The sequence below is a fragment of the Micromonospora alfalfae genome, from assembly GCF_022230925.1.
GTDB lineage: Bacteria > Actinomycetota > Actinomycetes > Mycobacteriales > Micromonosporaceae > Micromonospora > Micromonospora alfalfae.
The window spans coordinates 1-113246 of sequence record NZ_JAKKFH010000024.1; the positions used below are offsets into that span (position 1 = coordinate 1).

The window sequence follows — 113246 nt, forward strand, 5'->3', positions numbered from 1 at the left end:
CGGCCCGGCCCGGCCCGCCCCGGCCCGCCCCGGCCCGCCCCGGCGATCTTGCACTTCCTGTCGTCGTTATGCCCTGGTATGTCAGGAATGTCGGGACAGTAAGTGCAAGATCGCGGGAGCTGAGAGGTCCGGGTTAGTCCTTGATCTGGTACGTCGGGCGGATTACCGCTCTTGCCACTGTGTGGAACGTCAGGTTGAAGCCGACGTAGGCAGGGCTGGCGTCCGGGGTCAGGTCCAGGCGGTCGACGTCCAGGGCGTGCACGGCGAAGACGTACCGGTGTGGGCGGTCGCCGGGCGGCGGCGCGGCCCCGCCGTAACCCTGCTCGCCATAGTCGTTGCGGACCGAGAACGCCCCGCCGAGGTCGCTGCCCGCCGCGCCGCCAGCCCCGGTGGGCAACTGGGTGACGCTGACCGGCACGTTCACCAGCACCCAGTGCCAGAAACCGCTGCCGGTCGGTGCGTCCGGGTCGTAACAGGTCACCGTGAAGCTCTTCGTCTCGGCGGGGAAATCCGACCAGGTCAGCTGCGGCGAGACGTTGTCGCCCCCGGTGCTGCCATGCGCGTGCCGGGCGTCCATCGGCTCGCCGTTCTGCACGTCGTCACTCGTCAGTGTGAACGACGGCACCGTCGGCAGCAGCTCGTACGGGTCCGGGGCGATCGGTCGTTCCAGGGTCATGGGGACGCGTCCTTCCGATGTGCGGAGATACCAGCCCCTTCTTACCCCGCCACGGCCCTCTGGACGACCGGAAGCGCGCGCTGACCGACTGTGGTTTCGCGGAGCTACGTTTGAGTTCGGGCAAAGTTCCGCAGGGGGACATCGTGGCCGGCATCTGGCGGGACTTCGCGGTAGCCGTCCTCACCGCGTTCCGCCGCCGGGACGAGCGAGCCATCGCCGACGAACGCCGACGCGCCGTCGAGCGACTGGCCGACGAGACGATCCGCCGGGAGCGGCGGGCCACCGACCCGCCGGAGTGACCGGGACGCGGGGCACCGGACCGCTTCGCCGTAGGCAGTCAAGATGACCTGATGGGCCGGACTTTCGGGGCACGACCGATGGCGACCCCCGAGACACACCGACCCATTCTGTTCGAGATCTTCTTCGATCTCGTGTTCGTCTTCGGGCTCATCCGGGTCACCACGTTCATGAGCCAGCGGCCCGCGCCGGTGTCTCTGGTGCAGGGATTCCTCGTACTCCTGCTGCTCTGGATCTCCTGGCTGGTCTACTCCTGGCTGGGCAACCACGTCCGGATCGATGTCGGGTTGATCCGTGCCGGCGTCACCGTCGCGATGGCGGCAGTCTTCCTCATCGCTCTCGTCATTCCCGACGCCTGGAGGACCGGACCAGGTACTGCGCAGTCCCGGCTGATCCTGGTGCTGGCCTACGTCGTGCTTCGAGTGGTCGATCTGGTTCTCTTCCGCTGGGTGGAGACAGGCGACCGGCAGCTGCGCCGGACAATTCGCCTCTACGCCCTCTCCACCGCACTGTCCTGGATTCCACTCGTCCTCGGTGCAGTGTTCGGCGGCACCGCACAGATCCTGCTCTGGGCGCTGGCCCTCACCATCGACATGGGCGGCGGGGTGGTGTCCTCGATGCTGAGCGGGTGGCCGGTGCGAAGTCCAAGCCACTTCGCCGAGCGGCACAGCCTCGTGGTGATCATTGCGCTCGGAGAATCCCTGATCTCGGTTGCCGCCGGCGTAGGGATTGAGCGGATCCGTGGACCGATCCTGCTGGCCGCGCTCCTCACACTGGCTGTCACTGTGTGCCTGTACTGGCTCTACTCCGCGAGCGCGGCAACCTCCAGGCACGCGCTGACGACGGAGTCCGGGCTGCGGCGGGCCCACGTTGGTGCCGACGCCTACAGCGTTGCCCACTTCCCGGTACTCGCCGGGACCATCTACGTGGCACTGGGAGTCGAGCAGGTGCTGGCCGGCCTGGCACACGAGGAGTCCCACGGCATCTCGGACTGGATGCCCGCCGTCGCGTTGTTCGGCGGGACCGCCCTGTTCCTCGCGGGCCGGGCGGCGTTCCTGAGTCTCAGCGTCCGGTGCGTCCGGCCGGGGGAGTTCGTCGCCCCTACTGCGGCGCTGCTGCTGCTCCCCGTCGGCCGCTACCTGCCCGGCCTGGCCGCTCTCGGCCTGCTCACCGCGTTCCTCGCCGCGCTGCTCAGCTACGAGACGTGGACCAGGCGATCCGCGACGAACGACCAGCCAGCGACTTCACCGGAGTGACCGGGCTGATCAACGCGCCCACCCGACGAACCGCTCGAACAGTTCGCCAGCGGCGACGGCGGGCAGCTCCGTGACCACCACCGCGTGCAGACTGCCCAAGTACATGGACAACCCGATCCGGTCCCGGCCGTACGCCTCGCACAGGCGTACTCGGGCCGGACCGCAGGGCCATGGAGTGTCCTGCTCGCAGGTACGGCAGGTCCACTCGGGCCGTCGCGGGATGTGTTGGTCGGCGAGGCGGCTCGCCAAGACACCAACTGCCCGTTGGCCCTGCGCCGATCGGGCTCTCACGGCCGCCGCGGTGGTGGTGGGGACCTCGCCCATCACCGGCCAACACCGGCGTTGAGATATTCGGTGGATCGGCGGTGGGCTTGAGCCAGCAACCGGGCTCGGGCGGCTTCCTGCTCTGCCTGTTGAATCGCCGGACCGACGGCACCTTCCGGTGCAGAGACCGCCAGTCGCCTAGCTTGGCGACACAGCAGATTGAACGGCCACATCATCGCGATGCCCTCCCGTCTCAGGGGCGGCAGCCATCGCCCCTAACCGGGCGACGCGGCACACCTACTGCAATCGTGAGAAGACGCTAGGCAACAACGACAGGCGCAAAGGGTACGCAGCGTACCCAGCGACAGGAGGTACCCCTACAGGTCTGGCACCGCGATCCGGCTCTCCAACTGGATCGCCTCGGCGCGGACCCTGCTCGCCGCGCCGCCTGCCGAGCGCCTCGGTCGTGGATATACGTCTCGCCCCGTCGAACCCGGCGGCTGGCAGCGGCCGGGCCTCGACTCAGATGATCCACTCGGGTTCGGTGAAATCGGGGTATCCCGAAGCCCCGGACACCCCGACTCCCGGGAAGTCGAGTGGATCAAGAATGGCGGAGGGTGTGGGATTCGAACCCACGAAGACATCGCTGCCTTACCGGTTTTCAAGACCAGCGCCATCGGCCACTAGGCGAACCCTCCTGGGCCGCCACCCGTGGGCGTACGGCCACGCATAGTCTGCCACGGCTCGCTTCGGACGGCCCGGCGTCCCTCCCCGGTGCGCCGGCCAGGCCGTCTGCTCGGTCCACAGTGGGCTGGAGGGTGCGCCTGCGGCACCCGGTGAGATCGGGAAGACTGGGCCCATGCGAGCCATCACGATTCCGCAGCCCGGTGGACCCGACGCGCTGGTCTGGGCCGAGGTGCCCGACCCGGAGCCGGGCCCCAACGAGGTGATCGTGGACGTGCGGGCAACCGGGGTCAACCGCGCTGACCTGCTGCAACGGCAGGGGCACTACCCGCCGCCGCCGGGCGCGCCAGCGTACCCAGGGTTGGAATGCTCTGGGGTGATCACGGAGGTTGGCGCGGAGGTCGCCGGGTGGGCGGTCGGGCAGCAGGTCTGCGCGCTGCTGGCCGGCGGCGGGTACGCGGAGCGGGTGGCGGTCCCCGCCGGGCAGTTGCTGCCGGTGCCGGCGTGCGACCCGGTCGACGCGGCGGCACTGCCCGAGGTGGCCTGCACTGTCTGGTCGAACCTGATCCAGGTGGCGCGGCTGGGCGCGGGCGACACGCTGCTGGTGCACGGCGGCGGCAGCGGGATCGGCACCTTCGCCGTGCAGTTCGGGGCGGCCCTCGGCGTGACAGTGCTGACCACCGCGCGGGAGACCAAGCACGATCGGCTGCGTGAGCTTGGCGCGGCACACCTGATCGACTATCGGGAGCAGGATTTCGTCGAGGAGGTCCGGCGGGTCACCGACGGGCGCGGTGTGGACGTCATTCTCGACATCATGGGTGGGTCCTACCTGGGGCGGAACGTCTCCGCGCTGGCCACCGGCGGTCGGCTCGTGGTGATCGGGATGCAGGGTGGGCGCAAGGCCGAGTTGGATCTCGGCGCGCTGCTGACCAAGCGGGCGAGTGTCACCGCGACGTCGCTACGGTCCCGTCCGCTCGCCGAGAAGGCGGAGATCGTCCAGGGCGTACGGGACGAGGTGTGGCCGTTGGTCGAGGCGGGCCGGATCCGGCCGATCGTGGACCGGCGGCTGCCGATGACCGAGGCGGCGCAGGCGCACCGGCTCGTCGAGTCGAACGACCACTTCGGCAAGGTGCTGCTCACCCGCCCGCCGGGCGGACGCTCGGCAGTCAGCTGAGCGAGCCCGCCGGACGGACGGTCCGCAGTCAGCTGAGCGAGCCTGCCAGCGTCGGATCGTCGGTCGGTCGGGGCAGCACCAGCCGGGCGCCCGGGCCCTCGCCGGCCAGCGTGTCCTCCGGGTTGTTGAGCGTGCAGCGCTGCAATGACAGGCAGCCGCAGCCGATGCAGCCGTCCAGGTCGTCGCGGAGCTTGGTGAGCAGCCGGATCCGCTCGTTCAGCCGGCTGCGCCAGCTCGCCGACAGCCGCGCCCAGTCCTGCGGGCTCGGGGTGCGGGCCTCGGGGAGCGAGTCGAGTGCCTCCCGGATCTCGTCGAGCGAGACGCCGACCTGCTGGGAGATCCGGATGAAGGCGACCCGACGCAGCTCGACGCGGGCGTAGCGGCGCTGGTTGCCGCCGGTGCGGTCGGCGCGGATCAGCCCGAGTCGCTCGTAGTAGCGCAGCGCCGACGGTGCCACCCCGGAGCGGGCGGACAGCTCACCGATCGTCAGTAGATCCGGCATCACAAGGTCCTTGAGTTGAAGTCCACTTCAACTCACACAGTAGTGGCATGACCACCACACTGCCCACCGACAGCAGCGCCCGACTGCCCGGGCTGATCCGACGACTGACCGGCGACGAGAAGCACGCGCCGAGCGCGCACTCCACCGTCGACGTGCTCCAGGTGCTCTACGACCGGGTGCTGCGGGTCACCCCCGACACCGCCGACGACCCGGAGCGGGACCGGTTCCTGCTCTCCAAGGGCCACGGACCGGCCGCCTACTACGCGGTGCTCGCCGCGCACGGCTTCATCCCGGACGCCTGGCTCGACGACCTGGCCGGGCCGGAGAGCCGGCTCGGCCACCACCCGGACCGGCTCCTGGTGCCCGGGGTCGAGATCGGTTCCGGCTCCCTCGGGCACGGGCTCGGGCTGGCCGTCGGCACCGCGCTCGGCCTGCGCGCCCAGGGACTGCGCAAAGCCCGGGTGTACGTGCTGCTCGGCGACGCCGAACTGGACGAGGGGTCCAACCACGAGGCGATCGCGTACGCGGGAGCGACAGGTCTGGACAGCCTCACCGCGGTGGTGGTCGACAACGAGTCGGCCAGCCACGGGTGGGCCGGTGGCATCGCCAGCCGGTTCACGGTCAACGGGTGGACCGCCGACACCATCGACGGCCGGGACCACGAAGCCCTGTACGCGGCGTTGACCGGGCACCGACCAGGACACCCCCACCTGGTGGTCGCCCGCATCGAGAGCAAGGGATGACCGACATGCGTACCGCCTTCATCGACACCACCACTGCGCTCCTCGACGAGGATCCGCGTACCGCACTGGTGCTGGCCGACATCTCGGCGAGCCAGTTCGCCTCAGCCGGCCACCGCCACCCGGACCGGGTGCTCAACGTCGGGATCCGGGAGCAACTGATGATCGGGGTGGCCGGCGGGCTCGCCCTGACCGGGCTGCGTCCGATCGCGCACTCGTACGCGACGTTCCTGGTGGACCGGGCGTACGAGCAGATCAAGTTGGATCTGGACCACCAGGGCGTGGGCGCTGTCCTGGTCAGCATCGGCGCGTCGTACGACGGGTCGGCTGAGGGCCGCACCCACCAGTCGCCCGGAGACGTGGCGCTCTTCGACTCCCTCGGTGACGGCTGGACGGTCCGGGTGCCCGGCCACCCGGACGAGGTGGCGCCGCTGCTGCGCGACGCCGTGACCACTGACGATCCGATCTACCTGCGGCTCTGCGAGCAGCGCAACGCCGAGGCGTACCCGGGCGCCACCCGACTACGGGTGCTCCGGCGGGGCCTGACGAACGCGCCCCTCGTGGTGGCTGTCGGGCCGATGCTCGGCCCCACGCTGGCGGCGACAGAGGGAATTGACGTGACAGTGGCGTACACCCACACGCCCCGGCCGCTCGACACGCCCGGGCTGCGGGCGCTCGCCAACACCGACGTGGTGCTTGTCGAGCCGTACCTGGCGGGAACGTCGAGCGCGCTCGTCAGCCGGGCCCTGGCGGACGTACCGCACCGGCTGCTCGCCCTCGGGGTGGGTCAGACCGACCTGCGGCGGTACGGCGATCCGGCCGACCACGCCCGGTGGCATGGGCTGGACGCCGACGGCCTGCGGCGGTCGATCAGCGCGTTCCTGGGGTCAGTTGGCGGCTGAGACGGCAGGGCGGCGGCGAGCGCGCTCGCGCCCGAGGATCCAGATCGCCTCGACGCCGTCCTTCCAGGTGATCTTCTTGCCCTCTTCCCGGCCGCGCGCCCGGTAGCTGATCGGCACCTCGTACGGCCGGATCCGGCGACGCAGCAGCTTGCCGGTCACCTCGGCCTCCATGCCGAAGCCACGCGAGCGCACCTGAAGCGACCGGTAGAGCGCCACCGGCATCAGCTTGAAGCAGGTCTCCAGGTCGCCGATGTACGAGTTGAACAGCACGTTGGCCGCCATCGTGACGCCCTTGTTGCCCATCACGTACCAGAAGCTGTAGGCGCTGTGGCTGCCGAAGGTGCGATTGCCGTAGACCACGGTGGCCCGGCCGTCGAGCACCGGGTCGAGCAGCTTGGGGATGTCCTGCGGGTCGTACTCCAGGTCGGCGTCGAGGATGACCATGTAGTCACCCTCCGCGCTGTCGACAGCCGTCTTGATGGCGGCGCCCTTGCCGGCGTTGCGCTGGTGGGTGATGACCCGAAGGCGCGCGTCGTCGGCGCGACCGAGGACCTCGCCGGTGCCGTCGCGGCTGCCGTCGTCGACGACTACCAATTCGATCTCGCAGGGATAGTCAACCGCCAATGCCTGCTTGAGGGCATCCGCGATGCGTTCTTCCTCGTTGTAGACCGGCATGAGGATCGAGAGCTTCACGGGGATCTCCACGGTGGCGGCAACACGTCGGCCATAGCCTAGCCTGGTTAGTTTGTTTACCGCGTACCGCTACCGCTGGGCAGTCGGCGCGGCGGCCTCAGATCAATGGTGTTTACTTCCGCCATGTCGGCTGCCGGCTCCCTGCTCGCGGTGGTTCCTGTCGCCGCGGTGGTCCTGCTCATCGTCGCGGCGATGCCACGCGAGGCTGGCGCGGTGGCACCGCTGCGGCTCGCTGTGGTGCGCGCCGTCCTGCTCACCGGGGCGTACGCGGTGCTCGTCGTCGAGGTGCTCGGCGCGACACACGCGCTGACCCGAGGCGCGTTCACCGTCGCCTGGCTGCTCTTCCTGGTCGCGGCCTCGGTGGTGGCCGGTCTGCGCTGGCGACGGGCGACCCGCCTCGGGCCGCCACCAGCCGCTGCACCGGTGCCGGTCAGCGCTGCGCCGGCAGTCAGCGCCGCACAGCATCCGGTGCCGGTCGGCGCGGCGGCGTCCGGTGGCGGACCCGACGTGTCCGCCCCGGCCGCGGAACGCAGTGAACCCGCCCCCGCGCCGACCCGGGCTGGTCGGGGGTTCGCTGACGTTCGTGCCGTGGCTGTCGACGCGTGGCGTACGGCCCGACCGGGTGAGCGGCTCCTCGCCGGCACGGTCGGCGGGCTGGTCCTGGTGGAGTTGCTTGTCGCGCTGCTGGCCGAGCCGAACAACTTCGACTCGCAGACGTACCACCTGCCGAAGGTGGAGCACTGGGTGGCCCAGGGCGACCTGGACTTCTGGCCCACAGCGATCCACCGGCAGGTGACCATCCCGCCCGGGGCCGAGTACCTGCTGCTGCACCTGCGCCTGCTCACCGGCGGGGATCACCTGTACAACCTTGTGCAGTGGGCGGCCGGGGTGGTCTGCCTTCTGGTGGCCGCACGGATCACCGCACAGCTCGGCGGCGGCCGGCGCGCCCAGTTGCTCACCGCGTTCGTTCTGGCGACCACGCCGATGGTGGTACTCCAGGCGACCAGCACGCAGACCGACCTGATCTGCGCGGCGTGGGTGGCCTGCGCGGCGACAGTGACGCTGGACGGGCTGAGTCGACGGACCGGCTGGGGCACGCTGCTCGGGCTGGGGGCGGCCACCGGGCTGACCGCTGTGACAAAGACCAGCGGCCTGATCGCTGTGGGCCCGCTGCTGGTGCTTTGGGGACTGGCCCAGTTGCGGCTGGCCCGGAGCGGGAACGCCGCGTCGACCGACCCGGCAGCGGGGGGCGCGGCTCGACGGTCCCGGCCGGTCGGCGGGCTGGCCCGCACTGTCGGCGGTTCGGTGCTGATCCTGGTGGTCGCCGCCGTGGTGGTCGGCCCGTTCCTGGCCCGGGTGACCGCCGAGTTCGGGCACCCGCTGGGGCCGCCCCGGCTGCGCGAGTCCATCCCCATGGAGCGGCACGACCCGGCGTCGACAGTGGTCAACGCGCTGCGGATCGGGCACACCGCGTTCGACACGCCGCTGGCGCCGCTGCGTCGGGCCGGGGCTGAGTTGATCATCAGTGGCGCCGAGGCGATCGGGGTCGACCCGCAGGACCGCGCGATCACCTTCGGGCGAGAACTGTTCCCGGAGCCAGCCTGGTATCCGGACGAGGACCGGGTGGCGTTTCCGCTGGCCGGGGCGTTGGCGGTGATCGGTGCGGTGATCGCGCTCGCCCGACCACGGCGGATCGCCCCCGAGCGGGCCGGGTCGCTGCGGGCGTACGCCGTGGTGGTGCTGACCGCCGTGCTGCTGCACACCGCGATGATCAAGTGGCAGCCGTGGGGCAACCGGCTGCTGCTCTACGCCGTGGTGCTCGCCGTGCCCCTCGCCGGCCTCTGGCTGGACGCTGTCCTGCGCAACCACGCGGGTGGGCGTCGAACGGTTGCCACCGTGGCGGCCGTCACCGTGCTGGCCACCTCGGCGCTGGCCGGGGTGCTCGCGCTGTCGTACGGCTTCCCCCGCCGGCTGGTCGGCTCCGGCTCGGTCTTCACCACCTCGGACTGGGACACCCGGTTCCTGCGCCGCCCGCAGTGGGCCGACGAGTTCCGCTGGGCGGCGACCGCGGTCCAGGACAGCGGTGCGCAGCGGATCGGGCTGGCGCAGCAGAACGACAACTGGGAGTACCCGTGGTGGCTGCTGCTGCGGCAGCCCGACGGCGGTTCACCGGACCTGGTGGCGTTGCAGTCGGTGCTGCCGGAACGACCGCCGGCCGACCCCTCCTCGGTCGACGCGATCGTCTGCACCGGCAACAAGGCGGCCTGCGCCAAACTCGTCCCGGCCGGCTGGCGGCTGGAGTTCCGCGGCTACGTCGGCTACGCCCTGCCGCCGGGCCGCTGAACCACAGCGGGCCGGGCCGCAGCGCTCGCCGCCGTCGCCACGTCGGTCGCCGCGCTCAGCCGGGCCGCTGAACCAGAAGCCAGCCCGGCGCGCGGGCCCGGATAGTCCGATCCGGGCGGTTCTGCATCCCGCGCGCAAGGATCTGAGGAGCATTCACATCCGTTGATCCGCACGTTACCGTCTGGTAACTCAATCGACGTCCCGCGATTGAGCCGAAAGGAGTGCGTCGATGCCTGCAATCCCCGCCAGGCCCGAACGCGCGACCCGACGACGGGCCATCACCGTCGCCGTCGCCGTCGCCGCTCTCGTCCTACCGATGCTCGCCGGACCGGCCACCCCCGCCACCGCCGCCGATCGACCAGCCGTCCAACCACTGCCCGCCAACCTCGAAGCCATCCGGGCCGCCGAGGCGACAGCCCTCTACGGCAGCCCGGCGATCCGCCCTATCGAACAGCGCCGCACCTCGTTGATCACCATGGGTGACAGCGAGATCTCCGGTGAGGGGGTCGGCAACTACGTCCCCGGCACCCACCAGGACGGCAACTGGTGCGACCGCTCCTACGACCAGGCGGTGTTCCGCACCGGCATCGCGTCGGACGCGCAGTACAACATCGCCTGCTCCGGTGCCACCCCCTGGAACCTGATCGCCGGCGGCCCGACCCAGCACAACGAGCTGAACCAGGGCGACTACCTGGGCATCAAGGCACGCAACACGCACGTGAAGCTGATCTGGGTGGTGGTCGGCGCGAACGGTGACGGCACCATCCAGTTCGGTCCGGTCGCCACCGACTGCGCCGTCCGCCGGGTCTTCTTCCAGGGCGCCTGCTACCCCACCTACACCGACCAGTGGACCATTCGCACCGACGGCAGCCGGCAGGCGGTGGAGTCGGCGCTGACCGACATCCGGCAGACCATGACCAACGCCGGCTACCTGCTGTCGGACTACGAACTGGTGCTGATGTCGTACCCGAGCCCCGGCAGCCCGGACGTGGAGGACAACCCGAACTTCCCCGGCTGGTACTCCGGCGGATGTCTGCTCTACCTGGCCGACGCGGCCTTCGCCCGGAACAAGGCGGTGCCGATGTTCGAGTCGGCGCTGCGCTCGGCCGCGGCGAACACCGGCACCCGCTACCTGGACGCCAGCCGGCTCTTCCACGGGCACGAGGTGTGCACCGACAACACCTCGGTCCGTGGCCTCTTCATCGAGGTCGGCATCTGGAACGAGAACGCCGCCCGACAGTCGTTCCACCCCAACGCCCGCGGGCACGGCATGTTCGCCCAGTGCATCACCCAGTTCTGGAACTCCGGCCAGACGCGGGCCAGCTGCGTCGACCCGGCCAGCACCGGCAGCGGCGTGCTCTACTCCGGCCTGATGCAGTTCAAGCAACTGCGCAACCTCGCCACCGGCACCTGCGTCGACGGCAAGGGGTACGACTCCCGCAACGGCACCGCGCAGCAGCCGTACTCCTGCCACGGTGGGCGTAACCAGGGCTTCTGGTACGACTCGGCTCGACGGTCGTTGCACTCGGAGCTGTCCCACGACCGGTGCCTGGATGTAGCGAACAGCTCGATGACCGCCGGCACCGCTGTCAACATCTACGACTGCAACGGCACCGGAGCGCAGCAGTTCGTCTTCGTGGGCAACCAGATCAAGCCGGCCGCCGCCACCAACCTCTGTGTGGCGTTCGACAACCCGCTGCTGGGCAGCTCCCGCCTGCGGTTGGCGAACTGCTCCAGCAGCACCCGGCAGCAGTGGTCGTTCGAGGCCCGTACCGCCGCCAACCCGGTCGGCTACGGTCACGACGACTTCATCGGCTCCCGCGTCTACTGACGAGAACGCGGCCGCTGACGAGGGCAGGGGCCCTGGTTGACGCCAGGGCCCCTGCGCTCACTTGGCGCGGGGAACGAGGATGAGCCGGGCCACGCCCTTGTCGCCGTCCTTCGCGCCGGCGACGCCGAGCGTCGCGCCGACAGTGACCTCGCTCGGCTGCACTGTGGCCCGCCGCTCGACCACCCGCAGGTCGTCACCGAAGGTCCAGGTCATCGTGAAGCCGTCGGTGGACCTGACTGTCATCGAGTCGCCGTCGATCGCTGTCACCTCGCCGCGCTGCACGGCGACGGTCTGCGTACCGCCGTCCTTCGTCTTCACCACCGCCTCACCGTGCAGGGTGTTCTTGCGCAGCAGCACGCGGGCCTGGCGGCGCTTGCGCCACTCCTCACCGCGCTTCTCCCGGGCCTTCTCCTGCGCGCTGGGGGACGCACCGGGCGTCGGCGTGGCCGGTGCGGCGACCGTCAGCACGTCCAGGTCGTCGGCGTCGAAACCCATCGCGGCCAGCGCCTGACCCTCGACTCCCATGGCGGCGGCGACCTCGACGGCGACATCGCGGGCGGGCTGGCTGGCCACCTCGGCCGCGCCGCACCCGCTGACGCCGAGCGCGACCGCCGCGAGCAGTGCCGTGGTGCCGGTGGCGATACCCCAACGTGGCATGACTCTCCCTCTCTGTCAGTGGAACCCTCAGCCTTCCCGGGAACGACGAGCGGAGCGTCAGGCCGATGTTCGGGTCAGGTAAGGATCACCGGGCAGCCGGACGGTGAAGGCGGCACCGCCCTCCGGCGCGTGCCCCGCGGCGATCTCCCCGCCCAACCGGCGGACCAGCCCGGCGGCCAGCGCCAACCCCAGTCCGCTGCCCACCTTGCGCACCCCCCGGTAACGCTCGTGCAGCGCACCGCGTTCGAAGGCCACAGCAAGGTCGTCGTCGGTGAAGCCGGGCCCGCCGTCGCGAACCTCCAACACGCCGCCGTGCGCCGGGTCCGCGCCGGCCGCCCGGACCGCGAGCACCACCGGCGACCCCGGGGGTACGACCCGCAGCGCGTTCTCCAGCAGCCCGTCCAGCACCTGCCGGATCCTCCCCGGATCGGTGTACGCGGGCACCGGCTGACCGGGCGTCTCCACCCGGAACGGCACGCCCACCGCCGCACACCGACCGGACCAGGTCGGCTCCGCGTCCACTGCCAGTCGGGTCAGGTCCACCGGCACCGGTTCGAGGGGAAAGTCGGCGGCCTCCAGCCGGGCCAGTGCCAACAGGTCGCCGATCAGCCGGTCCAGGTGTTGCGCCTCGGCCAGCATCGTCCGACCGGTGTCGACAGTGTCGTCGGCGCCGAGCACCCCGTCGGCGAGCGCCTCGGCGTACCCCCGGATCGCGGTCAGCGGGGTGCGCAGCTCGTGCGAGACGGAGAGCAGGAACTCCCGCTGTCGGCCCTCACTGGTGGCCAGCGCGGCAGCCAGCCCGTTCAACGCCTCGGCCAGGTCGGCGACCTCGTCCGGCGGCTCGACCGGCACCCGGACGTTGCGGTCACCGGCGCGCAGCCGGGCGGCGGCGGTGGCCGCGACCCGGATCGGCCGGGCCAGCCGACGGGCCAGCAGCAGCCCGGCCACCACACCGGCTGTCAACCCGGCCAGCAGCGGCAACCACAGGCTGAGCAGCACCCGGGCCCACAGCCCGTCGGCCAGTGGGCGGGAGAGCACCACCCCGTTGCCGCCGGGCAGGGCCCGACCCTCGACCAGGGCCCGCTCACCGTTCACCGAGCGGCGAGCCGACACGTTGCGGCCCTGCCCGATCCGCTGCACCACCCGCTGTGGCAGACCCGCCCGGTCGACAGCGCCACGGCGGATCAGGTACGCGTCGATGCCCTGGTCGCGCAGTTGCTGGATGAGCCGTTCCTCGTCGGCGCTGCGACCCCGGTCGAGGCGGGTCCGCAACACCTCGGCGGCGAGTCGGGCCTGGGCGGCGAGCGCCTCCTGCTCGCTCCGCTCCGCGCCACGGATCGCCAACGGCACCGCGACGATGGCGGTGACCAGCACCGACACCAGCGCCACCGCGCAGGTGACGAGCACCGCCCGGGCGGTCAGCGTACGGCCGGGTCGGCCTCGTCGGGGTGTTGTGGGTCTGACGGCGCCGACCACCGGCAGGGCCATGGTCGGCGACTCGACGTGCCCGGTGTGGTCAGGCATCTACCGCGTACCCGACGCCGCGGTGGGTCCGGATCACGCTCGCCGGGCCGAGTTTCGCCCGCACCTGGGCAACGTGCACGTCCACCGTCCGGGTGCCGGCGTGCGCCGCGTAGCCCCACACTCCGGCCAGCAACTCCTCCCGGGTGAAGACCCGGCCGGGCCGGGCCATCAGGTGGGCCAACAGGTCGAACTCGGTGGAGGTGAGCTGCACCGGGGCACCGGCGGCGGTGACAGTGCGGCGGGCCGGGTCGAGCGTCACCGGGCCGACGACACGTTGGCGGTCCGCGCCCTCCGGGCCGCCGGCGGATCGGCGCAGCACCGCGCGGACCCGGGCAACCAACTCCCGGGGGCTGAACGGCTTGGTGACGTAGTCGTCGGCGCCCAGCTCCAGGCCGACGATCCGATCCACCTCGTCGTCGCGGGCGGTGAGGAAGATGACCGGGGTCCAGTCGCCGGCCTCGCGCAGCCGGCGGCAGATCTCGGTGCCGGGCAGACCCGGCAGCGCGATGTCCAGGACGCAGGCCACCGGACGCAACCGGCGGGCCGCGCTCAGACCGGCCTCGCCGTCACGTTCCAGGTGGACGCCGAACCCGTCCCTGGTCAGGTAGAGCCGGACCAGGTCGGCGATGGCCGGCTCGTCCTCCACGACGAGGACGAGCCCGCGATGCGGTGGTTCGACTGTCACCGGCCCATGATTGCCGACCCGGTGGGCTCGGCGCGATCGGCGCGTGTTCGGGTTCGGTAAAGGCGGTGCGACGCCCGATCAGGGTCAGCTCACCAGGACGGAGCGAACATCCCGGGCCGGGCGGCGGCCGGTGCGTCGCCGATGCTGGCGACGACCCGCGCGCCGGGCGGCCGAAGGCGGGTCCGGAACGCCTGGTTGAGCAACGCGTCGAGCTGCCAGACCTGCTTCGGGTGAGTCGTCCGGATCAGGAACCGCTCACGGATCCCGTCGATCGCGGTGGCCGCCATCTCCACCGACTGCAGCCGCGGGTCCGGGCTCCAGGTGACGTTGCTCAGCTCGCGAAGCTCGGTGTTGAGATGCAGGCGCAGTCGGTGCAGGAGCCGGGTCTGCTGGGTCACCACCAGGCGGCGGTGCGTGAGTAGCAACAGGTAGTCGCCGGTGACCGGGCGGTCGGGGCGGCTGCAACGGGTGACCAGGATGGTGGCGTCACCGGAGCCGACGCAGCGCCGGAAGACCGGCATGTGCCGGCTCACCGTCTGCACGGCCAGGCCAGCCTCAGCGGCGGCCGGGAGGAACGTTCGGGAGAAGACGTCCATGACCTGCCCAACGACGTCCCCAGCAGGGTGACGTGGGTCACGCGGGTTTTTTGGAAGTTCCACGCCGCCTGTCGCACTGCCTGTCCGCTTTCCGACTCGGACGGATCATGGTCAGGAGTTCGGCTGAAATGGACTGGCGGCGAACAGCTCCTCCAGCCAACCCGGGACCGCGTCGGCGTACTCGGCGCGGGACTCCTCGGGGGTGTCCAGTGCCCGACGCCAGGACAGCGACCGGCTCACCGGCCCCAGACCGATCGCGAGGTCGGCGGCCTCCACGAGGGTCCGCCGGTCGTACCGGTCGGTCCACGCCTCAAGGTAGGCGTCGCGCAACCGGACCAGTTGGGCGTCGTCGGCGGCGAGCTTCCCCGCGTGCCCGACGGCACGCAGTGTCACCAGCAACGTGCCGAACGGGTGCGCCACCGAGGCGTCGCCCCAGTCGAAGTAGCGGTAGCCGGCGTCACCGGCGAAGACGTTGCCGTCGTGCAGGTCGTCGTGTTGGACGGTGGCCGGAATGCCGATGTCGGCGAGCCGGCGACACCGCTGCGCGTACGACGGCAACTCGGCCCGCAACCGCTCGTGCACCTCCGGACTGAGCCCGCCCTCGGTGCCGATCAGCAGCGCCTCGCGATCGTCGAGCAGTTCGACGAAGAGATCGGCCAGCACCTCCGGACGCTGATCCGGCACGCCCAGGGCGACCAGCTCGTCCGCGCGCGGCGCGCTCGCCAGTTGCAGTGCCGCGTACCCGGGCAGCGCCCGCTCCCAGTGCGTCAGATCGGGGTCACGCGCCAGCACGTCACGCAACGACTCGCCGCCGTCGGGCAGCAGCGACCAGCCCTGCGTCGGGTCCACAGCGATCGGCGTCAGCACCCGGTCGGGCGTCAACTCGGCGAGCGCCGCGATCAGGACCGCCTCGTGCACGGTGCCCGGGTTGTTGGCCTTGAACCAGACCGGGCCGTCGTCGGTGGGCACCCGCCACACCAGCGACCAGGGTCGCAGCCTCGGCTCCACCAGCCCGGTCACCCGTCGGCCGGCCCGGCTCAGTTGCGCGTCAACCCAGGATCGGGCCCGCACCTGCCACTGCTCGTTGGACCAGTCGGGGATGCGCTCACCGGCGATCGTCGTCACGCTGGGCACCTTAGGCGGCCGTTCCGCGTCGAGGCGAGGCGTTTCCCGCCCCGGGTCAGATCAGCTCGACGATTGTGGCATTGGCCATGCCGCCGCCCTCGCACATGGTCTGCAGGCCGTAGCGGATGCCGTTGTCCCGCATGTGCTGGAGCATGGTGGTCATGATCCGGGCACCGGAGCCGCCGAGCGGGTGGCCGAGGGCGATCGCTCCGCCGCGCGGGTTGAGCCGCTCCGGGTCCGCCTCGGTCTCCGCCAGCCAGGCCAGCGGCACCGGGGCGAACGCCTCGTTCACCTCGTACACGCCGATCTCCTCGATGCCCAGCCCCGCGCGGCGCAGCGCCTTCGCGGTGGCCGGGATGGGCGCGGTGAGCATGGTGACCGGGTCGTCGGCGGCGACCACTGCGGTGTGGATCCGGGCCAACGGGCGCAGGCCGTGGCGGCTGGCCCAGTCGGAGGTGGTCACTGCGAGGGCCGCGGCACCGTCGGAGATCTGGGACGCGGAACCGGCGGTCACCACGCCGTCGGCCCGGAACGGGGTGGCCAGCTCACCCAGCTTCTCCAGGGAGGTCTCCCGGCGGATGCCCTCGTCGGCGGCGAACTTGCCACCGTCGGCGAGCGGCACCGCGGTCAGCTCCGGGTCGAACGCGCCGGCGTCCTGCGCGGCGGCGGCCTTCTCGTGGCTGGCAAGCGCGAACTCGTCGAGCTGGGTGCGCGAGAGGCGCCACCGCTGGGCGATCAGCTCGGCACCGACCCCCTGGTTGAACGGCAGGGGCGCGTCGTCGGCGAAGCCCTCGACGCCCCGGTAACGGGCGCGCAGCTGGTCATTGAACGGCATGCCGCCGGCCACACTGGAACCCATCGGCACCCGGGTCATCGACTCGACGCCGCCGGCGACCACCAGGTCGGCCTGACCGGAGAGCACCGTCGCGGCGGCGAAGTGCAGGGCCTGCTGGCTGGAGCCGCACTGCCGGTCGACTGTTGTGCCGGGCACTGTCTCCGGCCAGCCGGCGGCGAGCACGCCGTTGCGGGCGATGTTCCACGACTGCTCGCCGACCTGGGACACGCAGCCCCAGAAGACATCGTCGACCTGGGCCGGGTCGAGCCCGGTGCGCTCGGCGAGGGCGCGCAGCACGTGCGCCGAGAGGTCGACCGGGTGGACGCTGGCGAGGCTGCCCTTGCGCCGCCCGACCGGGGTACGTACCGCGCCGACGATGACCGCGTCACTCATGTTTACTCCCCGGTAACTTGGGCTGCCCCGATCCTACGTCGTCCATCGACCGGTCGTCCGGCCACACCCGCACGAGGTGCCGGAATCCGACGGCCGCTGGCATGCTGGTCGGGTGAATGAGACCTCCCCGGGACAGGAATGGCGGGTGCCGTCGAGCCTGCCGGCGGCGAAGCTGGCCGGCGCCGTCCTGCTCGTCGCGCTCGGGCTGCTCTTCGCCGACGGCGACGCCGTCCGCCTGGCGTTGGCCGTCCTGGCCGCCGCCGCGCTGGCCGGCTGGGCGGTACGTGACCTGGTCGCCCCGGTCCGATTGGCGGTGGATCCGGCCGGGCTCACAGTCATCCACGGCTTCGCCGGTCGGCGGCTGCTGCAGTGGTCGTCGGTCGAGGCGATCGCCGTCGACCGGCGACCCCGACTGGGGCTGACCAGCGAAACCCTGGAGATCGACGCGGGCAACTCGCTGCACCTGTTCGGCCGGTACGACCTGGGGGCCACCCCGGAAGAGGTGGCCACCGCCCTGCGCGCCGCCCGCCCGGTCAGGTGAGGTGCCGCCCGCCCGGTCAGGTGAGCAGGGCGGCGGTCCGGAAGAGCACCAGCGCGAGCAGGATCAGCAGGATCAGCGCCCCACCGGTGACCTGCACCAGCGTGCGCCGACCACGCGGCGCGTACGCGAGCACCAACGCCATCAACGCGCCGACCACCAGCCCGCCCAGGTGCCCGGGGATCGAGATGCCCGGCACGGCCAGCGTGAACACCAGGTTGATCACCAGGATCGGGATGATCCGGGAAATGTCCCGGCCCAACCTGCGCTCGATGATGATCAGCGCGGCGAAGAGACCGAACACGGCCGTCGACGCGCCGACGGTGGCCGCCCGCGGGCTGCTGAACAGGTAGGCGGCCACGTTGCCGCCGAGGCCCGCGATCAGGTAGAGCGCGGCGAACCGCGCCCGCCCGAGGTTGGCCTCCAGCGACCGGCCGAGGATCCACAGCGCCCACATGTTGAGCAGCAGGTGGAGCACGCCGTAGTGCAGGAACATCGCCGTGACCAGCCGGTACCACTGGCCCTCGGCGATCCCTCCCAGCGTGTAGTCGGAGAGGTAGGCCCGGCCGAGCACCGCACCCCACTCGGTCAGCGGCGTGCTGCCACCCATCAGGCCGCCGAAGCCGGAGCCGCCCACCGCCGCGTCCCCGCCCCGGGCGGAGGCGATGGAGACCAGCAGGAACAGCACGTTCAGCGCGATCAGCGCCTTTGTGACATAGCCGTGCCGGCCGGCCGTACCGCCGCCGAAGGCGGTACGCGCCGGCCGGACACTGCGACGCCCCTCGTCGACGCACTCCGGGCACTGGTGCCCGACCGAGGCATCCCGCATGCAGTCCGGGCAGATCGGCCGGTCACAGCGGGTGCACCGGACGTAGGTCTCCCGGCCGGGGTGCCGGTAGCAGACCGGGGTGGTCGGCGGAGATTCGCTCACCGGGCCGACCCTCCCGCCGCCACCACACGGTCCACCGGCACCGGCCGTGCTCCGGAGCGCTCAATCATGCGAGCAAAGGTACCTCGCCAGTCACTCAGGAAGCGGACCGCTCGATCTCGACCCGCTCGATGACGACGTCCTGGAGCGGACGGTCGCTCGGACCGGTCGGGGTGCTCGCGATCGAATCCACGACCTTCACCGACTCCTCGTCGGCGACCTGGCCGAAGATGGTGTGCCGGTTGTTGAGGTGCGGCGTCGGGGACACGGTGATGAAGAACTGCGAACCGTTGGTGCCCGGTCCGGCGTTCGCCATCGCCAACAGGTACGGACGGTCGAACCGCAGCTCCGGGTGGAACTCGTCGGCGAACTTGTAGCCCGGTCCGCCCCGGCCGGTGCCGGTCGGGTCGCCCATCTGGACCATGAAACCGCTGATCACCCGGTGCGAGATGGTGCCGTCGTAGTACGGACCACTGCCCGGCTGACCGGTGCGCGGGTCGGTGTACTCACGGTTGCCCTCGGCCAGGTCGACGAAGTTGCGGACGGTCTTCGGCGCGTGGTTGGGGAAGAGCTCCAGCCGGATCGGGCCAGCGTTGGTGTGCAGGGTGGCGTAGACAGCCTCGGCCACGGGTACTCCTCACTCGTTGGTCAGTTCCATGCGGATCCTCCCATGTGCCCGATCTGGCATCGCGGAGGCATCCGAAGGTGGAGGATGACGAAGGAACAACTCCCAGGAGGTAGGACCGTGTTTGGATTCGGGCGGCGTAAGTCCCAGGGGCAGCAGGCCTTGGCCGAGCTGAACCAAAGCATCAACCACCTGATGCTGGCAGCCAACCACGCCGCGAAGGGCGCTGGCGCGACCGTCGGCCCGCGGGTCCAGGTGGCCCGGGGTTACGTCGCACCGACCGCCGCGTTGGTACGCGACCGCGCGTCGACCGGCTGGGGGACCACTCTCACCACGCTGGCACCGCTGGCGGCGGCTGCTCGTGACGGCGCCGCGCAGGCAGGGCCGCTGACCAGGAAGGCCAAGTCGAAGACCATGCGGATCACCGGTAAGAAGAAGCAGCCGCGTCGTCGCGGCTCGATGATGACCGGCCTGTTGGCGGCGGGTGCCATCGCCGGCGTGGCCGGCGCGGTCGCGCTGCGCCGCCGCCGGGAGCAGCAGGAGTGGGCCGAGTACGACCCGACCCGCAGCACCCTGGAGCCGATGCGCGACGAGGTCGACTCGATCGAGGTGCGTACGCCGTCCGCGGCCCGGGGGTCCGACGGGTCCGCCATGTCCGGCGCGGCGGGGATGACCGGCGCGGGCAGCTCGGCGGTGGCCAGCGGCTCCAGCGCCAGCACCACCACCCCGGCCAAGCAGACCGGTGTCCGCCCGACCGACAAGGTCCCGTCGGTCGCCGAGGGCGCCACCGACGTCTCCGGTCGGCCGACCGACGACCTCACCAAGGCGCTGGGCAAGGACACGGCCCGCACCAACGGCCGCCGCTGAGGTCACCAGCAGCGCATCGGGCGCCGGCGAGTGGGTCCCCCACCTCGCCGGCGCTTCCGCCTGAGCGGCGCTGTCGCAGGGATCAGAGCCAGCCGTTGCGGCGGAACCAGCGGTAGAGGGCCAGTGAGACGCCGAGCATGAGGGCGAGGGCCACCGGATAGCCGTACGTCATCTTCAGCTCGGGCATGTTGTCGAAGTTCATGCCCTCGACGCCGGCGATGGAGGTCCAGACGGCGGCGATGGCCGCCCACGCGGCGATCTTGCGCATGTCGTTGTTCTGGTCGACGGTGACCTGGGCCAGCCGCGCCTGGAGGATCGAGTTCAGCAGGTCGTCGTAGGAGTTCACCTGCTCCACCGTGCGGCTCAGGTGGTCCTGCACGTCCCGGAAGTACTTGCGGATCTCCTTGGGCACGTCCCGGTTGACCTGGGAGGTCAGCGTCATCAGCGGCCGTTGCAACGGCACCACCGCCCGCTTGAACTCGACCAGCTCCCGCTTCATCTGGTAGATCCGCTGGATCCGCCCGTGGCCGTGCCGGTCGAAGACCTCCGCCTCCAGCACGTCCAGGTCGTCCTCGATCTGCTCGGCCACCTCCAGATAGAGGTCGACCACCCGGTCGGTCACCCCGTACGCCACAGCCCACGGGCCGTGCAGCAGCAACTCCTGTTTGGTCTCCAGGTCGGCGCGGATCGGGGCGAGCCGGCAGGCATCGCCGTGCCGGACGCTGATCACGAAGTTCGGGCCGATGAAGAGCATCACCTGCCCGGTCTCCACCACCTCGGAGTTCTCGGTCAGCTCGGTGTGCTCGCAGTAACGGGCGGTGCGCAGCACCAGGAAGACGACGTCGCCGAACCGCTCCAGCTTGGGGCGCTGCTCGGCCTTGACCGCGTCCTCGACCGCCAGCTCGTGCAGGCCGTAGGTCTCCGCGATGGCTGTCATCTCGGCCAGCTCCGGCTGGTGCAGACCGATCCAGACGAAGCCGTGCTCCTCGCGGCGGGCAGCGGCCAACGCCTCCGCGTAGGTCCAGTCGCCGGGCTGACGCCGGCCGTCGACGTAGAGCGCGCAGTCGACCACGGCGCTGCGGCCGGTGCCGGTGCCCGTCGGGGCCGGCACGGGCGGCGAACCGTCGGCGTTGAGGATCCGGGTCATCGCCCGGACCGGGGAGGGCCACGCCCGAGGTCGCAGCACCCGACCGGTGGTCGACGGTGCCGTCCGGTCCCGCTCTGTCCGATCCGTCATCGCGTCACCTCCCGCGCTCAGCTGCGGCTTGCAGGCTACGCCGATCGCGGTCGAGGACCGGTGTGACGGCGGTCGCGTGGGGCGGCGCCGGGCGGGCCGGGCCGCATCGGGGGGTGTGCGGGGGACGACACGGCCCACCCGGCACCTGTGGGGGCGGGAGGTTGTGCTGCCGCGTCAACCCGGCGGGGCCGGCCCGGAGGCCGGGCGGTGAACTCCGCAGTTGGCGGGGTGACGCTCGCAGCATTGTGGGCCAGCCGGCCGCCCGCAGGGGAGACCCGGGACGGCCGGCATCGTCGTTCTGTCAGGAACCCGACAGTTAAATCAGCTGCGGACGGCCTCGACGGCCGAGGCGAGCCGCCGGACACCCTCGTCGATCCGGTCGGCGGTCACCGCCGAGAAAGCCAGTCGGAGCGCGTGCCGGCCGCCGTCCAGCATGAAGTCGCTGCCCTTGACCACGGCGACCCCGCGTTCGGCCGCCGCCGGAGCGAGCCGGTCGACAAGCACGTCCTCGGGGAACTCCACCCAGAGGAAGTAGCCACCGTCGGGCTCCACGAACCGCGCCTGCGGCAGGTGCCGGCGCAACGACTCGGCGAGCACCTGGGACCGCTCACCCAACGCCGCCCGGACCGTCTCGATCGAGCGGTCGATGTCACCGGAGACGCAGAACTGGTGCACGATCGCCTGGGACACCATCCCCGGGGAGATGTAGAGGCTCGTCGCGTTCTTCGCGATGGAGGCGATCAGGTCCGCCGGGCCGACCAGGTAACCGACCCGCACACCCGGGCAGACCGTCTTGGTGAAGCTCGACGCGTGCACCACCACATTGCGGGTGTCCAGCGAGAGCATCGACGGCAGCGCCTCGCCCCGGAAGCGGACATCCGCGTACGGGTCGTCCTCGAAGATCGTGAACTCGTACTCGGCGGCCAGGTCGAGCAGCTCCCGGCGCTTCTCCTCCGAGAGCGTCATGCCGGCCGGGTTCTGGTAGTTCGGGATGACGTGCGCGAGCCGGGGGCGGACCCCGGACTCCAGCAGCTTGCGCAGCTCGGCGGTGTCCAGGCCGTCCGGCTGGACGGCGATGCCGTGCAGCTCACTGCCCATCCGCTGGAGGTTGAGCAACGTCCGGTCGTACGTCGGGCGCTCCACCACCACCGCGTCGCCGGGGCGGACCAGGTGGTCGAAGAGGAACGCGTCGGCCTGAAGCGACCCGTTGGTGACCAGCACCTGGTCGGCCTCGACCCCGTGCTTCTCGGCGATCCACTTTCGCAGCGGAAGGTACCCGACGGAGGTGCCGTACGCCGTCACCCCAGCGGGGTCGGCGTCGAAGGCGCGTACGGCGGCGGCCTTGAGCCCCTCGACATCGACGATGTCCAGCGAGGGAGCCCCACGGGCAAAGGAGATCAACTGCTCGGCGGTCATGGATATTGAGCGTACGGGCGGCGGCGGGGGACGCGCGGTCGGCACGGCGATGTCCGCATCCTGAGCCACCGGGTCGGGTGACGGCACTCCACCGGTCGGCGGCAGATCAGACCGGAAGGGCGAGCGCGTCGTGCTGCGCGGCCCGGGAAAGCCCCTCCAACTGCACGCCGAGCGCGTCGAGGAGCTGACTCCAGTCGAAGTAGGAGCGCCAGGCGGTGATCCGGCCCTTGCGGGCCCGGACCACGTCGGCCACCTCCCAGCTCACCAGCCTGCCGGTGGGCGCGACGGTGCCGTACGGCGAATGCAGGGTGCCGGTGTGGGTGCCGGTCAGCCGCAGCTCGACAGCGGCGCCACCGCCGGTGCGGACCGCGCCCATCGGGTCGACCCGCAGATCCGGAAAGGCGCCGGTCCAGGTACGCAGCAGCGCGGGCAGCTCGATCGGACGGACCGTCACGCCCGGCATGGCGTAGAACGCCTCCGGGGCGTAGAGATCCGGCAGCCGGGCCACGTCCCGACGCAGGAGCATCGCGTACTGCTGCTCGACCAGCCGCTCCGCGTCGCGCATCGGGACCTCCCCCACGGGCCACGGCACCTCCGCGCCCGCAAGGGATGTCTACCCATCGATCCGGCCCCGCACACCACTCCCGGTCAGGTCGTGGCGACCGCCTGGCTCTCCGACCAGACCCGCATGATGTCCCGCACGGAGATCACGCCGGCCACCTCCCGGCCGTCGAGCACCACCAGGTGCCGGAATCCGCCCCGGGCCATCGCGGCGGCGGCCTCGGCCACCGTCCACTCCGGCCCCGCGTAGACCACGTCCCAGGTCAGGTGGGCGCCGGTGCGTTCCACGTCGCAGTCGAGGCCGGCGCCGATGGCCTTCAACACGTCACGTTCGGTCATGATCCCCACGCCCTCGGAATCGGGGTCGATCACGACCGCCGACCCGACACCGCGGGCCGACATCATCCGGGCCGCCTGGCGGAGCGTGTGCTCCGGACCGACGACGAGGACCTGGCTGGACATCGCATCCCGTACCTGCATCACACATCACCCCTTTGGGACGGTGGCATTCGGTACGGACATGGTGGTCGGTGGATGTTTCCGGGACAAGAGCGGCATCGCACAAGCTGCGGACGCTGGCTACTGTCGGATGGTGTCCACCGAGCCCCTGCGCTGCGCCGGCGCGCTGATCGTCGACCATGACGGCCGCATCTTCTTTCAGCGCCGCTCACCACACCGACGCCTGTTTCCCAACTGTTGGGACATCGTCGGTGGCCACGTGGAGCCGGGCGAGGACATCGACGAGGCACTGCGCCGGGAGATCACCGAGGAGACCGGCTGGGTTCTCTCCCACGTCCTGGGCCAGGTGGGCGAGTACAGCTACGTCGGCGACGACGGCCTGGCCCGGACCGAGTACGACTTCCTTGTCCGCGTCGACGGTGACCTCGACCGCCCGATGCTGGAGGCCGGCAAGCACACCGAGTACCGCTGGCTGGCCGAGCACGAGGTGACACTGCTCGACGAGCACCGCGACGTCAACGACGGGCTGATCCGGCGGATCGCGGAGGAGGGCTTCGCCGTCCTGCGGTCGATCGGTCTGTGAACACCGTCGAACTGGCGCCCCACCGGATCGCCGGGCTGCTCGCACCTGCCGTGGACCGGACCTTCCGCGCCGGCATCCTGGCCGGCCGGGACGGTGGTGGCGCCGAGTTGTCCCAGCGCTACGGCGGGATCACCGCCACCGGCTTCCTGGTCGACCTGCGCACCCGGCTGGCCGCACCCGGTGGCACTGTCGACGGGCCCGGGTTCGCGGCGATCACCCGCTACCAGGACCCGGTCGCCTGCCGGCGGACAGTGGACAAGCAGGTGGCCCACGGGATGATCTACCGCGGCCCGGGCGGAGCCCTGTCCGCCACCGAGCGGGGTGCCGCCTTCCTCGCCGAGCTGTACCAGGTGCACGCCGAGGTGACCGAGGAGTTGTGGGCCGGCCACGACGACCGGGTGGCCCGGCTCGTGGCAATGCTCGGCCGACTGCTGTCGTACGCCCTGGTGCTGGCCGACGAGGAGGCGCACCCGGTCGCCTCGGCCTTCGCCGCGCTGGCACCCCCGTACGAGCCGGACGGCACCCCGTCGGGCGTCCTGCTGCTCAACCGGCTCAGCACGCTGCGACACCACCGGGCCGACGCGCACGCCGCCGCCTGGACCGCCGCCGGGCACACCGCGTCGAGCATCGCCGCCCTGCCGGCCGGTCCCGAGCGACTCGCCATCGAACTGGAGACCGACCGGCGGGCCGCCGGCCCGTACGCCACGCTCAGCGCGGAGGAGCGCCTGACAATGCTCGCCGACCTGGCGGCACTGCCCGGCTGACCGGTTGGCCGGAGCGGCGCACCCGGCCGGCGCTATCCTCCACCGGTGACGGGAGCAGGACTAGGGAGGATGTCGCGATGATCGGAATGGTGCTCGCGGCCGGAGCGGGACGACGGCTGCGCCCGTACACCGACACCCTGCCCAAGGCTTTGGTGCCGGTGGACGGCGAGACGACGATCCTGGACATCGCGCTGGGCAACCTCGCCGAGGTCGGGCTCACCGACATCGTGATCGTCGTCGGCTACGCGGCGGACGCGGTCGTCTCCCGCCAGGCGGAGCTGGAGAAGAAGTACGGGGTCACGCTCACCCTGGTGCACAACGACAAGGCCGAGGAGTGGAACAACGCCTACTCGCTCTGGCTGGCCCGGGAGTACTTCGCGCGTGGGGTGCTGCTGGTCAACGGGGACACCGTGCACCCGGTGAGCATCGAGAAGACCCTGCTGGCCGAGCGCGGCCCGGGCATCCTGCTGGCCGTGGACACCCTCAAGCCGCTGGCCGAGGAGGAGATGAAGACCACCTTCGACGCCGCCGGTCAGCTCACCCGCATCACCAAGATCATGGATCCGGGCGAGGCGTACGGGGAGTACATCGGCGCGACGCTGATCGAACCGCAGGTCGCCGACGCCCTCGCCGACGCGCTGGAGGCGACCTGGCGACGGGACCCGAACCTCTACTACGAGGACGGCTACCAGGAGTTCGCCGACCGGGGCGGGGAGGTGCGGGCGGCGCCGATCGGTGACGTCCCGTGGGTCGAGGTCGACAACCACGCCGACCTGGCCCGCGCGCGGGAGATCGCGTGCCGCTACTAGCTCGGAGCGTCCTCACCCCGCTGCACATCGACGTGCGACGCGGGGCGGTCGCCGACCTGGGCGCGATCCTGGCCGACGGGCGGATCTCCTCCGGGGGCGACGTCGCGGTGGTGGTCGGCCCGGGTCAGGGCGCCCAGATCGCGGAGCTGATCCGACCGTCGCTGCGCTCGGCGGACGTGTTCACCGTCTCCGGCGGGACGCTGGACGCGGCCGACGACCTGGGCGGCAAACTCCGCGCCAGGTCGTACGACGCGGTGGTCGGCATCGGTGGCGGCAAGACCATCGACGTGGCCAAGTACGCGGCGACCCGCCGAGGGCTGCCGATGGTGTCCGTGGCGACCAGCCTCGCCAACGACGGGATCGCCTCCCCGGTGGCCAGCCTGATCACCGACGGGATCAAGGGCTCCTACGGCGTCCACATCCCGATCGGGGTGATCGTCGACCTGGACTTCGTGGAGAGCGGCCCGGACCGGCACAACAGGGCCGGCATCGGCGACGTGATCAGCAACATCAGCGCGCTGGCCGACTGGGAGCTGTCCCGACAGGTACGCGGTGAGCCGGTCGACGGACTGGCCGCCTCCCTCTCCCGGGCAGGTGCCGAGGCGGTGCTCAACCACCCGGGTGACATGAGCGACGACGCCTTCGTGATCGTCCTCGCCGAGGCGTTGATCTCCAGTGGCCTGGCGATGGCTGTCGACGGCACCAGCCGCCCGTGCAGCGGCGGCTGCCACGAGATCATGCACGCTGTCGACTCGCTCTTTCCGGGGACCGCCTCGCACGGCGAGCTGGCCGGGCTGGGTGCCCTGTTCTGCACCTGGCTGCGCGGAGACCTCCGCCGCTTCGGGGAGATGTCGGCCTGCCTCGCCCGGCACGGTCTGCCCCGGCTCCCCGCCGAGGTGGCGCTCACCGACGACCAGTTCATCGAGGCGGTGCAGTTCGCGCCGCGTACCCGGCCGGACCGGTACACCATCCTCGAACACCTGGCGCTGTCGCCTACCGAGACCCGGGAGCGGCTGGCAGACTACGCCGGTGCAATCCGCGACCAGCTTGGCTGACCCCCGTCCCACCGTCGCCGACTTCCACCGGGTGAACCGGGGCGGCGGCCTGTTCAGCGAGTCGATCAGCCAGTGGCTGGGGGCCGTCTTCGCGCTCGTCGCCCAGCGGCTCGGGCTGCGACCGACCGCGTTGACCATCACCAACCTGGTGCTCGGGCTGGCCACCTCGGTCACCGTGGTGGCGCTCGCCGGCCCGGTCGCCGCCGGGGACGTACCGGCCTGGGTGGTCGGCCTGCTCGCCCTGGTCGGCTGGCAGGTGGCGTACTCCCTGGACTGCGCGGACGGGCAGCTGGCCCGGGTGACCGGCCAGGGCAGCGCTGCCGGCGCGCGCGTCGACGTGCTCTGCGACGTGGCCGCGCAGATCGCCCTGGTGGCAGCGCTGGCCGCCACCGCCGTGGCGCAGGAGCCGGGCACACCGACCTGGCTCGTGGCCACGTTCGCGGGCACCTGGATGGTCAACCTGGTGACGTCGGTGATGCAGGCCGGCCCGAACGCGGCCAGCATGGTCACCTCGACCTCGCTGCCGGTGCGCCTGGTGAAGCTGGTCCGCGACTACGGCGCTGTGGTCTTCGTGGCCGCCGTGGTGCTCGCCGTGGCCCCCGCGCTGGTCCTCTGGGTGATGGTCGCCTTCACCATCGTCAACGGCGGTTTCCTGCTGGCGAGCATCGCCTTCTCCGCCCGTGCCTCCCTGCACTGACCCGACCAACCTGCCGTAGGGCGTCACACGCGACGCCCTACTCCTCCTGGCTGCTGCGCTGGTGCTGGGCGTGGGTTCGTCGACTGTGTCTCGTTCGAGAGCCGGAGTGACCTCCGGCATAAAACAGGACTCCGGGACTCCTCTTTACATAGGGTCCTTCTGTGCGCCTCAACCGCTCCACTGACATCAGCCTTCGCATCCTCATGCTGGGTGCGACACGCAACGGACTGCTCACCATCGACGAACTGGCCGATTGTCTGGCGGTGCCACGGCACCATCTCGCCAAGGTCGTGCAACGGCTGCAGCACCTGGGCCTGCTGGAAACCGTGCGGGGTCGTAGCGGTGGGGTCCGCCTCGCCGCCGCCGCCAGCTCGGCATCGATAGGCGGCCTAGTCCGGGACCTGGAGGGCGAGAGTGAGGTTGTCGACTGCGACGGCGACCCGGCCTGCCCATTGAGCCGCGGCTGCCTGCTTCGGGGTGCCCTGAGCCGCGCACAAGAGGCGTTCTATGCCGCCCTCGACCCGATCACGGTCGGCGACCTCGCCGCACCGCCGGCCCGGCAGATGCTGCTGAGCCTCGGCCGCGCCTGATCGTCACACCGATCCCTTCATCGGAGGAACACGGAACAATGCTCTCCGCAACCAGCGTCCCGGTCATCGAGGCGACTCTTCCCGTCGTCGGCCAACACATCGACACCATCTCCGGCGTCTTCTACGACACGATGCTCGGCGAGAACCCCGATCTGCTCAATCTGTTCAGCCGTAGCGCACAGGCGACTGGCGAGCAGAAGAGCGCCCTGGCGGGCGCTGTCGCCACCTTCGCCGCTCACCTGGTCGGCGTCGGCCCGGATGCCTCGGTCTTCGAGCACATGACGGAGCGCATCGCACAGCGGCACTGCGCACTGGGTATCCGACCGGAGCAGTACACGATGGTCGGGAGATACCTCATGGGAGCGGTGGGGACCGTTCTCGGCGATGCGGTGACTCCGGAGGTCGCCGCCGCGTGGGACGAGGTGTACTGGCTGTTCGCCTCCCGGCTGATCGGACGCGAGGCACGCCTCTACGCCGAGGCCGGTGTGCACGGCAACGACCCGTGGCGTGAGTACGTCGTGGCGAACAAGATCACTGAGGCGCGCGACACCGTGTCCTTCATCTTGACCCCGACCGCCGGGGGCACCGTGCCCGACTTCCTGCCCGGTCAGTACGTCACAGTCGCCGCGGACCTTCCCGACGGCACACGACAGCTGCGGCAGTACTCCCTGTCACAGGCCGCCCCCGGTCGTACGCTGCGGATCACGGTGCGCCGGGTGCGCGGGATCGGCGGAGCTCCGGACGGCGTCGTCTCCGGCTTCCTGCACGACCACGTCGGCATCGGCGACCACCTGCGCCTGAGTTCGCCGTACGGCGAACTGACGCTGCGCGACAGCGACGCGCCGCTGGTGCTGGTGAGCGCGGGCGTCGGTATCACTCCGATGGCCGCGATCCTGGACCACGTGGCGCGCACCCAGCCAGCCCGCGACGTCACGGCAGTACACGCCGACCGCAGTGTCGAGCGGCACCCGCTGCGCGCCGACATGTACACCAACGGCTCGCGCCTGCGGTCCTTCCGAAACCTCGTCTGGTACGAGGAGCCGGCAGACGTCCCCGGTGCCAACGTCGGCTTCGTCGACATCGACGCCATCCCGCTCCATCCAGATTCGGTGGTCTACCTCTGCGGCCCGGTTCCGTTCATGCAGCTGGTCCGCGCCGGTCTGCACCGCCGTGGACTGCCCGACGAGCGGATCCGCTACGAGGTCTTCGGATCCGAGCAGTGGCGCCCCGCCCCGGCGGCCGTCCCGGCCTGATCGGGCCGCCGGGAACTCGTCGAGGCGACCCCGCCCGATCTGACCGCCGAACTGGTCCGTCGAGCTCGCCAGCGGGCGGGCTCGACGGGTGTCCGGGCCGCCCGGACCGGCGCGGGTGGATCAGGTGCGGGTGGGGGTGTGGGTCAGGCCCGTGTAGATGTCGAGAAGCTTCTTGGTGACCACGTCCGGGTGAAAGATCCGCTCGTAGCGGGCGCGGGCGGCCAGGGTGAGCTCGGACGCGCCGGCCCGGGCCACCGGCAGGGCTGCCGCCAGCGCGGCCGGCTCCGGAGCCACCACCCAGCCGGCCTCGCCGAGGCCGATCCCGGCCGGCAGGACCGGCCCGCCGCCCCCGGCGACGGCCGAGGCGACGGCGGCCGGGCCGGTGCCGGCGGGCTCGTGCGGGGCGTCGGCCCCGACCAGGTACGGAATGCCGCCCAGCGCCGTACCGAGTACCGGTCGGCCGCTCGCCAACGCCTCGATGATCACGGTGGGCAGCACGTCGTGCCACATCGCGGCGGCGATGACCACAGCGCTCGCCTCGACCGCTGCCCGCACGCCGGCCCGGTCGAGCTGACCGAGATAGACCACGTCAGGTCGCTCGGCGGCGGCTGCCTCCACCAGGTGGCGCAGCTCGCCGTCACCGGCCACCCGCAGCGTGCCCAGCGAACCCACCGGGTGCCGGCGCCAGGCGTCCAGCAGCAGGTCGACGCCCTTCTCCGGGGAGAGCCGGGCCATGTAGAGGAACCCGTCACCGAGCGGCGCCGGCCGACCCGGGTCGGGTACGGAGTTCGGCTTCACCACGATGCGTTCGTCCGGAATGCCGTATTCGCGGAGGTGATCGGCGATCGCCGAGGTGAGCGCGATGTACCGGTCCACCGAGCGCCAGGTGCCCCGGTGCACGGCAAGGGTGGTCGCCATCAGCGCGCTCTGCACCGCCGAGTCGCGGTAGCAGCGGTGCTTGATCGCCGGCACACCCAACGCCCGGCCCTTGCAGTCCTGACAGATCACGCCGTCACGGAAGTAGATCCCCGACGAGCAGACCTGCCGGTAGTTGTGCACCGTCTGCACCACCGGCACGCCGTGCCGGTGCGCGGTCCGCACCACCCAGGGCGAAATCAGGGGGTACGGGTTGTGCAGGTGCAGAACGTCCGGTCGGTGCTCGGTGAGCAGTCGGCTCAGGTCATGTTGGGCGCGCGGCGCCCAGATCGGCGAGATCGGCAGCAGCGCCTTCGCCGCCGTCGACATCGACGGGATCTCGTCCGAACTGCGAATGAAGGGCAGCACCTCGACGCCAGCGGCGGTGAGCTGGGCGATCTCCGAGTCGACGATCGTGTTCTCACCGGAAGGCTGGGCTTCCCGGTACCGGTTGTGTGCCACCACGATTCTCACGGGAAAGAAGGCTACCGTTGTGTCGTGCCCGAACTACCGGAGGTTGAGGCGCTCGCGGGTTACCTGCGTCAGCGCGCGGTGGGGCGGCGCGTCGATCGGCTGGAGATCGCCGCGATCAGCGCCCTGAAGACGTACGAGCCGGCACCGACCGAGGTCGCCGGCCGGGCGGTGGTCGACGCCAGTCGGCACGGAAAGTTCCTCGACGTCCTCTTCGAGGGCGGCCTGCACCTTGTGGTGCATTTGGCGCGAGCAGGCTGGCTGCACTACCGGGAGGCGTTCCCCGCCACCACCCCGCTGCGTCCGGGCAAGGGTCCGATCGCGGTGCGGGTACGCCTGGATGACGGTTCCGGCTTCGACCTCACCGAGGCCGGCACCCAGAAGAAGCTTGCCGCATATCTGGTCACCGACCTCGCGACGGTCCCCGGGGTGGCAAAGCTGGGCCCGGACGCGCTCGCCGCGGACCTGCCCCTCTTCGCCGAGCGGCTGCGGAGCAGGCGGGGGCAGGTCAAGGGGGTGCTGACCGACCAGTCGGTGCTGTCCGGGGTGGGCAACGCGTACTCCGACGAGATCCTGCACGCCGCGAAGCTGTCCCCGTTCGCGATCACCGATCGGCTCACCGACGCCCAGATCGCCACTCTGCACGCCGCCACCCGGCAGGTCCTCGGCGACGCGGTCGAGCGCTCCCTCGGGCAGCGGGCCGCAGAGCTGAAGGGCGAGAAACGCTCCGGGCTGAAGGTGCACGCGCGCACCGGCCTGCCCTGCCCGCTGTGCGGGGACACAGTGCGCGAGGTGTCGTTCGCCGATTCCAGCCTCCAGTACTGCCCCACCTGCCAGACCGGCGGCAAGCCGCTCGCTGACCGTCGGTTGTCTCGCCTCGTACGGTGAGTAATTGCACTTCAGGCCTACGGAGCGGAATCGCCCTCCCTGAGCGGAAGCTCCGGTCCGCCCTTCTCGCCACGCGCGCATCCATCGGTATAGTGGCCCGGTCCCCGGCTTCTGAAATGGTGCGGAGCCGGCCAGATCCCGCCAGCACCGTCGGTCGCCAATCTCCTTCGGGGCGACGACCGGTCGGGGCCCGCGTGGGAGACTGGGACGGTGGGCGACCCGGGCCTTCACGCCGAGTGAGCGGCCCGTGTCATGCGGGAGGACATGGGTGAGGTGACGGCAAGCCTCCAGCGCCCGGTAACCAACGAAGGCCGGAGCAGACTCGTGCGGCACGTCGACAGCTTCGAGATCCAGCCGCCGACGCCGCCGTCCCACAACGGCGTTCCTCGGTCGGCGTGGACGAGGGCGCGACGCCGTGTCTCCCGCTGGCACCGCCCCTACATCGCGATCCTGCTGCTGCTCGACTTCGGCGCGGCGGCGTTCGCCAGCTGGATCGCGATCCAGCTCTTCGACCAGGCTGCCTCCGGTTTCTCCGGCACCCAGCAGGACCCGACCTGGTTCCACACCGTCTCCTACCTGCTGCTTCCGCTCGGCTGGGTGGTGATCCTCTGGAGCAACCGGGCCTACGACCGGCGCTACCTGGGGCTCGGCCCGGACGAGTTCAAGCGGGTGATCCGGGCATCGGTGACGGTGGCCGCGAGCGTCTCCTTCCTCGCCTTCTCCACAGTCACCCAGCTCTCCCGTTTCACAGTGGGCACGGCACTGGTCGGCGCGACGCTGTTGATCCTCTGGGGCCGTTTCGTGGCCCGCTGGGCGCTGCACTACATCCGGCGGCGGGCCGGCCAGGCCGCTCACCGGATGGTGCTGGTCGGCACCCTGCCCGAGTGCCTGGAGGTCTACGCGGCGGTCACCCGCAGCCCGGCCGCCGGGCTGATGCCCGTCGCCATCCACATCACCGACGGGTACGCGGCGGCCCGAGGCATGCCGACCCCGGTTCCGGTGTACGCCGGACGCGACGTCCTGGCCCTGGTCCGTGAGGTCGGTGGGGACACCATCGCCGTCTGCGGGTCGGCCAGCGCGGAGCCGGGCGAGTTGCGCCGGCTGGCCTGGCAGCTGGAGGGTTCCGGCGTCGACCTGGTTGTTGCCCCGCAGCTCACCGACATCGCCGGCCCCCGGGTGCACATCCGGCCGATCGAGGGTCTGCCGCTGCTGCACGTCGAGGAGCCGACCCTCTCCGGGCCGGCGCTGCTGGCCAAGAACCTGATGGACCGGGTCGCCGCCGGTCTCGGCCTGCTGCTGCTGATTCCGCTCTTCCTGGCCATCGCCGTGGCAATCCGGATCTCCGACCCCGGCCCGGTCTTCTTCCGCCAGCCCCGGGTGGGGCACGAGGGGCGCACGTTCCGGGTGTGGAAGTTCCGGACCATGTACGTCAACGCCGAGGACCGGCTGGCCAGCCTTGTCGATCGGAACGAGACCGACGGCATGCTGTTCAAGATGAAGGAGGACCCTCGGGTCTTCCCGGTCGGTCGCTTCCTGCGGGCCACGTCGCTGGACGAGCTACCGCAGCTGATCAACGTGCTGTGGGGCGAGATGTCGCTGGTCGGGCCCCGCCCGCTACCGGCCGACGACGGTGACTTCCTGGGTGACGTGCGGCGTCGACTGCTGGTCCGCCCCGGCATGACCGGGCTGTGGCAGGTCTCCGGCCGCTCCGACCTGTCCTGGGACGAGTCGGTCCGACTGGACCTCTACTACGTCGACAACTGGTCGCTCGCGTACGACCTGAGCATCCTGTGGCGCACCGTCGGGGTGGTGCTCGCCCGCAAGGGCGCGTACTAGAGGGGTTGGCGCGCCGGCTCGCAGGGGCGAGGATCGCTGCGTGGCTGCCAACCTCTCCGCCGTGGTCGGCGTCGTCTCACTCGTCACCGCGTTGACCGCGGCCCTGCTGGCGGTGCTGCGGCTGCGGGCCCGCCGTGGCATCGCCACCGCCACCCAGCGGGCCACCTACGAGGTGCTGCACACCGCCGGCCTGGCCGCCGAGCCGCTGCGAGCGGGGTTGAGCGAGGCGGGCGCGGCGAAGGCCGTACGGCATCTGCGGGCGCTGGTGGGCGCGGTCGGGCTGGCGCTCACCGACGCCGACCGGCTGCTGGCCGTCGACGGGCGCGGCACGCACCACGGAGAGCAACTGCTCGCGGCGGCTCGGCGGACGGTGGACAGCGGCCGCTCGACGGTGCTGGGTGAGCAGGAACTGCACTGCGACCGGGTCGACTGCCCGGTCCGCGGGGCGGTGGTCGCGCCGTTGCTGGGGGCGGACGGCCGGGTGGTGGGCGCGCTGGTGGCGGTCGCCGACAGCCCGCCGCCTCCGGGGTTGGTGCAGGCCACCCTGGAGACGGCGCACTGGGCCGGCAACCAGCTCGCCCTGGCCGAGCTGGACTCGTCGCGGGAGCGACTTGCCCGCGCCGAGATCCGCGCGTTGCGGGCGCAGATCAGCCCGCACTTCATCTACAACGCGCTGACCGCGATCGGCTCGTTCGTCCGCACCGACCCGGAGCGGGCCCGGGAGCTGATCCTGGAGTTCGCGGAGTTCACCAGGTACTCGTTCCGGGCGCACGGGGAGTTCACCACGCTGGCCGAGGAGCTGCGGTCGATCGACCGCTACCTGACCATCGAGCGGGCCCGGTTCGGCGACCGGTTGCAGGTGCGGTTGCAGATCGCCCCGGAGGTGCTGCCTGTGACGCTGCCGTTCCTCTGCCTCCAGCCGCTGGTGGAGAACGCGGTTCGCCACGGGTTGTCCCGCAAGCCGGGCACGGGCATGGTGAGCATCGAGGCCCGGGACGCGGGAGCCGAATGCCACATCACGGTGGAGGACGACGGAGTGGGAATGGATCCGACCACGCTGACCGCCGGCATCGCCGAGTTGGCCCGCGGCACCGGCGACCCTGGCGACGACACGGGCCAGCACGTCGGCCTCTCCAACGTCGACGAGCGGTTGCGCTCTGTCTTCGGGGACCGGTTCGGCCTGGTCGTGGAGACCGGCTTGGGCTCGGGCACGAAGGTGAGCATGCGGGTGCCGAAGTTCCACCCGGGCGTGCGGGCAGGGTCGTGAGCGAGCGGGCCGGGACGGGTGCGGTGAACGCGTCCGGTTTCCTGCGCGTCCTCGCTGTGGACGACGAGCCGCCAGCGCTCGACGAGCTGGCGTACCACCTGCGGGCCGACCCCCGGGTGGCCCGGCTGCACACTGCCGGGGATGCCACCGAGGCGCTGCGGCTGCTTCGCGACGGCGACGTGGACGTGGTCTTCCTGGACATTCGGATGCCCGGCCTGGACGGCATGGAGCTGGCCCGGGTGTTGCGCCGCTTCGCTCGACCACCGGCGATCGTGTTCGTCACCGCTTACGACGACGGCGCTGTGGACGCCTTCGATCTGGGTGCCACCGACTACGTGCGCAAACCCGTTCGGGCCGACCGGCTGGCCGAGTCGCTGCGTCGGGTGATCGGTTCGCGGGTGGTGCCGTCGCACCCGGCGGCGCTGGCCCGCGCGGAGGAGGACCCGACCATTCCCATCGAGTTGGCCGGCACCACCCGGATGCTGCCGCGCTCGGCGGTGCGCTGGGTGGAGGCGCAGGGCGACTACGCCCGGCTGCACACGGCGGACGGGTCGCACCTGGTGCGGGTCTCGCTGGCCACGCTGGCGGAGCGGTGGGCCGATGCCGGTTTCGTCCGGGTGCACCGGTCGTACCTGGTGCAGTTGAAGTTGATCGCGGAGTTGCGGCTGGTCAACTCCGGCTACGTGGTGGTGATCGATTCGACCGAGCTGCCGGTGAGCCGGCGGCACACCCGGGAGCTGAAGGACAAGCTGGTCAGGGCCGCGAAGCAGGATTGGAGTCGCTGAGCCGGGAATGAAAGCAGCCCTACCGTACGTTGTACGCTAGTCCGTACGACTTCCGGGAGGCCTGCCGTGACCGAGACCCCGTTCGACGCCAAATCCGAGTTCGACAGCCAACTCGACCGACTGGTGCAGCTCGGTTACCCCGCCCTCGCCGGGCTGACCGAGAGCACCTTCCGCGACCTGGTCGCGCCACTGCGGGCCAGAGCGGTCGAGGGCACCGCCGGGCTGCCCGCCCCCACCGACGCCCGGGTGCCGTTCCTGCTGGTCACCACCCGAGACCTGATCGGTGTGCCGGAACGGGTGGAGCTCACCACCCTGGCCGGCAAGCGCAAGCCCGGCGTCGTCGACCGGAACTACGCCGAGGACGACCTGCCCCGCTTCGATCCGATCAAGGAGCTGGAGGTACCGGCCGGTCCGGCGTACCTGCTCTTCGACGTCGACCGGGGCGAGGAATTCCGCAACGTGGCACCGGCCACGGCCATGGAGGGGATCACCGCTCAGGGCCGGTTGCCGCTGAGCATCGACGAGGGGCTCGCCTTCATCACGCTGCACCCGGCCGCGCTGGCGAGCAACAGGTGCTTCTCACTGGTCGGCTCCCGGTGCGGCGACAAGCGGGTGCCGGCGCTGTGGATCAGCCAGGGTGCACCCAAGCTGGGCTGGTGCTGGTACGGCAACCCGCACACCTGGCTCGGCTCCGCCTCGGCCCGACCGGAGCGCATCGGCCTGGAGTGACAGTCAGCCGCCGATGATCGACACGGGTTCCCGAAAGTCGGGCCATCCCGCCGGCCGGATGGCCCGACTTCCGCACCTCGATTGGATCAAACCCGGCGGGTCAGAAGGTCGGTTGTCCACAACGAGGCGCCGGAGTTCGCACACGCCAGCCGGCATGCTGCCCGAGTTATCCACAGCCGCGACCGGTTCTCCACAGGTTATTCACAACGCAAACCACTGATCTCCACGGCCGCTCCCTACAGTCAGGACCCATGAGCGCACGCCGGATACTGGTGGTCGAGGACGAACGGACCATCGCCGAGTCCATCGCCGCCCGGCTACGGGCCGAGGGTTTCACTGTGGAGATCGCGGCGGACGGGCCCAGCGCGGTCGCCCAGTTCCACACCGGACAGCCGGATCTCGTCGTCCTCGACGTGATGCTGCCGGGCTTCGACGGCCTGGAGGTGTGCCGCCGGATCCAGGCCGACCGGCCGGTGCCGGTGCTGATGCTCACCGCCCGGGACGACGAGACCGACCTGCTCGTGGGGCTGGCAGTCGGCGCGGACGACTACCTCACCAAGCCGTTCTCGATGCGGGAACTCACCGCCCGGGTGCATGTCCTGCTGCGTCGGATGGAGCGGGCCGCCGCCACTCCCGCGCCGCCCGCCCTCCGCCTCGGCGACATCGAGATCAACGAGGCGGAGCGACGGGTCCGCCGGGCCGGGGCGGACGTGCACCTCACCCCGACCGAGTTCGACCTGCTGGTCCACCTCGCGGGGCGGCCCCGCACCGTGCTCCCCCGGGAACGGCTGCTCGCCGACGTCTGGGGGTGGTGCGACGGGAGCGGCACCCGCACCGTGGACAGCCACATCAAGGCTCTGCGCCGCAAGCTGGGCGCCGACCTCATCCGCACGGTGCACGGGGTCGGCTACGCACTGGAGCTGCCGTCATGACGGCGACAGTGCTCACCTGGCTGGACCGGGTGCTGGAGTTGCTGCCCCGACCGTTGGACCCGGTGCGCTCGATCAAGCTGAAGCTGGGTGTGCTGCTTGTCGCCTCCGGGGCGGCCGGGCTCGCCTACTTCTCGTACGGCATCGGCTGGCCGCCGCCGATCACCTCGGCCACCGCCATCGCCGTCGCCCTGCTCACCTCGCAGGTGCTCGCCCACGGCATGACCTCGCCGTTACGGGACATGACGGCTGCCGCCGGCGCGATGGCCCGCGGCGACTACACACGTCGGGTACGCGCCACCTCCCGCGACGAGGTCGGCGAGCTGGCCCAGGCGTTCAACAAGATGGCCGAGGATCTGCACGCCGCCGACCAGCGTCGACGCGAGCTGATCGCCAACGTCTCGCACGAGCTGCGTACGCCGATCACCGCGTTGCAGGGCGTGCTGGAGAACATGGTGGACGGGGTCGCCGACCCCGAACCGGCGGCGCTGCGTTCGGCGTTGGCCCAGACCGAACGGCTCGGGCACCTCGTCGCCGACCTGCTCGACCTGTCCCGACTCGACGCCGGGGTGGTGCCGCTGCGGCGCGTACGCCTGGACGTGGGGGACTTCCTCGACGAGGCGGTGGAGCACGCCACGGCCAGCGCGTCCGGCGCCGGGCTGGACGTGCGCTTCCAGCTCCGTGACCTGCCGACACCGCTGACGGTCCACGCGGACCCGTGGCGGCTGCACCAGGTCTTCGCGAACCTCCTCGACAACGCGGCCCGACACAGCCCACCCGGCGGCACGGTACGGGTGTGCGCCGAGGAACACGGCGACCAGCTCCGCTTCGAGGTGAGCGACGAGGGTCAGGGCATTCCGCCGGCCGAGCGTTCAAGGGTGTTCGAGCGGTTCACCCGCGGCGACCGTGCCGCCGGCGGCGGGACCGGTCTCGGCCTGGCCATCGCCCGGTGGGTCGTCGAACTGCACGGCGGGCGGATCGGTGTCCTCGACCCCGCCGGACCAGACCGGGGTGACCGGCCCGGCTGCCGCATTCAGGTCACCATCCCGTGCGACGGGCCATACCGAGAAGAGGCCGCATGACCAGCCCCGGCAGCACCCCACTCCCGGCCAGCGGACCGACCGGACCGCAGGCCTCCCCGACCGTCGGCGCCGGCCCGGCCACACCGGCCGCCAGCCGGCCTCAGGCGTGGCCGGTCACACCCACCCCGCCCAGGCCACCGTCGCTGGTCCAACGCCGCTGGCCGGGGCCATCCGGCCCGGCCCGTCCGCAGGTGCTGGGGGCGCTGACGGCTGCGGCGGTCGTCGGCGCCTCGGTGCTCACCATGGTTCGTCCGGGCCTCGGCTGGCTGGTCGCCGCCTTGGCCGCCACGGCAGCCCTCGTCACCGCCAGCGTCGTTCGTTCCGGGACGTCGTCCCCGGCGGCGAACCCCGTCACACCGACCGGCGAGGCGGCACCAACGGCTCCGGCGGGGCCGGCCGCTGCACCCGAGCCGACAGTCCAGGCGGTCTCCGCCCGTCCCGGTGCCACGGGGGCACCGGGGCGGGCGGAGCAGGCCATCTGGGCCGCCGCGACCGTCGCGTTGACAGCCGTCGGCACGGTCCGTGCGGCGGGCTGGCTCTTCGTCCTCTGCCTGCTCGCGGCGGCGGTGACCGGGACACTCGCGGTGACCGGCGGGCGAAGCCCGCTCGGCATGCTGGTCGCGGCGACGCTGCCGCCGGCCGCGACGGTACGGGCGCTCCCTTGGGCGGCACGCGGAATACGCGACACCCGCCCGACAGGGTCCGGGATCGGCTTCGGACGCATCCTCACCAGCCTTGCGATCTCCGCCGTCCTGCTGGCGCTGTTCGGGATGCTCTTCTCCTCCGCCGACGCGGTCTTCGCCGAACTGGTCGCCGGCCTGCTGCCGGACATCTCGCTACCCGGCGTGATCGGCTGGACGGTCCGCCTGTTGCTGATCGGCGGCCCCCTGCTTGGTGGCGCGTACCTGGTCAGCCGCCCACCGGACCTGGAGGGTCTGCGACCGACGCCGTCACGACCGGCCCACCGACTGGAGTGGACCCTCCCGCTGGTGCTGCTCGACGCCCTGTTCGCCGTGTTCGTGCTGGTCCAACTGACTGTGTTGTTCGGCGGCGCGGGGCACGTGCTGCGTACGGCCGGGCTCACCTACGCCCAGTACGCCCGTGGCGGGTTCTGGCAACTGCTCGCCGTCACCGCGCTCACCCTGCTGGTGATCGCGGTCGCCGCCCGCCGGGCGGCGACGGCCACCCGGGCGGACCGGCTGCTGGTCCGGGTCCTGCTCGGCACGCTCACCGCGCTCAGTCTGGTGATCGTCGCTTCGGCGCTCTACCGGATGCAGGTCTACGCCGACGCGTACGGCGCCACCCGGCTGCGGCTCGTCGTGACGACCATGGAGCTGTGGCTCGGGCTGCTCTTCCTCCTGGTCGGGGTCGCCGTGGTGCGGCTGCGGGCCGAGTGGCTGCCCAGGTTGGTGATCGGCACTGCGGTGCTGGCCCTGCTCGGGTTGGCACTTGTCAATCCCGACCGGCTGATCGCCGACCGGAACGTCGACAGGTATCTGAAGACCGGCCGGTTGGACGTCGACTACGTGTCCGGGCTGTCGGCCGACGCCGTACCGGCGCTGGCCCGACTGCCCGAACCGATGCGCACCTGCGCACTGACGCGAATCGCCGTCGAGCAGCCCCGGGACGGCCTCTGGGCGACGAACCTCGGCCGGCTGCGGGCCCGGGCGGAACTCGACACGATTCCGGTGAGCCACACCCTGACCTACTGTCTCGACCTGGAACGCTGGTGAGCACGAACGCTTGACAATCGCGTACGGCGGGCGAGACTGCCGGGGTGGCCAAGCAACTCCCCGACGTCGGGTCGAGCGGTGCGGTACCGCCGCCCCGGCGGTCCCGGATCGTGCTGGCAGAGATCACCAGGCAGGACACCCGCGCCGAGCGGACCCGCGCCGAGCTGGCCCAGCAGACCCAGGTCGGCGAGGCGCTGGTCCGCGGCCTGGTCCGGGCGCAACTCGCGCTGGCGCTGCGGCTGTCCCTGGTGGTGGCCATCGGTCTGGGCGGGCTGCCCTGGCTGTTCGCGATCGCGCCCTCGCTCGGCCGGACCACAGTCGCCGGCGTCAACCTGCCGTGGCTGCTGCTCGGAGTGGTCTCCTTCCCGTTCCTGATCGCCGTCGGCTGGGCGTACGTACGGCTGGCCGAACGCAACGAGCAGGACTTCACCGACCTGGTGCAACGGCCGGAGCGCTGAGTGGGCAACGACTTCGTGGTCCCGGCCATCGTCGCGGTCACCCTGGTCACCGTCGGGATCGGCTTCTACGGGCTGCGGTTGGCCCGGACCACGTCCGACTTCCTGGTGGCGTCGCGGGCGATCAGTCCCACCTGGAACGCCGCCGCCATCGGCGGGGAGTACCTGTCGGCGGCGAGCTTCCTCGGCATCGCGGGGCTGGTCCTCAAGTACGGCGTGGACGTGCTCTGGTACCCGGTCGGGTTCGCCGCCGGTTACCTGGCCCTGCTGCTCTTCGTGGCCGCGCCGCTGCGCCGCTCCGGTGCGTTCACACTGCCCGACTTCTGCGAGGTGCGGCTGGGGTCGCGTCGGCTCCGCATCCTTGCCACCGCCTTCGTGATCTTCATCGGTTGGCTGTACCTGGTGCCGCAGCTCCAGGGCGCCGGGCTGACCCTGGCCACCGTGGCCGGCTCCCCGTACCCCCTCGGAGCCCTGCTGGTGGCGGCCGTGGTCACCGCGAACGTGGCGCTGGGCGGCATGCGTGCGATCACGTTCGTGCAGGCGTTCCAGTACTGGCTCAAGCTGACCGCTCTCGCCGTACCGGTGATCTTCCTGGCCCTGCAGTGGCAGGCCGACGGCCGCCCGGCGGTGACCCCGCCCGACGGGCCGACGTTCCGGACCGCGACCACAGTCGTGGTCGAGCACCGCGCGACCCTCACCCTGCCCGACGGTGACATCCGGGAGGTACGCCCCGGCGACGAGTTGACCTTCGCCGCCGGTGATCCGGTGCCGGAGGTCTCCGGGGTGGCCACCGATGCCAACGACTGGTTGCTGCCCAGCGCCGCCGGTGACGACGACCGGGGCCTGTTCGCCACGTACTCGCTGATCCTGGCCACCTTCCTGGGCACCATGGGCCTGCCGCACGTGCTGGTGCGCTTCTACACCAATCCGGACGGCGCGGCGGCCCGTCGGACCACACTGGTCGTGCTGGCGTTGGTCGGCGCGTTCTACCTGCTGCCCACCCTGTACGGAGTCCTCGGCCGGATCTACACCCCGCAGCTGCTGCTCAGCGGCCAGACCGACGCGGTGGTGGTGCTGCTACCCGAAGCGGCCCTGGGTGACGGCCTGACCGGGCGGCTACTCGCCGCGCTGGTCGCCGCGGGCGCCTTCGCGGCGTTCCTCTCCACCTCGTCCGGCCTGCTGACCAGCGTCGCCGGGGTGATCTCGACGGACGTGCTCGGCCGGGGCTCGGTACGCGGGTTCCGGCTGGCCACCGTCATCGCCGGTGGTGTGCCAGCGGTGCTGGCGCTGCACGTCTCCGGGCTGGACGTGTCGCAGGTCGTCGGGCTGGCCTTCGCGGTCGCCGCGTCGAGTTTCTGCCCGCTGCTGGTGCTCGGCATCTGGTGGCGTGGGTTGACGGATGTGGGCGCCACCGCCGGTGTGGTGGCCGGCGGCGGCGCGGCGATCGGCGCGGTCCTGGTCACGGTGCTCGGTCCACCGCTGTCCGGCTGGCCGGCCACACTCATCGCGCAGCCGGCCGCCTGGACGGTGCCGCTGGCCTTCACGGTGATGGTCGCCGTGTCGATGGCGACCCGTCGCCGGGCCCCGGCCGACGTCGCCGCCACAATGCTCCGCCTACACACCCCGGAAGCCCTGCGGATGCAGTGATCACCGCTGCCAACCGGCGGGGCGCAATCGAGGGCTGAGGTGGCCACCGAGGACTTACTACACTGCGTTCGTGACGTACCCCTCGGATCTGAACAGGTCAATTTCCGAGCTGCTGTCGACACTCGGCCGCGGCGACGCAGGTGGCGCGGCGGAGGCGCAGCCGGTCGTGCAGGGCGTGGGCGAGGCGGCCGACGGAATGGTCCGGGTGGTGGCGCTCCCCGGTGGACAGATCGAGTCGGTCTGGATCGACCCGCGCATGATGCGCGGGGCCTCGGAGAGTCTGGCCGAGGAGATCCGCGAGGCCACCAATGCCGCCCTGACCGACCTACGCTCGGCACTTGCCGCCGCCACTGCCGCACCGGACACGACGGCGTTGCTGGAGCAGCTGCGCGAGGTGCAGCGCAGCGCGGTGCCGCAGTTGCAGGGCATCATGGACACTCTCAGCGGCGTCCAGGAGCGGCTCGCCTCTGGTGGGCGGCCCTGAGATGGGCCGGGTTGTGGACCCGGCCGGGCTACGCGATGCCGGCACCAACCTTCAGGACATCTCCGACCGCTTCCTCACCGAGCTACGGACGTTCCTGGCCGATCTGCAGGGGTTCGGCGCGCCCTGGGGCGGCGACGACATCGGCAGCCTGATCGGTGCGGCCTGCGAGGAGGTGACCGCGTACGCCGCCGAGTGCTTCGAGTCCGTCATCGAGGAGCTCGGCGTGGTCGGCGTCGACCTCAACCGGATGGCGCACCTGATCGACGAGGACGAGCGGGCTGTCGCGGAGCGCATGGCCGGGCTCGGCCAGCAGCTGGGGTGAGCTGACATGGGGCTGCAACTGCCGGGTGAGCTGACCACCTTCCTCAGCATGATCGGTTACGACTGGCCGCAGGCGGACGAGACCGCCCTGGTCGAGATGGGGCAGCGCTGGCTCGCCTTCAGCGGCACGTTGCAGACCCTGACGGCGGAGGCGGGGCAGGCGGCCGAGCCGGTCGGGGCCAGCAACGCCGGTGCCGACATCGAGGCGTTCCAGCGGTACTGGACCGAGCAGGAGGGCCCGGTGCCGGTGTTGCAGGACGGGGCTCTCGCGGCCACCCTGGCCGGCACCGGGCTCATGATCGTCGGAGCCATCGTGCTGGCCTTGAAGATCCAGGTCATCGTGCAGTTGGTGATCCTGGGCATCCAGATCGCGCAGGCGGTGGCGACAGCTGTCGCGACGTTCGGGGCCACCCTCGCGGAGATCCCGATCTTTCAGATGATCACCCGCGAGATCGTCGGTCTGCTGATCGACGAGGTGATCGGAGCGCTCCTCGATGGGTAAGCGGGCCCGGGGAAAATTCATCCGGGCCGCCCTGTCCCACCTGCGCAAACAGCGGGCACGAGCGCGACGCGGGCAGCGGACGGACGGCATGACGCCGGAACGCCTCCGGCACACCCTGCTGGGCGAGCGCGACGGCCGAGCCTCGGGATGGCACCACCGCCCGGGCGGCATCGACCCGCCCGGCGCGAAAGTCATCAAGGTGACGAGGCGGGACAACCGCACCGGCGTCTACAACGCCAGGGTCGCGATGTTGAACCGGCGCAACGGTGAGTGGCGGGAGAAGCGCGGCGGCAGCACCTTCTTCCCTGACCACTGGACACCCCAGGACGTCGACAACGCGATCACCAGGGGGTTCCACTCCCCCGATGTCGTGAAGGACCCGGAGACCGGACGGTGGTCGGGCAAGTTCAACGGTGTGCATCTGAGAGGCTTCTACGATCCGGAGACCGATACTCTCGCCCACGGTTTCCCCACTCTTCCTGGAGGCACTCCTTGAGCATCGAGTTCCGCTGGTCGGAGGAGCGGATCGCGGAATACCACTCCACGGACCGGCGGCTCGCCTGCCTGGGGATGTGGTTGACCGACGACATCCAGGTGGTGCACGAACTCTGCCTGGACCTGCTGGCCGATCTGGAGGACATCGCGGCGGGGCGCAAGGAGAGCGAGAGCTGGGAGGGCAACGCCTGGGCCGCCGAGCTCAGCGCCAACGGCGTCGACCTACAGAACCTCTGGCGGGACGTGCTCAAGGCCCACTACCCGCTCGCGGAGACCCGACGGGTGGTGGCGCAGTACTGGCGGTTGCTGGCACAGGACCCGGACCGCACCCGGGCGGTGACCGAGTGGGAGCGGGACAACGGTCGTCAGCACCCGTACCAGGGGCTCTGAGGGCTCGTCCGCCTCGGGGATGATCGCGGGTCCGCCCGTCGCCGGACGGCGGAACTGGCGATCGACGGATAACGTCGGCGCATGACTGTTGAGCACCCCGCGCTCGCACTGCGTGGCCTGGCCAAGCGGTTCGACGGCACGATCGCGGTGGCCGGCGTCGACCTGGACGTCCCCGCCGGCTCCTTCTACGGCCTGCTCGGCCCGAACGGCGCCGGCAAGACGACCACCCTGTCGATGGCGGTCGGATTGTTGCGACCGGACGCCGGCTCGGCCTGGGTGCTCGGGCACGACGTGTGGCAGGACCCGGTCGCCGCCAAGCGGCTGCTCGGTGTGATGCCGGACGGAGTCCGGCTCTTCGACCGGCTGACCGGCGCGGAGCTGCTGGCGTACAACGGGTTGCTGCGGGGGATGGACCCGGCGGTGGTCGACCAGCGGGCTGCCGAGCTGCTGGACGTGCTGGCGCTCGGCGACGCCGGTCGGACGCTGGTGGTGGACTACTCGGCGGGCATGAAGAAGAAGATCGGCCTGGCCTGCGCGCTACTGCACGGCCCCCGGGTGCTGGTGTTGGACGAGCCGTTCGAGGCGGTCGACCCGGTCTCCGCAGCCCTGATCCGGGACATCCTCACCCGGTACGCGGCCGGCGGCGGCACCGTGGTCTTCTCCAGCCACGTCATGGAGGTCGTCGAGCGGCTCTGCTCGCACGTGGCGATCCTGGCTGGCGGCACCATCAAGCGCGTCGGGACCATCGACGAGGTCCGCGGCGGTCGCTCGTTGGAGCAGGTCTTCGTCGAGGTGGTCGGCGGGCGCACCGCGACCGGCGAGGAGCTGTCGTGGCTCTCCCAGTGAGCGTGGACGCCACCCCCGCCGCGCCCGTACGCACCGTCTCCGCTCGACACTTCGCGCGGCTCAAGCTGCGGGTGATGGGCAACAACTTTCGGGGCCAGGGCTGGCGGATCGCCCTTTTCGTCGGCGGCGCGTTGCTCGGGCTCTGGTTCGCCGCCAGCGGGTTCTTCCTCTTCGCCGCGCCGGGCCTGGCCGGCAACGGCGAGTACGCGGTGCTGATCGCGGCGGCCGGTGGCGGGCTGCTGGTGCTGGGTTGGCTGTTTCTGCCGCTGGTCTTCTTCGGTGTCGACGAGACACTGGACCCGGCCCGGTTCGCGCTGTTGCCGCTGCCCCGGCGCACGTTGGTGACCGGCCTGTTCGTGGCGGCCCTGATCAGCGTGCCGGTGTTGGCGGTGCTCATCGCGTCGTTCGGGCTGGTGCTGACCTCCTGGTCGTTGGGTGGCTGGTCGGCGGGGTTGGTCGCCGTCGTGGGTGTGCTCGCCGGGCTGCTGCTCTGCGTCGCCGCCAGCCGGGCGGTGACCAGCGCGTTCGCCAGCATGTTGCGGTCCCGACGGGTCCGCGACCTGGCGGCCGTGCTGCTGGCGGTGACGGCCGCGCTGCTCGGCCCGTTGCAGGTCTTCGGCCTCGCCGCGCTGCGCGAGGCCGACTGGGACCGGCTCGCCGGCGTGGCGACCGTGATCGGTTGGACACCGTTGGGCGCCCCGTGGACCGTCGGCATCGACGTGGCCCAGGGGCGCGTGTGGGCGGCACCGGTCAAGTTGCTGATCACGGTGGTGACTCTCGGCGCCCTGCTGGCCTGGTGGTCCCGGTCGATCGAGTCGGCGATGGTGGGTGCGGCCAGCGCCGGTAAGGCCCCGGTGCGGCGCGGGGTCACCGGCGGCGCGGTCGCCCAACTGTTTCCCCGGGTCGCCACCTGGGCCGGCCGGGACCAGTTCGGTGCCCTGGTCGCCCGGGAGGCCCGTTACTGGTGGCGGGACGCGCGCCGCCGCGCCAACCTGATCACGATCGCGGTGGTCGGCATCTTCGTGCCGGTGTTGATCAATGTTACGGGTGGGGACTTCGCGTTCGAGGACGGCGCCGGGTTCACTGCGGCTGCCAGCGACAGCTCGCCCGTCGTGGTCACCATCTCCATGCTCCTCGTGGGCGTCCTCGCCGCCGTCACCCTGGCCAACCAGTTTGGCTTCGACGGCAGCGCGTACGCGGCGAACGTGGTGGCCGGGGTGCCCGGCCGGGTCGAGTTGCGGGCCAGGATGACGGCTTTCTCGCTGTACGTGCTGCCGATGTTGGGCGTCGTCGCGGTGGTGCTGTCGTTCCTGCTCAGTCGACCGGAGTGGATCGGGCTCACCATCGGCGGCCTGGTCGCCACCTACGGTGCCGGGCTGGCGGTGAACAGCCTGATCTCGGTGCTCGGGGCGTACTCACTGCCGGAGACGAGCAACCCGTTCGCCATGAACAGCGGTGCGGGCCTGGCGAAGGGCCTGCTCACCCTGCTGGCCATGCTCGCCTCGGTGGTTGCCGCGGTGCCGATGGTGGTGGCCGCCGCGCTACTCGGTGACGCGTGGCTCTGGCTGGCCCTGCCGGTCGGCGCCGCGTACGGGCTGGGCGCGGCGCTGCTGGGCGCGTACCTGGCCGGCGACGTGCTGGACCGACGTCAGCCGGAACTGCTGGCCACTGTCACGCCGCGCCGCTGACCGACGCGACGGCCAGCCGCCTGGCCAACATCGGCGATGAAGCCACGCTGAGCGGCCGGAGCGAAGGTGGGAGTCGGGCCGTGCCGGGCGGGACCGGATCTGAGCGGTCGGCAGGCCCGCCGAATCGACCACCCGCGTGGGCGAACGGGCCGACGGTGGCCCTGCCGCGACCGGGCCGGCTGGCTGACCCTCGCGCAGACCTGGCGGGCGAACGGTGGCCGCTGGTGATGCCCGCCGCCCCCGGCCGGCGGACCGGGCCTCGGACCACGCAAACGACCAGACGGCGGGATCGGTGTGCCACCCCGAGCGTGATGCCCCTCAGACATCACGATGACTCAGGGGCATCACGGTCATTCGCGTATTGCCCTCGGGCGAGCGGACCGTGCCACAACCGGTCGACCGGCACCGGCCGGCCGGAGAGCCACGGTGAGCCGGCCACACCTGCCGATGCGACCACTGTGGCGGTGCCGTGGTTGCGGCGCGCTCTGGCCGTGCCAGCCACCCCGCTGACCTGCACGAGCGCTTCGCTGGTTGGGCGAGGGTCCGGGGCGGCACAATGTTTCACGTGAATCATGAGCCGGGTGCCGAGATCCACCACACCGATCCGTTCGCGGTGCCGACCGGGCAACGGTCGCCGGTACGCCGACTGCGTGGTCGCCTCGCCGCACCGGTGACCCTCTGGACGGCACCCGGTCCGGCCGGGCTGACCGTCTCGTCCACCCTGGTCGCCGAGGGGGAACCGGACCGGCTGATCGGGCTGATCGACCCGGAGTCCGACCTCTGGGCGGCCGTCGAGGAGTCGGGTCGGTTCGCCGTCACGCCGCTCGGCCCGCCACACCGGCAGCTCGCCGACCGGTTCGCCGGCCTCTTCCCCGCCCCGGGCGGGCTCTTCGCCACCGGCGCGTGGAACGAGACGCCGTACGGGCCGGTTCCGGCGGACGCCGGCGGCTGGGCCGGGTGCCGGCTGGACACCGCCCGGGAGTACGGCTGGGGCCTGCTGGTCGAGGCCACGATCGAGGCGGTCGACCTGACCGGGGAGGCCACCCCGCTGCTGCACTACCGGGGTCGCTACCACGAGCTGCCGGTCTGAACGGACACCTCGCCAGGGGCTACCGATCACCGCAGTGACCTGAGTCACTTGGCGCAGCCAGGCAACCGCTCGGCGCACTCGCCGACCGGCGTCGATCTCAGCCTTCCCTGCCGGGGAGTGCGCTCTTTACGGTGCGCGAAACTCCTCTGACGCCTGTGAAGGTGGTGATCCACAGATGTCCACGGACACACCCGCTCCGGCTGCTTCCCAGTCGGACAAGTACCTGGCCGTACAACGGTCGGACGAGTTCGCCGGGCTGCGGCGTGCGCTGCGCGGCTTCGTCTTCCCGATGACCGTCGCGTTCTTCCTGTGGTATGCGCTCTACGTCATTCTCTCCGCGTACGCCCGGGACTTCATGGGCACGAAGCTGTTCGACAGCAACATCAACGTCGCACTGGTCTTCGGCCTGCTCCAGTTCGTCTCCACGTTCCTGATCGCCTGGCTCTACTCCCGGTACGCGGACCGGAAGATCGACCCCATCGCGGACCGGATCCGCGCCGAGATCGGGGAGGTGACCCATGAGCAAGGTCCTCGCGGTTGAGACGTTCCTCGCGGCCGAGGCGGGCGATCACACAGCCCGCAACCTGACCATCACGCTCTTCCTGGTCTTCGTGGCGGTGACCCTGGGTATCACCATCTGGGCCAGCCGGCAGACCAAGACGGCTACCGACTTCTACGCGGGCGGCCGGTCCTTCTCCGGCTTCCAGAACGGCATGGCGATCGGCGGCGACTACATGTCGGCCGCCTCGTTCCTCGGCATCGCCGGCATCATCGCGCTGTACGGCTACGACGGCTTCCTCTACTCGATCGGCTTCCTGGTCGCCTGGCTGGTGGCCCTGCTGCTGGTAGCGGAACTGCTGCGGAACTCGGGCCGGTACACGATGGCGGACGTGCTGGCCTTCCGGATGCGTCAGCGTCCGGTGCGTACGGCGGCGGCGGTCTCCACCATCACGGTGTCGATCTTCTACCTGCTCGCCCAGATGGTTGGCGCGGGCGCGCTGGTCGCGCTGCTGCTCGGCATCCGGCCGGGGACGACCTTCCTCGGCATGGACGCGGACACCGCGAAGGTCGCCACCATCATCATGGTCGGCACGCTGATGATCATCTACGTGACCGTGGGTGGCATGAAGGGCACCACCTACGTGCAGATCGTCAAGGCGTTCCTGCTCATGAGCGGCGCGCTGTTGATGACCATCCTGGTGCTGGCGAAGTTCAACTTCAACCTGTCGGAGCTGCTCGGCCAGGCGGCCGCCGCATCCGGCAAGGGCAGCGCGTTCCTCGAACCCGGGCTCCGGTACGGCGTCGAGGTGGCCGGCAACTCGACGCAGACGTTCTACAACAAGGTCGACCTGCTGTCCCTTGGCATCGCCCTGGTGCTCGGCACCGCCGGTCTGCCGCACATCCTGATCCGCTTCTACACGGTGCCGACAGCGAAGGCGGCCCGTAAGAGCGTGCTCTGGGCGATCGGCATCATCGGCACCTTCTACCTGCTCACCCTGGCCCTGGGCTTCGGTGCGGCGGCGCTGGTCGGCAGCCAGGCGATCACGGCACAGGACAAGGCCGGCAACACCGCGGCACCGCAGCTGGCCGAAGCGCTCGGCATCGAATTCTTCGGCGGCGAACTGGGCGGGGCAGCCCTGCTGGCGATCATCGCGGCGGTCGCCTTCGCCACCATCCTCGCTGTGGTCGCCGGGTTGACGCTGGCGTCGTCGTCCAGCCTGGCGCACGACTTCTACGCCAACGTGCTGAAGAAGGGTGAGGCGTCGGAGCGGCAGGAGGTGCGGGTCGCCCGGATCTCCGCCCTGGGGATCGGCGCGGTGTCGATCGCCCTGTCGATCTACGCGCAGAACCTCAACGTGGCGTTCCTGGTGGCGCTGGCCTTCGCTGTCGCCGCCTCGGGCAACCTGCCGGCGATCCTCTACAGCCTCTTCTGGCGGCGGTTCAACACCTCCGGCGCGGTGTGGTCGATCTACGGCGGACTGCTCTCGGCGGTGCTGCTGGTGTTCTTCTCGCCGGTGGTCTCCGGTGCGGCGACCTCGATGTTCCCGGACCACGACTGGCAGTGGTTCCCGCTGTCCAACCCGGGCATCCTCTCCATCCCGTTCGGTTTCCTCTGCGGGTGGATCGGCACTGTCATCTCCAAGGAGCACGACGAGGACAAGTACGCGGAGCTGGAGGTGCGCGCCCTCACCGGCGCTGGCGCCCACTGATCGCGGCACCTGTCGGGGGGTCCCCTGTTGACGTACGACGTCAACAGGGGACCCCTTCGGCGAATTCGGCTGTCGGTAGGCTGAGCCGCATGAAGGTTGCTGAGCGCTTTGGTTCCGATCACCGCGTCCTCGTCACCGGCGGGGCTGGCTTCGTCCCGTCGCACCTGGTGGACGCCCTGATCGCCCGAGGCTGCACGGTGGTGGCGCTGGACAACTTCGTGACCGGCTCCAAGGAGAACGTCGCCCACCTGCTGGATCGGCCGACCTTCACCCTCGTCGAGGCGGACATCTCCGACGGTCTGCCGACCCACCACCCGGCGCTGGCCGAGCGGTTCGACGCGATCCTGCACATGGCCTCTCCGGCCAGCCCCACCGACTTCGCCCAGTTGCCGGTGGAGATCCTTCGGGTCGGCTCGGTCGGCACCCTGCACCTGCTGGAGCGTGCTGCCGCCGACGGCGCCCGGTTCCTGATGGCCTCCACCTCCGAGGCGTACGGGGACCCGAAGGAGCACCCGCAGCGGGAGACCTACTGGGGCAACGTCAACCCGATCGGGGTCCGCAGCGTCTACGACGAGGCCAAGCGCTTCTCCGAGGCCGCGACGATGGCGTACCACCGCTATCGCGGGCTCGACGCGGCGATCGTCCGGATCTTCAACACGTACGGCCCGCGGATGCGCCCGGACGACGGCCGCGCCATCCCCACCTTCATCTCCCAGGCGCTGCGCGGCGAGCCGATCACCGTGCACGGCACGGGCAACCAGACCCGGTCCATCTGCTTCGTCGAGGATCTGGTGCGCGGCATCCTGCTGCTGCTCGACTCGACCGAGACGGGCCCGGTCAACTGCGGCACCGAGCACGAGCTGACCATGCGGCAACTCGCCGAGTTGATCGTGTCGCTCTCCGACAGCACCTCGAAGGTGACCTATGTCACCCGCAGCTCGGATGACCCGGAGATGCGCCGACCGGATCTGACGCTCGCTCGTGAACTGCTCGGGTACGAGCCGTCGGTAGCGCCCGAAGATGGCCTGCGACGCACGATCGAGTACTTCCGCTCGCGGCTAGGGTAACCAGATTCTCGCGTACCGCCTGTCGCTGAGTGTCGCCTGAAGGCGGCAGTGGCTCCCGCTACGTACCCTGAGTTACATGTCCGCGACCTCGTCTGCCGGCGTCCCGCATCCGTACCTGCACCGCAGCGCCGGGCGCGCATCGGTGCCCGGCCCCGATCGGGGCGCCTCCGGGCGTGCCCGTCCGACCGAGGCGCGCTTCTACCCGTCGTACGACGAGGAGCAGCCTCGCTCCGGCGGCCCGGCGGGGCCCACCGGGCCCGGCGGCCCGGGTGGCACCGGCGGATCGGGGCGGCGCGGCCCGCGACCGCGCTGGGGTCGGATCGCCCTGGTGGCCGGGGCCGCGGTGCTGGTGCTGGCGCTGCTCGGCAGCGTCGGCGCCTGGTTGTACGCCCGCAACCTCAACGGTGACCTGGCCCGCACCGACCCGTTCGCGGAGATCACCGGCGGTCGGCCCACCAAGACCGTCGATGGCGCGCTGAACATCCTGCTGGTCGGCAGCGACTCACGGGACCCGGACGCGCCGGTCGACAGCAAGAGTCAGTGGCGCGCCGACACGATCATCGTCATGCACATTCCGGCCGACCACCAGGAGGCCTACCTGGTCTCCATCCCCCGGGACCTGTACGTGCCGATCCCGGAGAGCGCCGGCGCGGACTGCGGCTCCGGCTCGCGCGCGAAGATCAACGCAGCGTTCGCGTTCGGCGGGCTGCCGCTGGCGGTACGCACCGTGGAGTGCTTCACCGACGTTCGGATCGACCACGTGATGGCGATCGACTTCGGCGGCTTCAAGGAGGTCACCGACGCTCTCGGTGGGGTGGACCTGAAGGTTGAGCGCACCATCACCTCGATCCACAAGCCGTACCGGACCTTCACCAAGGGCACCAACCACATGGACGGCGCGGAGGCGTTGGACTGGATCCGGCAGCGCAAGCAGTTCCCGGACGGGGACTTCGCCCGGATGCGGCACCAGCAGGAGTTCCTTCGGGCACTGATGGACAAGGCGGCCAGCACCGGCACACTGGCGAACCCGAAGAAGCTCAACGATTTCCTCAAGTCGGTGACCGCGGCCGTAACCGTCGACCAGACTTTCTCGGTTACAGACATGGCGCTGCAGTTCCGTAACCTGCGCGGCCAGAACCTCACCTTTGTGACCAGCCCGAACTCGGGCAGTGACACCATCAACGGCGAGTCGGTGGTGGTGTCGGACCGGGAGAAGGCGCTCGCGATGTACCAGGCCATGTCCGGAGACACGATGGCCGACTGGGTCAAGGCGAACCCGCCGAAGAGCAACGACGGCGGCTGACCGCGGCCCGGCTGGCACCAGCCGTTCGGGTCATCGAGCGGCGACGATCGACTGAGTCTGCGAAATTCGACGTCCGGATTGACCCGGGATGAACTCGCCAAGTCGATTTGATGTACGTACAGTGGTGCCGCCCCCTCCTGATCACGAGCTGGAGCATGCATGCCGGTTCAGGCCAGTCGTCGCCCCTCTTCCTCCGGATCCGCCGCCCCCAGCGGTCGAGTCGCTGCGGCCATACCCGCCCAGGCACGCCCCTCAGGTGGCGGGCCGGGCTCGCGCCCGCCCGGCAGCGGCGGTGGTGGTGGCGGTGGCGACCGCCCGGGTGGTGGTGGGTCGAAGAAGCGGACCAAGCGCAAGGACCCGCTCTGGGCCAGGCTGACAGTGGTCTTCGGTGCCGTGCTGATGCTGAGCAGCGGGGTGGCCATCGTCGGCAGCAAGGCGCTGATCGGGCAGGCGACCGGCGGCATCGCCAAGGGCAACCTGTTGGGTGAGGCCGGCAAGTCCGACGCCGAGGGCGGCGCGAGCCTGGACGGCCCGATCGACATGCTGCTGCTCGGTGTGGACGCGCGGGAGCGCTGGGCCGCCGACGACGTCCGCTCGGACAGCATCATCATCCTGCACATTCCGGCAACCCACGACCAGGCATACCTGATCTCGATCCCCCGGGACACCGAGGCGCAGATCCCGGCGTTCAAGAAGAGCGGCTACGGCGGCGGCAGCGGGAAGATCAATGCCGCGTTCCAGGCCGGCGCCGCCAACGGTGGCGGCTGGGAGGGTGGCGCCCAGCTGATGGCCCAGACGATCAAGCGGCTCACCGGGATCAGCTTCGACGGCGCGGCGATCATCAACTTCGGTGGCTTCAAGAACGTCATCGACACCCTGGGCACTGTGCGCATCTGCGTCAGCCAGGAGGTCAAGTCGCTGCACATGTCGTACGTCGACGGCAAGCCGATGTGGAACGCGGACGCCAAGAAGACCGGCAAGCAGCGGACCCCGGTGGTGCACAAGAAGGGCTGCCAGGAGATGGAGGGTTGGGCCGCGCTCGACTACTCCCGCCAGCGCAAGACCCTCAAGAACGGCGACTACGACCGGCAGGCCAACCAGCAGCAGCTGATCAAGGCAATGGCCAAGAAGGCCACCCAGGGCGGGATGTTGACCAACCCGGCCAAGATGAACAACCTGATCAAGGCGGCGGGCGAGGCGTCCGTGCTGGACACCGGTGGCGTGCCGATCGAGAAATTCATCTTCACCATGCGCGGGGTTACCGGCAACGAGCTGACCATGCTCAAGACCAACAACGGCACCTTCAACGCCAACAACAACAACACCGAGGGCCTGAACGAAGAGACGATGGCGATGTTCCAGGCGGTCAAGCAGGACAAACTCGCCGAGTTCGTCTTCACCCACCCCGAGGTGATCTCCAGCCGCAAGTGAGGCCGGGAGTGGCGGAAAGCCAGCGACGGCCTCCTCACCGCCCGTAGCCTGACGTGAGCAGGTTTCACGTATCGGCTGCGGGGAGGCTGTCACGTCCAGGTGGGGACGGAACGCAGCGGACCGGGCCGGAGCGGGCCCGTCCGCCCGGTCGCCTCGCGCCCGTTGGCCGCGCATCCTGCTCGGCATCGGCCTGGCTCTCGTCCTGCTGGCGGGGCTCGCCGTGGCCGGGCTCAAGACGCTCAGCCACCGCTACGACCGCACGGTGACCAAGGAGCAACTGCTCGACGCCGACGCCCGCACAGGGCGCACGGACCTGGACGGGCCGCTCAACTATCTCCTGGTCGGCTCGGACCGGCGCCCGGGCGACAGCGGGCCGGACCAACGCTCGGACACCATCCTCATCGTGCACGTCCCTGCCGGGCAGCGGGAGGCGTACCTGGTCTCCATCCCGCGTGACCTGCTGGTCACGATCCCGCCCGCGAACGGCTTCGGCGGCGGTCAAGACAAGATCAACGCCGCGTACGAGCACGGCGGCGGCGGGCAGGCCGGCGCCCAACTGCTCTCCGCCACCCTGCACCGGCTCACCGGAATCCGGTTCGACGGCGCCGCGCTGATCGACTTCTCCGGCTTCCGGAAGGTGATCGACCTGCTCGGCGGGGTGGAGATGTGCGTGGACACCGAGGTCCGCTCGATCCACACCAACCGGGTCTTCGCCACCGGCTGCCAACAGATGGACGGCGCGCAGGCGCTGGACTACGTCCGACAGCGCTACGACCTGCCCGGCGGTGACTACGACAGGCAGCACCACCAGCAGCAGCTGCTCCGGGCGATGTTGGACAGCGCCGGCAGGGCGGACCTGCGGAGCAACCCCGTCAAACTGGACCAGGTGCTCCGGGCGGTCGGCAGCTCGTTGACAGTCGACACCAACGGCGTACCCCTGGAGGACCTGCTCCTCGCGCTGCGCGCGCTGCCGCCCGACGGGATGCGCGGCGTCCAGGTGCCCTCCTCGCCGCAGACCATCGACGAGGTCTCGTACGTGGTGCTGGACAACGGCGGCAACGGGCTCTTCGAGGCGCTGCGCGGGACCCGGGTGCCGGCCTGGGCGCAGGCCAACCCCCGCTGGGTGACCCGGTTGTGACAGTGCCGACGGCCCGGTCGGTGCCGAACCGGGCCACGAGGATCTAGTGTTGCTTCCTGTGTTCGGACCCCAGGTTCCCACCGTGCCCGTGACCGAGATCGCCGACGAGACCTACCTGCTGGACGTGCGGGAGGACGACGAATGGGCGGCCGGCCACGCGCCCACCGCCCACCACCTGCCGATGATGGAACTGCCGGCCCGGCTGGCCGAGGTGCCCACCGACCGGGAGGTGGCTGTCGTCTGCCGTTCCGGCGGGCGGTCCGCCCAGGTCGTCGCGTACCTGATCAACAACGGCTGGGAGCAGGTGCGCAACGCCGACGGCGGGATGCGCCAGTGGGCTGCGGTCGGCCGACCGGTGGTCGACGCGAACGGGCAGCCCGGCCAGGTCATCTGAGGCCGGCGGAATGGGCGGGCCACTGGTCTTCGCGCACCGCGGCGCCTCGTTCGACCTACCCGAGCACACCCTCGCCGCGTACCTGCGCGCCCTCGACGAGGGCGCCGACGGCCTGGAATGCGACGTCCGGCTGACCCGGGACGGGCACCTGGTCTGCGTGCACGACCGACGACTCGACCGCACCAGCAACGGTCGCGGTCTGGTCAGCGCGCGTACGCTCGCCGAGCTGGACGCCCTGGACTTCGGCTCGTGGCACCCGGGCAGCGCCCCGGACGGCGACCTGCCACCGGACGAGTCGCACACCCGGCTGCTGACCCTGGCCCGGCTCCTGGACGCGGTGCTCGCCGCCGGGCGGCCGGTCCGACTGCTCGTGGAGACGAAGCACCCGTCCCGCTACGGCTCGAACGTGGAACGGCGACTGGTCAGCCTGCTGCGCCGGTACGGGCTGGCCGACCCCGCTCCGGACGATCCGGTGCAGGTCACCGTCATGTCGTTCTCCCCGCTGGCGGTCCGTCGGGTGCGCGAGCTGGCCCCGACGCTGCCCACGGTGCTGTTGCTGGAGGTGCTACCGCGCTGGCTGCGGTTGGGTCGGCTGCCGTTCGGCACCCGGATCGCCGGCCCGGGCATCGGCCTGGTCCGGGCCCGCCCGCAGTTGCTGCCCGCACTACGGGCGGCCGGCAACCAGGTGTACGTCTGGACGGTCAACGAGCCGACCGACCTGGAGCTGGTGCTGGCCGCCGGGGTGGACGGGATCATCACCGACCGGCCCGCGTACGCCCTCGCCCGGCTGGACCGCTGACCCATCGACCGGGCGGGGGTGCCCAAAACCGGGTCGGCGGGGCAGACTCGGCACATGCCGGAGCGTATCGATTTCCCCGCTCTCCTCGCCGGCCACACCGTCGTGATCGAGATGATCAACTCTGGGGACGCGGGCCTGCCGGTCCTCACCCAACTGCTCCGGGTGGCCCAGCCGGCGCTCGGCGCGACCGGGATGGCGTTCGTCGAGTTCGGTCCGACCGGCGGTCGCGTCATCGCCGCGACCGGCGCGGCGGAGTGGGCCCTCGGCCGACCACTGGCAGTCGACGACCCGGACACCGTCTGCCTGCTCTCCGGGCCACGGGTGCTCCAGGCGCGGGTGAGTGACCTCAACGGCAAGCTGGCCGGCGAGCTGGCCGGCAGCGGCCTGCGCCGGATGGTCGTCTCCCGGGCCGAGATCGGCGGTCACACGGTCGGCAGCCTGCACGCCCTCTATCCGGGCGACGACGAGCCGGGCGCCGAGCAGCAGGGGGTGATCGCCTACCTCGCCTCCTGCGTCGGGCACATGTACGGCGACCAGAGTGGCCTGCCGGTGCACGGCGACGGCCCGGTGGTGGCGGCTCTCGCCGACGGGCTGGCCGTCGTCGACCGGGACGGGCACGTCCGGCTCTGGAACCCGGCCGCCGCCCAGGTCACCGGCCGGACGGTCGAGCAGGCGCTGAGCCGCCCGTTGCCGTTCCCGCTGCCACCCTCCGGGCAGGTTCGGGACCACCGGATGCCGGACGGCCGCTGGCTGCGGATCACCTCCGGCGACCTGCCCGGCCCGGGAACGTTACGGGTGGTCACCTTCCGCGACATCACCGACCAGCAGCGCCGCGACCACGACCGCGAACTGTTCGTCGCGGTGACCAGCCACGAGCTGCGCACCCCGGTCACCGTCATCAAGGGGTACGCGGACACCCTCACCGACCACTGGGAGTCACTGACCGACGTCGACCGCCGGCAGGCGGCCCGGGTGATCGGGCAACGCGCCAACGAGCTGGCCCGGCTGGTCGACCGTCTGCTCAGCTCGGCTGCCGAGGTGGGGCCGGGCGACGACCCTCCAACCCCGTTCGACCTCGGCGAGGCGCTGCGCTCCGCCGTCGTCGACCTACCGGCGGAGCTGCGCCGCCGGCTGGTGCTCCGCCTCCCGAGCGACCTGCCCAAAGCGCTCGGTCACCGGCCCAGCCTGTCCACCGTGCTGACCGAGCTGACCACCAACGCCGGCAAGTACTCGGCACCTGGTTCTCCCATCGAGATCACCGCCTCGGGTGACGGTCATCTGGTGGCGTTCCGGGTCAGCGACCAGGGCATCGGCATCCGACCCGAGCACGTGGAACGGGCATTCGACAGGTTCTGGCAGGGCGAGTCCGGCGACAGTCGCGGCTACCCGGGGGCCGGGCTCGGCCTCTATCTCGTCCGCCGGATCGTTGAACAGCAGAATGGATGGGTATCCCTACGTCCGAGGACCGGCGGCGGTACGGTCGCAGAGGTGCGGCTACCACGCGGTTGACCAGGGGTGGCGCGACGTGGAGGCGACGGTGGCAGCGGCAACGAGGGATCGAGCCTGGTGCGTGGTGGTTCCCCACCACCCGGGCGGGGCACGGCTGGCCCGACACCGGCTCGCCGCCGAGCTGGCGGACGTCGTACCCCCGACGCTCCTCGCGGACCTGATCGCGGTGCTCGCGGAGCTGGTGGGCAACGCGGTGCGGCACGCCAGGCCGCTGCCCGGCGGCGTGATCCGGGTTGCCTGGCAGCTGCGGCCCTCGGCCGAGGGCACACTGATCCAGCTTCGGGTCACCGACGGCGGCAGCGCGAGCGCCGGGCCACGGCTCCGGACGGCCAGCCCGGACGCGGCGGACGGGCGCGGGCTGCACATCGTGGCTGGCCTGGCCACCCGGTGGGGCGTCGAGCAGGACGGCATGGGCCAGCGCGTCTGGGCGGAGTTCGACCCGGTGCCGACACCCCGACCCAACCTGGTGTCAGCGGGCTGAGGACGGCTCGGGCGGGTCCCGGTCACGCCGAGCCGCTCGGGGCTCTAGGCTGTGACGCCGTGACCAAGCGTCGAAAGAGCCAGCGCGCCGCCGCCGACACCACGCCCCGTCGCGAGAAGGTGCGGGACATCTTCGTGCCACGTCCGTTCGACGGGCTGGTAGACGAGTCCGAGTGGATCGCGCTGCGCGAGTTGGTGCCCGCCGCCTCCGCCCCGCTGCGGTTGGCGCCCGCCCTGGTCGAGGAATTCGGCGACCGGACGGCGACGCTCGCCACGGTGCTGCCCATGGCTGCCCCGGCCATCACCAAGCCGGACGGCCGGGTGCTGATCGGTCTCCAGCGCCACCAGCAGTCCGGTGACGTGTCGCGGGATCTGGCCGACGCGTTGCTCAGTGCGCTGCGTACCGAGCCTGGTGGCCAGGTGGCCGTGGCGCCACTGCCCGGCCCCGGGCCCCGGCTGCAGGACATCCTCGCGGACGGTCCACTGGACATCACCATGCACGACGGCTTCGACTTCTGGCTCGATCCCGGGGCGGCCGACGATCCGACCGTCCAGGCGTCGCTGGAGCGGGCGAACGCGGCGATCTACCCGACGGTCCGGCTGACCGCGGCCAAGGCCGCGTACTGGTGTCAGGTCCCGGAGAAGGCCCACGTGCGCTGGGTGCTGCCGGACGATGAGGACGCCGCCCTGGACGCGTTGGCCCGCCTCGGCGCGGCCGGCACGCTGACGCTTGGCGAGCAGACCAAGTTCGCCGGCATGTTCCGCGCGCACGGTCGACTCGTGCCGGTGTGGGACCTGCCGGAGGAGACCCCGGCCGCCGAGTGGGAGGAGCCGGTGGCGCAGTTCGCCAAGCGGTACGCCGAGGCGCTCACCGTCACCGACCCACTCGACGCCGCCGGCCGCCGGGCCCGTCAGGGGCTGCTCGGCCGCCAACTCACCCTGCGCTGAGCCGGGGCGGTCGTTCCGCTCAGCCGGGCGACGGCGGCGCTCGTCGCACGCTCAGCCGGCGACGGCTGCGCTCGTCGCGTGCTCAGCCGGCGACGGGTAGCGGGTCGCGGGTGATCGGGCAGGACATGCAGCGCGGTCCGCCCCGACCGGAGCCCAACTCGGAGCCGGCGATCGGGATCACCTCGATGCCGGCCCGCTCCAGTTGGGCGTTGGTCTCCGTGTTGCGCTCGTAGCCGACGCAGAGGCGGGGGGCCAGCGCGAGGGTGTTGTTGCCGTCATCCCACTGCTCGCGTTCGGCGGTGACCGGATCCAGCCCGGTGTCGATGACCCGGAGCAGGTCGAGGTCCATCGCGTCGGCGGCGGCCCGCAGGAACGGCGCCGGCCCGTCCACCCGCGGGTCCTCGCCGTTCCCGCCGGCGATCACCGTGTACGCCGACAGCGTGCTCGCGATGTTGGGGTACATCAGGACGGCGTCCACGTCGACCATCGTGCACACCGTGTCCAGGTGCATGGTGGCGCGCTTCTGGGCGATCGGCACCACCAGGATGGTGTGGGCCAGGCCGGCGGCGAAGACCTGCCGGCCGAGGCGTTCCGCTCCGGCCGGTGTCGTCCGCTCGCCCACCCCGACCGCCAGCACCCCGGGCGCGAGCAGCAGCACGTCCCCGCCCTCCAGATGCTCAAGGCCGGGGCGGTAGACGAACTCGGTGCCGGCGAACCGGGGGTGGTGGCGGTAGATGGCGTCGGTCAGTGTGGTCTCGCGGCGGCGGGCCGGCATGGCCAGGCTGGTGACACCCACCCGGTCGCCGATCCACAGCGACGAGTCGCGGGTGAAGAGCAGGTTGGGCAACGGGTCGATGACGAAGTCGTGTCGGTCCATCAGCGTGTAGACCAGTCCGCCCGGCCGCTCGGAGCTGATCCGCAACTCCTCGTGGGCCAGCCCGGCGGTGAGCACGTCGGCCAGCGCGGCCGGGTCCAGGTAGGAGAGGTGGTCGGCGACGCGGGCGCGCAGCGTGTCGCCGAGCCGCCGGGAGCGCAGCACCTGCTCGGTGAGTTCGGCCCGGGCGTCCGCGACGGCAAGCGTCTCGGCCAGCAGGGTGGCCAGGTAGAGCACCTCGACGCCGCGCTCGCGCAGGGCGGCGGCGAACGCGTCGTGCTCCTCCTGGGCGCGCCCCAGCCAGGGGATCGCGTCGAACAGGAGCGAGTCGTTGTTGCGCGGGGTGAGCCGGGCCAGTTCGGGGCCGGGCCGGTGCAGCAGTACGGTGCCGAGCCGCCCGACTTCACTGTCGACGTAGTGGGTCACTCCCGCAGCGTAGGGCAGGGTTTAGCGGCATCCGAGAAAAGAACTGTGGATGAATATGGCATTCATCCACAGTCACTCCGGCGCTCCGGCTTGCCGAACACCGGTAGTGGCAACGTAGGGTAGTGAGGACATAACTTCGAGGGACCTTTTGCCGGAGGTCGCGATGACTGTCTTTCCCGCACGACGAGCCGTACCGTCCGCTCGGGCACTGCCGCCCGTCGCGGTGCCACACCCCCGCGTCGAGGCGCCGGGGGTTCTCGAACCGGTCCGTCCGACACCGCTCGAATGGGCCCGCCGCCGTCGGGCCGAGCGGGGTGCACGCCGCCTGGAGGCGGCCGGGGCACGGGCGCTGGGCCAACTCGACCATCTCGGGCCTGCCTGGCACGTGATCGAGTGGCCGCGCACCGACGTGACAGACGTCCTCGACCGCGGTCAGGACGACCGAGCCGGGTTCCTCGCCATCGGGCCGAGTGGCCTGTTCGCCGTCACCATCGCCGACCACGGCCGGGCCAGGGTGCTCGTCGCCGGCGACGTGGTGCAGATCAACGGCAAGCGGCCCCCGTACGTGGCCGAGTCCCGCCGGGACGCCAAGCGGGCCAGCAAGGCCCTCTCGGACGCGGTGGGGCTGCCCGTTCCGGTGACGCCGGTGCTGACCTTCGTCGGCTCGGGCGTGATCAGCGTCTACGGCCTTCCGAAGGACTGCCTGATGGCCACCCACCGGGAACTGGACCGGCTGCTCGTGGCCGGCGGCAGCCGGATCAGCCCCGCCACCGCCGAGAAGCTTTCCCGGGTCGCGCAGAACCCGGGCACCTGGCTGAACGGCACGTACCGTCCAACCGCCGACTACCGGTGGTACGACGAGGGCCGAACGGCCGCTGACAAGCCGGCCCACCGCCGGTAACGTCACCGGCGACGCCACGCGGCTCCGGTCCCCCCGTTCGCCTCACCGGTCTCCGCGCCGTCACCGGTCGCCTCGGTTCACGCTGAGCGCCCCGGTGACCCGGTGCGCTCGGTGATTCCGTCGGCGACCCGCTAGCGTGGACAGTCGATCGGTGCACATAGGAGGCGCGGTGGCCCACGTCGAACTTTCGCTCTCGGAAGCGTTCGTGCCGGCGGCGCGGGCCTCGACAGAGCCGGAGTCCGACAACGTCGGCCAATGGTCGTCGACAGTCTCCCGGGCCGACGAGCCGTGCCTGCTGATCGACGCCGACACCCGGGTGGTGGCGATCTCCACGGCCGGTTGCGAGCTGCTCTGTCTCGGTGAGCCAGCCGGGCTGATCGGGCGACCGTTGCTCGATGGCGGGCTGCGCCTGCTCGACTTCACCGCCAACCGGGGCGAGCTGACCGAAGCCGAGATCGACAAGATTCCGCCCCTGCTCGCGCTCTCCTCCGGCCGACTCGCCCGTGGGCTACTCAGGGTGCAGGCCGCCTCGGCGAACAGCTCCGACGCGACAGTCGACGCGATCTCCACCCCGGTGCTCACCGACGGCACCGTCACCGGCTCCCTCACCTTCTTCTCCGAGGTCTGACCTGCGGCGCAGTGTGTCCTTCGCCGCACGTGGCGTGGCCTGGATGGGTCCGTACGAAGGCCGTAGGGTGCCCTCATGCTCGATATCGCTCTGCTGCCCGGGGAATACGCTCTGTGCCGGCTGGCCGCCGGCAGCACAGTGCCGGACGCGCTGTCGAGCGGGCTGCGCGGCGCGGACGTGGTGACGGTGAGCTGGACCTCCGACGGGATCTCCGTGATCTGCCCGACCGAGCGGGCGCCGGCACAGGCGGTGGTGGAGACGACCTGGCGCTGCCTACGGGTCACCGCCCCGGTGACGCTGGCCGGCACCGGCAGCCTGGCCGCGCTGGTCGACCCGCTCGCCGAGGCGCGGGTCAGCGCCGTCACGTTCTCCACGTTCGACACCGACTACCTGCTGGTGCCCACCGTCCGGCTGACCGAGGGCACCGCAGCGCTCCAGCGCGCCGGGCACCGCGTCACCGGCTGACCTTCACCCGACCGGCCGCTCGCCCTACGATGGGCTCGGCCACCCCGGCCGCGACGAATTCTCCGATGTCCCGAGGATCGGCCCGTGCCGTTCACCCCACCCCCGCCCGCGTCCCCCTCACCGCGGTCGACGGTCCACCCCTCACCGGCGGCTCATGGCCGGGCAGCCGACCGCGTTGCGGCGCGGAGCCTCGCCCGAGTCCTGCCGATGGCGCTCGCCGTCGCGGCGCTGGCCGGCTGTGGCGCCCCACCCGGGCTGGGGGAGCCGACCAGCGCTCCCACTCACACCGCGGCCCCGACACCGTCCGGCCCGAGCACCCCACCGGCCACCCCGCCCACCACCGCGCCGTCTCTCGGTACTGTCACGCCCACCCCGGACGCCGGGTTGGTCGCGACGGCCTGCCGCAACGGGCCGACCGGCCAGCGGGTGCTGCAACTGTTGCGCGGCCGGGCCGGAGTGCTGCCGGCGAACGTCCGGACCCAGGTCCGCACCGGGCCGCTCTGCGCCGCTGACTGGCAGTTCACAGTGCTGACTGTGACCGGGCACGAGGAACTCCAGGTGGTCACCCGGGGCGAGCCCGGTTCCCCGGTGCTGGTCACCGCCGGAACGGACGTCTGCACCATCGAGGTACGCGCCACCAGCCCGGCCGGGATTCGCGCCCTCGCCTGCGACGCCGGCCCGGCCAACGGGCCGGGTGCGTAGGCTGGTCGGCATGCCGGGAACACCGCCGACACGTTTCGTCTTCCTCGGGCCGGAGGGCACCTTCGCCGAGCAGGCCCTGCGCTCCATACCCGCCGCCGAGCGCGGCACCCGTACGCCTGCGCGCAGCGTCGGAGAGGCGCTGGACAGCGTCCGTGCCGGCGACGCCGATGCCGCGCTGGTGCCACTGGAGAACTCGATCGGCGGCGCGGTGGGCGTCACGCTGGACGAGATGGCAGAGGGCGAGCCGCTGGTGATCACCCGTGAGGTGGTCCTGTCGGTGGAGTTCGTGCTCGCCGCGCGGCCCGACACCCCGCTGACCTCGATCCGCACCGTGGCGGCCCATCCACAGGCGTCCACCCAGTGCCGGGGCTGGTTACGCGACCACCTGCCCGACGCCGTGGTGGTCGACGTGCTCTCCAACGGCGCGGCCGCCGCCGGTGCCGGCACTGGCGAGTTCGACGCGGCGATCTGCGCACCGATCGGGGCCTCCCGGCACCGACTCACCACACTCGCCGACAAGATCGCCGACCACCCCGACGCGGTGACCCGGTTCGCGCTGGTGTCCCGCCCCGGGCCGCCACCGCCGCCGACCGGTGACGACCTCACCTCGCTCGCGGTCTACATCGCCCACGACCGGGTCGGCGCGCTGCTGTCCGTGCTGATGGAGTTGGCCGTCCGTGGGGTCAACCTGACCCGGATCGAATCCCGGCCGACCGGCGAGGCGTTGGGTCGCTACGTGTTCTTCCTGGACTGTGCCGGCCACGTGGCCGACGTACGCCTGGGCGAGGCGTTGCAGGGGCTCCGCAGGGTCTGTGCCGACGTCCGCTTCCTGGGCTCCTACCCCCGGCACCGGTGGGCCGAGGCGGGCGAACGCCCGGTGCCCGCGCCAGCGGGCCTCTCCGACGTCGACTACGCCGACGCGGCGGCCTGGCTGACCCGCCTGCGTACCGGCGAGTTGACCTGACCGGCGCGGGGCGCCCCCAGGAGAACGGGGGCGCCCCGCGCCGCGGTCAGCTCGACAGATCAGGTGCGCCCCGCGCCACTCGCGGTCAGCTCAGCAGACCGCCGAGCAGGCCGCCCTCCTGCTGCTGCTGGCCACTGCCCATGACCGGCGGCTCCTCGGACGGCTGCACCACCACGAAGCCCTGACCGGCGAAGCTCATGGTGAACGACTCACCGGTGCGGCGTCCGAGCAGAGTGCCGAGGCCGAGCTGCTCGGCCCGGTGGTAGCCGGTCTGGAGGTTGGCCGACCAGCAGACCGCGGCCTGGGGGTCGACGTATGTCGGAGCGTCCACGTTCAGCACGACCGGGGTGCCCTTGGTGGTGATGGCGATCCGCCCGTAGCCGCTGAACACACAGTTGAAGAGGCCGGACGAGGACGCCATCCCGGCGCCGCCGACCATCCTGATGTCGTACTGGAGGGTGGAGTCGAAGGCGAGCACGCTGCTGCCGTTGATGGAGAGGGCGTCGCCCGGCTCCAGGTCGATGATGTGCACGTCCTTGGCCAGCTCGGCGAGGAAGACGTCACCCTGCCCGGTGACCTTCATCAGCGGGACGCCCTCGGGGGTGAGCTTCTGCTTGAGGAACTTGCCGAGCCCACCTGAACCCAACGCCTGGAACTGCACGTTCCCCTGGTAGGCGACCATCGACCCGACCCGGGCCATCGCCTCGCCGTTGAGCTCGATCTTCAACATCTTGGAGTTCTGCAACCGCATGCCGGGCTGCGCGGACTCCTTCTCCAGATTCTCCGCGGAGAACAGCTCGCTGCGCATGAAAGGGCCTCCTGAATAGTGTCGCGTTCGCTGCACCGACGGTAGGCGACCTCGGCAAGCACAGGCCGTCGGACAGACGGCGCGGCGCGGGCGGGTCGTGCGGCGCGCGGGCTCAGCCCCAGCCCAGCGAATGCAGGCGCGCGTCGTCGATGCCGAAGTGGTGGGCGATCTCGTGCACCACTGTCACCGCCACCTCGTCGATGACGTCCTCGTCGTTGTCGCAGATCCGCAGGATCGGACGGCGGTAGATGAAGATCCGGTCGGGCAGCACGCCGGAGTAGTCCCAGCCGCGCTCGGTGAGCGCATGCCCCTCGTAGAGGCCGAGCAGGTCGACCTCGCCCGGTGGCGGGTCGTCCTCGACCAGGATCACCACGTTGTTCATCAGGCCGAGTAGTTCTTCGGGCACCTCGTCGAGGGCTTCGCCGACCAACTCCTCGAAGCGCTCACGGCTCATCTCCACCGGCACCTCGCCCATTGTGCCCGACGCGGGGGCACGCGGCCCGGTCCTGCTGGACGACAGTGGCCGTCGTCCGCACATGCACGGAAGAAGCGACCACCCAGGATCGGGCGGAGGCTCCTTCCGTGGACGTACCGGTGTGGGTCTGCTTGCTCAGGCAGCCAGGCGGGCGTTGAGGGTGATCTCGGCACCCGGCGAGAGCAGGCGGGAGATCGGGCAGTTGGCCTTGGCGGCCTCGGCGAGCTTCTGGAACTCCGCGTCGTCGATCCCCGGGACCTGGCCGACCGTCTCCAGGTCGATCCGGGTCACCGTCATGCCGGCGTCGGTCTTGTCCAGGTGCACCTTGGCGGTGGTCTCGACCGAGGTGGCCGTCGAGCCCGCGTCGGCGAGCGCCTTGGAGAACGCCATCGAGAAGCAGCCGGCGTGCGCCGCGGCGATCAGCTCCTCGGGGTTGGTGCCCTCACCCTCCTCGAAGCGCGACTTGAAGGAGTAGTTGCCGGACAGGCCGCCCTTACCGGTGCGGATGGTGCCCGCGCCCTCGGTGAGATTGCCCTGCCATTGTGCTGAAGCGGTACGGATAGGCATGGGGCAAACGCTAGCGGAAAGGCGACCGCCGAGCGACAGACCGGCGCGCTCGCCAGCCCTGCGATCCCTGTCACCACCAGCTTGCTGTGCCATGATGCGACACAGGTCCGTGACCGGCGGAAGGGTGGCCGATGTCCGAGGAGCTTCCGATCCCGCGACAGGGTGACCGATCCGAGGCCCCGGCGGTGATCGAGTGGGGTGCCGACGAGCCGGCCCCGCGACGCCGCTTCGCCTGGTCCCTGGGCGACCTCGCGCAGGATCCTCGGCTGCCCCTGCTGCTCGCCGGTCTGGGCGCGGTGGCCGCGATCGCCTCGCTCATCGGTGAGTGGCTGGTGATGAGCCTGCCGAACGGCGGGCCCGACGGCAATGCGACGTTCGAGGTGCCTGCCGGGGTGTCCGAGGTCGGTGGCTTCGGGGTCGGCTATCTGGTTGGGCTTCTCGCCCTCGTCTGCGCCGTGGCGCTGACGTTGCGCGGCACGGCGGCCGTGCGGCCGAACGCCCGGCTGACCGGCCTCACCCTGGCCGGTGCCCTGCTGATGCTGCTGCTGGCCGCCACTGCCAGCCTCGACAACCCCGGTCAGCGAAACTTCTTCTACTCGCTTGAGGACGGCTTTCACATCGAGTACGGCCGTGGGCTGGTGATGGCGTTCGTCGCCTGTGTGCTGTTCGGGGCCGCCCTGAAGCTGGCCCCCGCCGCACCCTCCGGCGCGTTCGGGCCGCCGGACGACGACCGCTCCGCCGACCCGCCGGCACCGCGCCCCTGGCGCCGCCGCAGAGGCCCCGACCCGATCGAGGACGGCCTACCGGCCCCAGCCGACCTGACAGTCACCCCCGCCGCCCCTTTCACCCGCCCCGACCCCCAGCCCTGACCCACCCTCACCCACCCACCCACCCACTCTCACCGCGGCGATCTTGCACTTACTGCGCCGACATACAGCGCATAACACGCAGAACGGCAACCGAGAGTGCAAGATCGCGGGGACGGGTGGGGGCGGGGCGCGGGGGCGGGGTTGGCGTCCGATTCGCCTGGAAGCCATGGATGCGACCCGTTCCGCGAGGTACGGTTGCTGCCCGCCGTCACTCCGGGACTCGGGTTCCCTGACCCCTGGCGGTGCGACGGCGGCGGGCGAAGGAGGAACGATGACCCGCCCGGGACTGCCCAAGTTGATCGCGACCGACCTCGACGGGACGCTGGTCCGTAGCGATGACACCGTCTCCGCGTACACCCATGGGGTGCTCGACCGGGTGCGCGCCGCCGGGATTCCGGTGGTCGGCGCGACCGGACGCGGCCCTCGGTTGACCGAGTTGACCCGCAACGACATCCGGGCCGCCGACTTCCTGGTGATGGCCGGCGGCGGACGGGTGGTCGACCAGAGCGACCCGAGCGGCCCGGTGGTGCTCCGCGACGAGCGGTTGCCCGCCGAGGTGCTGGCCCGGCTCCTCGCCGACCTGGAGGCGGAGGTCGGCCCGCTGACAGTGATGGTCGAGGCGTCCGACGAGCACGACGCCCCGCTGTGGGGCGACTACCACGAGAGCTGGCCCTACCAGGACCGCTTCGAGGCGCGCACTCGCGACGAGTGCCTCGCCTGCGACGTGATCAAGGCGTTCGCCCGGACCGCCGACCATCACGTGGACGAACTGCTGGCGGTGGCCCGCCGGGTCGTCCCGCCGCAGGTCGCCACGCTCACCCAGGCCGGGCTCGGCTTCATCGAGATCTGCCCGCCCGGCGTGGACAAGGCGACCGGGCTGACAGTGGTGGCGCAGACCCTCGGGGTCGACCCGGCCGATGTGCTGGTCTTCGGTGACATGCCCAACGACCTGCCGATGTTCGAGTGGGCCGGTTGGTCGCGGGTGGCAGTGGCCAACGCGCACCCCGCGCTGCGCGCCGCCGCCGACGAGGTGACCTTGCGCAACGACGACGACGGGGTGGCGGTGTATCTGGACCGGCTACTGTCCCGGTAATGGGAGACACACCCCGCCTCATCGCCACCGACATCGACGGCACGCTGATCCGCGACGACCACACAGTCAGCCCACGCACCGCCGACCTGCTCGCGCGGATCTCCGCGCGAGGCACGCCGGTCGTCCTGGTCACCGGCCGTCCGGTCCGCTGGCTCAAGATGGTGTACGACCAGCTCGCCCGACCGCTGCCGGCGGTCTGCGCGAACGGCGCCGTCGTCTACGACCCGTTCGAGGACGAGGTGGTACGGGCTGACCCGCTCGCCCCGCACCACCTGGCCGAGGTCGCCCGGAGGCTACGGGCCGAGGTTCCCGGGATCAGCTTCGCCGTGGAGATCCTGGACAGCCGGGAGATGCGGCACGAGGCGCACTACCCGCTGCGCTGGGACGCCGACGCCAACGGCATCCGGCCGATCGAGACGCCGGAGGAGTTGCTTTCGGTGCCGGCGGTGAAGCTCCTCGCCCGCGCCGGCGAGCAGGACCCGGATGCCTTCGCCGAGCTGATCGCCACGGCGGTGGCGGGGTTGGCCGAGGCAACGCACTCGTCGTCCTCAGGGCTTGTGGAGATCTCGGCAGCCGGGGTGACGAAGGCTGCGGGGCTGGCCTGGTACTGCGACCAGCTCGGGGTGGCCGCGGCTGACGTGCTGGCCTTCGGCGACATGCCCAACGACGTGCCGATGCTGACCTGGGCCGGGCGTGGCGTGGCGGTGGCCAACGCGCACCGCGCCGTCCTGGCGGTCGCCGACGACGTGACGACGGCGAACACCGAGGACGGCGTGGCGGCGTACCTGGAGAAGGTCTTCGGGGTGGACTGAGGTCAGAGGTACTGACCGGTGTTGTGACCCTCGCCGCCGCCCGGCTGGCCGATGCCCGGCATCCCGGGGACGACCCCACCGGGGCCGCTGGGCAGCGCCTGCCGGCCGCCGCGCATCTGCTCCAGCTGCACCCGGGCGGCCATCTGCTGGGCCACCAGGGCCGCCTGGATGCCGTGGAACAAGCCCTCCAGCCAGCCGACGAGCTGGGCGTGCGCGATCCGCAGCTCGCCCTCGCTGGGGGCCTTGTCCTCGGCGAAGGGCAGCGAGATGCGCTCCAGCTCGTCACGCAGCTCAGGGGCGAGGCCCTCCTTGAGCTCGACGATCGACCGCTCGTGGATCTCCCGCATCCGGTTGCGGCTGGCGTCGTCGAGAGGCGCGGCCTTCACCTCCTCCAGCAACTGCTTGATCATGCTGCCGATCCGCATCACCTTGGCCGGCTGTTCGACCAGGCGGGTCGGGTCCTCACCCTGGCCCTCGTCGGTCTGCATCGTGCCGATCGGCCGGCCGTCCGGGCCAACCACCACCACCGTGCCGGAGTGGCCGGAGTCGTCGGGGCCGGGCTCGTCGTTCTGTCCAGCGGAGCGCGCTTCGGTCATGGGGTCCATCTTTACCCAGCGGACGCGAGCCATGCCGGCCGGGACCGACTACCGGGGCCGAACCACCCGGGCGGGGCGCGCTACCGTCGCGCCATGCCTGTCGACCCGCGCGCCGTGTTGACCCGGCCCGCACCGGAACCCGACCGGACAGTGGCGTACGGGGACCATCCGGATCAGGTGGCCGATCTGCGTTTCCCGGCGGGAACCGGGCCGGCCCGACCGCTGGTCGTCGTGGTGCACGGCGGCTTCTGGCGGGCCGAGTACGACAGACGGCACACCGGCCCGCTGGCCGCGGCTCTCGCCGCTGACGGCTACCCGGTGGCACAGCTGGAATACCGCCGTACCGGGCAGCCCGGAGGTGGCTGGCCGGGCACCCTGACCGACGTGCTGACCGGGGTGGCCGAGCTGCCGATGCTGGCGGCCGAGGCGCTGCCCGGCCGGGTGAGCCCGGCCCCGCCGATCCTGGTCGGGCACTCCGCCGGCGGCCACCTGGCGCTGTACGTGGCGGCCACCGCCCCGGCAACGGTGGGCGCGGTGCTCGCCCTGGCCCCGGTGGCCGATCTGGGCGAGGCGTACCGGCGGGATCTGGACTCGGGCGCTGTCGCCGCGCTGCTCGGCGGCGGACCGGCACAGGTCCCGGACCGGTACGCGGCGGCGGATCCACGGATGTTGGTACCGATACGAACACGGACGGTAGTTGTGCACGGCTCCGACGATCGTCAGGTCCCGGTGGAGATGAGCCGGGATTTCGTCACAGAGGCGCGCGTCACAGGTTCCGATATTTCCCTTGTTGAACTGCCCGGATGCGAGCATTTCGGGCTGATCGACCCGGAGGCCGTCGCCTGGTCCCAGGTGCTCGCCGTGTTGCGGTCCCTGCACGATGATCAATAGCCATTGACGCAGCGTCGCGGACCAGGTAGAACGCCGGTGGGGCGGTGTTCGGCCCTGTAACGCTTCCTTGGAAGGAACTCGGTGTCGCAGATGAATCGCAGGCGGGCGCTCCAACTGTTGGCCGCGCTCGGGACCACCGGGTTCGTCGCCGCGTGTGGCTCAGACGGTGACGCCGATCAGACCGCCGACCGGGGCCCGATCAAGATCGGTTTGATCACGCCGCAGGCCGGTGGTTTCAAGAGCATCGGCGACGACATCACCAATGGCTTCCAGCTCTTCCTCGACCTGCACGACCAGCGGCTGGGCGGCCACCCGGTGGATCTGCTGACCGCCGACGAGGGCGACACCGCGAAGACGGGCAAGGCTGCCGTCGAGGGCCTGCTCAAGCAGGGCGTGCTGGCACTCACCGGCGTGGTCAACTCGGCGGTGATGGTCGGCATCCGGGACACCGTGGAGCAGGCCCGGGTCCCGCTGATCGGCTCCAACGCCTCACCGAGCAGCCTGCAGAGCGTCTTCTACATCTGGCGGACCTCGTACGTGCTCGACGAGGCTGGCAAGGCGCTGGGCCGCTACCTACGCGACCAACTGCCGGCGAACGGCCGCATCGCGATCATCATGCCGGAGAACGTCGGCAGCCCGGACGTCGTCCGCGGCTTCCGGCAGGAGTTCGGCGCGACCGACCCGCGGATCGGCGACCCGGTGACCTACACCAACGCCACCTCCAACCCCGGCAAGACGACGTACGCCTCGGACATCACCAAGGCGCTGGCCAAGAAGCCCACAGCGGTCTTCTGCTTCTTCGCCGGAGCGGCGGCTGTCGAGTTCATCAAGCAGCTGCGCGAGAAGTTCGCCGGGCCGATCTACGCGCCCGGCTTCCTCACCGAGGGCACAGTGCTGGAGAACCTGAAGGACAACGCGCTGGGCATCCAGACCGCGCTGAACTACTCGGCCGACCTGAACAACACGTCGAACCGGGTCTTCGCCTCGGCGTACCGCAAGAAGTACCAGGTCACCCCCACCACGTACGCGATGGCGTCGTACGACGCGGCGCAGGTGCTCGACCAGGCCATCCAACTGGCCGGTGGGAAACCGACTCCGCAGCAGGTCAACCTGGCACTGGGCAAGATCGGCCAGATCGACAGCCCGCGTGGCATCTGGCAGTTCAACCAGCCGCGTACCCCGCAGCAGAAGTGGTACCTGCGCGAGGTGCAGCGCGACGGTCAGGTCATGTCGAACGTGCTGATCAACGAGCTGGCCACGCTGGGCTGAACGCCCACCCGGAGCACGATTCGGGGCCGGTCTCCCAGTGGGAGGCCGGCCCCGAGACGTTCACTGGGTCAGTGCCGCAACTCGGCGATGCAGCACTTCACGCTGCCGCCGCCCTTCTTCAGCTCGGCCAACTCGACCGGGACCGGGGTGTACCCGGCCGCCTTGAGCTTGCCGGCCAGGCGGGTGGCCTCGCTGTTGAGCACCACGTTCGCGCCGTCGCTGACCAGGTTGAGCCCGAAGGCCATCGCGTCCTCGTCGTCGGCGATCACCGCGTCCGGGAAGAGTTGGGTGAGCACCCGCTGGCTGGCCGCCGAGAACGCGCCCGGGAAGTAGACGACGTTCGCGTCGTCGATGGCCGCGAGCGCCACGTCCAGGTGGTAGAAGCGGGGGTCGATCAGACGCAGCGACACCACCGGACGGCCCAGCGCCTCCTGCGCCTCCGCGTGCGCGGGGATCTCGGTACGGAAGCCGTGCCCGGCCAGGATGAGCCCTCCGTGCGCCTCCGGCACGTACGCGAAGTCGCCCTCACCCTCGTTGGTCTCGCTGGGTGCGATGAACCGCCAGCCCTGCGCCTCGTAGAAGGCGTGGTGGGCGGCGGCCTCAGCGGCCCGCTGCTCGTGCTTGAACCGGGCGCCGTAGACGCTGCCGTCCACCACGAAGCCGCCGTTCGCGGCGTAGACCATGTCGGGCAGGCCCTGCTCGGCGGGGAGCAGGTGCACCTCGTGGCCGAGGCCGACAAGCGTCTCGCGCAGCCGGTCCCACTGCTTGACGGCCGCGTCCCGGTCCACCGGTGTGGTCACGTCCATCCACGGGTTGATCGCGTACTCGACAGCGAAGTACTCCGGCGAGCACATGAGATATGTCCGCTTTCGCGGGAAACGCTGCTGGTTCACGGTCACCAAGAGTAGGTACCGTAGAACTTTGAAAACAGCCACAAGCGTTGCTTTCCAGAGGCGGAACGTTGCAGATAGACGCGGTAGACCAGCGGATCATTGCGTTACTCGTCGCGGACGCCCGTGCGTCCTACGCCGACATCGGTGCCCGGGTGTCACTCTCCGCCCCAGCGGTCAAACGTCGCGTCGACCGCCTGCGCGCCACCGGCGTGATCAGGGGATTCACTGCCGTCGTTGATCCGGCCGCCGTCGGCTGGACCACTGAGGCCTTCGTCGAGCTCTTCTGCGCCGGCCGGACCACCCCGGCGCAGATCGGCGTGGCCGCCCGCCGACACCCCGAGGTGGTCGGCGCCTACACCGTCTCCGGGGAGGCGGACGCGCTCGTACACCTGCGCGCCGCCGACATCGCCCACCTGGAGGCAGCACTGGAGCGGCTGCGTGGCGAATCCTTCGTGACCTCCACCCGCAGCACCATCGTGCTCTCCCGACTGGTCGAATCACCCGGCGTCGGCCCGTCCGCCAGCACCTCTTGACCTCAACCCAGGTTGAGGAGATTGACTGGCCCCGAGTGGGCGAGGCAGCCCATCCGGGCCGAGGGGACTGTCATGCGGGCGATCTGGTTACGTGAGTTCGGCGGACCCGAGGTGCTGGTGCCCGGCCCCGCGCCCGACCCGGTCCCCGGTCCCGGCCAGGTGCTGATCGACGTCGCGCACGCGAACATCACCTTCATCGAGACGCAACTGCGCGCCGGCCACCCCGGCCCGTTCCGCCTCACCCCACCGCTGATCCCCGGCAACGGCGTCGGCGGGGTGATCACGGCGGTCGGGTCGGACGTCGACCCGGCGCTGACCGGGCAGCGGGTGGTCAGCGCCACCGGAGGTTCCGGCGGTTACGCCGAACGCGCCGCGGTGGACGCGTCGGCGACGATCGCGGTACCGGCCGGGTTGGCTCTGGACGAGGCGGTGGCACTGCTGGCCGACGGGCGGACCGCCACCATGCTGATCGAGGCGGTCGGCGTCCGCCCAGGTGACCGGGTGCTGGTGGAGGCCGCGGCCGGCGGCGTCGGCAGCCTGTTGGTGCAGCTCGCGGTCCGGGCCGGGGCCCGGGTGATCGGCGTGGCCGGTGGGCGACGCAAGGTGGACCTGCTACCCGGCCTTGGCGCCGAGCTGGCCGTCGACTACCTGCTGCCTGAATGGGCCGAGCAGGTCCGCGCTGCGGTGGGCGGGGTCGACGTGGTGCTCGACGGGGTCGGTGGCCCGGTGGCCCGCACCGCCTTCGACCTGCTCTCTCCGGGCGGCCGGATGGTCAGCTTCGGGCTGGCGAGCGGGGAGTGGTCCCCGGTGTCGGCGGAGGCCGCCACGGCACGCCAGGTCACAATGGTCCGCCCGGACGTGCCACCGGCCCGGCTGCGGGCGTACACCGAACGGGCCCTGGCGGACGCGGCGGCCGGCCAGCTGCGACCGCTCATCGGCCAGCGCTTCCCACTGGAACGCGCCGCCGACGCGCACGCCGCCATCGAGGCGCGCGCGACGATCGGAAAGACCCTGCTGGACGTGGCCTGATCGGGCTCAGAGGTACATGCCGGTGCGGTGCTCCGACTCGTCGCGCCGGACCGGCTTGTCACCCTCACCGAAGAACCGCTTGCCGCCGAACTCGCCGTGCAGGCGGTCGTCCAACTCGTCGGCGAGACCGGTCATCACCTGCACCGCCAGCATCAGATGGGTCGCCTGGAAGTTGCGACCGAACACCGGGATGGACGCCCACACCGTGTCGTCGGCGCAGTAGAGGCGGCCGATCGGCATCCGGTTCGTCAGTTCGGAGAGCTTGACGTAGAGCCGCTCGGTCGGCTCCACCTCGGTGAGCACCGGGGAGAAGACGTCCACCAGAGGCGGATTGTCCCGCACCCGCACGAAGACCATCGCCGAGCCTGCGCGGATGGTGATGTCGCCGTCCGAGTCGATCTGCAACCGGTCGGTGTCCGACTTCAACATGGTGGAGACCACTGTGCGGACCCGATCGGCCAGGTCGAGCACGTCGTCCTGCTCGACCTGAGCGGCAGCCGCCTCGGCCAACGCCTCCTCCAGGTCCGCCTCGACGTCGGCGTCCGGACCGAACTCGCTGCGGGCGGTGCCCAGCGGTTCCACCGTCAGCGGCTCGCCCTCCGCGTCGTGCACCAGATAGACGAGGAAGGCCGGGTGCGGAGCACCGTAGACGTCCCGCAGCGTGCGGGAGAGCAGAGTGGCGACCTGGGTCGACTCGGCCGTCGTGGCGTTCAGCCCGAACGAACCGCCGGAGCCGGCGACCACCCCGGGCGGGGACCAACCGAGCGCGACCATGTCCGCCACCGCGCCCCGGTCCAGTCGGTAGCCCGCCGGCAGAGCGGCGTTGCCGACCGCGCGGGCGGACAACACCCGGTCCGCGTCCACGTCGACGCTTATCGAATAGACGGCGTCCCCGGTGCCGGACGCGGTGGGGTCCAGGGTCACGTCGAGGTGCGCGCCGACGGGAAGTTCCCGCAGCCGTACGGCGAGCGCGCGGGCGAACTCCCGCCACGCCTCGGTCACCTTCGCCCGCAGGTCGGTGGTGCTGGGCTCGTCGAGCAGGATCGATTCCGCCGGCTCAGTCGAAGCACCGGGCAGCTCACCGTGCGGCGCCGAGGGGTGGTCAGCCGTCATGATCGCCTCCGTCCGTCACGATCACCCTACCCACGCCGCCCGTGGCTCGAATCAGCCCCGACCGGGATCGGACAGCGGCGGTCAGGAGGCCGTCGGGTCCGTGGGGTCGGCGCCCAGCTCGACCGGCCAGGCGCCCGCCAGCGCGCTGAGCCGGGCCGCGGCGTCCGCCGGCGCCGCGCCCCGGCCAACCGCCAACCCGAAGAGGTACGCCGTGATCGGCGCCCCCGGACGCAGCACCTGGTGGGCGACGTCCCGGGCCAGATCCAGCACCGCCGGCACCGGCACCGCGGCCGGGTCCAGATCCAACTCGGCGCACACCGCCGTGACCCAGTCGTCCATCACCGTCATCGCGCCCACTCCTCCGCCCGGCGTACGTCCTCGTCAGTGTCGCAGTCGAACCACGGCGGCGGGCCCTCGCCGGACCACGCCACCTCCCGCACGACGAGACCGGCCAGCAAGGCCCGCACCGGGGCTCCGGACAGACTGCCGCCCCGCTCGACAGTCAGCCGGTGCACAGCTGCCCGCAGCGCGGCGACCCGCCAGACACCGCAGAGCGACTGCCGCCGCCCGTCCCCGTCCACGAAGCACGCCCCGTCCGGTCCCAGCTCACCGTCCAGGCCACCGCGGGCCGACGCCGGAGCGAGGCCACTTCCGGCCAGCGACGCCGGAGCGAGGCGGCCACCGGCCGGAGGCGCCGGAGCTAGGCCACCGCCGGCCGGCGACGCCGGAGCGAGGCCACCGCCGGCCGGAGGCGCCGGAGCGAGGCCACCGCCGGCCGGCGACGCCGGAGCGAGGCCACCGCCGGCCGGAGGCGCCGGAGCGAGGCCACCGCCGGCCGGAGGCGCCGGAGCGAGGCCACCGCCGGCCGGAGGCGCCGGAGCTAGGCCGGGGCGGGCCAGCGAGGCCGGGGTGGAGTGGCCGCCCGCCGGTTGGGTGTCGGGGGTCTCCTGGTCGAGGTGGTTCAGCAGGTCGCCGATCGCGGCCCGGGTGAGCAGCGGCAGGTCGGCGGCGAGCAGCGCGACCAGTGTGGTGTCGGGATCCAGCAACGCCAGGCCGGCCGCCGCCGCCGCGACCGGACCCCCGCCGGGCGGGTCCTCCCGGACGACCCGCACACCCGCCGGCACAGCGTCGGCCGCACCGACCAGCACCCGCTGCGTCGCGTCGGTGACGGCGGCCAGCACCCGGTCACGCATTGGCCGGCCGCCGACCGGAAGCGCGGGCTTGTCCAGCCCGCCCATCCGTCGGGCGGCCCCACCCGCGAGCACCACTGCGGCATACGTCCCCACCCGGCCACCGTAGCCGTGCTTGACGCTCAAACGGGCCAACGCTCAAACGGGCCGACGCTCAAACGGGCCCGATCGCGAGGCCCCCACCCGGGCCTCCGACCCTGCCGCCCCGCCCCGCCCCAGCCCGGCGCGGCGCGGCGCGGCCCGGCCCGGCCCGGCCCCGCCCGGCCCATTGATCATGAAGTTATTGCTCGACACGCCGACGACACGCGCAAACAACTTCATGATCAACGCCCTGGGGCGGGGCGGGGTGGGGTGGTGCTGGGTGGAGTGGGGGGTGCGCGGGGCGGGGGTGGGTGGGGTTGGACGGGGTTGGACGGGGTGGGTGGGGGTGGCGGTTGGGGGGCTGATGGTCGGTGGTTGTGCGGGTGTGCCGGCTGGGGGTGGAGGATGGCGAGATGGGACGGGCAACTGATCGACGTGGCGTACTCCGGATCGACCTGGACGCGGCGACCGCCGGACGCGGATCGGTCCGCCGACCGGACACGCTCGCCGTGGAGGAACCGCTGGAGATCCGGGTCGGCGCGGCCGGCCCCGGTCGACGCCGGCCGCTCGCCGTCACCATGCGCACTCCCGGCGACGACCTGGACCTGGCCATCGGGTTCCTGCTGACGGAGGGGCTGATCCGGTCGACCGACGACGTGTTGACAGCGCAACTCTGCGCCGGCGCGGAGACGCCGAACACGTACAACGTCGTGGACGTGGTGCTCGCCCCCGGCGTACCGGAACCGATCACCGACCCGTCCCGGAACTTCTACACGACCAGTTCCTGCGGGGTATGCGGCAAGGCCAGCATCGACGCGATACGCACCCGGTCGCTCTTTCCGGTCGCGGCGGACCCGCTGAGCGTCCCGGCCACGCTGCTCGCCGAGCTGCCCGACCGGTTGCGCGCCGCCCAGCGCGGCTTCGATCGGACCGGCGGGCTGCACGCGGCGGGCCTGTTCACCCCGGACGGTGAGTTGGTGGTGCTCCGGGAGGACGTGGGCCGGCACAACGCCGTGGACAAGGTGATCGGCTGGGCCGTGCGGGAACGCCGGCTGCCGCTCGCCGGGCACCTGCTGCTGGTCTCCGGACGGGCCAGCTTCGAGCTGACCCAGAAGGCGTGGATGGCGGGATTGCCGCTGCTGGCGGCGGTGTCCGCCCCGAGCACCCTCGCCGCGGAACTGGCCGACGAGGCGGGGATGACACTTGTCGGCTTCCTACGCGGGCGGACCATGAACGTCTACACCAGGCCGCACCGGATCACTGTGGAGCAGCCAGCCTGACCCGAGCGGCCGAGTCAGCGACCGATCCGGTCGATCAGGTCGAACAGGGCCAGCCGTGCGGCGGCGTCACGGGCGATCAGGAAACCGGCGATGCCGAGGATCCAGCCAAACGCGCTGCCCGCCTTCGTGACGATCCAGGTGTTCAGGCGGGCCAGCACCGGCTCGACCAGTCGCGGGCGGGCCACCCTGGCACCCAGCAACAGCATCGCCGGCAGCACCATGACCAGGCAGTACCCGGTGAGCAGCACCACCACGCTCGCCGCTCCCACCCCTGAGGTGGCCAGGAGACCCACCGCACCGAGGTACGGGAGCATGGTCGCCACCTCGGCAAGCGCCGCGAGCAGCGCGAGCCCGACCAACCAGCGGGCCGAGGAATCTCCGGCGGTGGCCCGGTCCCGCCAGCGCAACACACCACCGGTACGAGGACGCCGTTTGCCGTCGTAGCGGAAGCTGAGCGCCAGCATCGCCACGCCCAGAACGAGTTGTGCCCAGAGGACGCCCCGGTTGTCCAGGGCGCCGCCCAGCGCGTCGCCCAGCCTGCTGCCTCCCCAGACCAGCAGTAGCCCCACCGCGAGGTAGAACACCGCGATGGTGGCGAGGTAGCCCAGGATCCGCCGGACGTTGACCGGCCCGGGGGCGAGCAGCAACCAGACCGGGATGAAGAGGGTGCCGATGCTGGTGCTGTCGATCAACGCCAGCCCGGCCAGCGACAGCAGCAACTCGGGGGTCATGTCGTACCAGAGCGGAGAACGGTCACGAGATCATTCTCCGGCGGCGGTGAGCCCCGCCGCGTCGGCCGTGGACAGGAGCAACGCGTACATCCTTCGACGGAGGGCGTTGCCGGGGGAACCCGCCTGGGCGGGCTTCGTCGGGCTGGCGAAAAGATCGACCCCAGCGACTGACGGTTGTCCCACCAGACATCCAGAAGGATGCTCGCCTGCGGTAAGTGACGCGGCTGGCGGTCTCTGCGGCAGGCAACAACGTCAGTTGATGAGAACGATCCTTCCAGGTGCGTGGTGCGCCTCGCTCAACTCGTGTGCGGCCGCAGCCCCGGTCAGCGGGAACGTGGCCGCGACGGGAATGTGCAGCCGACCGGATTTGGCAAGGCGCACCGCGATGTCCAGGCCGTGTACCGCGAGCACATCGGCACCGGACCCCACTGCCTTGCCAGTCCGATCCGCAGGTGCGCCGTGCGACAGGTGGACCTTGTGGGCGGCGGCCGCGAAGTCGGCGATCGTCACCACGCGTGCCGTATCTCCGGCGATGGCAATCAGGTCGGGCAGTGCTCCTCCGGCGCAGTCGAAGACTGCGTCGACCCCGTCCGGCGCCAGCCGGCGGATGCGGTCGGGCAACCCGGGGCCGTACGTCGTCGGCACCGTGCCGAGTGAACGCAGGAATTCATGATTGCGCTCACTCGCCGTGCCGATGACGATGGCGCCACGGGCGGCTGCCACCTGGACAGCGACACTGCCGACCGCGCCGGCCGCGCCGTTCACCAGCACGGTGTGCCCCGCTGTGACCCCGAGCCGATCAAGAACGCGGGTGGCCGTCTCGACGCTGCCGGCAGCGCCGCCCGCCTCCTCCCAACTCCAGGCGACGGGCTTAGCGGCCCACGCGCTCAGCACCACGTGGTCGGCGTTGGCGCCACGCGTCGTCGGCGAGGCCATGCCGAACACCTGATCGCCGACGGTGACGCCGGTAACGCCCTCACCAACCTCGTCAACCACCCCAGCCGCCTCGAAGCCGGTCCGGTACGGGAACGTCACGGGCACCATGTCGGCCAGCTTGCCGGCGCGAATCAGCACCTCCCCTGTCGAGACCCCGGACGCCCGGACAGCGATACGGACCTCACTCGGCCCTGCGTGCGGGGCCACCACCTCGACGACGTGCACAACGTTGGGTGGCCCGAACTGGGCAAATACGACAGCTCTCATGGGCCGAACCGTAACGGAGCACCCCGTCCGGTTAGCTAAAGTGAGACCGGTGACGGTCGAAGTGAGACAAGCCCAGCGGTCGGATGCGCGCGACAACCGGGAGCGCATTCTGGCCGTCGCTCGCCTGGCGTTCGCGACCAACGGGCTCGACGTGCCGATCCGGGAGATCGCACGGCGGGCACAGGTGGGCGCCGCCACTATCTACCGGCACTTCCCCACCAAGGACGCGCTGCTCGCCGACGCATTCGCCGAGCAGATGACCGTGTGTTCGGCGATCGTCGAGGAGGGCCTCGCTCAACCCGATGCCTGGCTGGGTTTCCGCCTGGTGGTGGAGAAGCTCATGGAGACGCACGCCCACGATCGAGGCTTCGCCCGCGCCTTCATCAGTCAGCTTCCCCAGGAAGCCGGCTTCGCCGCCGATCGCACCCGAACACTGCGCATGCTGGCCGAACTCGTCGACCGGGCGCGAGCGACAGGAGAACTTCGGGACGACTTTGTCCTGGAGGACCTGATCCTGGCGCTGATGGCCAACGAAGGCATCCGAGCCGAGTCAACCGCCAGCCGCCTGGCGGCCGCCCGCCGTTTCGCGGCATTCATGATCCAGTCATTCCAGACAAGTCCGGCGCGGACGCCACTGCCACCAGCCGTTCGCCTACCGCTCTCGACACCCTGAGTCCCGTGAAGCGGAGTAACCGCCTGGCTACGCGGCTACGATCTCGACGGCACCGCGGGAGATCTTGACGTCGAACTCCATACCGGTGCCCTTGGAAAGCTTGACGAGCGTCGCGATCGACGGCGGCTGGTCGCCTGATTCCAGTCGCGCGATGACTGATTGGGTCATCCCCACCTTGCGGGCGAGCGCGGTCTGGGTCAGCTGGTTTTGGGTGCGGTACCCCACGATACGAAGCGCGACCTCGCGCGCGAACGCTGTCCGATCCCACTCTGCGCGGAACACCGGGTCCTGACGGCTGGCATCGCCGATGACCTGCTGCGAGGTCTTGAGCTCGGAACGTTTCATCACTCCACCTCCACGTCCTTGATCCTTCGCTCTGCGGCTGCGACGGCCCGGGCGAAGTTCCGCTGACTGACGCTGGCTTCTGGACCGACAGCGCCGACCACGAACGCGCCAACAACCTGGGTATAGAAGACGCGCCACCGGCTACGTCCGCCACGTGGGCGCAGCTCACGCAGGTTGTCGGCGGTTCGGATCTTGCTGGAGTGCGGGTAGCCCAGGTTGGGGCCGAGGCTCTCCAGCTTTTCGACGGCGTGTCCGATTGCCGCCTGTTCGATCGCGGCTATGGCTCGCAGCTCGGTTACGGCCTCCGGGTGAAAGAAGACTGGCCAGAGCCGACTATAGCAAGATTGCGATAAAGCTGCCGGGGAGTCTCCGGCAGCCGGGCGGCAATCGGGAACCGGCTCATCAGCGGCGGCCACGTCGGCTCCGTTTGCGGGGCCGGATGACGCCGGGCATCCCGACCGACGGCCAGCCGTCCAACTCGGCCGGGGGCACGCCCCGCCGGAGCAGGTCGTCCAGCAGCAGCGCGAGCGAATAGTCGGGGTGCAGGCTCAGCGTGCGTTCGAGCGCGACCGCCGCCAACGCGCCCTGTCCGGCGCGCCACGCGGCGAACGCCAGCAGCGCACCCGGCGCTGCGGCAACCTCCGGCTCGGCGCGGCGCAGCACGTCGGTCCAGAGGGCGATGTCCCGGTCCCGGCCGTCGGTGCGTTCCCAGGCGTGATCGCGGACCGGCAGGTGGGTCATCAGCAGGCTCAACCAGGCCACCTCGTCGTCGTCGAGCCGCTCACCACGCCGCTGGCGGCGCTGGGCCTCGCGGACCGCCGCCACCCCGGCGGCGCGCAACGCCCGCGCCCCGAGCAGGTCACTCTCCGGCGCCTGCTCGATCAGCTCGGCCAGTCTCGACTCGGCGCGGGCGGTGGCCGCCCGGGACGCCTCCCGGGCCGGCCCGTCCACCGGTGCCACCTGCCCCACCAGGGCAGCCCGGTCGGGGAGTGCGACCTGACCGGCGAAGACCGCCGAGGCGGTCACCCGGTTGACGCTCGGGTCGTAGCGGCGGCCCTCGGGCGGGCAGCAGTCGGGCTCGGTGCAGAGGTAGGACCACCAGCGGCCGTCGGTCACCCGAAGCGCGTCGAGCACGTGCAGCCCGAAGTCGTACAGCGCGTCGCGCACCGCGTCCACGGCCGGAGTGACCCGCTCCGGTTGCCCGTAGCCCACAACGGTGGCGGCCTCCGCGCCCTGCCGGCGGATCACACCGGCCAGGTGCCCCGCCAGCCCGCCCAGCTCGGTCGGCTCGGGCAGGTCCGCGCGGGCGGCGAAGACGATCTGTCGGCCGACCAGCGCCACGGCGACCACGCTGTCGGTGGGATGAAAGCCGAGCAGGTACGGCACAGCGGCGATCAGGTCGGCGGGTGAGCGGACGGCGAGCTGAGGGCGTTCGGTCGAGGTCATGTCGGAAGCCTGCGGCGGGCGTACCGGGCCCGGCCACCCCTGTGGATGACACGCGGCTTATCCACAGTTACTGAACGTGTTTACCCTGCTCAAGCCACACCTACGGGTGCGGAAAGAGCGCCGATGTCGTCGGGCGACACCTGGCTGTCGTAAGGAGCGGTTACCGTGCGCTGATGGACCTGGCGTACCTGCGCGCGCATCCGGCACACCTCCCGACCTTCCGGACCCATCAGCGGCTCCGAGAGACGCCGGTCGCCGGTGGAAACATCTGCGCGGCCGCCCGGCTCACTCTCGACGACGGCCACTCCGTCTTCGCCAAATCCTGGCCTGAAGACGCCGACCGACCGCCGCCGGAGGGATTCTTCGCCGCCGAGGCTGCCGGCCTGCGCTGGCTGCGGGAGGCGGGCGCTGTCGGCGTACCCGAGGTGATCGTGGTGTTGCCGGAGTTGCTGGCGCTCGACTGGGTGGAGCCCGGCGAACCGACGCCGGAGGCCGCGGAGCGCTTCGGCCGGGAGTTGGCCGGGCTGCACCGGGCGGGAGCAACCGCCTTCGGTGCCAGCTGGCCCGGGTTCATCGGCTCGCTCCCACAGGACAACACCCCCACCGGCGGGCGCTGGTCGACCTGGTTCGCCGAGCGACGCCTCGCCCCCTACCTGCGACGCTCGGTCGACGGTGGCGCGCTGACCAGCGTCGATGCCGCTCTGGTCGAGCAGGTCATCGGTCGGCTGGACGGGCTCGGCGGCGACGAGCCGCCCGCGCGCATCCACGGCGACCTGTGGCCGGGCAACGTGCTGTGGGGGGCCGACGACCGGGCCTGGCTCGTCGACCCGGCAGCGCACGGCGGGCACCGGGAGACGGATCTCGCCCAGCTCGCCCTCTTCGGCGGCATCCCACACCTGGATCGGGTGCTGGCCGCCTATCAGGAGAGTTGGCCACTACCTGACGGTTGGCGTGACCGGGTGCCGGTGCATCAACTGCATCTGCTGCTCGTGCACACGGCACTCTTCGGCGTCAGCTTCCGAGATGTGGTCGTCCAGACCGCCCGTGGCGTCCTGAGCCGGGCCGAGCGCGCTACGGTCGACAGGTGAGCGCCGCCCCGGGGACCGACGGCGTCCTCGTCGACCGGTACGGCCGTGTCGCCCGGGACCTGCGCGTGTCCCTCACCGACAAGTGCAACCTGCGCTGCACCTACTGCATGCCGGCGGAAGGTCTCCCCTGGCTGGCTGGCCCCGAGTTGCTGACCGACGAGGAGATCGTCCGGCTGGTCCGGGTGGCCGTCGAGCTGCTCGGCGTGACCGAGGTGCGGTTCACCGGTGGTGAGCCGCTGATCCGAGCCGGGCTGGTCGACATCGTGACGGCGGTCGCCGCCCTCGAACCCCGCCCCCGGGTCTCGCTGACCACCAACGGCATCGGCCTGGACCGGCTGGCCCCGGCGTTGCGGGCGGCCGGCCTGGACCGGGTGAACGTTTCACTGGACACCCTGGACCCGGACCGGTTCACCACGCTCACCCGCCGCCCCCGTCTCGACGCGGTGCTGGCCGGGCTCGCCGGGGCGGCGGCCGCCGGGCTCAGCCCTGTGAAGATCAACTCGGTGTTGATGCGTGGTGTCAACGAGGATGAGGCGCCGGCGCTGCTCCGCTTCGCCCTCGATCACGACTACCAGCTACGGATCATCGAGCAGATGCCGTTGGACGCCCAACACGGTTGGGCCCGCGACACCATGGTCACCGCCGAGGAGATCCTGGCGTCGCTGCGTACCGTCTTCGATCTGAGCCCCGACCCGACCGAGCGCGGCGCGGCACCGGCGGAGACCTGGCTGGTCGACGGAGGCCCCGCCCGGGTCGGCGTGATCGCCAGCGTCACCCGCCCCTTCTGCGGGGACTGCGACCGCACCCGACTGACCGCCGACGGTCAGGTCCGCGCCTGCCTCTTCGCCACCGAAGAGTCGGATCTGCGCGCCGCGCTGCGCACCGGTGCGGACGACGACGAGTTGGCCCGGCGCTGGCGTACCGCGATGTGGGGCAAGCGCGCTGGGCACGGCATCGACGACCCCACCTTCCTCCAGCCGACCCGCCCGATGTCCGCGATCGGAGGCTGAGCGTGGAGGGGCCACCGCTGACCATCCGCTACTTCGCAGGTGCCCGCGCCGCCGCCGGCCGCGCCGAGGAGGCCATCCCCACCGGGCCGTCTCTGGACGACCTCGCGGCCGAGCTGACCCAGCGCCACGGCGACCGGCTCGCCGGGGTGCTGCGGGTGGCGAGTTTCCTCGTGAACGGCGTCACCTGTCATGATCGTCAGGCACCCCTACCGGCCGGGGCCACGATCGATGTCCTGCCCCCGTTCGCGGGCGGCTGAGGGAGGCACGACACATGATGGCGGTTCTGGGGTTCGTGGCTGTCCTGGCGCTGGTCACCGGCCTCATCCACCTCTACCTGTGGAAGCGGCTCGTTCGGGACACCACCACGCCGGGCCGTTGGCGACGGATCGGCGGGATCGCCGCCCTGGTGCTGGCCCTGCTCGTGCCGGTCACCCTCGCCGGAACGCAGGCCGGGCTCTACTGGCTCGCCTGGCCGGGCTACCTGTGGCTCGCGCTGATGTTCTACCTGCTCGTCGTACTGGTCGTGCTGGAAGTCCCAATGCTTGTCGCCCGGCTGGTGCTGCGTCGCCGGGTGGTCGCCGCGGAGCCCACCGCCGCCGCGCCGGAGCCGGTGCTGGTCGGTGCCGCCGGGCCGACCGAGCCACCGGCAGCCGGCGCCGTCGCGGCACCGGACCACGACCCGTCCCGTCGGTTGCTGCTGGCCCGTGGGGCGGCCATCTTCGCCGGCCTCACCGCCACCGGCACCGTGGGGTACGGCGTTCGTACCGCGCTCGGCCCGCCCCACCTCGACCGGGTGCGGATCCCCCTCGCCAAACTCCCCCGCAGCATGGACGGCCTGCGCATCGCCACCGTCTCCGACATCCACCTCGGCCCGCTGCGCGGACGGGCACACACCGAGCGGATCGTCGCCGCGATCAACCGGCTCGACGCGGACATCGTCGCGGTCGTCGGTGACCTGGTCGACGGCTCGGTGGCCGAACTCGGCTCGGCCGCCGCGCCGCTGCGCGACCTCCGCTCCCGCTACGGCAGCTTCTTCGTCACCGGCAACCACGAGTACTACTCCGGCGTGGAGGAGTGGGTCCAGGAGGTCGACCGGCTCGGTCTGCGGGTCCTGCAGAACCGGCGGCAGGAGATCCAGGCCCGTGGCGGTGTGCTCGACCTGGCCGGCGTGAACGACCTGGACGCGACCGGCGGCAGCGGCCTCGCCGCCGGGCCGGACTTCGCCGCCGCCCTGGGTGACCGCGACCCGAGCCGACCCGTGGTCCTGCTCGCACACCAGCCGCTGGCTGCCAAGGAGGCCGCCCGCTACGGTGTCGACCTGCAACTGTCCGGGCACACCCACGGCGGGCAGATGGTGCCGTTCAACCTGGCCGTCGGGCTGGAGCAGCCGGTGGTCAGCGGGCTCGGCGAGGTCGACGGCACCAAGGTCTACGTGACCAACGGCGCCGGTTTCTGGGGGCCGCCGGTCCGGGTCGGCGCGGAGCCGCAGATCAGTCTGGTCGAGCTGCGCTCGGCATAGCGGAGGTCACGTACGCGCGTGGCGGCCGGTGGCCGGCGCGGCGGGCGTGACAGGATGCGGCGTGCCCCCGTTCAGCGCCGTACCCCCCGGTGGCCTACCGCCATTCGTCGCGGACCTGCACATCCACTCGAAGTACTCGCGCGCGTGCAGCCGTGACCTCACCCTGCCGAACCTCGCGTGGTGGGCCCGGCGTAAGGGCATCGGCCTGCTCGGCACCGGCGACTTCACCCACCCCGCCTGGTACGACCACCTGCGGGAGACGCTGCGCCCGGCCGAACCGGGGCTCTACCGGCTCGACCCGGAGGCGGAACGGGACGTCGCCCGTCGGCTGCCACCCCGACTCGCGCAGACCGCGGAGGCGGACCCGGTCCGTTTCATGCTGAGCGTGGAGATCTCCACCATCTACAAGCGGGACGACCGGACCCGCAAGGTGCACCACCTGATCTACCTGCCGGATCTGGACGCGGTGGCCCGGTTCAACACCGCGCTCGGCCGGATCGGCAACCTCGGCTCCGACGGCCGGCCGATCCTCGGACTGGACTCCCGGGACCTGCTGGAGATCACCCTGGAGGCCAGCCCGGACGGCTATCTGGTGCCGGCACACATCTGGACTCCCTGGTTCTCCGCGCTGGGTTCGAAGTCCGGCTTCGACGCGATCGCCGACTGCTACGCCGACCTCGCCGAGCACATCTTCGCCGTGGAGACCGGGCTCTCCTCCGACCCCGCCATGAACTGGCGGGTCGGCAGCCTGGACGGCTACCAACTGGTGTCCAACTCGGACGCGCACTCGCCGCCGGCGCTCGGCCGGGAGGCGACAGTGTTGACCGCCGAACGGGACTACTTCGCCGTTCGGGAGGCGCTGCGGACCGGTGACGGCCTGGCCGGCACCATCGAGTTCTTCCCGGAGGAGGGCAAGTACCACGCGGACGGGCACCGGCTGTGTGGGGTCAACTGGTCTCCGGAGCGCACCCGTGCCGCGGGCGGTCGCTGCCCCGAGTGCGGCAAGCCACTCACCGTGGGTGTCCTCAGCCGGATCGAGGAGTTGGCCGACCGCCCGGACGGGCACCGTCCGGCGCACGCCCGGGACGTCACCCACCTGGTGCCGCTGGCCGAGATCCTCGGCGAGATCAACAAGGTGGGTGCCCGGTCGAAGAAGGTCGAGGGTCGCCTCAACGAGCTGCTGGCCGCGCTCGGCCCCGAGCTGGAGATCCTGACCACGACCCCGCTGAGCGACATCGCGCAGACCGGTGGTGAGCTGCTCGCCGAGGGCATCGGACGGCTGCGGCGCGGCGACGTCCGCCGGGTGCCCGGTTACGACGGCGAGTACGGCGTGATCACGCTCTTCGACCCGGCCGAGCTGGGCGCGCAGGAGACGCTGTTCGACGTACCGGTGCCGGCGCAGCGACGACCCGCGGAGCCGGCTCCCCGGGTCCCGGCCAAGCGTCCGGCGGCGGCCAAGGCGGAGCCGAAGCGGAAGCCGGTCCCGGCGCCCGCGCCGCCGATCGCATCACCGCCGTCTCCGCACGAGCCGTTCGAGCCGATGCTCTCCGGCATGGAGGAGGTCGGCACCGGCCTGCTGGACCGACTGGACGCCATGCAGCGGGTGGCCGCCTCCGCACCTGGCGGTCCGCTGCTCATCGTGGCCGGTCCGGGCACCGGCAAGACCAGGACGCTCACCCACCGGATCGCGTACCTCTGCGCGGAGCTGAACGTCTTCCCCGAGCGCTGCCTCGCGATCACGTTCACCCGTCGGGCCGCCGAGGAGCTGCGGCACCGCCTCGACGGCCTGCTCGGCCCGGTCGCTGAGGACGTCACGGTGGGGACGTTCCACGCGTTGGGGTTGACCATCCTGCGGGAGAACGTCGGCGCGGCGGGTCTCCCGGCCGACTTCCGGATCGCCGACGACGCCGAGCGGACGGCAGCACGCACCGAGGCCGGCGACGACAGCGCCGCGTACGTGTCGCTGCTGCGCAAGCAGGACCTGGTCGACCTTGACGAACTGGTGACCCTGCCCGTGGAGCTGCTGCGGGCCGATCGGAAGTTGGTCGAACGGTACCGGGACCGCTGGCAGTGGATCTTCGTCGACGAGTACCAGGACGTCGACGAGGTGCAGTACGAGCTGCTGCGGCTGCTCAGCCCCGCCGACGGCAACCTCTGCGCGATCGGCGACCCGGACCAGGCCATCTACTCGTTCCGGGGTGCCGACGTCGGCTACTTCCTGCGCTTCTCCGAGGACTTCACCGACGCCCGACTGGTCCGGCTCAACCGCAACTACCGCTCTTCGGCGCCGATCCTGGCCGCCGCCGCGCAGGCCATCGCGCCGTCCACGCTGGTCCGGGGCCGGCGACTGGACCCGGCCCGACTCGACCCGGAAGCTCCGCTGGTCGGGCGCTACCCGGCGGCGTCAGTGGCCGAGGAGGCCGACTTCGTGGTGCGTACCGTCGACGACCTGGTCGGCGGGTTGTCGCACCGTTCGCTGGACTCGGGCCGCATCGACGGCCGGTCCACCTCGCTGTCGTTCTCCGACATCGCGGTGCTGTACCGCACCGACGCGCAGGCCGCCCCGATCGTGGACGCCCTGACCCGGGCGAACATCCCCGTGCAGAAGCGTTCCCACGACCGGCTGCGGGACCGGCCCGGGGTCGCCGCCATCGCCCGCGAGCTACGGCACGCCGACGGTGTGGCCGGCTCACTTGCCGCCCGGGTGCGGCTGGCCGGTCAGGTGGTCGCGGAGCGGTTCGCCGTACCCACCCTGGACGGCGGCGGCAGCGTTGTCCGTCCCGAGGACGTCCGCTCGGCCGTGGACCTGCTGACCCCGCTGGCCCGACGCTGCGGTGACGACCTGGAGGCCTTCCTGTCGCAGTTGGCCACCGGCGCGGAGGTGGACGCGCTCGACCCGCGGGCCGAGGCGGTCACGCTGCTCACCCTGCACGCCGCGAAGGGCCTGGAGTTCCCGGTGGTCTTCCTGGTCGGTGTCGAGGACGGCCTGTTGCCGTTGCGCTGGCCGGGCTCGACGCCCGACGAGGACGCCGTCGCCGAGGAGCGCCGGCTCTTCTTCGTCGGCCTGACCCGGGCCCAGGACCGGCTGTACGTCAGTCACGCCGCCCGCCGCACCCGGCACGGCACCGAGCGCGACTGCGCCCCCTCGCCGTTCCTCAACACCATCGACCCGGGCCTCTTCGAACGCTTCGGCGAAGCCGAGCCCCGCCGCCCCAAGGATCGCCAACTCCGCCTGATCTGACCCACGCCCCAACCCACGCCTCGTCGATCTTGCACTTTCGGTCGTCGTTGTGCGTGGAATGCACCTTGTGTCGGCGCAGAAACTGCAAGATCGACGGGGCGTGGGTTGGGCGTGGGCGCGTCAGGTGAGGAGGGGGGCGAGCCAGGCGCCCACCAGCAGGGCCGGACCGAGCGGCAGCAGTGTGTTCCGGTGCACCCTTCGGGCGGCGAGCAGGCCGAGCACCAGACCGCCGTGCAGCACGTGCGGCAGGAGCAGCCCGGCCAGCAGGGTGCCCCACCCCAGCCAGCCGAGCGGCAGGCCGAGGACGGCGGCGAGTTTCACGTCCCCGAAACCCAGCCGTGAGCCGGGTAGCAGGGCCAACACCACGTGCGCCGCACCCGCGAACGCCGCACCTCCCAGCGCGCCGAGCAGCCGGCCGGGAGTGCCGGACAGCAGCGCCGCGGTGCTCAGCCCTCCGAGGGCCAGCAACCCGGCGACGAGCACCAGCGGGTCGGGCAGCCGCAGGCAGGCCAGGTCGACCCGCGCCAGCACCAGACCGACCGCCGCGACCGCGAGGAAGACCGGCAACGCCCTGTCGTCACCCACGGCGACGGCGAGGCCGACAAAGACGCTGGCCGCCACCATCGGGTCGACCCAGGGCCGCCGGACCGGCTGCGGCCCCGGAAACGCCAGTGGCCGGGCGTCCGCCGTGGCGAAGCGCCGCGACACCAGGGGTACGACAAGGCCGACCAGCGCGCCGAGCAGCGCGATCGACACCAGCGCGGCGGCCGACATGGGCCGGACGCTACTGGCGGTCGCGCCCCAACGTGACCCCCGATCGTGATCCCGTGCCCGCCCGACGTGGCCGTTCAGTGGTCACCACAAGGGCGACCCCGGCGACGATGACAGCACCGCCGAGCAGCACCTGCGGGGTGATCGGCTCGGCCACCAGCAGCGCGCCGAGCGCCACCGCGACCGCCGGGTTCACGTAGGCGTACGTCGACACCAGCGAGATCGGCGCGTTGTGCAGCAGCCAGACGTACGCGGTGAAGGCCACCAGTGAGCCGGCCACCATGAGGTAGCCCAGCGCCAACCAGGACCGGGTACTCACCGCCGCCGGGTGGAAGTCCGCCAGTTCGCCCCGACCGGCGGCGACTGCCACCAGCACCAGCGCGCCGGCCATCATCTCGTACACCGTGGCCACGAACGGGTCGCCGGGCATCCGGATCCGGCCGGAAAGGAACGACCCGACCGACCAGGAGGTGGCCGCCGCCACCACTGTCAACGCCCCGACCAGCGGCACCGCTGCCGAACCGCCACCCGGCAGCACCAGCAGGATGAGGCCGACGAAGCCCACTGTGACCCCGGCGAACGTCCAGAGCGGTGGCCGATCCCCGGTGGCCGAGCGCAACAGCACCACCAGCAGTGGCACCGTGGCCACCAGCAGCGCGGCGATCCCGGACGGCACCGCCACTCCCGGCGGCCCCGATTCGGCGAGCACCACCAGGCCGTTGCCGGCGCCGAGCAGGAGCACCCCGACCAACGCGGCCGAGCCGAGTTGCCGTCGGTCCACCCGCAGCGCGCCGGGCCCCCGACGCAGTCGCAGCACCACCGCCAGGACCAGGCCGGCCGCGGCGAACCGGAGCGCGGCCGACAGCAGCGGAGGCATCGTCTCCACTGTGATCCGGATGGCCAGATAGGTCGACCCCCAGAGCACGTAGACCACGATCAACGCGGTCCAGATCAGTGTCGGCGTGCTGCTGGCACGACGGCCGGCGAGGGCCGTGGCGCTCGGTGGAGGTGAGCTCATCAGTGGACCACGCTACGGTGACCCCGGAGTCCGTGTCGCGCTTTGGTGGCCGGCCTCTCACCACTCGTGCAGGAGGGCGGCATGACGAACTACGGACAACCGGGGAGCGGCCACCCGGGGCCGTGGCGTGGGCAGAGACCCGACGAGACGCCCGGTCGACCGGCGCAGCAGCCCTACCCGCCCGCGCCGGAGTCCTACCCTCCGGCGGTCCCGTCGTACCCGCCCGCACCGCAGGGACGACCCGGACCGTACGGCGGCCCACCCACTCCGCAGTACGGTGCAACGCCCGGCGGGCCCTACGGCGGCGGGACGGATACGCCCTACGGCCACGATCCCCGCACGCCCTACGGCGGCTCGTACCAGCCGACCCAGCCGTACGGCGGGCAGCCGTACCGGCCCGACGACCCGTACGGCGAGGATCCGGCACCGAGCCGGCGCGGACGGGGGCCACTGATCGCGGTACTGGTCGTCGTACTGCTGGTGGTGGCCGTCGCCGGGGCGTTCTGGTTCCGCCGTGGGCAGAGCGACCCGGCACCGGCAGCCGCGCCGAGCAACTCGGCAGTTGCCGGTGAGCCGAGCGCGGACGTGGTCGAGCCCGCGCCGAGCGCGGCCGCGCCGGAGTCGTCGGCCGATCCCCGGTTCGCGAAGGTCGGCCAGTGCGTCCGCAACGACGGCACCGCCGGCGGCAAGCCGAAGCTGCTGATCAGCGGCTGTACCGCGAAGTCGTACGAGGTGTTGAGCCGGATCGACGGCCCGACCAGCGGCGAGCGGGACGCCGAGGCCAAGTGCGGCAAGGTCGAGGGCTATACCAACTGGTATTTCTTCGACAGTGAGCTGGACACTCTCGACTTCGTCCTCTGCCTCAAGCAACGCTGAGACCCTCCACCCCAGGGGATGACATGACGACCTACGGACCTGCGGGTTCCGATCAGCCGGACGATCCGTACCAGCGCCCGCCCGGTGGGCCTGACAGCTCACCACCCGTCGACCCGACAGTGCCCCAGTGGAGCACCCCGCCGCCCGCGGACGACCCGACCCGGCAGCAGTGGGGTCCGCCGTCGACCGGCGCGGAGCCACCGACGGCACCCATGTGGGCGCCGCCGCCCACCAACCCGGAGCCGCCGACCACGCCGATGTGGCCGCCGCCGCCCACGTCGGGCCCGGGTTACCCACCGCCCGGGCCGTTCCCACCGGCCGGGCCGTACCCGCCGCCGGGCCCGATGCCCGGTCAGCCGGCGGGTCCGATGCCCGGTCAGCCGGCGGGTCCGATGCCGGGTCAACCGGCCGGACCGTGGGGTCAGCAGCCTCCCGGCGGCTACGGGATGCAGCCGGCCGCGCCGACGAAGAAGACCGGCCGCAACGTCGCTCTCATCATCGCTGTGGTGGTGCTGCTCGTGCTCTGTCCGTGCCTCGGCCTGGCCGGCTGGGCGATCTGGAAGGTGGCCGACGCCGGCAGTGACGCGGCGCGTGCCCCGTCGACGAGTGCCCCGGGCGTTCCGCCCGCGCTGCCCAGCGACGCCCCGACGTCGGCCGCCCCGACTCCGGGCGCGGAGTTCGCCAGGGGTGACTGTGTGGTGAACGACGGCAGTGAGAGCGAGGCGGAACTCCGTAAGGTGCCCTGCGGCCCGAACACCTATCAGGTGCTGCTGCGAATTCCGGCTACCACTGACGGAGACCGGTGCGAGACGCTCGCGCCGCAGGCGACAGCGAACTATGTGCACGACAACTCGGTCGACCTGTTCGACTACGTGCTCTGTCTGAAGAAGCGTTAGCCCGAGCTGGCCGATCGCTGGCCCGATTGCCAAAACTAGGGCTGTCTAGCGTCCATGCTAGACAGCCCTAGTTTTTGGTCGACGGTCTCGACACGCCGGTAGCCCCATCTATCCATGTCTAGCCTCGCAGCTAGATGGCCCGATAATCTGCGATGCGTGGATCCGGTCCGCAACCCGTACGCGCCGGGCGCCGGTCAGCGCCCGCCCGAACTTGCCGGGCGGGGGCGGGAACTGGACGTCTTCGACATCGTGCTCGAGCGCATCGCCCGGGGCCGACCCGAGCGCAGCCTGATGCTCACCGGGCTGCGCGGCGTCGGCAAGACGGTCCTGCTCAACACGCTCCGGTCGCAGGCCATCAACCGACTCTGGGGCAGCGGCAAGATCGAGGCTCGACCCGACCAGTCGTTGCGCAGGCCGGTCGCCGCCGCACTGCACATGGCGGTCCGAGAGCTCGCCCCCCGCCACCGCGCACCGGACCGGATCGACGCGTTCCTCGGCGTCCTCAAGGCGTTCGCCCAGCGGTCCAATCCGACCGGCCGGGCCGGTGCCGCCAAGCTGCGCGACCGGTGGCAGCCCGGCATCGACGTGCCGGCTGCCAGCGGCCGGGCCGACTCCGGCGACATCGAGATCGACCTGGTCGAGCTGTTCAGTGACGCCGCCGCCGTGGCCAGCGACGTCGGCACCGGCATCGCCATCTTCATCGACGAGATGCAGGATCTCGGCCCGGAGGACGTGTCAGCGCTCTGCGCCGCCTGCCACGAGCTGTCCCAGCTCGGCGCGCCGCTGATCGTCGTCGGCGCCGGCCTTCCGCACCTGCCGGCCGTGCTCAGCGCCGCCAAGTCGTACTCCGAACGGTTGTTCCGCTATCAACGCATCGACCGGCTCGACCGGATCGCCGCCGACCGGGCGCTCTGCGCGCCCGCCGAGCGCGAGGAGGTCGAGTACGAGCAGAAGGCACTCGACCTGCTCTACGAGAAGTCCGGCGGCTATCCGTACTTCGTCCAGGCGTACGGCAAGGCCACCTGGGACCACGCGCCACGCTCGCCGATCACGGCCGCCGATGTGCGGGTCGCCGCGCCCGAGGCGGAGGCCGAACTGGCTGTCGGGTTCTTCGGTTCCCGGTTCGAACGGGCCACTCCCGCCGAACGCGAGTACATGCGGGCGATGGCCATGATGTCCGCGGTCGAGGGCGAACCCGGCGTGGTGGTCCGCGACGACATGGACGCGGCGGTGCCCACCGCGGAGATCGCCCGTGCCCTCGGCCGCAAGCCGGCCAGTCTGTCCCCGGCCCGGGACGCGTTGATCAAGAAGGGGCTGATCTACTCCGGCGAGCGGGGCACCGTCGCCTTCACCGTCCCGCACTTCGGCAGGTACCTGCGGACACAGCCGGCCTGACCCCCAACAGTCGCGTCGACCGGTCAGACCTTCGACCAGGGCGCCGGAAAGAGCACCTCACCGCGAGGCGGAGGGCCCTCCTCGCTGGTGGACGGCGGCAGCACCAGCGCCTGCCAGGGTTCGCCGAGGCCGGCCCACGGGCCGGTCAGGCCCAGTTCACTCGCCGGGCCGAACCCGAACCGGCGGTAGAAGACCGGGGCACCGAGGACGACGACGAGCCGCTCGCCCAGCTCGGTGGAGGCGTCCAGGGCGGCCTGCACGACAGCCGTGCCGTGCCCGACACGCTGCCGGTGCGGCGCGACAGCCACCGGGCCGAGGGCCAGGACGGGCACGTCGGAGCCTCGCTCCGGCCGCAGCCGCACCCGGGTGAGCAGCGCGTAGCCGACCACCTCACCGCCGTACTCGGCGACCATGGCCAACTCCGGCAACCAGGCGGTGGTGTCGCGTAGCTCGTCGACCAGGCTGACCTCGGGCGGCGTCGCCACGTCCGGGCGGGCGAAGGCGGCGGCCAGTACGCGGCGGACCGGGCCGGCGTCGGCCGGGTCCTCGGGGCGTAGCCGCAGCGTGGTCACCCGCGCGACGTTACCCGTCAGCGCCCGTCCATCCGTGACTGTCGCTCGATTCGGCGTGGCGTACGTGTACGAACACCAATCCGATCCTGCGGTTGACGGGGTAGCAAACGCCGCGACGGGGTATGACTGATCCATGACGCCCGTACGCTCCCTCGCCCGCGCCATGCTGAGCGGCATCTTTGTGGTCAGCGGGTATCGCAACCTACGCGACCCCGGCCGGCTCGCGGTGGCCGCCAAACCGGTGACCGACAAGGTCGCGCCGGTGTTGAAGAAGGCGCACCCGAGCTTCCCCACCGAGACCGAGACGTTGATCCGGCTCAACGCGGCAGTGCAGGTCAGCGCCGGTCTGATGCTGGCCACCGGCCGGTTCAGCCGACCCGCGGCGCTGGTCCTGGCCGGCACGCTGGTGCCGGTGACCATCGCCGGGCATCCCTTCTGGAACAACGACGACCCGATCGCCAAGAACAACAACCAGATTCACGTCCTGAAGAACCTCGGGCTCCTCGGCGGTCTGCTGCTCGCCGCGGCTGACACCGGCGGCAAGCCGGGTCTGCGGTGGCGGACGGGCCATCGCATCGGCCACTCTCGACGTTCCATGCAGCGCGCCGTCCGGACCGCCCGCCGCGAGGCCCGAATCGCCGTCCGCTCCGCGTCCACCGCACGTCGACTCCCCGGCTGACCTGCGTCGATCCGTCTCCGTCTCACCCCCACCCCTCGCTAAGGCCACGAATTACCTGAACCACCCGGTAGGCGTTAACGCGGTGGAAATGTCAAAAACATGTGTGGGATCGGACACGGTCGCATAACGCGGGAGGCACTGACGTGAGGCGCCGTTCTAGGCTCCGTGCAGGACCTGGACGGGTAGGACGACCTTGGTACGGGGGTGGCCACGCCATGCCGACGGCTGTCGGTAGACGGGCGGACCGCCTCGCCCCAATCCAACGTGTGACACGCGGGATCGACCGTGTGACGCGCGGGATCGATCGCAGGAACGTCGTACGGGGCGCCATAGTGGCCGCCGTCGCCTATGCCGCATGGCTTGCCATCGGCACCTTCGGGCGGCCGTACAACTTCTTCGACATGAAGATCTACCACGGTGCCGTGGTGTGGTGGGCGAGCGGTCACGAGCTCTACGAGTTCATCGCGCCCGAAACAACACTCGGGTTCACCTATCCGCCCTTCGCCGGGCTGGTCATGCTGCCGATGGCGCAGCTGCCGATCGGCGTGGCCGGCCTGGTCAACGCCGCCGCCAGCATCGCCGCGTTGGCGCTGGTGCTGGCCGGGCTGCTCCGACCCATCGTGGACCGACTGGGGTGGCCACTGTGGTTCACGGTGGCCCTGGCGGTGCCGCTCGCGGTCGCCATCGAGCCAGCCCGGGAGACCCTCGGCTACGGCCAGGTCAACATCCTGCTGTTCGCCTTGATCATGGCGGACCTGATCGGCCTTCGCTGGCGGTCCCGCCGGGGCACCCACTACGCCGCCACCGACGGCCCGCTGCTGCGCTTCATCTACGGCGGGGCCTGGGCGGGGGCCGGTATCGGCCTCGCCACAGCGGTCAAGCTCACCCCGGCGCTGTTCATCGCCTACCTGCTGATCACCCGTCAGTGGCGGGTGGCCGCCACTGCCATCGGCACGACGATCGGCGTGACGGTGGGGACCTTCGCGATCGTCGGTGACGAGTCGCGGACCTACTTCGGCAGCGTGCTGTGGCAGACCGAACGGGTCGGCGCGGCGGACATGACGCCCAACCAGTCCCTCGCCGGCCTGCTCGCCCGGCTGTACGACTCGATCGAGACCCCGGGGCTGTTGTGGCTCGCCTTCTCGGTGCTGGTCCTGGCGCTGGGCCTGTCCCGGGCGGCCAGTTCCCGCGCCGACGGTGACGAGTTGACCGCCTTCACGTTGGTCGGTCTCACCGCGAACGTGATCAGCCCGATCTCCTGGACGCACCACCTGGTCTGGGTGATCCCGGCGATCATCGTGCTGGCCGACGCCGCAGTGCGTCGTCGCGAGGCGAGCCGGGGGATGCCGCAGCGCACCGGCCAGGGGCCGGTCTTCGGCGGTCTACCCGGGGTCAACGGGCTCCGCCCGCCGATCTGGTACCCGACGCTGACCGGGCTCCGCCACGGCTTCGCCGCGATCGGGCTCTACCTGCTCTTCCTGATCTCTCCGATCTGGCCGTACGAGCATCAACTGCCGGAGATGTCGCACTACCAGGACGGCCTGTTCGGGGCACTGATGGAGAACTCGCTCGCGCTCGCGCTGATCGTGCTGGTCGCCGCGCTGCCCTGGCGCCCAGGCGCGGAGCCGGCGTTCTACGGCGACCGGCTCGCCCGGGCCGTGGGGGTCAACGGCCGCCGCTGAGCGGTCAGGGGCAGTTGACCCATTCCTCGGTGCCGTCGGTGAAGACCTGCCGCTTCCAGATCGGCAGTCGCGCCTTGACCTCGTCGACCAGTCGGGCGCAGGCCGCGAAGGCAGCCGCCCGGTGCGCGGTGCTCACCGCGGCGACGAGCGCCACGTCACCGATCACCAGGGGGCCGACCCGGTGCGAGACCGCCACGGCGTAGACGTCGGGCTCCGCGGCGATCTCGGCGGCCACCTCGCGCAGCACCTGTGCGGCGCTCGGGTGCCCCTCGTACTCCAGGCTGGTGACCTGTCGACCGTGGTCGTGGTCGCGGACCACGCCCTGGAACGACACCACGGCGCCGGCCCGGCGGTCGGCGACCGCCGCCTCGTGCGTGGCGAGGTCGAGCGGCTGGTCGGTGACCTCGCCGAAGGTGATCGCTGGTGCGGTCACGACGCACGCTCCCCGGGAAACAACGGCAGTGGGACGATCGGAACCCGGTCGCCCGGCTCACCGCGGGTGCCGGGTCGGATGACAGCGAACCCGTCCGCGCCGGCCAGGCCCCGCAGCATCGCCGAGCCGACGTGCCGGACCGGGAACGCGACGCCGGCGGAGCGGTCCAGTCGGACCAACGCCAGGTGGGTGTGGTCACCGCGACCGGGCACCGCCTCGGCCAACGTGACCTGCGGCAGCACCGGCATCGACCGGCCCTGGAGGCCGGCGAGCAGCGGGGCGACAAGCGACACCAGCGCCACGATGGCGGACTGCGGGTTGCCCGGCAGCCCGGCCACGAACCGGGCCCGCCCGTCGGGGCCGGTCAACCGGGCCAGCAGCATCGGGAAGCCCGGGCGGACCGCCACCGTGTTGACCACGTAGTCGGCGCCGAGCGCCTCCAGGGTCGGGTGCAGGTGGTCGACCGGACCGTTCATGGTGCCGCCGGTGGTGCAGACCAGATCGGCGTGGCCCAGCGCCGAGCGTAGGGCCGCCACGTGCGCGGGCAGCGTGTCGGCCACCGGGCCGACCACGTCGGATGGGCGGACCTGGCAGCCGTAGCGCCGCAGCCAGGCTGGCACCGCGGGGCCCAGCGCGTCGCGGATGCGACCGGCCGCGGGCGGGCCCGCCGTCAGCAACTCGTCGCCGAAGACCAGCAGCGCGGCGCGCGGCGCCCGCCGGACCCGCAGCGTGTCGTGCCCGCAGGCAGCGGCCAGGCCGATCACCGCCGGGTCGACCGGCGTGCCGACCGGCAGCAGCTCCTCATCGGCGTACGCCTCCTCGCCGGGTTTCCGCCACTCGGGCGTCTCCCGGGGAACGCCGGTGACCAGGCCGTCAGCGCTCGTCGACTCTTCCACCCGCAGCACGGCGGTGGCGCCCTCGGGCACCATCGCGCCGGTCGCGATCTCGACTGTGGTGTCGTCCTCGGTGAGCGGCTCGGGGGTGCTGCCGGCAAGGACCCGGCCGACGACGCGCCAGGGCCCGCTGCCCCGCACCGCCCAGCCATCCACGCTGGAGGTCGGGAACGCCGGCAGGTCGGTGCGGGTGGTCAACGGCTCGGCCAGGGTCGACCCGTCGATGTCGACAAGTGGTCGGGCGGCGGCGGGTAGCGCGGCGGCCAGACCGACCGCGTAGACCCGCGAACGTGCTTCCTCCCACCCGGCCGGCGGGGGTGCGGTGACCCGATCCGCTGTGGGTGCGGTTTCCGTGCTCACCGACCGAGCCTATCGGCACGGACCGACACCCGCCCGGGCCTGGCGCGCACCGGTCACTGGTCGCCGCGGGGAAGCGGTCAGTGGTCCCCGCCGCGGAGCTGGTCGACGGTGTGCCCGAGGATCGGCCCGAGAACGGCAAGGCCATCCCGGGCACCGCCGGTCGAGCCGGGCAGATTGACCACCAGCATCCGCCCGGCGACCCCGGCCAGGCCCCGGGACAGCACAGAGGTCGGCACCCGGTCACGACTGTGCGCGCGGATCGCCTCGGCGATGCCCGGGACCTCGTAGTCCAGCAGGCCGCGGGTCACGTCCGGGGTGCGATCCGTCGGGGTCACTCCGGTGCCACCGCTGGTCAGCACCACGTCGACACCGTCGGCGCGGGCGGCCCGCAAAGCATCGCCGACCGGCTCACCATCGGGCACCACCACCGGGTCGTCGACCTGGCAGCCCAGCTCGCGCAGGCCGGCCACGAGCAGCGGGCCGCTGGTGTCGGCGTAGACACCGGCAGCGGCCCGGTTGGAAGCGACGATCACACGAGCCCGGATCACTGCCGGTCCTCCGGACGGACCCACTCGCCGGTCTTGCCGCCCTCCTTGCGGAGCACCCGGACCGCCTCCACCGAGGCCGCCGGGTCGACCGCCTTGACCATGTCGATCAGGGCGAGACCGGCGACAGCAACAGCGGTCAACGCCTCCATCTCCACCCCCGTCCGGTCCGCGGTGCGGGCGGTGGCCGTGATCTCCACGGTGTCGGCGGTCAGCCGCAGGTCGACTGTGACACCGTGCAGGGCGATCGGGTGGCAGAGCGGGATCAGATCAGGAGTGCGCTTGGCCCCCATGATCCCGGCGAGCCGGCCGACGGCCAACGCGTCTCCCTTGGGCAGCCCGTCGCGATGCAACAGGTCGATGACCTCGGGCGTGGTCCGCAAACGGCCGGCCGCGACGGCCAACCGACCCGTCACCGCCTTGGCGGAGACGTCGACCATGCGGGCCGCGCCGGCGCGATCGACGTGGCTGAGCTGCGCGGGTTCGGTCACGGTCGTGAGCCTATCGGTGCGGTACGACGGCGGTCGGAAGGAGCGGCGTCACGCTGACGATCGCACCGGGTGCTGACGGCGTGACGGCCCCGACGCCGCTCCTTCCTTGCCGACCCGCCGCCGAGGTCGCTGGGGGGACCCGGCAGCGGGCGCGTGTCGACGACCCGGTTCTGCCCACGGGCAGAACCTCCCCCGTTCGCCGATACGACAGGGAGGCTATCGGGCCGGACGATAAGAAATCGATAAGCGCCGTTCAGGCTGGTCAGCGCTCTGCGACCGGGGTTGCGTCAGGCAACTCGGCGAGGCGGCGTTCGGCCTCGAAACGCTCCGGCACGCCCATCCGTCGGAAGATCGCCAACGCCCGCTCCCAGTGCCGCCGGGCCTCGACGGGGTCCGTGCGGACGAAGTGTTCGGCCAGCCCGGCCAGGGCTCGGCCCTGCTCGTGCGGGTGCGCGATCCGAGTAGCCAACCGCAACGCCTCCTGGTGCACCTCGAACGCCTCGTCAGCCCGGCCCTGCGCCAGCAGGGTCCGCCCGAGTTCGTTCAGCGCGGCCGCCTCGACGTGTCGCTCTCCCGAACCGATCGCCAACTTCTGGGCCAACTCATGCTCCTGCTGGGCCTCCACCAGCCGACCGAGACCGCGATAGGCGATCCCGAGGTCGTTGCGCACCTCGGCCTCGGCATACCGGTGGCCGGTGCGGTCGCGTAGCGCCAACGAGGCCAGCAGAATGCGGATCGCCTGCGGAAGGTCGCCCATCCGGACCCGCACGGCGCCGATATGGCTGAGGGCGTTGAGTGTGTGGAAGACGTCGGAGTTCGTCCGGGCCCACGCCAGGTGCAGGCGGTGTATCCGGAGCGCCTCCTCGTAGCGACCCAGTGAGGTGAGTGCCATGCCGAGGTTCGGCAGCGCCATCGGCACCTTGGCTTTGCCGTATCCCTTGTAGTCACGCAAGCGCTCAAAACCGACCCTCACCGCTCCAGTCAGGTTGCCGCTCCAGTAGTAGACAGCAGCGAGGTTGGCGCGGTACCGCGCGGTTCTGAGCACGTCCCGCGAGTCTTTGGAGAGGGCGACAGCGCGGGTCAGATGGTGCAGCGCTTCCCGGTTGTCGCCAGTCCGGATATATCCGGAAGCGAGGTAGTTGTTCACCAATGCCGCTGCATCGACGTCCCCGGATGCGTCCGCTGCCGTCAGCGCGTGCCGGTGGGTCGTGATGATGTCCTCGAAGTATCCGCGGATGTAACAGAATCGCCAGAGGGCACGGGCCAGCCGCCACGAATGCTCGTGGAAGCCCTCATCGAGCGCTGCCCTCACCATCGTTACCAGGTCCGTCCGCTCCGCTTCCAACCAGTCAGCGGTGGGCTCCCCGATCGCGTCGACCAACTCGGGTCGCCCGAACGGGAGATGTGTGACGCGAGATTCCAGGTCGTTGAGCTCCAGCGTCTTAGCGACCCTCAGTGCTACCTCCAGAGTGAAGTCGAGCAGGTGAGCCAGCCCTGCCTTTCGGTCGCTCGCGGAGTCGGTACGCGAACACAGCTCGATGGAGTACTGCCGCATGAGGTCGTGCAGTCGATATCGCGTCGAGTCCAGGTCCTCCACCAGATTCCGGTCGACAAGGTCGTCGAGCGCCGCACGAGCCTCCGCGATCGGCAGCCCGGTCAGCGCGGCGACCGCCGGCGCGCTGAAGCGGCTACCGGGATACAGACCCAGAAACCGGAAGACACGCTTGGTCGAACTGGTAAGCGGCTCATAGGAAGCGGCGAAGGCACCGGTGACGGTGCTCTCCTCCTGAGCCAGATGGTGCAGCGCTGGAGCATCGCCAGCCATCTGCTCGGCAAGGTCCGCCAACCGCCAGCCGCGCCGGTGCGCCAGCCGCGCACCGGCCAGCCGGATCCCCAGTGGGAGGTACCCGCACCGACGCACCACCTCGGCGGCTGCCTCCGGTTCGGCCTCAACCCTTTCCCGACCGATGCTCAGGCTGAGGAGATCCACGCTCTCCTGTGGGTTCAGGAGCGGCAGCGTCTGCGAGGGCCCGACGTCCAGGTGGGACAGACGCCGCCGCGAGGTAACCAGCACGACGGTGGTCGGCTCGGCCGGCAGCAGGGGCATGATCTGCTCGCTGCTCGCCGCGTTGTCCAGCACCACCACCGACCTCCGGCGGGCCAGTTCCTGTCGCCACAACTCCACCCTGTCGTCGAACTCCACCGGTACACGACCAGCAGGAACGCCCAGCTGTCGAAGCAGGGTGACCAGGGCACTCGCTGGCTCGACCAGGTGCTTCTCCCCGTGCCCGCACAGGTCGATGAAGAGCGCGCCGTCCGGGTACCGATCGGACAGCCGGCGGGCCAGGTGCACGGCGAGGGTCGTCTTGCCGCTACCCGCCATGCCATCGATGATGTGCACGGCCGGCACCCGTTCCTCGACCCGCCAGGTCTCCGCCAGCAGCCGCGACACCACGTCCTCTCTGCCGACGAAGTCGGTGACCGCCCGGGGGAGGTGATCCACCGGTTCAGGCCGAGGGGCCCCTTCGGGGATCAGGACACTGCCTGGCGAGGCTGCCTTCGAAACACGGCGGGCGCTCTGGCCAGCCGGACGAGGTACGGCGTGCTTCCCCGGTCGCTGGGATGGCACCGCCGAGACGATAGTGCGGTAGAAAGCCTGAAGGTCGGAACCCGGGAGGACGCCGAGCTCGGCCATCAGCTTCGTCCGAACCTCGTCGTACGTGACGAGCGCACCCGCGTGGTCGCCTCGCTCGTGCAGCGCCCGAGCGAGAAGGGCGTACGCCGGTTCCCGGAGGGGATGACGGGCGATGGCCTCCCGCAACAGGGGGATCGCGAGGTCGCTCCGCCCCACTCTGAGCTGCGCGTCAGCAAGGAGTTCCACGGCCAGCAGATGTTCCTCCTCGGCGGCTACCACGCGTGCGCCGAGCACGGGCCCGAGCGACATGCCGGCGAGCATCGGTCCCCGCCAGCGCGCCACGGCCGACCTCAACCGTGCCAGGGCCCGGTCCATATGGCCGGCCATCAGGGCTTCGCGGCCCGCAGCGAACTCCATCTCGAAACGGAACACGTCGATAGCTTCGGGTTCCAGGGTGAACTGGTAGCCGCTTTGCTGTCTGACGATGACGCCCCGACCAGACTCGAAGGTCTCGAAGGTTCGGCGCAGGTTGGCGGCGTAGGTCCGTACGTTCGGCACCGCGGAGCGCGGCGGGCTGTCTGGCCACAGCTCGTCGACCAGGTCGTTGACTGTCACCAGTTGCCCGGGTTGGACCGCGAGCATCGCGAAGACGGCCTGCTGTTTAGGCGTACCCAGGTGCAGCTTGCGACCGAGCAGGTGCACTGAGAGGCCGCCCAGAAGTTGAATGTCCACCCGTCCCCCTGCCCCAGCGGGGTATTCAGCCGATCACGCCCCGAAGCTTACGGGCACCGGATGTAACGCCCGACGCCAATCAAGCCGCCGACGCGAACGCTCTTGCGGCCGCCCGGTGCAACAGGCCCGACGAGTGCAATGCGAACATTGCAAGAACCATATGTTGCCTCAACGTTCTCAACTCCTGCCGCATCACGGAAAGAAGGAGCGAAAGCCGCAGTCGATGAAGGGGACTCCTACCGGAAGCTGGCCGGCGGTCGACCGAATCGGCGGATGAGTTGCGGCATCAAAGCACCCACACTGAGGGCGCGGTCTAATCAGTCACCACGGCTCGCGACATTCCGCGACGGACCGGATGCAACAGGCGAGCATCCCAGCGCTCTCCGCACCGGAACGCAAACAGAATGTCACTTATGCCCACAGGATTAACTAATGTTGAGGATAACGACATTTATCATCCCTAACTAGGGCCAACCCCATTTAAGCTCCATTCGTAGAGAGTCGGCTCCAACAGAGCCCGACAACCGCACGAAGGAGGGGGTGGGGTGAAATGCGCGGAAACGAGTGGGGCTGACATCGGTGCAGGACTTCTGCATCGCCCGGCGATATGGTTGCGAGCACGACAGGCGAGGTAATCCAGGAGTTGCGTGGCCTCTTCACAACGACGCGATGACGGGACCGATCGACGGCTACGGCTGATCGTCGGTCTCCTCGTCGTTGCTGCCACGATCGTTGCGCTCGCCTCCCTGAGACTGACCTTCCCTGCGGCCGAGGCTCCGACACCCGACGGAGCAACCCTGGTAACGCTGACCGCGATGATCGCCTTGGGCGCGTTCGTCAAGACGCGCGTACGTGTCCGATCCACGGTGCACCTGATCAGTTGGAGCGAGGCCGCGATCGTCATTGCGGCTGCCATTGCTCCCCTTCCATGGGTGGTGCTCTGCACCTGCATCGGGATCACCATCGCCTCGGTTCGCCTACCACCGATCAAGCTGACCTTCGGCGTCGGCAAGAACATCCTCGTCGCGGCCGGAGCAGGCATTGCCTTCGCACTGCTCGGTTGGACCTGGCCGGCCATGCATGCCCCGCAGTTGGTGGGGATCCTGTCGGTGGCGTACCTCCTCGCCGCCTTCCTTGACGAGGTGCTGGCGATCCCCGTGATCGCGCTCGCCTCCGGCACCAGAATCTCGACTCAGTTCCGCAGCAACCTGGATCTTCGCCTGGCTGGCTACGCGGTCCGTTTCGTGGTGGCGGCCCTGACCCTGCTCACCCTCCAGATGGACCCCCGGCTACTGCTCGCCGTCCCACCCCTGGTCCTGAGCCTGCACCTGGCCTACTCCGCACGCATCCGAGGCCGCACCGAACAGCAGGCGTGGCAGCGGCTGGCCCGCACCACCGACGCGCTCAACGTGGTCGACCTGGACAACGTCCTCACCACCGCAGTTACCCAGGCCGCCGAGTTGTTCTCCGCCGACGAGGTCGAGATCGAGCTGCGCGAGGGCGGCCGCACCGTACGCGGCGGCACCGGCGGCATCACCTTCGACGGCCCGACCGGCACGCCCACCGACGTGGCAGGCACTGTCGTCCCCGCGCCGCTGGAAGGCCACGACCGGACAGTCGACGTCGGCATGCTCCGACTGCGCTTCCGCGGCCCGGTGCGGCTCTCCGAGCGGGAGCAGTACACCCTGCGCACCTTCGCCTCCGCGCTCTGCACGGCCGTGCGCAACGCCCAGGCGTACGCCGAACTGGCCCGGGTCGCCGACGAGCACGCGTACGCGGCCTCGCACGACGCGCTGACCGGCCTGGCCAACCGCCGGCACCTCCTCGACGAGGGCACCGAGCAGCTGAGCACCCGCCGCGCCGACGGGGTGACGGCGCTGGTGCTGATCGACCTCAACCACTTCAAGGAGGTCAACGACACGCTCGGGCACGCCGCCGGTGACCAGGTGCTGGTGCAGGTGGCAGACCGGTTGCGGGGCGCGGCTCAGGCGACCGACCTGGTGGCCCGCCTCGGGGGCGACGAGTTCGCCGTACTCCTGCGCGGCCTGCCGGCCCCGGCGGTGGCGGCGCACCGGGCCGAGACGCTGCTCGCCGCGCTGCACGAGCCGTTCGACCTGGACGGCATGCGAATCAGCGTCGAGGCCAGCGGCGGCATCTCCGGCGCCCCGTCCAACGGCGGCATGGCCGAGCTGCTACGCCGCGCCGACGTGGCCATGTACCAGGCGAAGCGGGCCGGGCAGCGGATCGCCACGTACGCCCCGACCCGGGACACCGCCGACCTGGGCCGCCTCACCCTCGGCGGTGACCTGCCCCGCGCGGTCGCCGACCACGAGTTCGTCGTCAACTTCCAACCGATAGTCGACCTGGGCACCGGCGAGGTGACCAGCGCGGAGGCGCTGGCCCGCTGGCACCACCCGACCCACGGCATGATCGACCCGCTGCGGTTCCTGGAGGCGGTGGAACGCTCGGGCCTGCTACCGGCCTTCGCCGAGGCGATCCTCGACCAGGCGCTGCTCGCGGCGGTGAGTTGGCGCGACGCCGGCTTCGACGTACCGGTCGCTGTCAACGTATCCCCACGCAGCCTGCTCGACGCGCGGTTCCCCGGCTCGGTGCTGGCCCGCCTCAGAGCCCACGACCTCCCACCGGACCGGCTGGTCCTGGAGCTGACCGAGACGCTGACCCTCAGCCAACTCGACGTGGTCGACCGGGTGCTCAGCCGGCTACGCGACGAGGGCGTCCGGTTGGCGTTGGACGACTTCGGCACCGGCTACTCCTCGCTCTCGCTGCTCTCCCGGATCCCGGTACACGAGCTGAAGATCGACCGGAGTTTCGTGACGACGATGGAGAGTTCGGCGGAGGCCGCCGCCGTCATCCGTTCCACCCTCGACCTGGGCCGCAGCCTCGACCTGGACGTGGTGGCCGAGGGCGTGGAGAGCGAACCGCAGCGGCGGGCCCTCTGGGAGTTGGGCTGCGTCGCCGGCCAGGGGCACCTGTTCGCCCGCCCGATGCCGTCCGGCACCCTGCTCGCGGCGATGCAGCGCGGCTCGGGCGGCCGACCGGGCACCCTAGCCGCGCCGCTGCACGACACCGGAGCGGTGATCCGGCTGAGCCAGAACCGCCGCCAGGCCGGCCGCTCCAAGCCCGACCGCCTGCCACACCTGCCCGCCTGAGCAGGCATCGCCCCGCTGGGCGGGCAGCCCGGTCTGCCAGACTGTCGCGCGTGATCGTCGACGACCCGACCGCCCACCGCAGTCGCTGGCACTGGCGCACGCTCGACAACGCCGCCGACGGACTCGCCCTCGACCTGGGCCTCTACGCCGTGTCGGCCACCTTCGCCGCGATCACCGCCGTCACGTCCACCCTGCTGCCGCACCGCGCCTGGGGCGCGGTCGCCGCCGTCGGCTACCTGCTCGCAACGCTGACGGTGATCGCCCAACTTCTGCTGCGTCGACGCTCTCCAACCTCCCGGCTGACCGGCCTGCCGGCCCGCTGGACGGTCACCGGTCTCGCCTGGGCCACCACCACACTGCTGCCCCTGGCCTGGCAGAGCATCGACCGGGCCGGCGGGCGCACCGACCGGGCCCAGGAGGAGGTGCTGGTCGTGGAGCAGGCCGGCACCCGCCTCCTGGAACACGGCACGCCCTACCTCGGACCCGACGCCATCGCCGCCCTCCCACCCGGCGAGCAACTGATGGGCTACACCCCGTACCAGCCCGGCATGGCGATGTTCGGCCTGCCCAGAGCACTGCTCGACACCTGGTGGACCGACTCCCGGGTCTGGTTCGCGGTGGGCACCGCGCTGGCGCTCGCAGTGGCAGTGGCCGCCCTGCCCAGAACACCGGCCACCACCGGCCAGGCCACCATTGCCGCGACCCGCCGCCGGGACGCCGCAGTGCTGCGCGGCGTGCAGGCCGCCACCGTACTGCCGATCTGCGCCCTCACCCTCGCCACCGGCGGCGACGACCTACCCGTACTCGCGCTCTGCCTGCTGGCCCTTGCGTTCGCCGCCGCCGAGCGACCCGGCCGGGCCGGCCTCGTGGTCGGACTCGCCGGCGCGCTGAAGCTGTTCGCCTGGCCGGTCGCCCTCGTCCTGATCGTCTGGGGCCTGACCCGACGCTCCGGAACCCGAGTCGCCGTCGGCGCGATCGGACTGCCCATGGCCGCACTAGTGCCGGCGCTGCTGGTCGACCGCGACGCCCTCACCGAGAACGTGCTGCGCTTCCCCCTCGGCCACGGGCTGGTCACCAGCCCCGCGCAGTCCCCGTTCCCCGGCTACCTGATCGCCAACGCGCTACCCGCCGGCCGGCTGATCGCCGCCGGGCTGCTGGTCGCCGCTGGAGTGGCCATCGCCGTCCGGCTCGCCCGCCGCCCGCCCCGCACCGCCGTCGCCACCGCGCTGATCTGCGGGTACGGGCTGCTCGCCGCCATCGCCCTGATGCCCTCGACCCGCTTCGGCTACCTCCTGTACCCGCTGGCCCTGCTGACCTGGGCTCCCGCCCTGCACCGCCCGGGCGACACACCGACCGCCGCGATTGCCGATAAGCGGTCCGGTCGGACCACTTCGGCGTAACTTCCGAGCGGAACAGCGCGTCAGGGCGTAAACCTGAACACATGACCACGTACCGCGACCGGGCCGACGCCGGCCGGGTGCTCTCCGAACGGCTCACCGCGCTCATCGGCGAACCGGACGTCGTCGTCCTGGGCCTCGTCCGTGGCGGCGTGCCGGTCGCCCGGATCGTCGCCGAACGCCTCGGCGCACCACTGGACGTACTGGTCGTCCGCAAGCTCGGCATGCCGTGGGCCCGGGAGGTCGCCTTCGGCGCCCTCGGGCCGGGCGGTGTCCAGGTGCTCAACGACGCGGTGGCCAGCAGACTCAGCAGCGACGACATCGCCGAGGTCCGCCATCGGGAGCAGGCCGAACTGGAGCGCCGGGAACGGCTCTACCGGGGCGACCGCCCACAACTGGACCTCACCGGGCGGACAGCCGTGATCGTCGACGACGGCCTCGCCACCGGCGCAACCGCCCGCGTCGCCGTCGAGGTCGTCCGCCAACTCGGCGCACACCGCGTCGTGGTGGCGGTCCCGGTCGGGGCGCAGGAGGCGTACGAACTGCTCGCCGCCGAGGCCGACCAGGTCATCTGCGCGCAACGCCCGGCGGACTTCGGCGCGGTCAGCGTCTACTACGACGATTTCCACGAAGTGTCCGACGAAGAAGTCACCGAGGCGCTCACAGCAACTGCATAGGTCCACCAGGTACCGTCGGGCGATGAGTAGCCTCACCTGTCCCAAGTGTCACGGAGAAATGCGCCAGTACGAGCGCAGCGGCGTCGTCATCGACCAGTGCGGGGAGTGCCGAGGCATCTTCCTGGACCGCGGCGAGCTGGAGAAGCTGTTCGAGGCGGAGGCCAACTGGAGCCGCCAACAGACCGGCGGCGCGCCAGGGCAGCCCGCGCAGCAGCCGGCCGGCTACCCGCCCCCGCCGCCCCCGCCGCACCAGCCCGGTTACGGCGCCGTCCCGCCGCCGCCCCCGCCCGCCCACGGCTACCCGCCGCAGCCGGCCTACGGCCACCAGCAGCAGCACCACGGCTACCACGGTCACTACCGGCAGAAGAAGCGCAAGGGCTTCCTCGACGAGATGTTCGGCTGATCCCAGGCCGACCTCCCGCCCGGGTCGATCACGCGTCGGCCCGGGCACACCATCCGGGCCATTGATCGTTGGCGGGCGCGATGCTTCATGCGAGGCTGAATCGCATGACCGCGATCCGACCGGACGAGGCGCTGGCCCAGGCGTACGACGGCATCACCGCGGTGGTCGGTCGCCTGGACGATGCCGGCCTGCAACGAGCCACCCGCTGCCGGGGCTGGCTCATCGCCGACCTGCTCCTGCACGTGCTCGGCGACGCCCAGCGGGCACTCGTCGCACTGGCCAGCCCCGTCGACGGTCCCGCCGATGTCGACGACGTGAGCTACTGGCGTGACTTTCCCGGCAGCGACGACAAGGCCGCCCGGCACGCCTGGTGGGTCCGCCGATCGGCTGCCGCCTTCGACCGCCCGACCGGGATCGTCGCGCTCTGGCGGGACACCGCCCCGGCGGCGGTCCGCGCCGCCGCGTCAGCCAACCCCGAGGGGTACGTGACCACCCAGGGACACGTGCTACGCGTGCCGGACTTCCTCGCCACCCTGACCACCGAGGCCGCGGTCCACCACCTGGACCTGACGCTGGAACTGCCCGACGCGCCGCCGCCCGGCCCACTGGCGGTACGCGTCGCGGTGGCGACAATGGACGGCCTGCTCAGCGACGACACCGTTCGACCCAGCGCCTGGGACGACAACGACTTCCTGCTGAAGGCCACCGGGCGCGTACCGCTGACCGACCGGGACCGGCTGGAACTGGGTGAGTCGGCGGGCTGGTTCCCACTGCTCGGCTGACCGGCGACCGTTCCTACTGAGAGAAACAAGATCAAGCCGAAGGCACTATCGACTGCCGAGCATTTTCTCTGCGATCTCGGCTTTCCGCGCCAACGCGACGGTCGCTTCCGCGTACAGCATCGCCACTATTTTCTCGGCAGGCGCGCAGGTTGTGCCGATCGTGTAGATCGTCTTGCGCGGGCGAACAGAAAGACCATTTATATCGTTGCTCTTCAGGAAGGCCGCAAACGAATCGAGTAGGCGCTTGCTGCCCACCAACCTAAACTGAGAGAACGTCGATTGACTAGGATTTGGTCGGCGGTATTGACCGATTGAGCCATCGCCGTCGACGACACCGCGCCAGAAGTCGCGTGATTCGGTCAGCCGCTCGTCGAGCGGTCCGTCATACCTCCCCAGCGCCATCATGCGCTCTGCAAGGCGGGTCGAGCGCACCGAGAACTGGCATGAGCCGTGTGTGGGACTTGGTGCCGAGATGCTACTGGTCGAACCCAGGAAGGTTCGCAGCGATACAAGGTGTTCGCGGTCCCGCCGGGCAAGCCCAACGGAGACCTGCGGGAGATGGCCCGTCCGGTAGGTCACACACCCGTCGGCGAAGAGAAACCCCAGCCAGTAGCAGGCTTCTGGTGTCAACAGGTCGAACGCGTCGTGCCGAAGCGTGTGAACGGTCCTCCGGAGGGCAACGCCACGGCGGACCAACAAGCCGCGCATCCCTGGCTCCGTGAACCCAAAGTTCTTCGCCACCTCGGCTATGGACCGACCTTCGGCGTATTGTCTGACCGCCTCTGCGCGTTCCGGTTCGGCCAACTTCGCCCTCGACCGAGCGGGTACGCCTCGCCTTTTCAGTAGGCCACGGACAGCCTGCCTGCTGATGCCATACGAGTTTGCAATTCGAGTTAGGCTTTCGCCCGTCTGCGCACGTTCAACGGCCGCCTCGATTTGCGCCGCCGAAAGGCGAAAACCCGTATCGCTCATCCGATGGCCATGTCCACGAATCTCGATAGATGCAATTGGGCCGCAACGGTCACGGTATCGGTGGGGCCATTTCGATGCTTAGCAATTATAAAATCCGCCTCCCCGGCCCGCGGCGACTCCTTGTCGTAGTAGTCGTCGCGATGCAGAAGGATGACAACATCGGCATCTTGCTCAATTGATCCTGATTCACGCAGATCGGACAGCTGAGGTCGCTTGTCGGTGCGCTGCTCGGGGCCACGGTTCAGCTGGCTGACCGCGATCACCGGGCACTCGACCTCCTTGGCCAACAGCTTGAGGCCACGGGACAGGTCCGCGACCTCCTGCTGACGACTCTCGGTGCGCTTCGGTGAGGTCATCAGCTGGAGATAGTCGACCACGATCATCTTGAGGTCGTGCCGCTGCTTGAGCCGCCGAGCCTTGGCCCGGATCTCCATCAGGTTCATGCTCGGCGTGTCGTCGACGAAGAGCGGCGCCTCGCTGATCTCACCCATGCACCGGGCCAGCTTGGTCCAGTCGTCGTCGGAGAGCTGACCGCTGCGCAGCACGTGCAGTGGCACCCGCGCCTCGGCGGAGAGCAGCCGCATGACGATCTCGACCTTGCTCATTTCCAGCGAGAAGATGGCTGCCGCCTGATTGGCACGAATAGCGGCATTTCGGGCAAAGTCCATACTAGCGGTCGATTTGCCCAAACCCGGCCTGCCGGCCACGATGATCAACTGCCCGGCGTGCAGGCCGTTGAGCAGTCGGTCCAGGTCGCTGAAGCCGGTCGGCACGCCGGTCATCATGCCGCCGGTGGCCCCCACCGCCTCGATCTCGTCCAGGGTCGGCTGCAACATGTCGGCCAGGATCGCGAAGTCCTCGCTGACCCGCCGCTCGGTGACGTCGTACACGGCCTGCTGGGCGAGGTCGACGACGTCGTCCACGTCGCGGCTGCCGCCGCTGGCGGTGCCGTAGCCCAGCTGCACGATCTTCGTGCCGGCCTCGACCAGTCGGCGCAGCACGGCCCGCTCGCTGACGATGCGGGCGTAGTACGCCGCGTTGGCGGCGGTGGGCACGCTGGCGATGAGCGTGTGCAGGTACGGCGCGCCACCGATGCGTACCAGGTCCCCGGAGTCGGCGAGCGCCGCCGCGACAGTGATCGAGTCGGCCGGCTCACCCCGGCCGTAGATGTCGAGGATGATGTCGAAGATGGTGGCGTGCACCGGCCGGTAGAAGTCGTTGGTCTTGAGGATCTCGACGACGTCGGCGATGGCGTCCTTGGAGAGCAGCATGCCGCCGAGGACGCACTGCTCGGCCGCGACGTCCTGGGGCGGGGTCTTGTCGAACTGGCCGTCGCGCTGCGCGGGTGGCTGGCCTCCGCCGGAGCGTGGCTCTGCCCGCATGTCGTCGGTGACCGACACGGGTCCCCCTCCACTGCACCGGTTCCAACCCCAGCTCTATCGCTGGGGTACGACACTTCTCCTCCGACCGGGCCGGTCGATCGGGGGCCATCGCCGGCGGTCGAGGGCCAACCATACGGACCCCGAGGTCAGAGACTCAACAACGCCGGTGGACGAGCCTCGGGACAACCTGTGGATCCCGGTGGACAGCATGTGCGCAGCGTGTGCACAGCCTGTGGATAACCATTGGGGAATTCTCGGCCATAAGTCGTTGACCTGCGAAGACATGCTCCCCAGCCTGTGGAGGAGAATATTTCGGTCGGGCCTGTGACACGATCGTCCCGTACTATCTCCAGCGAACGGCTACACCTGGACAGCGGATTCCGCTTTCGGTTCAGAAGGGTCACACTCCGGCCGTGAATTACCGGGACTGGGGACGCGGCGATGGCAGCCCGCGCGAGCGCCAGCCAACCGCCTCGTGGGGTGACCGCGCGGCGTCTGTTCCGGTTGATCCCTACGACGAGGACGGGCGCTACCGCACCTCGAGCCGGCGGCGTGCACTGGACCGCGGCCAGGACGAGCCTGTCGACGCCTACCTGCCCCGGTGGGCGCTGGAGTCAGGGGTCCGGCACGCGGACGGCGGTGGCCGGCACGCGGCACCGGACGACGACGAGGACGAGCCCGAGCGGCCGGTCTCGGGGGCAGGCCGACGGTCTGCCGAGTCGTCGAGTGGTCGGCGGCGCGGCAGCGAGCCGCGCCGACGGGAGCAGGCAGCGATCGGCCCGGCGCCAGACTCGGACCACACCCGCGAGTGGACGCTCGACCGGCCGCAGGACCAGGGGTACGCCGGCCGTCGACGCGCCGACGCCGGGGAGGACGAGCCGGTCTCTGGCTCTGTTTCGGACCGGCGGCCCCGCCGCGCGCCCGTTGGCCGTCCGCAGGTGATCTGGTCGGGCGGCGAGCCCGAGTCAACTCCTGGCGAGCAGGTGCCGGAGCAGGAGCCGAGCCGTCCCAGCCGGCGTAGCCGCCGTGCGGCGGAGGAGTCCTGGTCCCGTCCGGCGGCCGACCCGTGGGCCCGCGGATCGGACCAGGCGGTGGAGCCCGAACCGTCGTACCCGCCTGCTGTGGACCCGTGGGACGCCTCTGGCGTGCACGCGTGGCCGCCGACGGCCGGCGCGGACGGCGGGGATCTGAGCGGGCAGTGGTCGGCGGTGGAGAGCGTCGGTGGCTGGGAACGGTCGGACCGCACCGGCCAGTGGGAGCGGTCCGCGATCGAGGACGACCAGTGGGACCGTACGCTGGCGCCGCGCTCCGATCGCTCGGTGGCGGCCGAGGGGTGGCCGAGTCGGGAAGACGGGTTCTGGTCCGGCACTCGGTTGGCT

The 113246-nt window shown here is 71.1% G+C and carries 114 protein-coding genes, 1 tRNA gene and 2 pseudogenes (1 of these 117 running past the window's edge); 75 read left to right on the forward strand and 42 right to left on the reverse strand.

All coding sequences use genetic code 11. From position 1 onward, the window contains the following. Window positions 1-133: 133 nt before the first annotated feature. Window positions 134-676, reverse strand: coding sequence for a YbhB/YbcL family Raf kinase inhibitor-like protein (locus tag MED01_RS19260; protein WP_238669957.1), 543 nt, complete (start codon window positions 674-676; stop codon window positions 134-136). A 110-nt stretch (window positions 677-786) separates the two neighbouring features. Here MED01_RS19260 and MED01_RS19265 point away from each other — a divergent pair, with 110 nt between their 5' ends. After that, complete coding sequence (locus MED01_RS19265) at window positions 787-975, forward strand: hypothetical protein (protein WP_238669958.1); 189 nt, start codon at window positions 787-789, stop codon at window positions 973-975. 51 nt (window positions 976-1026) lie between these two features. Then, window positions 1027-2229 carry a low temperature requirement protein A gene (locus MED01_RS19270; protein WP_238669959.1) on the forward strand — a complete coding sequence of 401 codons (1203 nt, stop codon included), beginning with the start codon at window positions 1027-1029 and terminating at the stop codon, window positions 2227-2229. Between the two features lie 9 nt (window positions 2230-2238). Here the strand turns inward: MED01_RS19270 and MED01_RS19275 are convergent, their stop codons facing one another. Together MED01_RS19275 and MED01_RS19280 are read right to left on the reverse strand one after the other, a co-directional pair. Continuing rightward, on the reverse strand, window positions 2239-2478 hold the full coding sequence (locus MED01_RS19275) for a hypothetical protein (RefSeq protein WP_238669960.1): 240 nt from the start codon (window positions 2476-2478) through the stop codon (window positions 2239-2241). A gap of 623 nt (window positions 2479-3101) precedes the next feature. After that, window positions 3102-3191 (reverse strand) — tRNA-Ser (locus MED01_RS19280). A 161-nt stretch (window positions 3192-3352) separates the two neighbouring features. Here MED01_RS19280 and MED01_RS19285 point away from each other — a divergent pair. Further along, entirely contained in the window at window positions 3353-4351 is a 999-nt protein-coding gene (locus MED01_RS19285; protein WP_238669961.1) for an NAD(P)H-quinone oxidoreductase, read from the forward strand. A gap of 28 nt (window positions 4352-4379) precedes the next feature. Here MED01_RS19285 and soxR read toward each other — a convergent pair whose 3' ends face one another. Continuing rightward, window positions 4380-4853, reverse strand: a complete 474-nt coding sequence (gene soxR, locus MED01_RS19290; RefSeq protein ID WP_238669962.1) for a redox-sensitive transcriptional activator SoxR — start codon at window positions 4851-4853, stop codon at window positions 4380-4382. 47 nt (window positions 4854-4900) lie between these two features. On the opposite strand from soxR, the gene MED01_RS19295 reads away from it, so the two are divergent. Both MED01_RS19295 and MED01_RS19300 read left to right on the forward strand, forming a co-directional pair. After that, the gene (locus MED01_RS19295) at window positions 4901-5596 is read left to right on the forward strand and encodes a thiamine pyrophosphate-binding protein (RefSeq protein ID WP_238669963.1); all 696 of its coding nucleotides are present in this window, start codon (window positions 4901-4903) and stop codon (window positions 5594-5596) included. A 5-nt stretch (window positions 5597-5601) separates the two neighbouring features. Further along, complete coding sequence (locus MED01_RS19300) at window positions 5602-6495, forward strand: transketolase family protein (protein WP_238669964.1); 894 nt, start codon at window positions 5602-5604, stop codon at window positions 6493-6495. Here the strand turns inward: MED01_RS19300 and MED01_RS19305 are convergent. Next, a complete protein-coding gene (locus MED01_RS19305) occupies window positions 6481-7188 on the reverse strand; it encodes a glycosyltransferase family 2 protein (protein WP_238669965.1) in 708 nt (235 codons plus the stop codon). The genes MED01_RS19300 and MED01_RS19305 overlap by 15 nt on opposite strands. A gap of 123 nt (window positions 7189-7311) precedes the next feature. Here MED01_RS19305 and MED01_RS19310 point away from each other — a divergent pair, with 123 nt between their 5' ends. After that, window positions 7312-9531, forward strand: coding sequence for a glycosyltransferase family 39 protein (locus MED01_RS19310; protein WP_238669966.1), 2220 nt, complete (start codon window positions 7312-7314; stop codon window positions 9529-9531). A 229-nt stretch (window positions 9532-9760) separates the two neighbouring features. Further along, window positions 9761-11362 (forward strand): ricin-type beta-trefoil lectin domain protein, encoded by a 1602-nt coding sequence (locus MED01_RS19315; RefSeq protein WP_238669967.1) that lies wholly within the window; start codon window positions 9761-9763, stop codon window positions 11360-11362. A 57-nt stretch (window positions 11363-11419) separates the two neighbouring features. On the opposite strand, the gene MED01_RS19320 is transcribed toward MED01_RS19315, so the two are convergent. The 6 genes from MED01_RS19320 to MED01_RS19345 all read right to left on the reverse strand — a co-directional run bounded on the left by MED01_RS19320 (window position 11420) and on the right by MED01_RS19345 (window position 17177). Beyond that, window positions 11420-12019, reverse strand: coding sequence for a hypothetical protein (locus tag MED01_RS19320; protein ID WP_238669968.1), 600 nt, complete (start codon window positions 12017-12019; stop codon window positions 11420-11422). 57 nt (window positions 12020-12076) lie between these two features. Beyond that, window positions 12077-13507 carry a sensor histidine kinase gene (locus MED01_RS19325; RefSeq protein ID WP_372493687.1) on the reverse strand — a complete coding sequence of 477 codons (1431 nt, stop codon included), beginning with the start codon at window positions 13505-13507 and terminating at the stop codon, window positions 12077-12079. A gap of 28 nt (window positions 13508-13535) precedes the next feature. Beyond that, window positions 13536-14228, reverse strand: coding sequence for a response regulator transcription factor (locus MED01_RS19330; RefSeq protein ID WP_238669970.1), 693 nt, complete (start codon window positions 14226-14228; stop codon window positions 13536-13538). A gap of 89 nt (window positions 14229-14317) precedes the next feature. After that, the gene (locus MED01_RS19335; protein WP_238669971.1) at window positions 14318-14824 is read right to left on the reverse strand and encodes a hypothetical protein; all 507 of its coding nucleotides are present in this window, start codon (window positions 14822-14824) and stop codon (window positions 14318-14320) included. Window positions 14825-14935: 111 nt separating this feature from the next. Then, window positions 14936-15949, reverse strand: a complete 1014-nt coding sequence (locus tag MED01_RS19340) for a phosphotransferase family protein (RefSeq protein ID WP_238669972.1) — start codon at window positions 15947-15949, stop codon at window positions 14936-14938. A 55-nt stretch (window positions 15950-16004) separates the two neighbouring features. After that, entirely contained in the window at window positions 16005-17177 is a 1173-nt protein-coding gene (locus tag MED01_RS19345) for a thiolase family protein (protein ID WP_238669973.1), read from the reverse strand. Window positions 17178-17289: 112 nt separating this feature from the next. On the opposite strand from MED01_RS19345, the gene MED01_RS19350 reads away from it, so the two are divergent. After that, a complete protein-coding gene (locus MED01_RS19350) occupies window positions 17290-17718 on the forward strand; it encodes a PH domain-containing protein (RefSeq protein ID WP_238669974.1) in 429 nt (142 codons plus the stop codon). A 16-nt stretch (window positions 17719-17734) separates the two neighbouring features. On the opposite strand, the gene MED01_RS19355 is transcribed toward MED01_RS19350, so the two are convergent. Further along, window positions 17735-18646 (reverse strand): rhomboid family intramembrane serine protease, encoded by a 912-nt coding sequence (locus MED01_RS19355; RefSeq protein WP_238669975.1) that lies wholly within the window; start codon window positions 18644-18646, stop codon window positions 17735-17737. Between the two features lie 94 nt (window positions 18647-18740). Continuing rightward, on the reverse strand, window positions 18741-19271 hold the full coding sequence (locus MED01_RS19360; RefSeq protein WP_124859782.1) for a peptidylprolyl isomerase: 531 nt from the start codon (window positions 19269-19271) through the stop codon (window positions 18741-18743). An 84-nt stretch (window positions 19272-19355) separates the two neighbouring features. Here MED01_RS19360 and MED01_RS19365 point away from each other — a divergent pair, with 84 nt between their 5' ends. Beyond that, a complete protein-coding gene (locus MED01_RS19365; RefSeq protein WP_238669976.1) occupies window positions 19356-20135 on the forward strand; it encodes a hypothetical protein in 780 nt (259 codons plus the stop codon). 82 nt (window positions 20136-20217) lie between these two features. Here the strand turns inward: MED01_RS19365 and corA are convergent, their stop codons facing one another. From corA to MED01_RS19385, 4 genes are all read right to left on the reverse strand, one after another. After that, the gene (gene corA / locus MED01_RS19370) at window positions 20218-21372 is read right to left on the reverse strand and encodes a magnesium/cobalt transporter CorA (protein WP_238669977.1); all 1155 of its coding nucleotides are present in this window, start codon (window positions 21370-21372) and stop codon (window positions 20218-20220) included. 321 nt (window positions 21373-21693) lie between these two features. Beyond that, complete coding sequence (locus tag MED01_RS19375) at window positions 21694-22788, reverse strand: aminotransferase-like domain-containing protein (protein ID WP_238669978.1); 1095 nt, start codon at window positions 22786-22788, stop codon at window positions 21694-21696. Window positions 22789-22894: 106 nt separating this feature from the next. Next, window positions 22895-23353, reverse strand: a complete 459-nt coding sequence (locus MED01_RS19380; RefSeq protein ID WP_124770741.1) for an ester cyclase — start codon at window positions 23351-23353, stop codon at window positions 22895-22897. Window positions 23354-23436: 83 nt separating this feature from the next. Then, window positions 23437-23829 (reverse strand): CBS domain-containing protein, encoded by a 393-nt coding sequence (locus tag MED01_RS19385; RefSeq protein WP_030487774.1) that lies wholly within the window; start codon window positions 23827-23829, stop codon window positions 23437-23439. 109 nt (window positions 23830-23938) lie between these two features. Here MED01_RS19385 and MED01_RS19390 point away from each other — a divergent pair, with 109 nt between their 5' ends. The 7 genes from MED01_RS19390 (at window position 23939) to MED01_RS19420 (ending at window position 29559) form a co-directional block, all read left to right on the forward strand. Continuing rightward, window positions 23939-24391 carry an NUDIX domain-containing protein gene (locus MED01_RS19390; protein ID WP_238669979.1) on the forward strand — a complete coding sequence of 151 codons (453 nt, stop codon included), beginning with the start codon at window positions 23939-23941 and terminating at the stop codon, window positions 24389-24391. Beyond that, window positions 24388-25155, forward strand: a complete 768-nt coding sequence (locus MED01_RS19395) for a hypothetical protein (protein WP_238669980.1) — start codon at window positions 24388-24390, stop codon at window positions 25153-25155. Before MED01_RS19390 ends, MED01_RS19395 begins: the two co-directional genes overlap by 4 nt. Before the next feature lie 77 nt (window positions 25156-25232). Next, the gene (locus MED01_RS19400) at window positions 25233-25964 is read left to right on the forward strand and encodes a phosphocholine cytidylyltransferase family protein (RefSeq protein ID WP_238669981.1); all 732 of its coding nucleotides are present in this window, start codon (window positions 25233-25235) and stop codon (window positions 25962-25964) included. Continuing rightward, window positions 25952-27019 (forward strand): iron-containing alcohol dehydrogenase family protein, encoded by a 1068-nt coding sequence (locus tag MED01_RS19405; RefSeq protein ID WP_179781433.1) that lies wholly within the window; start codon window positions 25952-25954, stop codon window positions 27017-27019. The genes MED01_RS19400 and MED01_RS19405 overlap by 13 nt, the downstream gene beginning before the upstream one ends. After that, window positions 26994-27716 carry a CDP-alcohol phosphatidyltransferase family protein gene (locus tag MED01_RS19410; RefSeq protein WP_238669982.1) on the forward strand — a complete coding sequence of 241 codons (723 nt, stop codon included), beginning with the start codon at window positions 26994-26996 and terminating at the stop codon, window positions 27714-27716. The genes MED01_RS19405 and MED01_RS19410 overlap by 26 nt, the downstream gene beginning before the upstream one ends. 161 nt (window positions 27717-27877) lie before the next feature. Next, window positions 27878-28306 carry an RrF2 family transcriptional regulator gene (locus MED01_RS19415; RefSeq protein ID WP_238669983.1) on the forward strand — a complete coding sequence of 143 codons (429 nt, stop codon included), beginning with the start codon at window positions 27878-27880 and terminating at the stop codon, window positions 28304-28306. 38 nt (window positions 28307-28344) lie between these two features. Continuing rightward, window positions 28345-29559, forward strand: a complete 1215-nt coding sequence (locus MED01_RS19420) for a globin domain-containing protein (RefSeq protein ID WP_238669984.1) — start codon at window positions 28345-28347, stop codon at window positions 29557-29559. A 120-nt stretch (window positions 29560-29679) separates the two neighbouring features. On the opposite strand, the gene MED01_RS19425 is transcribed toward MED01_RS19420, so the two are convergent. Then, entirely contained in the window at window positions 29680-30948 is a 1269-nt protein-coding gene (locus MED01_RS19425; RefSeq protein ID WP_238669985.1) for a glycosyltransferase, read from the reverse strand. A 24-nt stretch (window positions 30949-30972) separates the two neighbouring features. Between MED01_RS19425 and MED01_RS19430 the strand changes: the two genes are divergently transcribed. From MED01_RS19430 to MED01_RS19570, 29 genes and pseudogenes are all read left to right on the forward strand, one after another. Beyond that, window positions 30973-31833, forward strand: coding sequence for an Fpg/Nei family DNA glycosylase (locus MED01_RS19430; RefSeq protein WP_238669986.1), 861 nt, complete (start codon window positions 30973-30975; stop codon window positions 31831-31833). A 264-nt stretch (window positions 31834-32097) separates the two neighbouring features. Then, the gene (locus tag MED01_RS19435; protein WP_186718385.1) at window positions 32098-33669 is read left to right on the forward strand and encodes a sugar transferase; all 1572 of its coding nucleotides are present in this window, start codon (window positions 32098-32100) and stop codon (window positions 33667-33669) included. Window positions 33670-33709: 40 nt separating this feature from the next. After that, window positions 33710-34936 (forward strand): sensor histidine kinase, encoded by a 1227-nt coding sequence (locus MED01_RS19440; RefSeq protein WP_238669987.1) that lies wholly within the window; start codon window positions 33710-33712, stop codon window positions 34934-34936. A gap of 23 nt (window positions 34937-34959) precedes the next feature. Then, on the forward strand, window positions 34960-35721 hold the full coding sequence (locus MED01_RS19445; protein WP_238670054.1) for a LytR/AlgR family response regulator transcription factor: 762 nt from the start codon (window positions 34960-34962) through the stop codon (window positions 35719-35721). Window positions 35722-35787: 66 nt separating this feature from the next. Next, a complete protein-coding gene (locus MED01_RS19450) occupies window positions 35788-36450 on the forward strand; it encodes a DUF5701 family protein (RefSeq protein ID WP_238669988.1) in 663 nt (220 codons plus the stop codon). 251 nt (window positions 36451-36701) lie between these two features. Then, window positions 36702-37382 (forward strand): response regulator transcription factor, encoded by a 681-nt coding sequence (locus tag MED01_RS19455; RefSeq protein ID WP_238669989.1) that lies wholly within the window; start codon window positions 36702-36704, stop codon window positions 37380-37382. After that, a complete protein-coding gene (locus MED01_RS19460; RefSeq protein ID WP_238669990.1) occupies window positions 37379-38461 on the forward strand; it encodes a HAMP domain-containing sensor histidine kinase in 1083 nt (360 codons plus the stop codon). Before MED01_RS19455 ends, MED01_RS19460 begins: the two co-directional genes overlap by 4 nt. Beyond that, entirely contained in the window at window positions 38458-40194 is a 1737-nt protein-coding gene (locus tag MED01_RS19465; RefSeq protein ID WP_238669991.1) for a DUF4153 domain-containing protein, read from the forward strand. The genes MED01_RS19460 and MED01_RS19465 overlap by 4 nt, the downstream gene beginning before the upstream one ends. A gap of 44 nt (window positions 40195-40238) precedes the next feature. After that, window positions 40239-40652: a DUF485 domain-containing protein gene (locus tag MED01_RS19470; RefSeq protein WP_238669992.1), complete on the forward strand. Its 414-nt coding sequence runs from the start codon at window positions 40239-40241 to the stop codon at window positions 40650-40652. Beyond that, window positions 40653-42296 (forward strand): sodium/solute symporter, encoded by a 1644-nt coding sequence (locus MED01_RS19475; RefSeq protein WP_238669993.1) that lies wholly within the window; start codon window positions 40653-40655, stop codon window positions 42294-42296. 70 nt (window positions 42297-42366) lie between these two features. Next, window positions 42367-42780: a YbaB/EbfC family nucleoid-associated protein gene (locus MED01_RS19480; protein WP_238669994.1), complete on the forward strand. Its 414-nt coding sequence runs from the start codon at window positions 42367-42369 to the stop codon at window positions 42778-42780. 1 nt (window position 42781) lies between these two features. Next, complete coding sequence (locus MED01_RS19485; RefSeq protein WP_238669995.1) at window positions 42782-43102, forward strand: hypothetical protein; 321 nt, start codon at window positions 42782-42784, stop codon at window positions 43100-43102. A gap of 6 nt (window positions 43103-43108) precedes the next feature. Then, the gene (locus MED01_RS19490; protein ID WP_238669996.1) at window positions 43109-43603 is read left to right on the forward strand and encodes a WXG100-like domain-containing protein; all 495 of its coding nucleotides are present in this window, start codon (window positions 43109-43111) and stop codon (window positions 43601-43603) included. Further along, window positions 43596-44099 carry an EndoU domain-containing protein gene (locus tag MED01_RS19495; RefSeq protein ID WP_238669997.1) on the forward strand — a complete coding sequence of 168 codons (504 nt, stop codon included), beginning with the start codon at window positions 43596-43598 and terminating at the stop codon, window positions 44097-44099. Before MED01_RS19490 ends, MED01_RS19495 begins: the two co-directional genes overlap by 8 nt. Further along, a complete protein-coding gene (locus tag MED01_RS19500; protein ID WP_238669998.1) occupies window positions 44096-44488 on the forward strand; it encodes a hypothetical protein in 393 nt (130 codons plus the stop codon). Before MED01_RS19495 ends, MED01_RS19500 begins: the two co-directional genes overlap by 4 nt. A gap of 81 nt (window positions 44489-44569) precedes the next feature. Further along, entirely contained in the window at window positions 44570-45334 is a 765-nt protein-coding gene (locus MED01_RS19505) for an ABC transporter ATP-binding protein (RefSeq protein ID WP_238669999.1), read from the forward strand. Further along, window positions 45319-47022, forward strand: a complete 1704-nt coding sequence (locus MED01_RS19510; RefSeq protein ID WP_372493685.1) for an ABC transporter permease — start codon at window positions 45319-45321, stop codon at window positions 47020-47022. The genes MED01_RS19505 and MED01_RS19510 overlap by 16 nt, the downstream gene beginning before the upstream one ends. Before the next feature lie 447 nt (window positions 47023-47469). Then, window positions 47470-48112: pseudogene (locus MED01_RS19515) on the forward strand (flavin reductase family protein). 175 nt (window positions 48113-48287) lie between these two features. Beyond that, window positions 48288-48653, forward strand: coding sequence for a DUF485 domain-containing protein (locus MED01_RS19520; protein WP_238670000.1), 366 nt, complete (start codon window positions 48288-48290; stop codon window positions 48651-48653). Beyond that, window positions 48631-50322 (forward strand): monocarboxylic acid transporter, encoded by a 1692-nt coding sequence (locus MED01_RS19525; RefSeq protein ID WP_238670001.1) that lies wholly within the window; start codon window positions 48631-48633, stop codon window positions 50320-50322. The genes MED01_RS19520 and MED01_RS19525 overlap by 23 nt, the downstream gene beginning before the upstream one ends. 89 nt (window positions 50323-50411) lie before the next feature. Beyond that, on the forward strand, window positions 50412-51389 hold the full coding sequence (locus tag MED01_RS19530) for an NAD-dependent epimerase/dehydratase family protein (protein WP_210782732.1): 978 nt from the start codon (window positions 50412-50414) through the stop codon (window positions 51387-51389). Window positions 51390-51465: 76 nt separating this feature from the next. Beyond that, window positions 51466-52692 (forward strand): LCP family protein, encoded by a 1227-nt coding sequence (locus tag MED01_RS19535; RefSeq protein WP_238670002.1) that lies wholly within the window; start codon window positions 51466-51468, stop codon window positions 52690-52692. A gap of 159 nt (window positions 52693-52851) precedes the next feature. Beyond that, window positions 52852-54123 carry an LCP family protein gene (locus MED01_RS19540; protein WP_238670003.1) on the forward strand — a complete coding sequence of 424 codons (1272 nt, stop codon included), beginning with the start codon at window positions 52852-52854 and terminating at the stop codon, window positions 54121-54123. Window positions 54124-54343: 220 nt separating this feature from the next. Further along, complete coding sequence (locus tag MED01_RS19545) at window positions 54344-55261, forward strand: LCP family protein (protein ID WP_372493686.1); 918 nt, start codon at window positions 54344-54346, stop codon at window positions 55259-55261. Between the two features lie 58 nt (window positions 55262-55319). Next, entirely contained in the window at window positions 55320-55655 is a 336-nt protein-coding gene (locus tag MED01_RS19550; RefSeq protein ID WP_030487745.1) for a rhodanese-like domain-containing protein, read from the forward strand. Window positions 55656-55665: 10 nt separating this feature from the next. After that, window positions 55666-56454 (forward strand): glycerophosphodiester phosphodiesterase, encoded by a 789-nt coding sequence (locus tag MED01_RS19555; RefSeq protein ID WP_238670004.1) that lies wholly within the window; start codon window positions 55666-55668, stop codon window positions 56452-56454. A 54-nt stretch (window positions 56455-56508) separates the two neighbouring features. Further along, window positions 56509-57963 (forward strand): PAS domain-containing sensor histidine kinase, encoded by a 1455-nt coding sequence (locus tag MED01_RS19560; RefSeq protein WP_238670005.1) that lies wholly within the window; start codon window positions 56509-56511, stop codon window positions 57961-57963. Window positions 57964-58024: 61 nt separating this feature from the next. Next, complete coding sequence (locus MED01_RS19565; RefSeq protein ID WP_238670057.1) at window positions 58025-58444, forward strand: ATP-binding protein; 420 nt, start codon at window positions 58025-58027, stop codon at window positions 58442-58444. Between the two features lie 59 nt (window positions 58445-58503). After that, a complete protein-coding gene (locus MED01_RS19570; protein WP_238670006.1) occupies window positions 58504-59391 on the forward strand; it encodes a DUF5926 family protein in 888 nt (295 codons plus the stop codon). 82 nt (window positions 59392-59473) lie between these two features. Here the strand turns inward: MED01_RS19570 and MED01_RS19575 are convergent, their stop codons facing one another. Next, on the reverse strand, window positions 59474-60691 hold the full coding sequence (locus tag MED01_RS19575) for an arginine deiminase (protein WP_238670007.1): 1218 nt from the start codon (window positions 60689-60691) through the stop codon (window positions 59474-59476). 163 nt (window positions 60692-60854) lie between these two features. Here MED01_RS19575 and MED01_RS19580 point away from each other — a divergent pair, with 163 nt between their 5' ends. The 5 genes from MED01_RS19580 to pheA all read left to right on the forward strand — a co-directional run bounded on the left by MED01_RS19580 (window position 60855) and on the right by pheA (window position 64351). Beyond that, window positions 60855-61592, forward strand: a complete 738-nt coding sequence (locus MED01_RS19580; protein ID WP_238670008.1) for a hypothetical protein — start codon at window positions 60855-60857, stop codon at window positions 61590-61592. 169 nt (window positions 61593-61761) lie between these two features. Further along, window positions 61762-62220: a hypothetical protein gene (locus MED01_RS19585; protein ID WP_238670009.1), complete on the forward strand. Its 459-nt coding sequence runs from the start codon at window positions 61762-61764 to the stop codon at window positions 62218-62220. Between the two features lie 75 nt (window positions 62221-62295). Beyond that, window positions 62296-62685, forward strand: a complete 390-nt coding sequence (locus MED01_RS19590) for an ACT domain-containing protein (protein ID WP_238670010.1) — start codon at window positions 62296-62298, stop codon at window positions 62683-62685. 207 nt (window positions 62686-62892) lie between these two features. Continuing rightward, window positions 62893-63387 carry a hypothetical protein gene (locus tag MED01_RS19595; RefSeq protein ID WP_238670011.1) on the forward strand — a complete coding sequence of 165 codons (495 nt, stop codon included), beginning with the start codon at window positions 62893-62895 and terminating at the stop codon, window positions 63385-63387. A gap of 10 nt (window positions 63388-63397) precedes the next feature. Then, window positions 63398-64351: a prephenate dehydratase gene (gene pheA / locus MED01_RS19600; RefSeq protein WP_238670012.1), complete on the forward strand. Its 954-nt coding sequence runs from the start codon at window positions 63398-63400 to the stop codon at window positions 64349-64351. 85 nt (window positions 64352-64436) lie between these two features. On the opposite strand, the gene MED01_RS19605 is transcribed toward pheA, so the two are convergent. From MED01_RS19605 to MED01_RS19615, 3 genes are all read right to left on the reverse strand, one after another. After that, window positions 64437-65159, reverse strand: a complete 723-nt coding sequence (locus MED01_RS19605; protein ID WP_238670013.1) for an AIM24 family protein — start codon at window positions 65157-65159, stop codon at window positions 64437-64439. Between the two features lie 112 nt (window positions 65160-65271). Continuing rightward, window positions 65272-65619 carry a metallopeptidase family protein gene (locus MED01_RS19610; protein WP_238670058.1) on the reverse strand — a complete coding sequence of 116 codons (348 nt, stop codon included), beginning with the start codon at window positions 65617-65619 and terminating at the stop codon, window positions 65272-65274. A gap of 150 nt (window positions 65620-65769) precedes the next feature. Beyond that, entirely contained in the window at window positions 65770-66201 is a 432-nt protein-coding gene (locus tag MED01_RS19615; protein ID WP_091396762.1) for an OsmC family protein, read from the reverse strand. Between the two features lie 131 nt (window positions 66202-66332). On the opposite strand from MED01_RS19615, the gene MED01_RS19620 reads away from it, so the two are divergent. The 3 genes from MED01_RS19620 to MED01_RS19630 all read left to right on the forward strand — a co-directional run bounded on the left by MED01_RS19620 (window position 66333) and on the right by MED01_RS19630 (window position 68975). Beyond that, the gene (locus MED01_RS19620) at window positions 66333-67070 is read left to right on the forward strand and encodes a hypothetical protein (protein WP_238670014.1); all 738 of its coding nucleotides are present in this window, start codon (window positions 66333-66335) and stop codon (window positions 67068-67070) included. 271 nt (window positions 67071-67341) lie between these two features. Beyond that, window positions 67342-68163 carry an HAD family hydrolase gene (locus MED01_RS19625; protein ID WP_238670015.1) on the forward strand — a complete coding sequence of 274 codons (822 nt, stop codon included), beginning with the start codon at window positions 67342-67344 and terminating at the stop codon, window positions 68161-68163. After that, complete coding sequence (locus MED01_RS19630) at window positions 68163-68975, forward strand: HAD family hydrolase (RefSeq protein WP_238670016.1); 813 nt, start codon at window positions 68163-68165, stop codon at window positions 68973-68975. The genes MED01_RS19625 and MED01_RS19630 overlap by 1 nt, the downstream gene beginning before the upstream one ends. 2 nt (window positions 68976-68977) lie before the next feature. Here the strand turns inward: MED01_RS19630 and MED01_RS19635 are convergent, their stop codons facing one another. Further along, a complete protein-coding gene (locus MED01_RS19635; RefSeq protein WP_091396749.1) occupies window positions 68978-69580 on the reverse strand; it encodes a bacterial proteasome activator family protein in 603 nt (200 codons plus the stop codon). 84 nt (window positions 69581-69664) lie between these two features. On the opposite strand from MED01_RS19635, the gene MED01_RS19640 reads away from it, so the two are divergent. Further along, window positions 69665-70462 carry an alpha/beta hydrolase family protein gene (locus MED01_RS19640; protein ID WP_238670017.1) on the forward strand — a complete coding sequence of 266 codons (798 nt, stop codon included), beginning with the start codon at window positions 69665-69667 and terminating at the stop codon, window positions 70460-70462. Window positions 70463-70543: 81 nt separating this feature from the next. After that, complete coding sequence (locus tag MED01_RS19645) at window positions 70544-71731, forward strand: ABC transporter substrate-binding protein (protein ID WP_238670018.1); 1188 nt, start codon at window positions 70544-70546, stop codon at window positions 71729-71731. A 68-nt stretch (window positions 71732-71799) separates the two neighbouring features. Here MED01_RS19645 and ddaH read toward each other — a convergent pair whose 3' ends face one another. Further along, window positions 71800-72633: a dimethylargininase gene (gene ddaH, locus MED01_RS19650; protein WP_238670019.1), complete on the reverse strand. Its 834-nt coding sequence runs from the start codon at window positions 72631-72633 to the stop codon at window positions 71800-71802. A 59-nt stretch (window positions 72634-72692) separates the two neighbouring features. Between ddaH and MED01_RS19655 the strand changes: the two genes are divergently transcribed. Further along, complete coding sequence (locus MED01_RS19655) at window positions 72693-73157, forward strand: Lrp/AsnC family transcriptional regulator (protein WP_238670020.1); 465 nt, start codon at window positions 72693-72695, stop codon at window positions 73155-73157. A 72-nt stretch (window positions 73158-73229) separates the two neighbouring features. Then, entirely contained in the window at window positions 73230-74186 is a 957-nt protein-coding gene (locus MED01_RS19660; RefSeq protein ID WP_238670021.1) for a zinc-binding dehydrogenase, read from the forward strand. A 6-nt stretch (window positions 74187-74192) separates the two neighbouring features. Here the strand turns inward: MED01_RS19660 and MED01_RS19665 are convergent, their stop codons facing one another. The 3 genes from MED01_RS19665 to MED01_RS19675 form a co-directional block, all read right to left on the reverse strand. Then, window positions 74193-75299 (reverse strand): T3SS (YopN, CesT) and YbjN peptide-binding chaperone 1, encoded by a 1107-nt coding sequence (locus MED01_RS19665; RefSeq protein WP_238670022.1) that lies wholly within the window; start codon window positions 75297-75299, stop codon window positions 74193-74195. An 81-nt stretch (window positions 75300-75380) separates the two neighbouring features. Beyond that, window positions 75381-75647 carry a DUF6457 domain-containing protein gene (locus MED01_RS19670; RefSeq protein ID WP_238670023.1) on the reverse strand — a complete coding sequence of 89 codons (267 nt, stop codon included), beginning with the start codon at window positions 75645-75647 and terminating at the stop codon, window positions 75381-75383. Then, window positions 75644-76585, reverse strand: a complete 942-nt coding sequence (locus MED01_RS19675; protein WP_238670024.1) for an NTP transferase domain-containing protein — start codon at window positions 76583-76585, stop codon at window positions 75644-75646. The genes MED01_RS19670 and MED01_RS19675 overlap by 4 nt, the downstream gene beginning before the upstream one ends. A gap of 398 nt (window positions 76586-76983) precedes the next feature. Here MED01_RS19675 and fdhD point away from each other — a divergent pair, with 398 nt between their 5' ends. After that, window positions 76984-77850, forward strand: coding sequence for a formate dehydrogenase accessory sulfurtransferase FdhD (gene fdhD / locus MED01_RS19680; protein WP_238670025.1), 867 nt, complete (start codon window positions 76984-76986; stop codon window positions 77848-77850). Window positions 77851-77864: 14 nt separating this feature from the next. Here the strand turns inward: fdhD and MED01_RS19685 are convergent, their stop codons facing one another. Further along, window positions 77865-78581 carry a GAP family protein gene (locus MED01_RS19685; protein WP_238670026.1) on the reverse strand — a complete coding sequence of 239 codons (717 nt, stop codon included), beginning with the start codon at window positions 78579-78581 and terminating at the stop codon, window positions 77865-77867. Window positions 78582-78833: 252 nt separating this feature from the next. Then, on the reverse strand, window positions 78834-79784 hold the full coding sequence (locus MED01_RS19690) for an NADP-dependent oxidoreductase (RefSeq protein ID WP_238670027.1): 951 nt from the start codon (window positions 79782-79784) through the stop codon (window positions 78834-78836). A gap of 49 nt (window positions 79785-79833) precedes the next feature. On the opposite strand from MED01_RS19690, the gene MED01_RS19695 reads away from it, so the two are divergent. Continuing rightward, the gene (locus tag MED01_RS19695) at window positions 79834-80457 is read left to right on the forward strand and encodes a TetR/AcrR family transcriptional regulator (protein ID WP_238670028.1); all 624 of its coding nucleotides are present in this window, start codon (window positions 79834-79836) and stop codon (window positions 80455-80457) included. 27 nt (window positions 80458-80484) lie between these two features. Here the strand turns inward: MED01_RS19695 and MED01_RS19700 are convergent, their stop codons facing one another. The 3 genes from MED01_RS19700 to MED01_RS19710 are packed head-to-tail and all read right to left on the reverse strand — an operon-like array spanning window position 80485 to window position 82248. Beyond that, on the reverse strand, window positions 80485-80802 hold the full coding sequence (locus MED01_RS19700) for a helix-turn-helix domain-containing protein (protein WP_238670029.1): 318 nt from the start codon (window positions 80800-80802) through the stop codon (window positions 80485-80487). Continuing rightward, complete coding sequence (locus MED01_RS19705) at window positions 80802-81218, reverse strand: type II toxin-antitoxin system RelE/ParE family toxin (RefSeq protein ID WP_238670030.1); 417 nt, start codon at window positions 81216-81218, stop codon at window positions 80802-80804. Before MED01_RS19705 ends, MED01_RS19700 begins: the two co-directional genes overlap by 1 nt. After that, window positions 81205-82248, reverse strand: coding sequence for a DUF4192 domain-containing protein (locus MED01_RS19710; RefSeq protein ID WP_238670031.1), 1044 nt, complete (start codon window positions 82246-82248; stop codon window positions 81205-81207). The genes MED01_RS19705 and MED01_RS19710 overlap by 14 nt, the downstream gene beginning before the upstream one ends. 173 nt (window positions 82249-82421) lie before the next feature. Between MED01_RS19710 and MED01_RS19715 the strand changes: the two genes are divergently transcribed. The 5 genes from MED01_RS19715 (at window position 82422) to MED01_RS19735 (ending at window position 89106) form a co-directional block, all read left to right on the forward strand. Continuing rightward, window positions 82422-83336, forward strand: a complete 915-nt coding sequence (locus MED01_RS19715; RefSeq protein ID WP_238670032.1) for a fructosamine kinase family protein — start codon at window positions 82422-82424, stop codon at window positions 83334-83336. Further along, window positions 83333-84346 carry a GTP 3',8-cyclase MoaA gene (moaA, locus tag MED01_RS19720; RefSeq protein ID WP_238670033.1) on the forward strand — a complete coding sequence of 338 codons (1014 nt, stop codon included), beginning with the start codon at window positions 83333-83335 and terminating at the stop codon, window positions 84344-84346. The genes MED01_RS19715 and moaA overlap by 4 nt, the downstream gene beginning before the upstream one ends. Before the next feature lie 2 nt (window positions 84347-84348). Next, window positions 84349-84603 (forward strand): MoaD/ThiS family protein, encoded by a 255-nt coding sequence (locus MED01_RS19725; RefSeq protein ID WP_238670034.1) that lies wholly within the window; start codon window positions 84349-84351, stop codon window positions 84601-84603. A gap of 14 nt (window positions 84604-84617) precedes the next feature. Next, window positions 84618-85865: a metallophosphoesterase gene (locus tag MED01_RS19730; protein WP_238670035.1), complete on the forward strand. Its 1248-nt coding sequence runs from the start codon at window positions 84618-84620 to the stop codon at window positions 85863-85865. 61 nt (window positions 85866-85926) lie between these two features. Then, the gene (locus MED01_RS19735; protein ID WP_238670036.1) at window positions 85927-89106 is read left to right on the forward strand and encodes a UvrD-helicase domain-containing protein; all 3180 of its coding nucleotides are present in this window, start codon (window positions 85927-85929) and stop codon (window positions 89104-89106) included. 120 nt (window positions 89107-89226) lie between these two features. Here the strand turns inward: MED01_RS19735 and MED01_RS19740 are convergent, their stop codons facing one another. Both MED01_RS19740 and MED01_RS19745 read right to left on the reverse strand, forming a co-directional pair. Next, complete coding sequence (locus MED01_RS19740; protein WP_238670037.1) at window positions 89227-89880, reverse strand: A24 family peptidase; 654 nt, start codon at window positions 89878-89880, stop codon at window positions 89227-89229. 10 nt (window positions 89881-89890) lie between these two features. After that, window positions 89891-90895 (reverse strand): EamA family transporter, encoded by a 1005-nt coding sequence (locus tag MED01_RS19745; RefSeq protein ID WP_238670038.1) that lies wholly within the window; start codon window positions 90893-90895, stop codon window positions 89891-89893. Between the two features lie 393 nt (window positions 90896-91288). Here MED01_RS19745 and MED01_RS19750 point away from each other — a divergent pair. From MED01_RS19750 to MED01_RS19760, 3 genes and pseudogenes are all read left to right on the forward strand, one after another. After that, window positions 91289-91771: pseudogene (locus MED01_RS19750) on the forward strand (LppU/SCO3897 family protein); the annotation flags it as partial. A 446-nt stretch (window positions 91772-92217) separates the two neighbouring features. Next, window positions 92218-92667: an LppU/SCO3897 family protein gene (locus tag MED01_RS36155; RefSeq protein ID WP_308193519.1), complete on the forward strand. Its 450-nt coding sequence runs from the start codon at window positions 92218-92220 to the stop codon at window positions 92665-92667. A gap of 156 nt (window positions 92668-92823) precedes the next feature. Further along, on the forward strand, window positions 92824-94062 hold the full coding sequence (locus MED01_RS19760) for an ATP-binding protein (protein WP_238670040.1): 1239 nt from the start codon (window positions 92824-92826) through the stop codon (window positions 94060-94062). Between the two features lie 23 nt (window positions 94063-94085). On the opposite strand, the gene MED01_RS19765 is transcribed toward MED01_RS19760, so the two are convergent. Further along, the gene (locus MED01_RS19765) at window positions 94086-94634 is read right to left on the reverse strand and encodes a GNAT family N-acetyltransferase (RefSeq protein WP_091396674.1); all 549 of its coding nucleotides are present in this window, start codon (window positions 94632-94634) and stop codon (window positions 94086-94088) included. A gap of 133 nt (window positions 94635-94767) precedes the next feature. Between MED01_RS19765 and MED01_RS19770 the strand changes: the two genes are divergently transcribed. Both MED01_RS19770 and MED01_RS19775 read left to right on the forward strand, forming a co-directional pair. Continuing rightward, on the forward strand, window positions 94768-95313 hold the full coding sequence (locus tag MED01_RS19770) for a DoxX family protein (RefSeq protein WP_112583895.1): 546 nt from the start codon (window positions 94768-94770) through the stop codon (window positions 95311-95313). Window positions 95314-95528: 215 nt separating this feature from the next. Beyond that, window positions 95529-96995, forward strand: a complete 1467-nt coding sequence (locus MED01_RS19775) for a glycosyltransferase 87 family protein (RefSeq protein WP_238670041.1) — start codon at window positions 95529-95531, stop codon at window positions 96993-96995. A gap of 4 nt (window positions 96996-96999) precedes the next feature. On the opposite strand, the gene MED01_RS19780 is transcribed toward MED01_RS19775, so the two are convergent. The 5 genes from MED01_RS19780 to MED01_RS19800 form a co-directional block, all read right to left on the reverse strand. Next, complete coding sequence (locus tag MED01_RS19780; RefSeq protein WP_091396665.1) at window positions 97000-97428, reverse strand: molybdenum cofactor biosynthesis protein MoaE; 429 nt, start codon at window positions 97426-97428, stop codon at window positions 97000-97002. After that, entirely contained in the window at window positions 97425-98681 is a 1257-nt protein-coding gene (locus MED01_RS19785) for a molybdopterin molybdotransferase MoeA (RefSeq protein ID WP_238670042.1), read from the reverse strand. The genes MED01_RS19780 and MED01_RS19785 overlap by 4 nt, the downstream gene beginning before the upstream one ends. Before the next feature lie 77 nt (window positions 98682-98758). Further along, complete coding sequence (locus MED01_RS19790; RefSeq protein ID WP_238670043.1) at window positions 98759-99229, reverse strand: MogA/MoaB family molybdenum cofactor biosynthesis protein; 471 nt, start codon at window positions 99227-99229, stop codon at window positions 98759-98761. After that, a complete protein-coding gene (gene moaC, locus MED01_RS19795; protein ID WP_238670044.1) occupies window positions 99226-99717 on the reverse strand; it encodes a cyclic pyranopterin monophosphate synthase MoaC in 492 nt (163 codons plus the stop codon). The genes MED01_RS19790 and moaC overlap by 4 nt, the downstream gene beginning before the upstream one ends. Window positions 99718-99979: 262 nt before the next feature. Next, window positions 99980-103084: an AfsR/SARP family transcriptional regulator gene (locus tag MED01_RS19800; protein ID WP_238670045.1), complete on the reverse strand. Its 3105-nt coding sequence runs from the start codon at window positions 103082-103084 to the stop codon at window positions 99980-99982. 647 nt (window positions 103085-103731) lie between these two features. Here MED01_RS19800 and MED01_RS19805 point away from each other — a divergent pair. From MED01_RS19805 to MED01_RS19825, 5 genes are all read left to right on the forward strand, one after another. After that, window positions 103732-106254, forward strand: a complete 2523-nt coding sequence (locus MED01_RS19805) for a putative bifunctional diguanylate cyclase/phosphodiesterase (protein WP_238670046.1) — start codon at window positions 103732-103734, stop codon at window positions 106252-106254. A 50-nt stretch (window positions 106255-106304) separates the two neighbouring features. Further along, on the forward strand, window positions 106305-107654 hold the full coding sequence (locus MED01_RS19810) for a glycosyltransferase 87 family protein (protein WP_238670047.1): 1350 nt from the start codon (window positions 106305-106307) through the stop codon (window positions 107652-107654). 41 nt (window positions 107655-107695) lie between these two features. Further along, window positions 107696-108328 carry a phosphoribosyltransferase gene (locus MED01_RS19815; protein ID WP_238670048.1) on the forward strand — a complete coding sequence of 211 codons (633 nt, stop codon included), beginning with the start codon at window positions 107696-107698 and terminating at the stop codon, window positions 108326-108328. A gap of 22 nt (window positions 108329-108350) precedes the next feature. Continuing rightward, entirely contained in the window at window positions 108351-108731 is a 381-nt protein-coding gene (locus tag MED01_RS19820; protein ID WP_238670049.1) for a TFIIB-type zinc ribbon-containing protein, read from the forward strand. Window positions 108732-108835: 104 nt separating this feature from the next. Continuing rightward, window positions 108836-109513, forward strand: a complete 678-nt coding sequence (locus MED01_RS19825; protein ID WP_238670050.1) for a maleylpyruvate isomerase N-terminal domain-containing protein — start codon at window positions 108836-108838, stop codon at window positions 109511-109513. A 45-nt stretch (window positions 109514-109558) separates the two neighbouring features. Here MED01_RS19825 and MED01_RS19830 read toward each other — a convergent pair whose 3' ends face one another. Beyond that, entirely contained in the window at window positions 109559-110221 is a 663-nt protein-coding gene (locus tag MED01_RS19830) for a hypothetical protein (RefSeq protein ID WP_238670051.1), read from the reverse strand. Between the two features lie 260 nt (window positions 110222-110481). Continuing rightward, window positions 110482-111885: a replicative DNA helicase gene (gene dnaB / locus MED01_RS19835; RefSeq protein WP_124853587.1), complete on the reverse strand. Its 1404-nt coding sequence runs from the start codon at window positions 111883-111885 to the stop codon at window positions 110482-110484. Between the two features lie 395 nt (window positions 111886-112280). Here dnaB and MED01_RS19840 point away from each other — a divergent pair, with 395 nt between their 5' ends. Then, window positions 112281-113246, forward strand: the 5' portion of a protein-coding gene (locus tag MED01_RS19840) for a hypothetical protein (protein ID WP_238670052.1). 588 nt of this gene lie beyond the right edge of the window; 966 of the gene's 1554 nt are visible here — the first part of the coding sequence; the start codon lies at window positions 112281-112283; its stop codon lies off the right edge, out of view.

Coding starts and splice junctions, on each gene's coding strand:
- MED01_RS19295 (WP_238669963.1), top strand. CDS start 4,901: ATGACCACCACACTGCCCACCGACAGCAGCGCCCGACTGCCCGGGCTG.
- MED01_RS19640 (WP_238670017.1), top strand. CDS start 69,665: ATGCCTGTCGACCCGCGCGCCGTGTTGACCCGGCCCGCACCGGAACCC.
- MED01_RS19260 (WP_238669957.1), bottom strand. CDS start 676: ATGACCCTGGAACGACCGATCGCCCCGGACCCGTACGAGCTGCTGCCG.
- MED01_RS19605 (WP_238670013.1), bottom strand. CDS start 65,159: ATGCGCAGCGAGCTGTTCTCCGCGGAGAATCTGGAGAAGGAGTCCGCG.
- MED01_RS19730 (WP_238670035.1), top strand. CDS start 84,618: ATGATGGCGGTTCTGGGGTTCGTGGCTGTCCTGGCGCTGGTCACCGGC.
- MED01_RS19770 (WP_112583895.1), top strand. CDS start 94,768: ATGACGCCCGTACGCTCCCTCGCCCGCGCCATGCTGAGCGGCATCTTT.
- MED01_RS19595 (WP_238670011.1), top strand. CDS start 62,893: ATGGCGCTCGCCGTCGCGGCGCTGGCCGGCTGTGGCGCCCCACCCGGG.
- soxR (WP_238669962.1), bottom strand. CDS start 4,853: ATGCCGGATCTACTGACGATCGGTGAGCTGTCCGCCCGCTCCGGGGTG.
- MED01_RS19560 (WP_238670005.1), top strand. CDS start 56,509: ATGCCGGAGCGTATCGATTTCCCCGCTCTCCTCGCCGGCCACACCGTC.
- MED01_RS19740 (WP_238670037.1), bottom strand. CDS start 89,880: ATGTCGGCCGCCGCGCTGGTGTCGATCGCGCTGCTCGGCGCGCTGGTC.
- MED01_RS19820 (WP_238670049.1), top strand. CDS start 108,351: ATGAGTAGCCTCACCTGTCCCAAGTGTCACGGAGAAATGCGCCAGTAC.
- MED01_RS19815 (WP_238670048.1), top strand. CDS start 107,696: ATGACCACGTACCGCGACCGGGCCGACGCCGGCCGGGTGCTCTCCGAA.
- MED01_RS19300 (WP_238669964.1), top strand. CDS start 5,602: ATGCGTACCGCCTTCATCGACACCACCACTGCGCTCCTCGACGAGGAT.
- MED01_RS19715 (WP_238670032.1), top strand. CDS start 82,422: ATGGACCTGGCGTACCTGCGCGCGCATCCGGCACACCTCCCGACCTTC.
- MED01_RS19540 (WP_238670003.1), top strand. CDS start 52,852: ATGCCGGTTCAGGCCAGTCGTCGCCCCTCTTCCTCCGGATCCGCCGCC.
- MED01_RS19320 (WP_238669968.1), bottom strand. CDS start 12,019: ATGCCACGTTGGGGTATCGCCACCGGCACCACGGCACTGCTCGCGGCG.
- fdhD (WP_238670025.1), top strand. CDS start 76,984: ATGGGACGGGCAACTGATCGACGTGGCGTACTCCGGATCGACCTGGAC.
- MED01_RS19630 (WP_238670016.1), top strand. CDS start 68,163: ATGGGAGACACACCCCGCCTCATCGCCACCGACATCGACGGCACGCTG.
- MED01_RS19385 (WP_030487774.1), bottom strand. CDS start 23,829: ATGCAGGTACGGGATGCGATGTCCAGCCAGGTCCTCGTCGTCGGTCCG.
- MED01_RS19335 (WP_238669971.1), bottom strand. CDS start 14,824: ATGGACGTCTTCTCCCGAACGTTCCTCCCGGCCGCCGCTGAGGCTGGC.
- MED01_RS19520 (WP_238670000.1), top strand. CDS start 48,288: ATGTCCACGGACACACCCGCTCCGGCTGCTTCCCAGTCGGACAAGTAC.
- MED01_RS19315 (WP_238669967.1), top strand. CDS start 9,761: ATGCCTGCAATCCCCGCCAGGCCCGAACGCGCGACCCGACGACGGGCC.
- MED01_RS19690 (WP_238670027.1), bottom strand. CDS start 79,784: ATGAGAGCTGTCGTATTTGCCCAGTTCGGGCCACCCAACGTTGTGCAC.
- MED01_RS19345 (WP_238669973.1), bottom strand. CDS start 17,177: ATGAGTGACGCGGTCATCGTCGGCGCGGTACGTACCCCGGTCGGGCGG.
- MED01_RS19665 (WP_238670022.1), bottom strand. CDS start 75,299: ATGACGGCTGACCACCCCTCGGCGCCGCACGGTGAGCTGCCCGGTGCT.
- MED01_RS19580 (WP_238670008.1), top strand. CDS start 60,855: ATGACTGTCTTTCCCGCACGACGAGCCGTACCGTCCGCTCGGGCACTG.
- MED01_RS19530 (WP_210782732.1), top strand. CDS start 50,412: ATGAAGGTTGCTGAGCGCTTTGGTTCCGATCACCGCGTCCTCGTCACC.
- MED01_RS19390 (WP_238669979.1), top strand. CDS start 23,939: ATGGTGTCCACCGAGCCCCTGCGCTGCGCCGGCGCGCTGATCGTCGAC.
- MED01_RS19420 (WP_238669984.1), top strand. CDS start 28,345: ATGCTCTCCGCAACCAGCGTCCCGGTCATCGAGGCGACTCTTCCCGTC.
- MED01_RS19830 (WP_238670051.1), bottom strand. CDS start 110,221: ATGCGCGGCTTGTTGGTCCGCCGTGGCGTTGCCCTCCGGAGGACCGTT.
- MED01_RS19625 (WP_238670015.1), top strand. CDS start 67,342: ATGACCCGCCCGGGACTGCCCAAGTTGATCGCGACCGACCTCGACGGG.
- MED01_RS19685 (WP_238670026.1), bottom strand. CDS start 78,581: ATGACCCCCGAGTTGCTGCTGTCGCTGGCCGGGCTGGCGTTGATCGAC.
- MED01_RS19375 (WP_238669978.1), bottom strand. CDS start 22,788: ATGACCGCCGAGCAGTTGATCTCCTTTGCCCGTGGGGCTCCCTCGCTG.
- MED01_RS36155 (WP_308193519.1), top strand. CDS start 92,218: ATGCAGCCGGCCGCGCCGACGAAGAAGACCGGCCGCAACGTCGCTCTC.
- MED01_RS19670 (WP_238670023.1), bottom strand. CDS start 75,647: ATGACGGTGATGGACGACTGGGTCACGGCGGTGTGCGCCGAGTTGGAT.
- MED01_RS19775 (WP_238670041.1), top strand. CDS start 95,529: ATGCCGACGGCTGTCGGTAGACGGGCGGACCGCCTCGCCCCAATCCAA.
- MED01_RS19700 (WP_238670029.1), bottom strand. CDS start 80,802: ATGAAACGTTCCGAGCTCAAGACCTCGCAGCAGGTCATCGGCGATGCC.
- MED01_RS19435 (WP_186718385.1), top strand. CDS start 32,098: ATGGGTGAGGTGACGGCAAGCCTCCAGCGCCCGGTAACCAACGAAGGC.
- MED01_RS19270 (WP_238669959.1), top strand. CDS start 1,027: ATGGGCCGGACTTTCGGGGCACGACCGATGGCGACCCCCGAGACACAC.
- MED01_RS19620 (WP_238670014.1), top strand. CDS start 66,333: ATGTCCGAGGAGCTTCCGATCCCGCGACAGGGTGACCGATCCGAGGCC.
- MED01_RS19365 (WP_238669976.1), top strand. CDS start 19,356: ATGACGAAGGAACAACTCCCAGGAGGTAGGACCGTGTTTGGATTCGGG.
- MED01_RS19615 (WP_091396762.1), bottom strand. CDS start 66,201: ATGCCTATCCGTACCGCTTCAGCACAATGGCAGGGCAATCTCACCGAG.
- MED01_RS19310 (WP_238669966.1), top strand. CDS start 7,312: ATGTCGGCTGCCGGCTCCCTGCTCGCGGTGGTTCCTGTCGCCGCGGTG.
- MED01_RS19745 (WP_238670038.1), bottom strand. CDS start 90,895: ATGAGCTCACCTCCACCGAGCGCCACGGCCCTCGCCGGCCGTCGTGCC.
- MED01_RS19535 (WP_238670002.1), top strand. CDS start 51,466: ATGTCCGCGACCTCGTCTGCCGGCGTCCCGCATCCGTACCTGCACCGC.
- MED01_RS19590 (WP_238670010.1), top strand. CDS start 62,296: ATGCTCGATATCGCTCTGCTGCCCGGGGAATACGCTCTGTGCCGGCTG.
- MED01_RS19460 (WP_238669990.1), top strand. CDS start 37,379: ATGACGGCGACAGTGCTCACCTGGCTGGACCGGGTGCTGGAGTTGCTG.
- MED01_RS19825 (WP_238670050.1), top strand. CDS start 108,836: ATGACCGCGATCCGACCGGACGAGGCGCTGGCCCAGGCGTACGACGGC.
- MED01_RS19635 (WP_091396749.1), bottom strand. CDS start 69,580: ATGGACCCCATGACCGAAGCGCGCTCCGCTGGACAGAACGACGAGCCC.
- MED01_RS19465 (WP_238669991.1), top strand. CDS start 38,458: ATGACCAGCCCCGGCAGCACCCCACTCCCGGCCAGCGGACCGACCGGA.
- MED01_RS19490 (WP_238669996.1), top strand. CDS start 43,109: ATGGGGCTGCAACTGCCGGGTGAGCTGACCACCTTCCTCAGCATGATC.
- MED01_RS19380 (WP_124770741.1), bottom strand. CDS start 23,353: ATGCGCGACGCGGAGCGGCTGGTCGAGCAGCAGTACGCGATGCTCCTG.
- corA (WP_238669977.1), bottom strand. CDS start 21,372: ATGACGGATCGGACAGAGCGGGACCGGACGGCACCGTCGACCACCGGT.
- MED01_RS19325 (WP_372493687.1), bottom strand. CDS start 13,507: ATGGCCCTGCCGGTGGTCGGCGCCGTCAGACCCACAACACCCCGACGA.
- MED01_RS19525 (WP_238670001.1), top strand. CDS start 48,631: ATGAGCAAGGTCCTCGCGGTTGAGACGTTCCTCGCGGCCGAGGCGGGC.
- MED01_RS19555 (WP_238670004.1), top strand. CDS start 55,666: ATGGGCGGGCCACTGGTCTTCGCGCACCGCGGCGCCTCGTTCGACCTA.
- MED01_RS19400 (WP_238669981.1), top strand. CDS start 25,233: ATGATCGGAATGGTGCTCGCGGCCGGAGCGGGACGACGGCTGCGCCCG.
- MED01_RS19660 (WP_238670021.1), top strand. CDS start 73,230: ATGCGGGCGATCTGGTTACGTGAGTTCGGCGGACCCGAGGTGCTGGTG.
- pheA (WP_238670012.1), top strand. CDS start 63,398: ATGCCGGGAACACCGCCGACACGTTTCGTCTTCCTCGGGCCGGAGGGC.
- MED01_RS19505 (WP_238669999.1), top strand. CDS start 44,570: ATGACTGTTGAGCACCCCGCGCTCGCACTGCGTGGCCTGGCCAAGCGG.
- MED01_RS19710 (WP_238670031.1), bottom strand. CDS start 82,248: ATGACCTCGACCGAACGCCCTCAGCTCGCCGTCCGCTCACCCGCCGAC.
- MED01_RS19455 (WP_238669989.1), top strand. CDS start 36,702: ATGAGCGCACGCCGGATACTGGTGGTCGAGGACGAACGGACCATCGCC.
- MED01_RS19285 (WP_238669961.1), top strand. CDS start 3,353: ATGCGAGCCATCACGATTCCGCAGCCCGGTGGACCCGACGCGCTGGTC.
- MED01_RS19485 (WP_238669995.1), top strand. CDS start 42,782: ATGGGCCGGGTTGTGGACCCGGCCGGGCTACGCGATGCCGGCACCAAC.
- MED01_RS19495 (WP_238669997.1), top strand. CDS start 43,596: ATGGGTAAGCGGGCCCGGGGAAAATTCATCCGGGCCGCCCTGTCCCAC.